The sequence below is a fragment of the Faecalibacterium sp. An58 genome (assembly GCF_002161515.1).
GTDB lineage: Bacteria > Bacillota > Clostridia > Oscillospirales > Ruminococcaceae > Faecalibacterium > Faecalibacterium avium.
Map to the genome: position 1 here is coordinate 114,410 of NZ_NFHX01000003.1, position 111,658 is coordinate 226,067.

The window sequence follows — 111,658 nt, forward strand, 5'->3', positions numbered from 1 at the left end:
CCCAGGTATAGGGATGGCGGGGGTCGTAGTAGATCTCGTCGGCGGTGCCGATCTCCACGATATCCCCGGCGTACATCACTGCCACCCGGTCGGCGATGTTGGCCACCACCCCCAGGTCATGGGTGATCAGGATGATGGTCAGGCGGTATTTGACCTGCATCTCCTTGAGCAACTGCAAAATCTGTGCCTGGATGGTGACATCCAGGGCGGTGGTGGGCTCGTCGCAGATCAGGATCTTGGGGGTGCAGGCCAGGGCGATGGCGATGACTACCCGCTGGCGCATCCCGCCCGAAAACTCGTGGGGATACTGCTTGAAACGCCGTTCCGGCTCGGGGATGCCCACATCCTGCAAGTATTGCAGGGCCTTGGCCCGGGCGGCCGGGCCTTTCAGGTGCTGGTGCAGGTGCACGGATTCCAGGATCTGCTGGCCGATGGTCTTGAGGGGGTTCAGGCTGGTCATGGGATCCTGCATGATCATGGCGATCTCGCGTCCCCGCACTGCCAGCCAGTCCTTTTCCTTTTTGAGACCGGACAGCCGGATGGGCCGGCCGGCGCCGTAGTAGTCGATGGTGCCCTGGGTGATGGAGCCGTTGGCGTCCAGCAGGCCCATAAAGGACTTGGTGAACACCGACTTGCCCGAGCCGCTCTCCCCCACGATGGCCAGCACCTCGCCGGGGAAGATATCCAGGTCGATGCCCCGGATGGCGTGGAGCACGCGGCCCCGCAGATTGAAGCAGATGTGTACGTCGCGGGCGGAGAGGATGGGTGTTGTGCTGTCCAAAAGCGCGCCGCCTCCTTTACTGCAAATGATTCTTGGGGTCGGCGGCGTCCGAGAAGGCGTTGCCGATCAGGTAAAAAGCGATGGTGACAAAGCTGAGGATGATGGTGGGGTAGAGCAGCTGGTAGCGCAGCCCGGCCTGCATCATCACCTGGCGGCCGTCGTTGATCAGGCTGCCGAGGCTGGGGGTCTCCACCGACAGGCCCAGGCCGATGTAGGTGACGAACACTTCGCTGCCAATGGCGGCAGGCACCGTCAGGGCCATCCGCAGCATGATCACCGACACCAGGTAGGGCAGCAGGTTGCGCACCACGATGCGGAAGGTGGGCGTGCCGATGCACCGGCTGGCGATGTTGTAATCCCGGTCCCGGATGATGAGGATCTGGTTGCGGATGAAGCGGGCCATGGCGATCCACCCGGTAAGGGACATACCCAGGATCAGGGTGGGCACGCTGGGGCTGGCCACATAGGAGATGAGGATCAGGATGATGGTGGAGGGAATGTTGTCACAGATGTTGTACAGCTCGGTGAAAAAGAGGTCCAGCTGGCGGACATAGCCCCACAGCACCCCCACCGAGATGCCCACCACCGCCTCGATCATGGCCACAAAAAAGGCGATGATCAGGCTGGTGCGGGTGCCCGCCCAGATGCGGGCCCACAAGTCCTGGCCGATGGAGTTGGAGCCCCAGATATAGCCGTCCACCCCGGGGGCCACGTTGCGGTACTGGATGCCGGTGGCGGGGTCCACCCGGCAGTAGTTGGGGTCGATCTGGCCGGGCAGGTGGGGCTGCAGGAAGGCGAAGCCCACCACCAGCACCAGCGCTACCAGCAGGGCTACCGCGAACCGGTTGCGCAAAAAAGAGCGCAGGGTACTGCCCCAGTAGCTGTAATTGGAATAGGCTGTGGCCTCGGCCTGCTCGGCGGTGAAGCCCGCAGGGGTGAACAGCTCCTCATCGGGCAGGGACGCCCAGGCGGCGGGCCCGTCCTGGACCTGCTGCTGCAGCGCGGATTCCAGCTGCCGGGATTTGGCGTTTTTCAAAAAGAACAGCATCAGCGTCCACCTTCTTTCTTGCCCAGGCTGATGCGCGGGTCGATCAGGACCATCAGCAGATCGCCCAGGATCAGGCCGATGATGCCCACGCAGGCGTACAGCAGTACGATGCCCTGTACCATGGTGTTGTCATGCCGCTGCACGCAGGTGACCAGCAGCCCTCCCATGCCGGGGATGCTGTACAGGCTTTCGATGTAGATGGAGCCCACCACCGTATTGAGGAAGGCGGAGGGGATGTACTGCACCAGGGGGACCATGGCGTTGCGGAAAATATGCCCCAGGGCGATGCGGTCTTCGCCGGCGCCCTTGGCCCGGGCCAGCATCACATAGTCCTTGTTGCTCTCGTCCACCATGTAGCGGCGCAGCCACATGGCATAAAAGGCGATGTTGCCCAGGCTCATGGAGAACACCGGCAACACCCAGTACCGCCAGTTGCTGGCCTGGAACAGCAGCCCCACATCCAAAGCGGTGGTGCCGTACATCTGGATGTAGAGGTAGTAGACCGCCGCAGGCACCGCCTGGATCAGGATGACCACCCCGGTGCCCAGCTTGTCGGGCAGGCGGTGTTTGAACCGGCCCATCACAAGGCCCAGGGGGATGCCCACGGCCAGGGACACCAGCATGGCCAGCACCCCCATCTGCACCGAGATGGGCAGCTTTTCCTGCAGGATGTCCACCACCGGCACGTTGACGCGGTAGATGTGGCTGACACCCAGATCCCCCCGGAACGCGTCGCGCCAGAAGCGCAAAATCTGCACCGGCAGCGGGTCCAGCAGGCCCATGGATTGCAGGCCGGCCTGGATCTGGGTCTGGGTCATCTTTTCGTAGTTGGCAAAGTAACCCTCCACCGGCATCAGCCGGAGCAGGCAGAACACCAGGGTCACAATGATGAACAGGGTCAGGATCGAATGGCCGATCCGTTTGGCGAGGTATTTTACCATATCCCTTGCGCCACTTCCTTTCGGTTTGATGGGACGTATCTGAAAGGTGCCTCCACAGTCCCGTCTGGCAGGGCCGGACGCATTTGGCTTTTCAGATACAAACGGGGGCCGGCCTCCGTGGTGCAAAGGCACGGCCCCCAATGGGCTCAGCGGGCGTCCCGGTTGGCCTCGTATTCGGCCATCGAGACATAGTGGTCCAGCACATGGATGCCCTTCAGCCGCTTGTTGGAAAAACCGGTGGAGGCGTACTGGCCCTCCCAGTAATTCAGGCGGGTGGCCAGGTAGGCCGGCACGCTCATGCCCATGGGAACGACCAGGGCGTTGCTGATCAGCAGCGCCTCGGCGTTGGCAAAGGCCTCGTAGCGGGCGTTGATGTCGCTGGTGATGGTCTTGGCCTGTTCCACCGCGGTCATATAGGCCATGATAGCATCGGCGGTCTCGCCGGTGACGATGCCGTCCTCCACAGCGGTGCGCAGGTAGGCATAGCGGCCGCCGTATTCGCCGGGGGCCTGGTAGAAGGGATCGGTCTCGGTCTCAGGGTCGGAGTAGTCGGCGCCCCAGTTGCACAGCTGGAAGCAGTACTTGCCTGCGCGGCGCACCGACGACAGGTAGTTGTCCGAGGGACCCTGGGTGATCTGGATGTCGATGAAGGAGGCCCCGTCGTTCAGCACGCTTTCCAGTTGCTGCTTGAGCACCTGGCACTGGCGGTCCCAGTCGTTGGTGGAGGGGTTGTAGGGCAGCTGCACCTTGACAGGGAAGGTGACCCCCGCCGCCGTCAGCTCCTCGATGGCGGCATCCCGGTACTCCTTGGCCTTGGCCTCGTCAAAGAAGGTGGAGAAGGAGGCCAGGTCGCCGCACTGGGTGTAGTCCACCCCGTCGTCGTTGGCACAGAAGGAGGGCGGAGTGACGGTGTTCAGCATATAGCCCTCATAACCCTCAGGGGCGGTGACCGCCAGGGTGACGGCGTTGTTGATGCCGTACAGGAAAGCCCTGCGGAAATTGGTGCTGTTGATGGCTTTGGCCCAGTTGTCCGGCTCATACTCGGCGTCCAGGCCCTCCACCGTCTGGCCAGAGAACTCGTGGCGGTAGGGCATGAAGTTGAACAGATAGAAATAGGTGTAGTTGGTGTTGGGCCGGTCCATGGACACCAGATCCTTTGTCTCGGGGTCGGCCAGCCAACTGTCCAGGATATCCGAACCGATGGTGGCTTCGTCGATCTCGCCGCGGCGGATCATCTCAGGGCCGTTCACCTCGGCCTCGGCGTTGTAAATGCGGCTGACCGTCTGGATGAACACGTTGTCGGCGTCGTAGTTCTCGGGGTTTTTGGTCATCACCCAGCTCTCCAGAGGGACATACTCGGACAGATAGAAAGCGCCGCAGCTGTATGTGGTCTCGGCGGAGGTGGCGAACTGGTCCCCCATCTCCTCCAGCAGCGGGCCATAGGCCGGCTCATAGGGCAGATAGACCAGCAGGCTGAGGAAGCCGGGGAAATCGTAGGTCAGGGTATAGGTGAGGGTGTGCTCATCCACCGCCTTGACCCCCACCTCGTCAAAGCTGACCGGCTGGAAGACCTGGGCCTCGGCGCCGGGGGCGGCCACCGTGACCGCGCCTGCGCCGTCCACCGTGTAGGTGGTGCCGTCATCGGCCACATAGCCCGCCTGGGCATTGGCCAGGTTGACCTGGTAATCGTAGTAGGCCTCCGCCCCTGCGATGTAGGAGGTGACCAGGCCCACATTGGCGGCGGCATAGGCGGGGGTCAGAAGGTAGCGCAAAGCGTCCACAAAGTCCTGCGCGGTGACCGGAGCCACCACCTGGCCGTTGCAGTCCACCCAGTTCTCGTCCCGCAGCTGGAAGGTCCAGGTCAGGGAAGCCTCGTCAAAGGTCCATTCGGTGGCCAGGCCCTCCCGCAGCGCGCCCTTGTTGTCGAACTCCAGCAGGGTGTCCACGCAGTTGGCGCCCACCTGCATCTCCACATCCGAGGAGGTGGTGAGGTAGTTGAGGGTGGAAGGCTGGCTGGAATAGAGGATGGTGTAGCTGGAGGTGTCCTGGCCGCCTGCAGCGGAGGAAGCACCCGAGGAGCCGGAGCCGCAGGCAGACAGCAGACCGGCGGCGCAGGCGGCCGCAGCCGTGACGCCGGAAGCGGTGAGGAACTGACGGCGGGTGATGGTATGACGCATGAAAAACTCCCCTTTACTTTATAAAGTTTGCGCCGGTGCAAAGGCGCGTTTTGAGTGGAAAACGAAAACGGAGCAACGGAAAAACGATCCGTCACTCCGTTGTAACAGTCCATCTGGCTTTCAAGCCAGCTTGCCTTGAAGTATAACATCGAACGGGGCTTGTGTCAATGCTTTAAGGTGGTAAAATCCTGAACAGCGGCCTCTCACAGCCCCTTTTGGGCCAGCCAGGCCTGGATGACCTGGCTGAACAGGTCGGGGTACTGGGCATCTTCGGCGGCAAAGGCGGCCAGATAGGCCTCCGCCTCGGCCCGGGTGGCGGGCGTGATGCGGCGGTAGATGGTGAAGCGGGTGCCGTTGCCCATATCGAACACCGTCTCGGGGACGAAGTAGGCGTCCTGGAGGGCCAGGAACTGGTCGTTCAGCTTGGCCGCCACGCTGCTGACCTCATAGCACCAGGGGAAGGGGTCGGCGGTGATGACATACTTTGCCTCAAACAGCTGGGTGGGGAAGGACTGGGTGCCCAGAATGCCAAAGCCGAAAGCCAGCTTGTCCTCCAAAGGCCGGTCGGGCAGGGAAGCGTTTTTGAAGGTGTCGGGACAGTAGGTCATGGAATGGGGGATCATGTAGGCGAATTCACCCGTAGCGCAGTGGCTGTCCACCCAGGCAGACAGGGCCTGGATCTGGGCCAGATCCTCCCGGTCATAGGTCAGGGTGTCCAGCTGCACGAACTGGGCGAACACCGGCAGCCGTCCCAGGGCGGTCACCAGGGGTTCGGGAAGAGTCACGGTGGTGAGGGGGGACAGCCGCGCCGACAGGCTGAACGCCAGGGTAAACAGCCACAGCCCGATCTTGAGGGGGGCGCGGCGGGCCAGGCTGTCGGCCAGAGGGGCGGCGCCCAGCAAAAACAGCAGGATGTACCCGGGGGCCAGCAGCAGAGTCTGGTGGCTGCCCATGTTCTGCACCCGGGTGAACAGGACCAGGCTGAGGGCCAGCGTCCCCAGCGCCTGGCCCGCCATGGCCCCGGCCCCGTGACGGAAAGCCCATACCGCGCCGGCCAGGGCCAGGGGCAGGTAGAGCGGCCCCAGCCGCCAGGCCTGGCTGTACAGCTCCAGCCCCAGGCCGCCCACATTGTAGGCGGCAAAGCGCTGGGCGTAGCTGTAAGAGATGAGGTGCTGGAGCACCGGCCAGAACAGCACGATGGCTGCGGCCACCGACCCGGCCCCAAAGGTGACCAGACCCCGGATGCGGTCGGCGGCCCGGCGGCCCTGCCGGTGACGGGCCAGGCCCGCCGCCCCTGCCGCCACCGTGACGGCATACACGGCGTAGTAGGCCAGGATGAAATAAAGATACCACCGCCGGGTGAGCATCAGGGCCATGGTGGCAAAGAACAGGCCCACCCACCGGGCGGGGTCGGGCGCGTCAAAGCGGTAATCCAGGGTCAGCACCAGGATGATCAGGGCGAACACCAGCCCCAGCCAGTCGGGCTGGCCCAGGGCCGCCGCCAGCCGCACAAAGGGCCAGCAGGCCGACAGGGTCAGCCCCATCAGGAAAAAGCCCTGCTGGTTTTGGACCTGCAGCATCTGCCCCGCTTTGCACACCACCGCGCCCAGGGCGGCCAGCAGGCTGGGCAGCACACTCACCGCCATGCTTTTGACGTAGCTGTCCCCGGTGTGGCCGGTCAGACAGAAGGGAAATTCGGTGAACAGGCAGATGAAACTGGTGTAATCCTGGGTGAAGGAGGACACCAGATGCCACAGCCCCTGCAAAGGCCCGGCGGCAAAGGCTGCCTCGGCGGTATATTGCAGCTGGAGATAGTTGCCGTAATCCCATATGTAGATAAAGGTGCGGCTGTCCACCGCCAGACACAGGCAGATGGCCAGCAGCAGGTATGCCCCCGCCAGGACCGTCCAGTGGAAGGTCTCGAACTGCACCCCCGCCCGGCGGCCGGCCGCCAGGGTCAGGGTGAACAGCAGCGCCCCGGCCCACAAACTGAGCAGGGGGAAGAAAGCCTCTGCGGCCAGCCCGGCGACAGCTGCGGCGCACAGCAGGGCCAGGGTCAGGGGAAACAGCAGTGCCTTGCGCAGGCGGCGTCGGGGCCGGGTCTCGGTGGTTGGCATGGGGCAGACTTCCTTTCGGCTTGGGATGTTGTAATACCAGTATACCAGACCGCTTGCGGGCTGTCCATCCCTTGGCTGCCGGGGACGGCCCTGGGAAACGGAGGGCGCAGTCCGGGGGGCTTGCCCTGGACCGGCTTCGGGTGTATACTTAATAGGTGTCCGGGCGCCGTGCATTGGGCCCGGCATCGATTCTGCAAGCTACAAGGAGGCCACCCTTTATGATGAAACTGTATGGAGCCCCCATCTGCTCCACCTGCCGCGAAGTCAAGCAGCTGCTGGACGACAAGGGCATCCCCTATGAATACATCGATATCACCGCCAGCACCAAGGACCTGCGTGCCTTTTTGGCCATGCGGGATTCCATGCCCATCTACGACGCCGTCAAGGCCGAGGGCCGCATCGGCATCCCCACCTTTGTGTGGGAGGACGGTTCGGTCACCCTGGACACCGACTGGCTGAGCGCCGGCGGCGCCTGCACCGACTGCTGACACCATAGAACAGGAGAGCAACATCCCTATGTCTGAGACCAAACCCACCACCCCCCGCGTCACCCTGGGCCAATACAAGGGCCTGGCCGTCACGCGGCACGTCCGCCCTGTGCTGGACCGCACCGTCCAGCAGGAAGTATCCCATCGCTGCCGGCTGCACGCGGCCTACCAGCCCACCCAAGCCCCCGCCAAGCGGGGGGACAAGGTCACGCTGGACTTTGAGGGCTTTCTGGACGGCCAGCCCATCCCCGACAGCAAGATGGAGAACGTCACCATCCTGCTGGGCACCGGCAAGCTGATGCCCGCCGCCGAAAAGGCGGTGTACGGTCATGCCGCCGGCGAGACCTTCCACTTCGACTTTACCTATCCCCAGGATTTCCGCGTGGAGGAACTGTCGGGGGTCACCGCCGATTTTGTCATCACCATCCATGCGGTGGCCCAGCGGCACATCCCCGAGGCCGACGAGGCTTTTGCCCGCAGCCGCGGCTTTGACTCGATGGAGGCCATGAAGGACCACATCCGCGCCGAAAAGCAGGCCAGCCACGAGGCTGCCGCCGACCGCAAGGCCGGCCAGGACCTGCTGGAGATGGCAGGGGCCAACCTGACGGTGGACCTGCCCCGCCAGGCCCTGGAAAAGGAGGCCGGCCGGGAATACCAGCAGCTGGAGGCCCGGCTGAAAAAGAGCAGCATGACCCTGGAAGCCTACTGCAGATCCTGCCGCACCACCCCCGAAGAGCTGAAAGAAAGCTTCCGCAAGATAGCCGAAAAGCGGATGCGCAGCGTGCTGGCCGCCAAAGCCATCTCGGAGGCGGAGGGGATCACCGTTGCCAAGCGGGAAGTAGAGGCGGAGTACCGCCGGCTGGCCGCCCGGCACAACACCCCCGAGGAGGAGATCCGCAAGACTCTGCCGCCCGACGTCATCGCGGCCGCCCTCATCAGCCAGAAAGTGCAGCGGTTCCTGCTGGAACAGGCTGTGGTCACCTCGGTGGTGGACCCCATCCCCGGAGACGACCGGCAGACCCCCAAAGAAGGTGAATGACCTATGGGCTTTTTTACAAAAGCGGCCATGAATGCCCTGATGAACAACACCCACCCCGAGATCGAGCGGTCCCAGTGCTGGAACCTGCACCCCCACCGGGAGCAGTGCACCCTGTGCAAGGATATCTGCCCCTATGGGGAGGATATCTTCAGCCGGCCCAACCTGGTCAAGAGCTGGGATCCCTGCTCCGACTGCGGGCTGTGCGTATCGGTCTGCAAGACCCGCTGCATCACCCCGTCGGAGGAGCAGGTGCAGCGGGACCTGTCCGCCGCCGGCGCCGACGCCGACACCATCTGGATCGGCTGCGAGCGCAGCGCCCGCCACAACGATCTGGTGCGCCCCTGCGTGGGCGCTTTGTGCTGGGAGGCGCTGGCCTATCTGGCCCTGCACAAAAAACTGGTGCTGGACCTGACCCCCTGCGGCGAATGCGAGAACGACCGGTGCGCAAAGCTGCTGCGGGACAACCTGACCCGCCTGGTGGAGTTTTTGGGCCAGCCCCTCTTTGAGGCCCGCATCACCCTGGCCTATCAGCCCGATGAGGCCCCCTATCAGGCCAAGGAGCTGTCCCGCCGGGAGATGTTCGCCCATGTGGGGGATTCCTCCAAGAACGGCACCAAGTACCTGCTGCGGCAGCTGCCCATCCTGCAGGAGGAGGAACATCAGATCCAGCCCTTCCGCTACGCGCTGCACCAGCGGGTCAAGCAGCTCAAGACCGCCACCCAGACGCCCTTCCACTACGGGGTGTATCTGCCCGCTTTCACGTCCAAGTGCTTTGGCTGCGGACGGTGTGTAAAGAACTGCCGTTCGGGCGCCATCCGTCTGGAGGATCTGGAGGGCGGCCAGAGCCGGGTGGTCATCACCCCCTGGAAGTGCTCCGAGTGCGGGATGTGCGTTTCCAGCTGCAACCACCACGCCATCGACGGCCTGAAGCTGCGCCCCCTGACCAGCCTGGGTCCGGTCAGCGTGCTGCGGTTCCAAAAGCAGCTGTGCAGCGAGTGCGGCAAACCCATCCCCCCCGACAGCGCCGACGGCGTGTGCGGCGTGTGCCGGGTCAAGATCCGCACCAAAAAGCGCCAGGAGGCCGCTGCCGCCCGTGCCAAGGCCCGCGCCGCTGAGCGCGCTGCCCAGCGGGCAGCCCAGGCGGCCCAGGCCGCCGCAGAGGAGGCAGCCCCCACCGCCGCCCCTGCCGACCCTACCCCCGGCGCCTGACCCATCGCAGATAAAAGCCCCCGCCGCCCTCTTGGAGGGAGACGGGGGCGTTTTGCTTTACAGGGGGCGGGGAGCGCCCACGATCTGGTACAGCCCGGCGCCGGCCCAGTGCTCGAAATAGCCTTTCAGCTCAAAATTGCGGTCCCACTTGTCCTGGGGATAGCTGCCATAGCGGCGGCGTACGTCCTCCATCCGGGCGGCCATGTCCACCGGGCCGTCGGTGCCCGCGATGGAGTCGCACAGTTGGATCAGACGGTCGTAGTCGTCGTACACCGCCGCTTTTAGGGCCTGCTCCAGCTCGTTCAGCGCCTGGGGAGGGATGTCCCGGCGGCCGATGTAGGCGTCCATCCGCTGGATCTGGAAGGAGTGGGTCAGGCAGATGCGGGCCGCATCGTCATAGCCCAGCTGCATCATATACTGCCAGCCGTAGTAGACATGGCGCAGGTGCCCGTCGCCCCAGCGTCGGCCGATGTCGTGCAGCAGGCCCAGCACATAGGCTTTGTCGGGGTCCAGGCCGGGGCACCGGGCTGCAATGGCGCGGGCGCAGCGGGCGGCGGTGCGGCAATGGTCGTCCCAGCGGCCGTGGGTCTGGCTGACAAGGTCGTACTGCTGCCTGGCCTCGGCCAGCAGAGCCTCGGCTTTCTCTTGAGTGGGATACATAAGCGCTCCTTTCCCGGCCCTTACACAGAGGCCGGTTTGTAAGTGGACAGACTCCCGCGGCTGGGATAGAATGGGAACAGAGCAGACCGGCCGTCTCACCCGTCCTCTTTCTGGTACAGCAGGCCGGCGGCGGCCAAAGCGTCCCGGATGCGCTCGAAGGCTTCGGCGTCCGGGCAGCGGATGGTATGCAGGTGCACCCCGCCGGTCAGCCGGCTGAGCAGGGCGTCGGGGGCTGCGGCGGCCTGGCGCAGAAAGGCGTCGGCGTCGTAGCGGCTGGCGACGTTCAGATTGCCCCGCAGCTCGCCGTACAGGGCATTCTCGACGATCACATCCACCACCGTGCCTCCCAGATCCACCACGGTGTACAGCTCCTGCAGCAGCTGCTGGGGGGTGCTGTGGGCGCAGGCCAGCAGCCCGGTGTAGCCGGGGGTGGCTTCCCGCCGCAGCAGATAACCCCGGGGCGTGGCGTCGATCTGGGCCCCTGCGGCCCGCAGCAGGGCCACGTCCCCCACCACGATCTGCCGGGACACCCCCAGCTGGCCGGCCAGCGCGCTGGCGCTGAGGGGCTGGGGACTGGCCGCCAGCTTTTCCAGGATGGCCTGGCGGCGGTCGGCTGTGTGCATGGCGCGGCCTCCTTTCAGCAGCCCAGGGCCAGGATGGTGCCGTAGTTGGCGGGCAGCTGCACCGTCACGCGGCCGTCCTGCACCTGCACCGGCACGTCCTGGCTGTCCGGCAGGCCGGCCAGCAGATCCTGGGCGGCATCGGCGGGCACCGGGGCGCGGAACTCCACCTGGGCAGGGGAGCCGGCGTTGTTGAGCACGGTCACCAGAGCCCGGCCGTCCAGCACCCGTGCAAAGGCGTAGCGCTCGGTGGTCAGCACCAGCTCTTCCACCCGGCCATAGGTCAGGGCGGGCTCGCTGGCTTTCAGGCGGCCCAGCGCCGCGTACAGGGCGGCGATGGGATGGGACACCGTGCAGTCGGGATAGTCGGCCAGATCCAGGCAGGGGCGCAGGGGCCAGTCGCTGCCCCATTCCTTCCGGCCTTCCACTCCGAACTCGGAGCCATAATAGATGGAGGGGATGCCCCACAGCGTGTACACCAGGATGGCGATAGGCCGGATGTGGGCCTTCTCCCGCAGCTTGCAGGGCAGGCGCTCCACGTCGTGGTTGTCGGAGAAGGTGTACAGGCGGGTGTCCCCGCACAGGCCCGACAAGCGGCGCATGGTGTGGGCGATCTCAAAATAGTTGTGGTCGTTGTGGCCGCTCCAGAGGCCCTTGTGCAGCTCATAGTTGGTCACCGAGTGCAGCATACGGGGGTTGGCCCAGCGGCTGTAATCTCCGTGGATCACCTCGCCCAGCAGCCAGAAATCGGGCTTGAGGGTGTCGGTGAAGCGGCGCAGGTTCTCCATAAAGCCAAAGTCCAGCACGTCGGCGGCGTCCAGACGAATGCCGTCGATGTCGAAGGCGTCCACCCAGTAGCGCACCGTGTCGAAGTGGTATTGCTGGACCTGGGGGTTGCGCTGGTTCAGCTTGACCAGCAGGTTGTGGCCGCCCCAGTTGGCGTAGGACAGGCCGTCCCCGTACTCGTTGTTGCCATAGAAATTGACGTCGCAGAACCAATCCCGGTACTGGCTTTGCTCCCGGTGGGCCAGCAGGTCCTGGAAGGCGAAGAAACCCCGCCCTACGTGGTTGAACACCCCGTCCACGATCACTTTCTGGCCCCGGGCGTGGCACCGGGCCACCCACTGGGCAAACTCCGGATTGGTGCCCAGGCGGCGGTCCACCGTCCGGTAATCCACCGTGTCGTAGCCGTGGCTGCCGCTTTCAAACAGCGGCCCGATATAGAGGGCGTTGCACCCCAGGTCGGCGGCATGGGCGGCCCAGTCGTCCAGCTTGCGCCAGGCCCCGGGCACCGGCTGGCCATCGTTCTGGTGGGCGCAGCCGCACAGCCCCAGAGGGTAGATGTGATAGAATACGGCACTGTCGTACCAAGGCATAAGAAAGCACACTCCTGTCTTAAAGGTCTTGTCATCAGTATAGCACAAAACCTGCCCGGATGCATCCTCTGTCTGCGGCGGCCCCGCCGCCCTCTGCGCCCTTTTTGGCAAATGCTTCGGCGTTCTGCCGTTTTCCATACGAACCGATTTTATTCTGAACAACAAGGAGAGTATCTATGTGTGATCCCCAGGTCCCCCAGAGCTTTTGGGAAGGAGAATGTTTCGACGCATGGCGGTGGATGGGCACCCATCCCGCCTGCCGGCAGGGCCAGGAGGGCTGGCAGTTTGTGCTGTGGGCCCCGGGGGCCCTGGCGGTGGAGGTATGCGGCCCATGGGGCCGGTGCGCCATGCAGCGGGCCGAGACCGGCTGCTGGAGCGCCTTTGTGCCCGGCCTGGCCGAGGGTGACAGCTACCAATACTGCGTCACCGGGGCGGACGGGCGGATGCAGATGCACGCCGACCCCTACGCCTTTGCCAGCGAGCTGCGCCCCGGCACCGCCAGCCGTCTGGCCCGGCTGGACTTCGAGTTCGACGACGGCGCCTGGATGGAGTCCCGTTCCAAGCGGTACGACCTGCCCATGAACATCTACGAGATGCATCCGGGCAGCTGGCGGCACAAGCCCGGGGCCGGCGCCCCCGACGGTTCGGACGGGTGGTACGATTACGAGGAACTGGCGCGGCAGCTGATCCCCTGGCTGGCCGAACACCACTTCACCCATGTGGAACTGCTGCCCCTGGCCGAACACCCCTTCGACGGCAGCTGGGGCTACCAGACCACCGGCTATTTCGCCCCCACCAGCCGCTATGGAAGCCCGGCGCAGCTGGCGGCCTTTGTCAATGCCTGCCACCGCATGGGCATCGGGGTGATCCTGGATGTGGTGCCGGTGCACTTTGCCGCGGACCCCTGGGGGCTGGCCCGGCTGGACGGCACCTGCCTGTACGAATACGACAGCGATGTGGGCCACAGTGAGTGGGGCACCTGCAATTTCAACTATTACCGGGGCGAGGTGCGTAGCTTTTTGGCCAGCAGCTGCGGGCTGTGGATGGAGGCCTACCATATGGACGGCCTGCGCCTGGACGCGGTATCCCGGGCCATCTATTGGCTGGGAGACCCCGCCCGCGGGGTCAACCAGGGGGCGGTGGACTTTCTGCGGCAGCTCAACCACGGGCTGAACCAGCGCTGGCCCACCGGCGTCTACATCGCAGAGGACTCCACCAACTACCTCAAGATGACCGCCCCCACCCGCTACGACGGGGTGGGCTTTGACTACAAGTGGGACATGGGCTGGATGCACGACACCCTGGATTATTTTGCCACCCCCTTCGGGGAGCGGCCCGCCCACTATGGCAAGGTGCTGTTCAGCATGGAGTATTTTTACAATGAGCTGTACCTGCTGGCGTTCAGCCATGACGAGGTGGTCCACGGCAAGAATGCCATCATCCAGAAGCTGTGGGGCAGCTATGAGGAAAAATGCCGCCAGCTCCGGACGCTGTATCTGTATATGTTCGCCCACCCGGGCAAGAAGCTGAACTTCATGGGCAACGAGCTGGCCCACTTCCGCGAGTGGGACGAGCGCCGCCCGCTGGACTGGCAGCTGCTGGCCTATCCCTTCCACGACAGTTTCCAGCGGTACTTTGCCCGGCTTGGCTGGCTGTACGCCACCCAGCCCGCCCTCTATGCCGGCGAGTATGACCCGGGCTGCTTTGCCTGGGTGGAGCGCAGCAGCCCCGCCCGGGGCGTCTACGCCTGGCTGCGCCGGTCCAAAGGGCAGACCCTCCTGTGCGTGCTCAACACCCAGGACAGCCCCTGCCCGGGCTTCCCGCTGCGGCTGGAGACGCCGGCCGCGGCCACCGTTGTGCTGAACACCCAGGACCCCCAGTGGGGCGGCGAAGGTCCCTCCGCCGAGGGGCAGCGGCTGCACGCTCTGCCCGCCCCCGATGGCAGCGGGGTGCTGCGGGTGGACCTGCCCGCCCTGGGCGGCCTGCTTTTGGCCCTGGACGGGTAAAGATCATCTCATACGCCGGAGGCGCCGTAGTTGGCCAGCACCCGGGCGGAAGGGTCGTCCACATCGCAGCCGGGCCAGGCGCGGTTGGGCATCCAGAAGGCGGTGACGGTAGCTGCCTGGTCGTAATAATATTTCTCGAACAGCTCCCGGTACAGCAGGCTCTCCTTGGTGAAGGGCATACAGTGGGCCGAATAGTTGGCCCGGCGCATCTGGAACTGTTCATCGGTGTACAGGCTCTCGGCATAGGCTTTGATGTGGTCCACCATGCTGTGGCCCACCGCGTCCGAGAAGGCGGCTTTTTCCCGCCAGAGGATCTCGGGGGGCAGCCAGTCCCCCTCAAAAGCCTTGCGCAGCAGGTATTTGCCCTTGCCGTAGCGGTTCACCTTCATCTGAGGGTCGATGGCCATGACGTACCGCACGAAATCCAGATCCCCAAAGGGGACCCGGGCCTCGAGGCTGTTGGCCGAGATGCACCGGTCGGCCCGCAGCACATCGTACATATACAGCTCCCGGATCCGCTTTTGGCTCTCCTGCTGGAAGGCGTCGGCGGTGGGGGCGTAGTCGGTGTATTTGTAGCCGAACAGCTCGTCCGAGATCTCCCCCGTCAGCAGCACCCGCACGTCGGTATCCCGGTGGATGGCCTTGCACAAAAGGTACATCCCCACGCTGGCCCGCACGGTGGTGATATCCCAGGTGGCCAGGGTGCGGACCACTTCCTCCAGGCTGTCCAGCACCGTCTGCCGGTCGATGATCACCTCATGGTGTTCGCTGCCCAGGTACTCCGCCGTCTGCCGGGCGTATTTCAGGTCGATAGCGTCGGTGTCCATCCCGATGGCAAAGGTGCGGATGCGCCCCAGCTTGCGGGCGGCGATGGCGCACACCAGGCTGCTGTCCAGCCCGCCCGACAGCAGAAAGCCCACCGGCGCGTCGGCGTCCAGCCGCTTTTCCACCCCGGCGATCAGCTTGGTGCGGATGTTCTCCAGCACCTGCTCCATGCCATCGGCGTGGGGGGCGGGCACATCGGCCACGTCTTCATAGCGCACAAAGCGCCCGTCGCAGTAGTAGCTGCCGATGGGGAAGGGGCGGATGTCCTCGCACCAGCCCACCAGGTTCTGCAATTCACTGGCAAAGGCGATCTGGTGGCTTGTCTTGGAATAGCCGTAGAACAGCGGCCGGATGCCGATGGGATCCCGGGCGGCGATCAGACGATCTTTGCGGCTGTCGTAGAGGATCAGGGCGAACTCGGCGTCCAGATGCCGGAACATATCCAGCCCGTACTCGTAGTACAGGGGCAGCAGGATCTCGCAGTCGCTGCCCGAGCGGAACTTGTACCCCGCCCGCTGCAGGATCTCCTTTTCGAACCGGAAGCCGTACAGTTCCCCGTTGCACACCACGCAGTCGGCCCCCCGCCGGAAGGGCTGCATCCCGTCCGGCGTCAGGCCCATGATGGCCAGCCGGCCAAAGCCCATCAGCCCGAAAGGCCCTTGTACCACCCGCTGGTCGTCGGGACCCCGGCTGGCGGTGCGCAGCAGATACTCTTTGAAAGCGGCGGCGGACACATCGTGCCCCGTATAACCCATGATACAACACATATTCGTTACCCCTTTGCTTAAAAAAATACGGCAGCAAACATCCTGTTTCAGGACGAATGCTGCCGTATCCGTGGTGCCACCTGTGTTGCCGGCAGAAAGGCTCCTGCCAGCCGCTCATGGCTTTCCTCGTTGAAAGCGCCGCCGCGTAACGTGCGGCTGCCGTCCGGCCCTACTGCCGCTGTTGCCAGGCGGGTTCAGGCGGAAGCTCACGGGTGTTCTTCGCGGCCCGGCCCCCCGCGCGGCTTGCACCTTGCCCGCGCTCTCTGCCAAGGGACGGCCTGTGGGCCCTACTTTTCCCGGTCAAAGCTTTTGTTGGGTGTTATTGTAGCACGGCTCGACGCCGCTGTCAACCTCGGAGCCGGCGGCGCACCGCCGGCATAGCCCGTACAGGACGCTGCCCTCGCACTGCAGGGTAAAGCCGTGCTCCTCCAGCAGGTGCCGGCGCACCTCGGCCATAAAGCCGCAGTCCATATGGAAGATCTCGCCGCAGCGGGTGCACTTCAGGTGGATGTGCTCGCGGCAGTGGCGCTGCTGGTCGGTGTACTGGTACAGGGCCCGTTCGCCCTTGTCCGCCACATATTTCATCACCTGCTGGTCGGCGGCCAGCTTGTCCAGATAGCGGTAGACGGTGGTGGGGTTGGCGGGCGCGCCTGCGGCTTCCAGATAGGCCACGATGTCGGCGGCGCTCACCGCCCGGCTGGGGTTGGCCCTCAGATAGTCCAGGATCAGCTGGCGGGTGCGGGTATTGTAACTGCTGCGTGCCATAGGCGGGGGACACTTCCTTTCGGTGCTATTATAGCCTGCCCCGGCCCAAAGTGCAAGCCCGGCGGGGCGGGGGATGTCTGTGGGCCAAATGCTCTCAAATGCCCGAAACTCCGGGTGAATTTTGTGTAAAATATGGAAGGGGGCTCAAACACCGCCCCCAGGCCTTGTTTTTCTGCCCAAGTTGTGAAATAATAAAACTGAATGGCCGCCCTGTGCACGGCACTATGCCGGCACAGCCAAGCTTGCAGGGTCTTGGCACCGGCGCGCCATGGCCGCCGCCCTTTGCGGGGCGGACAGCACGACAAGCGGCCGGCTTGCAGGGCCGGCTTTTGGCCCCTGGACGGGGCCCGGTAGGGAATGGAAGGCATCATGATCATGAGAGAAAAAGAACGAGAGCTTGAACAGCAGCAACCCACCAAGACCAGCCTGAAGCTGCAGGCATACCAATACTTAAAATCCAGGATCCTCAGCTGTGAATACGCCCCCCGCCAGTTTTTGAACGAACAAAAGCTGTGCGCCGAGATGGGCAACATCAGCCGCACCCCCATGCGGGACGCCCTGGGACGGCTGGAGCAGGAGGGTCTGATCACCATTCTGCCCAAAAAGGGCCTGATGGTGTCGGCCATCACCGATGAGGACGTGCACAGCATCTACGAAGTGCGCCTGCTGGTGGAGCCCTATGCCCTGCGGGTGTATGGGGCCCAGATCCCCCGGGAGGGGCTGGAGCGCTTTGTGGGACTGATGCAGCACCCCGAGACCATCCCCGACTTCTATGCCGCGGATGACGCGTTCCACGAGCTGCTCATCAGCCCGCTGCCCAACAAGTACCTGCGGTCTGCCCACGACTCCATCACCGGTCAGAACACGCGGTTCCGCATCATGACCGGCAAGGTGGGGATGATCAGCCAGAAGGACACCTGTTCGGAGCACCTGGCCATCCTCACCCCCGCCCTGGCGGGGGATTGGGATGCTGCCGCGGCTGCCCTGACCCGCCATCTGGAGCTGGCCCGGGACAAGGCCGAGGGGGTGCTGGACCGCATCCACCTGGGCGAATAAGCTTACCCAAGGAGAACCGATTTTTATGCGACCCATCCAGTTTGGGGGCCTCACGCTGCCGCACCGGGCGGTGTTTGGCCCCATGGCGGGCTTTACCGATGCTGCCTGCCGCCGCCTGATGGCCCAGCACGGGGCCGGCTTCACCGTCAGCGAGATGGTGTCCAGCCGTGCACTGACCTTCGGCGACCACAAGACGTTCAGTCTGCTGCGGCCCCGCACCCCCGGCGCGCCCTACGGGGTGCAGCTGTTCGGGGAGGTGCCCGCCATCATGGGCCAGGCGGCCGCCGCCATCGAAGGGGAGGACTTTGACTTCCTGGACATCAACATGGGCTGCCCCGCCCCCAAGATCGTGTCGGGGGGCGCAGGCTCGGCCCTGATGCTCCACCCGGAGCTGTGCGGCGAGATCGTCGCAGCTGTCAAGGCCCACACCTCCCGCCCCGTCACCGTCAAAATGCGCAAGGGCTGGGATGCGGACCACGTCACCGCTGTGGCCTGTGCCAAAGCCTGCCAGGAGGCGGGCGCGGCTCTCATCACGGTCCACGCCCGCACCCGCCAGCAGATGTATACCCCCGGCATCGATCTGGAGATCATCCGCGCCGTCAAGCAGGCGGTGTCGGTGCCGGTGCTGGGCAACGGGGACATCCAGACCCCCGAAGACGCGCTGGCCATGCTGCGTGAGACCGGCTGCGACGGGGTGATGATCGCCCGGGGCGCTCTGGGTGACCCATGGCTGTTCGAGCGGGTCAACGCCGCCATCGAGGGGCTTCCCCAGCCCCCGGCGCCCAACCTCCAGGCCCGCATGAACGCTCTGCGCCGCCAGGTGGAGGAGATGGTGCAGCAAAAGGGCGAGCGCACCGCCATGCCCCAGGCCCGGGCCCAGGCCATCCACTATATGAAAGGGCTGAAGGGGGCCGGCGCCCTGCGCCGGGCCTGCTGCCAGCTGACCTATCTGTCCGACATGGACGATCTGATCGCTGAGGTGTTCGCCCAGCAGCGCCGGCCCGAAGAAGCGTTTTGAATCACTGGGGTGCCTCTGACAGGTCCTTTGCCCGGCGCATGGCCCGGCCTGACTTGCGGGGGCGCTCTGCCAGGACCCCTCGCACTCCCTGCCATGGCGGAGAGGGCGGGGGGCCGCTCTTCTTTATACAGGACAGGAAAGGAACCGCTTATGCAAACGACCCAGAAGGCGCTGGTCTGCGCCAGCTTTGGCACCACCGTCCCCACAGCCGCCGCCGACATCGCCGGGGTGGAACAGGCCCTGGCCGCCGCCGCCCCCGGCTGGCAGCTGCTGCGGGCTTATACCAGCGGCATGGTGCGCACGGCCCTGGCCGGCCGCGGCCAGCCGGAAGACAGCGTGCCCGAGGCTCTGGCCCGGGCCGCCGCCGCGGGCTGCCGGCGGGTGCTGGTGCAGCCTACCCACTTCCTCTGGGGGGTGGAATATGATAAACTGAAAGCCCAGGCCCTGGCCGCCGCTCCCGGCTTTGACTGGCTGCGGGTGGGCCGCCCCCTGCTGGATGACACCCGGGACCTGCGGGCTTTGGCGGGCGCCATCGGCGCGCTGTATCCCGCGGAGCCCGGCCGGGCGGTGGTGCTGATGGGCCATGGTTCGGCCCACCGGGCCAATGTGGTCTACCCGGCCCTGCAGGGGATCTTTGAGCTGCAAAGCCGCCCCGATATCCGCGTAGGCACGGTGGAAGGCTGGCCCGGGCTGGCGGAGGTGTGCGCCGCGCTGGCCCGCAGCCGGGCTTCCAGGGTGCTGCTGGTCCCTCTGATGCTGGTGGCCGGCGACCACGCCCAAAACGACATGGCCGGCCCCGGCCCCCACAGCTGGCGCAGCGTGCTGGCCGGGCAGGGCTACCGGGTGGACTGGGTGCGGCATGGCCTGGGCAGCGAAAAGGCTGTCCAGGACCTGTACGCCGCCCATCTGCGCGGCGTGCTGCAGGAGGACGGGGCCCATGGCCTTTGAACACTATATCCGCAGCGGCCAGAAGATGCTGCGCTGCGGCTACACCACCGGCACCTGCGCAGCCCTGGCTGCCGCAGGGGCGGCGAGGCTGCTGCTCACCGGGCAGGCGCCGTCCCGCCTCTCGCTGCGCACCCCCAAGGGGTGGGTGGTGGAGGTGGCCCCGGTTTTCTGCCGTCTGCTGGAGGAGGGCGGCGCCCTGTGCGCCGTGCGCAAAGACGGCGGAGATGACGCCGACGTCACCCACGGGATGCTGGTGCAGGCCGCGGTGGTCCTCACGCCCGGGCCCGGCGTCTCCATCCAGGGGGGCGAAGGAGTGGGCCGGGTCACCCGGCCGGGGCTGGACCAGCCTGTGGGGGCTGCCGCCATCAACCGGGTGCCCCGGCAGATGATCGCCCGGGCGGTGGCCCAGGAACTGGAGACGGCCGCCTGGCCCGGCGGGGCCGGGGTGACCATCTCGATCCCGGGCGGGGCGGAAACGGCCCGCCGCACCTTCAACCCTCTGCTGGGGGTGGAAGGGGGCCTTTCGGTGCTGGGCACTTCGGGCATCGTGGAACCCATGAGCCAGCAGGCCATTGTGGACACCATCGAGGTGGAGGCCCGCCAGGCCCGCCAAAGCGGAGCCCGGCTCATCCTGACCCCCGGCAACTATGGCGCGGATTTCCTCGCGGCCCAGGGCCTGGACGGTCTGGGCGTGCCGGTGGTGCGCTGTTCCAACTTCATCGGGGACGCGCTGGACATCGCCGCAGCCCAGCGCTTTGAGCAGGTGCTGCTGGCGGGCCATATAGGCAAGCTGGTCAAGGTGGCCGGGGGGATCATGAACACCCACTCCCGCCAGGCCGACTGCCGCACCGAACTTTTCTGCGCTCACGCGGCGGCGGCCGGGGCGTCCACCGCCCTGTGCCGCCGGCTGCTGGACGCCGCCACCACCGACGCCTGCATCCCCCTGCTGGATGCCGAGGGTCTGCGGGACCCTGTGCTGTCCAGTCTGACCGCCGCGGTCCAGACGCATCTGGAACGCCGGGCGGCGGGCGCCTTTGCGGTGGGGGCGCTGCTTTTTTCCAACCAGTATGGCCTGCTGGGGCTCAGCCCCCAGGCCCGGACACTCATCGACCAATGGAGGCATACCCATGCATGAACCCAAAGGCGTCCTCTACGGGGTATCGGTGGGCCCGGGAGATCCCGAGCTGCTGACCCTCAAGGCCCTGCGCACCATCCAGGCCTGCCCGGTGGTGGCGGCCCCCCGCACCAAAGGGGGCGGGATGGTGGCGCTGGACATCGCCCGCCAGGCGGCGGACCTGTCCGGCAAAGAGATCCTGCCCCTGGATTTTTCCATGTCCCCCGACCCGGCGGTCCGGGCCGCCGCCCACGCTGCCGCCGCGCAGCTGGTGCGCGCCCGCCTGGATGCCGGTCAGGATGTGGCCATGCTCAACCTGGGGGATGTGTCCATCTACGCCACCTGTTCTTATCTGATCGGGCAGCTGCGGGCCCAGGGCTATGCCACCGCCCGGGTGGCGGGGGTGCCCAGTTTCTGCGCTGCCGCCGCCCTGCTGGACGAGAGCCTCACCGATATCGACACCCCTCTGCACATCATCCCCAGCTGCCAGCAGCAGGATCTGGAAGCGGCTCTGGCCCTGCCCGGCACCAAGGTGCTGATGAAGAGCGCCCGCCGTCTGCCCCAGGTGCTGCACGCTTTGCAGGACCGGGGGCTGGCGGGCTCCAGCGCCCTGGTGGCCAACTGCGGCCTGCCGGGCCAGCTGGCCCTGCCCTCGCTGGAAGGGCTGCCCCAGACGGCTCTGGAGGCGGGCTATTTCGCCACCATCATCGTCAAAGACCCAAAGGAGGGGTGATATGGTACATTTTGTGGGTGCAGGCCCCGGCGCTGCCGACCTGCTGACCGTGCGTGGGATGCGGCTGCTGGCCCGGGCGGGCTGCGTCATCTATGCGGGCAGCCTGGTAAACCCGGCCCTGCTGGCCTATGCTCCGGCGGGCTGCACGGTCTACAACAGCGCCGAGATGACCCTGGAGCAGGTGCTGCAGGCCATCCGGGACGCCGAGGCCGCCGGGGTGGACACCGTCCGCCTGCACACCGGCGATCCCTGCCTCTATGGGGCCATCCGAGAGCAGATGGATGCGCTGGACGCCCTGGGCATCCCCTGGGACGATACCCCGGGGGTGTCCAGTTTCTGCGCCGCAGCGGCGGCTCTGGGGGCCGAGTACACCCTGCCGGGGGTCAGCCAGAGCCTGATCATCACCCGGATGGCGGGCCGCACCCCCGTGCCCGCGGGGGAGGACCTGACCGCATTGGCGTCCCATGGATGCTCCATGGTGCTGTTCCTCTCGGCGGGACTGCTGGATGAGGTGCAGGCCCGGCTGCTGCAGGGCGCATACACCCCCGACACCCCTGCCGCCATCGTCTACAAGGCCAGCTGGCCTCAGCAGAAGCTGCTGCGGTGCACCCTGGGCACCCTGGCCCGAACCGCCGCCGAAGCGGGGGTGCGCAGCACCGCCCTGGTGCTGGTGGGAGATTTTCTGGCCCAGGGGGGCTACCAGCGCAGCAAGCTGTATGACCCTGCCTTCACCACCGGCTTCCGGGAGGGCAAAGCGTGAAACTGTACTACCTGGCCTTCAGCAGCCGGGGCCTGGCCCTGGCCCAAAAACTGGCGTCGGCTTTGGGAGGCCGGGCGGAGCGCTGCGGCGGCCCCGTCACCCTGGCCGGGTGGACGGCAGACCACTTTGCCCCGGGGACGGGGCTTGTATATGTGGGGGCCTGCGGCATCGCGGTGCGGGCGGTGGCGCCCCATCTGCGCAGCAAGGAGACGGACCCTGCCGTGGTGGCTGTGGACGAGCAGGGGCATTTTGCAGTGCCTCTGGTGGCGGGACACCTGGGCGGGGCCAACGCTCTGGCCCGGGCCATCGCCGCGGCCTGCGGGGCCGTCCCTGTGCTCACCACCGCCACCGATGCGGCGGGACGGTTCCCCATCGACGACTGGGCCAGGGCCCAGGGCTGTGCCGTGGCGGATCCCCACAAGATCAAGGCCGTGTCGGCCCGGCTGCTGGACGGGCAGGGCATCCGCCTTTACAGCGACTGGCCCATCCGGGGCCAGCCCCCGCCGGAAGTCCGCCTCACCGGCCGGAAAGAGGACTGCGACGCGGCCCTGACCCTCACGGACCCGGGCAGCCCCCTGTGGCTGGTCCCCCGTGTGCTGGCGCTGGGGGTGGGCTGCCGCCGCGGCACCCCGGCCCGGACCATCGAGGCGGCCTGGCAGGCCCTTGCGGCCGGCCGGGGCCTGTGCCCCAAAAGCGTGTGCGTGGTGTGCAGCATCGACCGCAAGGCCGATGAGCCGGGGCTGTTGGAATTCTGCCGCAGCCATGGCTGGCCCCTGGCTACCTATACCGCCGCCCAGCTGCGGGACGCGCCGGGCCGCTTTACCCCCTCGGCTTTTGTAGCCCAAACGGTGGGGGTGGATAACGTATGCGAGCGGGCCGCCGTGCTGGGCGCACAGGGCGGGGACCTGCTTGTCCCAAAACAGGCCGGGGCGGGCGTCACGCTGGCTGTGGCCGCAAGGGCCTTTGGGCCGGATTGGAAGTGGACCGAATGAACAAAGTGTATGTGGTGGGCCTGGGGCCCGGCGGGGTCTATGGCATGACCCAGGCCGCCCGGGCCGCTCTGGAACAAGCCGATGTGATCTGCGGCTACGGGGTGTACCTGGATCTGATCGCCCCTCTGGCGGCGGGCAAGGAACTGCTGTCCACCCCCATGACCCAGGAGCTGGAGCGGTGCACCCTGGCCCTGGAAAAGGCTGCCGGGGGCTGCACTGCCGCCCTGGTGTGCAGCGGAGATGCGGGGGTATACGGCATGGCCTCCCCGCTGCTGGAGCTTGCCCCCCGCTACCCCGAGGTGGAAGTGGAGGTGGTGCCCGGGGTCACCGCCGCCCTGGCAGGGGCCGCCGTGCTGGGCGCGCCTCTGGGCCATGATTTCTGCATCCTGTCCCTGTCCGACCTGCTGACCCCCTGGCCGGTGATCGAAAAGCGGCTGCGGGCTGCGGCGGCCGGGGATTTTGTGCTGTGCCTGTACAATCCGGCCTCCCGCCGCCGCAAAGACCATTTGCGCCGGGCCTGCGCCATTTTGCAGGAGGCGGGCCTTGCGCCCGGCACCCTCTGCGGCTGGGTGCGCAACATCGGCCGCGGCGGCCAGACCCACCGCATCCTCACGCTGGCCCAGCTGCAGGAGGAACCGGTGGATATGTTCACCACCGTCTTCATCGGCAATTCCACCACCCGGCTGGCCGGGGACAGGCTCGTCACCCCCAGGGGGTATCAGGCATGAAAAAGCTGGTGATCTTTGGGGGCACCACCGAGGGCAGGGAACTGTCCTGCGCCCTGGCGGCCGAGGGCATCCGGGCCACGGTCTGGGTGGCCACCCCTTATGGCAGCGCCCAGCAGGGCCGGACAGAGGGGCTGACCGTCTGCACCGGCCGGCTGGACCGGCCCCGGATGGAAGAAGTTCTGACAGGGGCGGCCCTGTGTGTGGACGCCACCCACCCCTATGCGGTGGAGGCCAGCGTCAACATCCGGGCGGCCTGTGCCGGCGCCGGGGTGGAATACCTGCGGCTGCTGCGCCCGGCCAGCCCTTTGCCGCCGGACGCGCTTGACGCGCCCGATGCCTCCGGGGCGGTCCGGCTGCTGGAGCAGACCCAGGGCCCGGTGCTGGTGGCCACCGGCGCCAAGGAACTGGCCGCTTTTGCCCCGCTGGGGGGCGAGCGGCTGTATGCCCGGGTGCTGCCCACCCATGCATCTCTGGACGCCTGCGCCGCCGCGGGCATCCCTGCGGGGCACATCATTGCCATGCAGGGGCCTTTCAGCGCCGCCCTCAACCGGGCCATGCTGGAACAGTACGGCATCCGCTGGCTGGTCACCAAGGACGGCGGAGCCCCCGGCGGCTTTGCGGAGAAGGCCGATGCGGCCCGGGCTGCCGGGGCCCGTCTGGTGGTGATCCGCCGCCCCCGGGAGGCCGGCGCGTCTTATCAGGCGGTGCTGGCCCGCTGCCGGGAGGTGATGGCCCCATGACAGAAGTGACGTTGATCGGCATGGGGGCCTCGGCCGCCACCCTCACGCAAGAGGGGTATGCGGCCCTGCGGGCGGCCCGGCGGGTGGCGGGAGCACGCCGCCTGCTGGACGCTTTGCCCCCCGCTGTGACGGCGGACCGGGTGCCCGCTGTCCGCTGCGCCGATGTGCTGGCCGCCCTGCAGGGAGTGGAAGGCCCGGTGGCCGCCCTGTACAGCGGGGATACCGGCTTTTATTCGGGGGCGGACGGCCTGGTGGAGCTGCTGCGCCGGCAGGGCATCCCGTTCCGGGTGCTGCCGGGACTTTCCAGCGTGCAGCTGCTGGCCGCCCGCCTGGGCCGGCCCTGGCAGGATTGGCGGCTGGTGTCCGCCCACGGGGTCCCATATGACCCGGTGCAGGCGGTGTGCGGGGGACGCCCGGTGCTGTTCCTCACCGGCACAGGGGAGGGAAGCCCCCGGGCCCTGTGCGCCCGGCTGGCAGCTGCCGGCCTGGCCGGCCTGCCGGTGACGGTGGGGGAAAACCTGGCCTGTCCCGGCGAAAAAATCACCCAGGGCACGGCGGGGCAGCTGGCGGAAACCGCCTTCGGCCCGCTGGCCGTGCTGCTGGCCGAAGCTGCCCCCCGGGCTCCCCGGCGTGCGCCCGGCTGGCCGGACGAAGCCTTTGCCCGGGCCGACGGCATCCCCATGACCAAGCAGGCCGTCCGGGCCCAGATCCTGGCCGGTCTGGCGGTGACGCCCGGGGATACGGCATGGGATGTGGGGGCGGGCACGGGCAGCGTCAGCATCGAACTGGCCTTTGCCAATGGAGGCGCGCCGGTGTATGCGGTGGAGTGCCTGCCCGAGGCCTGCGCCCTCATCCGGGACAACTGCCGGCGCCATGGAGCCTGGAACGTCCGGGTGGTGGAGGGCACGGCCCCCGAAGCGCTGGAACAGCTGCCCGCCCCGGACCTGGTCTTTGTGGGGGGCAGCCGGGGCCGTCTTGCGCCCATCCTGGACAGGGCCCTCGCGGCAAACCCTGCGGTCCGGCTGTGCATCTCGGCCATCGCCCTGGAGACCCTGGCCGCCGCCATAGCGGCCCTCACCAGCCGGGGACTGCAGGCCCATGTGACCCAGATCGCCGCAGCCCATGCCCCCGGTACGGGGCGGCTGCACCTGCTGCGGGGGGAAAACCCGGTGTTCCTCATCACCGCAGGGAAATAAAGGAGAAACCATGGAATGTTTTCAGCTGATGGCGGCGGCCCCGGCCTCAGGCAGCGGCAAGACGGTGACGGTCTGCGCCCTGCTGGCCGCCCTTAAAAAGCGGGGTCTGGACCCCTGCGCCTTCAAGTGCGGGCCCGACTACATCGACCCCATGTTCCACAGGGCGGCGCTGGGGGTGCCCAGCTGCAACCTGGACCTGTTTTTGACCGCGCCCGCCCGGCTGCGGCAGCTGTATGCCGGGCATCTGGCCGGACATGGAGCCGCCGTGGTGGAGGCTGCCATGGGCTATTACGACGGGGCGGGCCTGACCGATGCCGCCAGCGCCTGGCAGGTGGCCGACACGCTGGATCTGCCGGTGCTGCTGGTGGTGCGCCCCGGCGGGTCCAGCCTGACCCTGGCGGCCCAGATCCGGGGCCTGCACCAGTTCCGCACCCGCAGCCATCTGGCGGCCATCCTGCTCAACGGGTGTTCGGCGTCCTATGCCGGCCGCCTGGCCCCCGTCCTGGAGCGGGAGACCGGCCTGCCGGTGGTGGGCTGCCTGCCCCGGCTGGAGGCCGCGCAGCTGCCCAGCCGCCATCTGGGCCTGTACACGGCAGGGGAGATCGCCGGCCTGGACGGCCGGCTGGAGGCTTTGGCCCAGGCCCTGGAAGCCAACACAGACCTGGACAGGCTGCTGGAGCTGTGCCGCCGTCCGGCGCCCGAGGCCCCGACAGTTCCTGCCGTCCCGCAGCGGGCGGTGGTGGCGGTGGCCAGGGATGAAGCCTTCTGCTTTTGCTATCCCGAGACCCTGGCCGCCCTGGAGCAGGCGGGGGCGCGCTGCGCCTTTTTCAGCCCGCTGCGGGATACGGCCCTGCCGGCCGGAGCCTCGGGGCTGTACCTGCCGGGGGGCTACCCTGAGCTGCACGCACAGGAGCTGAGCCGGAATGCCGCCATGCGGCAGGCGATCGCCCGGGCCGTGGAGGGCGGTATGCCCACCGTGGCCGAATGCGGGGGCTTCCTCTATCTGGGGCAGTCCCTGGCGGATGAGGCGGGCCGGAGCTGGCCCATGGCGGGGGTACTGCCGGGACAGGGCCGCCGGGCAGAGGGGCTGGTGCGGTTCGGCTACGCCACCCTCACCGCACGGCAGGACAGCCTGCTGTTCCGCCAAGGGGAGCAGGTGCCGGTGCATGAGTTCCACCATTGGGACAGCACCGCCTGCGGCAACGCCTTTGCGGCCCATAAGCCGGATGGGCGCAGCTGGGACTGCGGCTTTGCCTCCGCGAGCCTTTATGCGGCTTTTCCCCATCTCTATTTTGCGGGCAGTCCCGCACTGGCCGGACGGTTTGCAGCCGCTGCGGCCGCATACAGAAAGGAACCGCGCTATGAAGCGTTTTGATACCATCGAACAGCTCTGCCGGGCAGCCGGCGCCCCCGCAGACGATACGGCCCGGGCGCAGGCGCACAGCCGCTGGCAGAGCCTGGCCCATCCGCTGGGCAGCCTGGGCCTGCTGGAGACCATGCTGGAGGACGCCGCCGCCCTCACCGGCAGCCCCCGGCTGGATTTCAGCCGGCGCGCAGTGCTGGTGTTCTGCGCCGACAACGGGGTGGTGGCCCAGGGGGTCACCCAGACCGGCCCCGAAGCCACCGCCGCTGTGGCCCGGGGCCTGGGCGCAGGGCAGAGCCCTGTCTGCCGGATGGCCGCCGCAGCCCGCTGCGAGGTGGTGCCGGTGGACATGGGTATTTTGGATTTTGCCGGCGCGCCGGGGGTGCTCAGCCGCCGGGTGGGCAACGGCACCGGCGACATCACCCGGGGCCCCGCCATGACCGCCGCGCAGGTGCGTCAGGCGATCCTGACAGGGGCGGAGCTGGCGGCCGGGCAGGCCGCCGCAGGAGTCCGGCTGCTGGCCACCGGGGAAATGGGGATCGGCAATACCACTACATCGGCGGCGGTGGCCTGCGCCCTGCTGGGCCGTCCGGCCCGGGATTTCACCGGCCGGGGGGCGGGGCTGTCCGATGCGGGCCTGGCCCGGAAGGTGGCCGCGGTGACCCGCGCTCTGGAAATCAACCGCCCTGACCCCGCCGACCCTCTGGACGTGCTGGCCAAGGTGGGCGGCTTTGACATCGCGGGGATGTGCGGAGCCTTTTTGGGCGGCGCAGCCTGCGGAGTGCCGGTGCTGGCCGACGGCCTGATCAGCACGGTGGCGGCGCTGTGCGCCGTGCGCCTGTGCCCCGGAGCGGCCAAAGCGGTGTTTGCCAGCCATGTGTCGGCCGAGCCGGCGGCCCGCGCGGTGCTGCAGGCGCTGGGCAAGACCCCGCTGCTGACGGCGGGGCTGCGGCTGGGGGAGGGCACCGGCGCGGTGGCCTGCATCCCGCTGTGGGATATGGCCCGGGCCGTCTACGCCGAGAGCTACAGCTTTGAGACCTGCGGGGTGGAAGCGTATCAGCCCCAGGAAGGGGGTCTGTGAGATGTTCACCCTGGTGATCGGCGGGGCGGGCTCGGGCAAGAGCGCCTGGGCCGAGGATCGGATCCGGGGGCTGGGGATCCGGCCCTGCTACTACCTGGCCACCATGCAGCCCATGGATGCGGAGTGCGGCGCGCGGATCGCCCGGCACAGGGCCCAGCGGGCCGGCAAGGGCTTTGTGACGGTGGAGCGTCCGGTGGACCTGGCGGGCCTGCGTCTGCCCCGGCGGGGGGCGGTGCTGCTGGAGGATCTGGGCAACCTGGCCGCCAACGAATGGTACAGCCCCGGAGGCGCCGGACCGGAGGGCGCCCTGGACGCCATCCTGGACGGCATCGACAGTCTGCGGGCGCAGTGCCGCGCGCTGGTGGTGGTCTCCAACGAGATCTTTGCCGGCGGGCGGGACTATGCCCCGGGCACCGAGGCGTACCTGGAACTGCTGGCCCGGGCCCATCTGGCTCTGGCCGCCCGGGCCGACCAGGTGTGCGAGGTAGCCTTTGGGCTGCCGGTCTTTTACAAAAAAGGGGGAAGGAACGATGAAATGGAACCGCAGACAAGACCTTGACACCCCGCTGGAGGGCTGGCAGGAGCCGCAGCAGGAATCCCAGCCTGCGCCGCCGCCAAAGCTGTCCGCCCTGGCCGGCCGTCTGAAAGGGCTGGCGGGACGCTGGACGCCCCGGCTGCGCACGGCAGGGGAGACGGCGGCGGTGGCCTTTGGGATGTTTTCGGCCATCCCGGTGCCGCAGCCCCAGTGGAACGAGCGGAATATGCGCTATGCCCTCTGCGCTTTTCCTCTGGTGGGGGTGGTGTGCGCCCTGGCGTTCGGGGTCTGGGGCTGGGCGGCCGCGGCCCTGGATCTGCCGGTGCTGCTGCGGGCGGCAGGCTTCTGCCTGCTGCCGGTGTGGCTGACCGGCGGCATCCATCTGGACGGCTACGCCGACACCTGCGACGCCCTGGCCAGCTACGGCGACCGGGACAAGCGTCTGGCTATCCTCAAGGACCCCCACTGCGGGGCCTTTGCGGTGATCCGGCTGTGTAGCTGGTTTGTGGCCGACCTGGCCCTGTGCGCCGCCCTGCCCCTGACCATCGAGGCGGTGGGCTGTATGCAGCTGGCCTTTGTGCTGGAGCGGGCTCTTTCGGGCTGGGCGGTGGCCGCCCTGCCCCTGGCCAAACACACCGGACTGGCCCACACCTTTGCCCAGGCGGCGCCCCGGCGCAGGGCCAGACTGGTCCTGACCGGGGAGATCCTGCTCACCCTGATGGTGCTGGTGCCGCTGGGGGGCGTGTCGGGCTGGGCCATGCTGGCGGCGGCCCTGGCGGCCCTGTGGCGGTATGCCGCGGTGGCCCGCCGGGATTTTGGCGGGATCACCGGGGACCTGGCCGGATGGTTTTTGCAGCGGTGTGAGCTGTGGATGCTGGGGGCCCTGGTGGCGGCCCAGCTGCTGGAGAGGTATTTGGCATGATCTTGATCACAGGCCCGCTGTGGAGCGGGAAACGGGACTTCGCCTGCCGCCTTTTGGGCTGCGGGCGGGAAGAACTGGCGGCCCAGGCCGTCTGGGACGCACAGGAGCTGGCCGCCGGCTGCGATGACCTGGAGGCCCTGGCCGAACGGCTGGCCGGGAAGGAAGTTGTGATCCTCACCGAGGTGGGCGGGGGCGTGGTGCCCACGGACCCTCAGGTGCGGCGGGACCGGGAAGCGGCCGGGCGGCTGGGCTGCCTGCTGGCGGCCCGGGCCAGCTGCGTGGTGCGGGTGTTCTGCGGCCTGCCGCTTGTATTGAAAGGGGAACTTTGAACGATGACCATTTATCTTCTCCGCCACGGAGAGACGATCTATAATACCGAGAAACGCTACCAGGGCCAGCGGGATATCCCGCTTTCCACCAAAGGGCGGGCGGCTCTGTGCCCGGCGGACATCCGGCCCGCCCGGGTCTATGTCAGCCCCATGACCCGGGCCCGCCAGACGGCGGCGGTGCTGTTCCCTCAGGCGCAGCAGATCATCGTGCCCGGTTTGCGGGAGATGGACTTCGGCACCTTTGAGGGCCGCAACTATGTGGAGATGGAAAACGACCCCGACTACCTGGCATGGGTGGCTTCCAACTGCGAGAGCCCCTGCCCCGACGGGGAGCGCAAGGCGGATTTTTCCCGCCGCAGCTGCCAGGTGTTTGCCCGGCTGGCCGACCAGGCCTTTGCCCGGGGGGACGAGATGCTGGTGATCATGGCCCATGGGGGCACCCAGATGGCGGTGATGGAGCGGTACGCCCTGCCCCGCAAGAGCTACCACGAGTGGTGCGGCCCCAATGCCGGAGGCTTTGTGCTGGAAGGGGACGCCGGCGTCTGGGCGGAAGAACATACCCTGCGCTATCTGCGGACGGTCCAGTACACAAAGGCCGCCCGGGAGGCCGGATGCTGACCGCCCTGGCGGTGCTGGGGGGCTTCGGGCTGGACCTGCTGCTGGCAGACCCGGCCTGGATGCCGCACCCGGTGGTCTGGATGGGCAGGGCCATCACCTGGCTGGAAAAGGTGCTGCGCCGCCTCTTTCCCGACAGCCCCGCGGGGCAGCGGGCCGCAGGCCGGGTCCTGGCGGCCGTGCTGCCTCTGGGGACCTTTGCGCTGGCGGCAGGGGTGTGCGCGGTGGCCCGGCGGGTGCATCCCGCCCTGGGGTTTGGGGTGCAGCTTGTGTGGTGCTGGCAGGCGCTGGCCCTGCGGGGCCTGGCCGACGAGAGCGGCAAGGTCTACGACCAGCTGGCCAGGGAAGATCTGCCCGCCGCCCGCAGGGCGGTCAGCCGGATCGTGGGGCGGGACACCCAGCGGCTCTCGGCCGAAGGGGTGGCCAAGGCTGCCGTCGAGACGGTGGCCGAAAACTTTTCGGACGGGGTGGCGGCCCCCTTGTTCTATCTGCTGATCGGCGGCGCGCCTCTGGGCCTGGCTTATAAGGCGATCAACACCATGGACAGCATGGTGGGCTACAAGAACGAGCGCTATCTACATTTTGGCCGGGCGGCCGCCCGGCTGGACGATGCGGCCAACTACATCCCCGCCCGGCTGGCGGCCCTGCTGTGGATCGCTGCGGCGGCTCTGGGGGGCTTTGACGCGAAAAACGCCTGGCGGATCTGGCGGCGGGACCGCCGCTGCCATGCCAGCCCCAACTCTGCCCAGACCGAGTCGGCCTGCGCCGGGGCGCTGGGGGTGCAGCTGGCAGGGCCCGCCTGGTATTTTGGAGAATATTACGACAAACCTACCATCGGGGACCCGGACCGTCCGGTGACCCCCGGGGACATCCTGCGGGCGGACCGGATGCTGTATCTGGCCGGCCTGCTGGCTCTGGGGCTGGGGCTGGCCGCCCGGATGGGGGGCTTGCTTTTATGGGAGCTGCTATGAGCGAGAACACATTGACCCACGGCGGGGACTGGGCGGGCTTTGCCGCCCGGTATGGGGCCGAGGCCCCGCTGCTGGATTTTTCGGCCAACGTCAGCCCGCTGGGCCTGGCTCCCGCTGCGGCGAGGGCGATGGCGGAATGCGCGGGGCTGTGCGACCGCTACCCCGACCCCCTGTGCCGGCAGCTGTCCGCTGCCATCGCCGGGGCCGAGGGCACGCCCCCGGAGTGGGTGCTGTGCGGCAACGGTGCGGCGGACCTGATCTGGCGGGCGGCCCTGGCCCTGCGCCCCGCCCGGGCTTTGGTGACCGCCCCCACCTTTGCGGAATACGAGTGCGCCCTGGCGGCCGTGGGCTGCCGGACCGAGCGCTTTTCTTTGCGGCAGGAGGAGGATTTCCGGCTGGGGGAAGGTTTCCTGGAGGCCATCCGGCCCGGGGTGGATCTGGTGTTCCTCTGCGAACCCAATAACCCCACCGGCCTGACCACCCCCCGCCCTCTGCTGGAACGGATCCTGGCCCGGTGCCGGGCGGCAGGGGCCCTGCTGGTGGTGGATGAATGCTTCGGCGGCTTTCTGGACCGGCCCGAGGCCCATACCCTCAAGGGCCTTCTGGCCCCGGGCGGCCTGCTGATCCTCAAGGCTTTTACCAAGCTGTACGGCATGGCGGGGCTGCGGCTGGGGTATGCCCTGTGCGCCGACAGCGCGCTGCTGGATCGTCTGCGGCAGGCGGGTCAGCCCTGGCCGGTCTCGACGCCGGCCCAGGCGGCGGGCCTGGCCGCCCTGGGCGAACGGGACTATGTGGCCGCCGTCCGGGCGCTGATCGGGCGGCAGCGGCCTTGGCTGGCCCGGGGGCTGCGGCGGCTTGGGTGCCGCGTGGTGCCGGGGGAGGCCAATTACCTGTTGTTCCACTGCCCGGCCGAACTCTGCGGGCCTCTGCGGGAGCGGGGGATCCTGCTGCGCGGCTGCGGCAATTACCCGGGGCTGGACGATGGCTGGTACCGCACCGCCGTCCGCACCGAAGAAGAAAACAGCCGCCTGCTGGCGGCTCTGGAGGAGGTGCTGGGATGAGGCGGGCGCGCTGCATCATGGTGCAGGGCACCATGTCCGGGGCGGGCAAAAGCCTGCTGTGCACCGCCCTGTGCCGCATTTTCAGGCAGGACGGGCTGCGCTGCGCCCCGTTCAAGAGCCAGAATATGGCCCTGAACAGCTATGTCACCCGGCAGGGCCTGGAGATGGGCCGGGCCCAGGTGGTACAGGCCCAGGCCGCCGGGGCTGAGCCGGATGTGCGGATGAATCCCATCCTGCTCAAGCCGTGCAGCGATGTGGGCAGCCAGGTGATCGTCCATGGGGAGGTGCGGGGGCAGATGCCTGCCGTCCAGTATTTCCGGTACAAAAAACAGCTGGTGCCCGAGATCCTGGCGGCCTACGACAGCCTGGCGGCGGAATACGACGTCATCGTCATCGAGGGGGCGGGCAGCCCGGCTGAGATCAACCTCAAGGCAGATGACATCGTCAACATGGGCCTGGCCCGGATGGTGGATGCGCCGGTGCTGCTGGCAGGAGATATCGACCGGGGCGGGGTGTTTGCCCAGCTGTACGGCACGGTGGCCCTGCTGGACCCCGACGAGCGGGCCCGCATCAAAGGCCTGGTGATCAACAAATTCCGGGGCGACCCTGCGATCCTGCGTCCCGGCCTGGCCCCCCTGGAAGAAAAGACCGGGGTGCCGGTGCTGGGGGTGGTGCCCTATGTCCGGGTACAGATCGACGACGAGGACTCCCTGGCGCCCCGGCTGGACCAGACCGAAGCTTGCCGCCCCATCGATGCGGCGGTGGTGCGTCTGCCCCGCATCTCCAATTTCACCGATTTTGCCCCTTTGGAGCAGCATCCGCTGGTGGGGGTGCGGTATGTGGACCGGCCGGAGGCTTTGGGCCTGCCGGATCTGGTGATTTTGCCCGGCACCAAGAGCACCCTGGACGACCTGCGCTGGCTGCGCGGGAGCGGCCTCGAAGCCGCTATCCTCAAGCTGGCCGCCGCCGGGGTGCCGGTGCTGGGCATCTGCGGGGGATACCAGATGCTGGGGCGTTCCCTCTCCGACCCCGACGGGGTGGAGGGCGGAAAGCCGGGGGCAGTCTGCCGGGGGCTGGGCCTTCTGCCCGCCGAGACGGTATTCTGCGCCCAAAAGACCCGCACCCGGGTGCAGGGCACGGCCCTGGCCGGACCCTTTGCGGGGGCCGCGCTGGACGGCTATGAGATCCATATGGGCGCCACCCGGGTGGAGGGCGCGGCCTTCTGCCGCCTGTCGGACGGACGGGCCGAGGGCTGTGCCGCGGGCAATGTCTTTGGCACCTACCTGCACGGCCTGTTCGACACCGGGGAGGCCACCGCCCGTCTGGCGGACGCACTGTGCCGCCAAAAGGGGCTGGACCCTGCCGGGACGGCCCCTCTCAGCCATGAGGCGTTCCAGCAGCAGGAGTTTGACAAGCTGGCCGCCGCCGTGCGCGGTGCGCTGGATATGGATGCGGTCTACCGCATGATGGAGGACTGAACCGGAGCCCCTCCAGCAGGCAGGGACTGCGATGAGAAGCTGTGGACCGTCGGGCCGCCGGCAGCGGCGCGCCGGACAGAAAGGCAGAACCAATGATGGAACAGACAAACGGCCTCGGCCTGGTGCATCTGTACTGGGGCGAGGGCAAAGGCAAGACCACCGCCGCCATGGGCCTGGCCCTGCGGGCGCTGGGCAGCGGCTGCAAAGTGACCGTCGTACAGTTTTTGAAGGGGGCGGACACCGGTGAAGTGCCCCTGCTGCGCCGGCTGGGCGCCGAGGTCTACCGGGGCAAGGCGGGGCAGAAGTTCGTCTTTCAGATGGACGAGGAAGAAAAGGCGGCCACCCGGGCCTTGCAGACCCGGAACCTGCAGGCGGCCCTGGCCCGCCCGGCCGACCTGTTGGTGCTGGACGAAGCCTGTGCCGCCTGGGAGCTGGACATGGTGGACCGCGCTCTGCTGGAACAGGCGGTGCGCAGCCGTCCGCAGAGCTTGGAGGTGGTGCTGACCGGCCGCCATCCCGCCCCGTGGATGGAGGAGCTGGCCGACTATTCCACCGAGATGCGCTGCCACAGGCATCCTTATGCCCGGGGCATCGCCGCACGCAGGGGGGTGGAATATTGAGCGGAACCAAACACAGCCTGCCCGGGGACATCGAGCGCACCAGCCTGGCCATCATCGCCGCCGAGCTGGAGGAACGGGGCATCGCCATTCCCCCTGAAAATCAGGCGGTGGTGCGCCGGGTGATCCATGCCACCGCCGACTTTGACTATGCGGAACAGCTGCGCTTCACCCCGGGGGCGGCAGAGCGGGGCGTGCAGGCCCTCCGGGCGGGGGGCGTCATCGTCACCGATACCAATATGGCCCTGGCGGGGGTCAGCAAGCCCGCCCTGGCCAAGCTCGGAGGCGCGGCCTTCTGCTATATGGCGGACCCCGCCGTGGCCGCTGCGGCCAAGGCTGCCGGCACCACCCGTGCGGTGGCTGCCATGGGCCATGCGGCCGCCCTGCATCCCGGCGCGGTATTTGCGGTGGGCAACGCTCCCACCGCCCTCTTTGCCCTGTGCGACGCTATGGAGGCAGGGCAGTTCCGTCCGGCCCTCGTCATCGGGGTGCCGGTGGGCTTTGTGAACGTGGTGGAGAGCAAGGAGCGGTTGATGGACGTGTGCGGGCGCCTGGGAGTGCCTGCCATTGCCGCCATGGGCCGCAAGGGGGGCAGCAGCGTGGCCGCCGCCATCTGCAACGCCCTGCTGTATACAGCCGCCGGCCAGCTGGACCCCGCCGCCCGGGGCTGGTAACGGCCGGCGGGCCGCCCATGGGCGCAGGTTCGCCAAGTGGTTTTTCTACTGGTTCTATCCGCTCCACCTGCTGGCGCTGGGGCTGCTGCGCGTGGCCCTGCTGTGAACCGGCAAGACAGAAAAACACCCCCGGCTACGATCCGGGGGTGTTTTCTCAGAGGGAAGCGGGGCTGTCATCGGAGGCTGCGGGGGCGGAAAGGTCCTCTCCTGCGGCCAGCCGGGTCAGCTGGCTGTATTTTTCGGCCTGGTAGCGGCACAATTCCTCGCCCATGCACCCGAGACAGGGCTCGAACGCTTTCTGGAAGGCTTCCGCCGCCGCCAGACGGTCCTTGGGCTTGGCCAGCAGGGCCAGCTTGTCCTGGGCCCTGGCAAAGCAGCGGTCGATCATGGCCTTGCCCACGTGGTTGCGGTAGCTCTGGCGGTAGAGCCGGGCCAGGGTGACGGTGGGCTGTTCGCCCCCGAAGCGGGTGTATTTGGTGCACTCGGCCAGGATCACGAACCGGCCCAGAAGGTAATCGTATTTGCGGAAAAAGGTGTCGGGGTCGGTGGTCTTGTTCAGCACGTCGGCGGCTTGCTTGGCCTCCTCCAGACATTTGGGCGCCAGGATGGATGCGTTGTGGCGGCTTTGCACCGAGACGTTCACCCGGGTCCACTCCGGATTGGGGCGGTAGACGTCCGCCTCCAGCGCCTCGGGGGCGGGGGAAGGCTGCTGGGCCTGCGCCTCCTGCCGGGGCTGCTGCCCTGCCTTGTGGGGAACAAACGATCCGGCCACCGACCGGATCAGCTCTGAAAATGTCATGCCGGGACCTCCCTTCCCATTTCCAGACCATGATAGCACGAAATCCGCCCCCGCGCAAGCGGGATGCGGGGTACGGCAAACGAAAGCGGCCCGGAGACGTTAGTCCCCGGGCCGCTTTTCTGGAGCGGGTAATCGGAATCGAACCGACCTCCACAGCTTGGAAGGCTGTTATACTAGCCGATGTACTATACCCGCACTTGTGGAGGATAGTATACCACGGTTTGGAGCAAAAGTCCAGAGCCAAAATCAAAAAACATGGACTTTACAGCGGGCGGCCTTTTCGGTAAGATAGAGAAAAGAGAGGAGGGCACAGGATGACCGATGCCATCGAGAGGATCCGGGAACGGCTGTTCGCCATGCAGGATACGGATTATCAGGCTTTTCAGGCAAAGCTGCTCCCCACCGTTCCGCCCGGGAAGGTGATCGGGGTGCGGCTGCCCGATCTGCGCCGCTGCGCAAAGGAGCTGGCGGGCACAGCGGACGCGGCGGTCTTTTTGGAGACGCTGCCCCACACATACTATGAGGAGAACAACCTGCACGGCTTTTTGCTGGAGCGGATCCGGGATTTTGACGCCGCCCTGGCGGGAGTGGAAACTTTTTTGCCCTACATCGACAACTGGGCCACCTGCGACACCACCAGCCCCAAGGTATTCGCAAAACACACCGATGCTTTGCTGGAGCCGGTGCGCCGGTGGATCGGCTCGCAGCAGACCTACACCGTCCGCTATGGGATGGGGATGCTGATGCGTTACTATCTGGACGAGGCGTTCCGGCCCGAATACCTGGACTGGGCGGGAAAAGTGCAGTCGGAGGAATACTATGTGCGGATGATGGCGGCCTGGTTTTTCGCTACGGCCCTGGCCAAACAGCCCCAGGCCGCCTGGCCCTGGCTGGCCCAGCCCCGTCTGGACCCCTGGGTGCGGGCCAAGGCGGTGCAGAAGGCCCTGGAGAGCCGCCGCATCACCCCGGAGCAGAAACAGGCCCTGCGGGCGCTGCGAAAGACCTTTTGAGGCGGTGGGCCCTCTGTGAAAGCTTTCTGGCCCGGAAAGCGGTTTTCCTGTTTACTTTGCGGGCATTTTATTGTAAAATAGGCACAATGAGAATCTAAACTGCGCGGAGTGAATTGCAATGGGACTGAAATACAACCGTATCCTTTTAAAGATCAGCGGCGAGGCTTTGGGCGGCGAAAAAGGCTCCGGCTTTGACGAGGCCGCCATGGACTCGATCTGCGGCGGCGTCAAAAAAGCCTATGACCTGGGCGTCCAGATCGGCATCGTGGTGGGCGGCGGCAACTTCTGGCGCGGCCGTACCAGCGGCAGGATGGAGCGCACCCTGGCTGACAAGATCGGTATGCTGGCCACCGTCATGAATGCCCTGGCCGTGTCGGACAAGCTGGCCCAGCTGGGTGTGCCCAGCGAGGTGTTCACCTCCATTGAGATGCCCAAGGTGGCACCTGTGTTTGACCGCAAGGCTGCCCTGGCCGCCATGGAGGAGGGCAAGGTGGCCGTCTTTGGGGGCGGCACCGGCAACCCCTTCTTCTCCACCGATACGGCCACGGCCCTGCGGGCGGTGGAAGTGTCCGCCGACGTGATGTTCAAGGCCACCATGGTGGACGGCGTCTACGACAAGGACCCGCACAAATACCCGGATGCAAAGAAATACGACACCCTCACCTTCAGCAAGGTGCTGGAAGACCAGCTGGCCGTCATGGACGGCACGGCAGCCACCCTCTGCCGGGACAACAAGCTGCCCATCCTGGTGTTCGACCTGGCAGACCCCGACAACATCGCCCGGGCCGTCCAGGGCGAGACGGTGGGCACACTGGTCTATGAAGGCTGAGCCGCCCCTATACTATATGGATCGGGTCTGGGCACGCAGCCCGGCAGGATAAGACAAGAACAGGAGAGAACGACTATGAGCAGCAATACCAAGGTGTTTGAGGAAAAGATGAAGAACTCGGTGGAGCATCTGGAGCGGGAACTGGCCGCCGTCCGTGCAGGCCGGGCCAACCCCGCCGTGCTGGATAAGGTGACGGTGGATTACTACGGCTCGCCCACCCCCATCCAGCAGGTGGCGTCTGTGGCAGTCAGCGAGGCCCGCACCCTGACCATCACCCCGTGGGACCGCTCGCTGCTGCGCCCCATCAGCAAGGCCATCCAGGCCAGCGACGTGGGCATCAACCCCATCGACGACGGCCAGACCATCCGGCTGAACTTCCCCGCCCCCAACGAGGAGCGCCGCCGCCAGCTGGCCAAAGAGGTGGCCAAGATGGGCGAGGACGCCAAGGTGGCCATCCGCAATGTCCGCCGTGAGGCCATGGATAAGGCCAAGGCCATGAAGAAGGCCGGCGAGCTGACCGAGGACAGCCAGAAGACCATGGAGGAGGATGTCCAGAAGATCACCGACAAGTACAGCAAGCTTGTGGATAAGGCCGTGGAGGAAAAGCAGAAGGAGATCATGTCGGTCTGACCGATCCTGCTGCAAACGAACGGGAGGTGCCGTGCGCTGGGAATGGTGCGCGGCACTTTTTGCGATGAGATGAACAGGAGGGATGGTATGCCGCAGCATCCGGAAGAATTTGCCAAAGGGCTTTCGGTGGGCATCATCATGGACGGCAACGGCCGCTGGGCCAAACAGCGGGGCCTGCCCCGCACCGCCGGCCACAAGAAGGGGGCGGAGGTATTCCAGCAGATCGCCGATTACTGCGACCAGCTGGGCCTGGCCTCGGTGTATTTCTATGCTTTTTCCACCGAAAACTGGAAGCGCCCCGCCGAGGAGGTGGGCGCGATCATGAAGCTGCTGGGGGAGTACCTGCTGAAGGCCTTTGATTACAAGAGCCGCAACAACAAGATCGTCTTTTTGGGGGACCGCACCGCCCTGGAACCCCGCTACCAGCAGCTGATGGACGAGATCGAGCAGGGCACCGCCGACCGCACCGGCATGGTGCTGAATGTGGCGGTGAACTACGGCGGCCGCCAGGAGATCGTGCGGGCCGCCCGGGACCTGGCTCGCCAGGCCGCGGCGGGCACACTGGACCCGGACGCCATCACCGAGGAGATGCTGGCGTCCCGGCTGTACACCGCGGGCCAGAAGGACCCCGACCTCATCCTGCGGCCCAGCGGGGAGAAGCGGCTGTCCAACTTCATGCTGTGGCAGGCGGCCTATTCCGAGCTGGTGGAGATGGACGTCTTGTGGCCGGATTTTACCCCCGCAGACCTGGATGCAGCCATCCGGGAGTTCAACCGCCGCAGCCGCCGCTTTGGCGGCATCTGACGGGCAGCCGGGCCCGTCCCAGATAAGGAGAAACGATGAAAACAAGAGTGATTACAGCCGTTGTGGGCATCGCCGTGCTGGTGCTGGTCATGCTCACCTTCAACACCCTGGTGTTCAACCTGGTGGTGGCGGCGGTGGCCCTGATCGGGATGCACGAGGTGTATGCCGCCCTGGGCTTTGACAAAAAGGACTGGCTGCTGTATGCGGTGCAGGTGCCCTACACCCTGCTGGTGATGCTGTCCAGTTATGAGATGGTGCGCGGGCTGATTTTGGCGGTGTCTTTTGTGCTGCTGATGTTCTACTGCATCTACCTGGTGGTGCGCAACGGCAGCGTCAGCTTCCAAAAAGTCAGCGGGCTGGTCTTTTTTTCGGGGATCATCCTGTTCTGCTTCTATTCGCTGGTGCATCTGAAGATCCTGCTGCCGGTGGACCGGTACAGCTACGACGCCATTTTCTTTATCCTGCTGGTGCTGTGCTTCGCCTGGGGCGGGGATACCTGCGCCTACTTTGCAGGCCGGGCCTTCGGCAAGCACAAGCTGTGCCCCAAGGTCAGCCCCAAAAAGACGGTGGAGGGCGCCATCGGCGGGGTGCTGGGCACTATGCTGTTCGGGGTCATCATCACGGTGGCCTATTCGGTCATCGCCGACCGCACCGAAGCTTTCACCCAGAGCAACATCGGCGTGTCGATGTATGCCATCATCGCCCTGCTGGGGGTGGTGGCCGCCGTGCTGGGCATCTACGGCGACCTGTTTGCCAGCGTGGTCAAACGCCAGTGCGGCATCAAGGACTACGGCACCATCTTCCCGGGGCATGGCGGCATCCTGGACCGGTTTGACAGCGTGATGTTCATCGCCCCCTTTGTTTCGATGGTGATCACGGCGGTATTCTACCGGTAAAAGGAGGGGACAGCTATGCCAAAAAAGATCACCCTGCTGGGTTCCACCGGTTCCATCGGCACCCAGAGCCTGGATGTGATCCGGGCCCAGGGGTATGAAGTGTTCGGCCTGTCGGCCCACAGCCGCACCGATCTGCTGCTGCGGCAGATCGAGACGTTCCACCCCAAGGTGGTGTGCGTCACCGACCTCGACGCCGCCGGCCGTCTGGAGGGCGCCCTGGCTGGCCGTGCCGGCGCGCCGGTGCTGCTGCACGGGGCCGAAGGGCTGCGGCAGCTGGCCGCCATGGACGGCCCCGACGTGGTATTGAACAGCGTGGTGGGCATCGCCGGGCTGGGCGCATCCCTGGCGGCCATCGAGAGCGGCCATGACCTGGCCCTGGCCAACAAGGAGAGCCTGGTCACCGGCGGGCACCTGGTCACCCAGGCGGTGGCCCGGCATGGGGTCAAGCTGCTGCCGGTGGACAGCGAGCACTCGGCCATCTTCCAGTGTTTGCAGGACGCCCACAGCGCCAGATCCCTGACCAAGATCCTGCTCACCGCCTCGGGCGGACCCTTCTTTGGGATGAAAGCGGACCAGCTGCGGGGCAAAACAAAAGAGGATGCCCTGCGCCACCCCAACTGGAACATGGGGGCCAAGATCACCATTGACAGCGCTACTCTGATGAACAAGGGCCTGGAGCTGATCGAGGCGGTGTGGCTGTTTGGCCTGCCCCCCGAAAAGATCCAGATCGTGGTCCAGCGCCAGAGCATCATCCACTCGGCGGTGCAGTTCAGCGACAACTCGGTCATCGCCCAGCTGGGGGTGCCGGATATGCGCATCCCCATCCAGTATGCCCTCACCTGGCCCGAGCGGGGAGGCCCTGTGGCCCCCGAGCTGGACTTTGCGGCCCTCAAGGTGCTGACCTTCGACGTGGCCGATGAGGAGACGTTCCGCTGCCTGGCCGCCTGCAAAAAGGCCATCGCCAAGGGGGGCCTTGGGCCCTGCGCCGCCAACGGCGCCAACGAGGAGGCCGTCAAGCTGTTCCTGGAGGACAAGATCGGCTTTCTGGACATTGGCCGTCTGGTGGAGGCCGTGGTGGACAGCGATGCTTTTGGAGGCAGCTACGACCTGGCCGACGTGTACCAGTGCGACCGGATGGCCCGGGCTTTCGTGCACAGCCACCTGTGAGGGCCAACGCGTGATCAAAGGAGCATTATGACGATACTGATAACCTTTCTGGCGTCCCTGCTGGTGTTCGGCGCGGTCATCGCCATCCATGAGTTCGGGCATTTTGCGGCGGCGAAACTTTCGGGGATCCAGGTCAATGAGTTTTCCATCGGGATGGGTCCGGCCCTGCTGAAAAAGATCGCCGGGGGCACCCAGTACACCCTGCGGCTGCTGCCCATCGGGGGCTATGTGGCCATGGAAGGGGAGGGCAGCCCCGAGTCGGAGCAGGCCCAGCGGGAGCGGGACGCCCGCGAGGACGACGGGGACCAGGAGGACGCCTGCCTGAATCCCATCCCGCCCGAGCAGCGCACCGGCATCCCGTTCCCTGAGGCGGCGGTCTGGAAGCGGGCCATCGTCATGGCGGCAGGCCCGCTGATGAACTTTGTGCTGGGGTTTGCGGTGCTGCTGGGGCTGATCGCCTTCCGCTCCGACCCCATCGCCAGCCGGGTCATCTACCGCATCGAGGAGGGCGCCCTGTGCGGCCAGACCGGCCTGCAGCCCGGGGACGAGATCCTGGCGGTCAACGGCCGGCGCTGCTTCATAGCCAACGACATCGTCTATGAGCTGGTGCGCACCCGGAACACCCAGGCTGATTTCACCGTGCTGCGGGACGGCCGGCGGGTGGAGCTGCCCGGCGTCCGGTTCGATACCTACCAGGATGAGGCGGGCGGCACCCACATGGACATCGGTTTTGTGGTATACGCTCTGGAGAAAACGCCTGCAAACGTATTGAAAGAGAGTCTGAACAGCGAGCTGTACTATGGGCGGATCATCTTTACCACCCTGGTGGACCTGCTGCGGGGGCGGGAGAGCATCAACAACCTCTCGGGGCCGGTGGGCATCGTGTCGGCCATCAGCCAGGCGGCCAGCTACGGCCTGACCGACCTGCTGGAGATGCTGGTCCTGATCACTGTCAACGTGGGCGTGTTCAACCTGCTGCCCATCCCGGCGCTGGACGGGGGCAGGCTGGTGTTCCTGGCGGCGGAGGCCGTCATCCGGCGGCCTGTATCCCAGCGGCTGCAGGAGGGGCTGACGGTGGCCACCTTCATCCTGCTGTTCGGGCTGATGATCTTTGCCACTTACAACGACGTGATCCGCCTGTTCACGGGCGGCTTTTGAACAAGGGAGGTGCGCCCATGCGTGTGCGCAAGCGTGAAGTCAAGATCGGCGGCATGGCCATCGGCGGGTCCAATCCCATTGCGGTGCAGACCATGCTCAACGTCCCCATCGACGATATCCCGGGCAATGTGGCCCAGGCCAGGCGCTGCGCGGCGGTGGGCTGCCAGATCCTGCGGGTGACCTGCCCCACCCCCGCCGACGCCAAATGCATCGAGGCGGTCAAAAAGGCAGTGGATATACCCATTGTAGCGGACATCCATTTTGATTACCGTGCAGCATTGGCCTGCGCGGCGGTGGGCGTGGACAAGATCCGGATCAACCCCGGCAACATCGGCAGCGATGATCGGGTCAAGGAAGTGGTGACGGCCTGCCGGGCCGGGCACATCCCCATCCGCATCGGGGTCAACGGGGGCAGCCTGGAAAAGCACATCCTGGCCAAATACGGCGCTCCGGTGCCCGAGGCCATGGTGGAGAGCGCCCTGTACCATGTGCGGCTGCTGGAAAAATTCGACTTTGAGGATATCGTCATCTCGATCAAAAGCTCGAATGTGCCCCGGATGATGGAGGCCTACCGCCAGTTGTCGGCGGTCACGGATTACCCTTTGCATGTGGGAGTCACTGAGGCGGGCACCTACCAGATGGGCCTGCTCAAGTCGGGTATGGGCATCGGTGGGCTGCTGCTGGAGGGGATCGGGGACACCATCCGGGTCTCTCTGGCCGCCGACCCCGAAAAGGAAGTGGAGGCCGGCTTCAACATCCTGCGGGCGGTGGGCTACGCGGTGGCAGGGCCTGAGGTGATCACCTGCCCCACCTGCGGCCGCACCCAGTACCCCTGCATTGAGATCGCCAACGAGGTGGAGCGCCGGCTGCAGGGCTACAAAAAGCCCATCAAGGTGGCGGTGATGGGATGTGTGGTCAACGGTCCCGGCGAGGCCCGGGAGGCGGACATCGGCATTGCCGGCGGCAAAAACGAGGCGGTGCTGTTCGTCCATGGCCAGCCGGTGCGCAAGCTGACGGGGGACAACATCCTGGACCAGTTCATGGAGGAGATCTACAAGCTATGAGAGAGAACGCAACGCCCTGCACCTTCGCCCCGGCTTCGCCGGCCGACCTGGAGGCCCTGCTGCCCTACTACCGCCAGGCTGCAGCCCGGCCCGACTGCCCCTGGAGCCAGGATTACCCTGATCAGGCCACCCTGGAGGCCGACCAGGCCGAAGGGCGGCTGTTCTGCGCCAAAGACCCTGATGGCCAGGTGATGGGGGCCTACGTCCTCACCTTTGGGGACGAGGACACCGAGGCCCAGACCTTCTGGACCAAGGGGCTGGAACCCGCCGGCGAGGTGGTGCGCCTGCTGACCGCGGCCCCCTACGAAAACCAGGGCCTGGGCGGGCGGTTGCTGGCCGACGCCGTGGCGTGGCTGGCCCGCATGGGCTGCCGCAGCTGCCGCATCCTGGTGGCGAAGGACAACCGCCGGGCCCTGCGGGCCTATGAGGGGCAAGGCTTTGTCTATGTAGGGCTGGCCCGCCTCTACGGCACCGATTTTGCCTGCTTTGAAAAGCCGCTGGAAGGAGAAACGATTTGAAACCACTGGTATCCCAGCTGTGGCCCCAGTTCATGGCGGACCCTGACTTTGCCGCCTGTTTCGGCAAGGTCCTGGTGGAGCACGCCCTAATGCTGCGGGTCGAGCAGAAGGTGATCTTTACACTGAAAAGTGCCGCGCCGCTGGACAAGGGCCTGTGTGCGCGGCTTTTGGCGTCTTTGCAGCCCGACTACGAGGGGTATGAGCTAATGATCTTCAACCAGTACCCCTATGACACTTTGGATGAAGAGGAACTGCGCGCCATTTTTGAAGAAATGAAAAAGGACGGGGTGCCCATCAACGGCTTTCTGGACCGGTGCACCCTGCAGCTGGAGGGCAGCTGCATCACAGTGGGGGTGCGGGGCGGCACAGGCTTTCTGCACGATCTGAAGTTCGACGAGATGCTGGCCGCCCGCATCGAGGCCCACACCGGCGAAAAGCCCCAGGTGACCCTGCGTTCCGCCGCGGGCGCAGAGGAGCGTCTGGCCCTGGAAAAGAAGCTGGAGGAAAAGGCTGCCCCGCCGGTGATCCAGTTCGAGGCCAAGCGTACGGCGCCTCCCATCCAGGTGGAAGGGCTGGACCTGACCGACAAGCCGGTGCAGATCTTCCACGGCAAGACCTTCAAGCCCAAAGACCTGGTCCCCCTCAAAGACCTGGGAGGCGAGGGCGGCAAGTGCATGATCTGGGGCGACGTATTCGCCACCGAGGTCAAGGGCAGCTTCCGCAAGATCTACTCGGTGTCCATCACCGACTACACCGGCTCCATCTGCCTCAAGGTGCGCGCCCAGGAGGGGGAGGATTGCTCCAAGTGGGAGGGCCTGAAAAACGGCACCACCCTGCTGGTGCGGGGGGATTGCAGCTACGACAAATATGAGCACGACTACATCGTCTATCCCTACGATGTGATGATCGTAGAGCGCCGCCGCCGGGAGGACCACGTCCCCGAAAAGCGGGTGGAGCTGCACCTGCACACCAAGCTGTCGGCCCTGGACGGCTTCTGCGACCCGGGCGGGATCGTCCGGCTGGCCCACAAGATGGGACACCGCGCCATCGCCATCACCGACCACGGGGTGTGCCAGGGCTACCCGGAGGCCATGCTGGCCGCCGACGATATCCACAAGGCCGACCCGGACTTCAAGCTGATCTACGGCTGTGAGGCCTATTTTGTGGATGACATGGTGCCCTGTGTCTACGGCGCCCAGGACCAGCCCCTCAGCGGGGAGTTCTGCGTCTTTGACACCGAGACCACCGGCCTTGACCCCGGCTGCGAATACCTGACCGAGATCGGCGCGGTGCTGGTGCGGGACGGGCGTGTGGTGGAGGAGTTCGATACCTTTGTCAAGCCGCCCAAGGCCATCACCCCCAAGATCACCGAGCTGACCGGCATCACCAACGAGATGGTGGCGGACGCCCCCGAGGAAGGGGAGGCCCTGCGGGCTTTTCTGGACTTTGCCGGGGGCCGGGTGCTGGTGGCCCACAACGCCAACGGCTTTGACATCCGGTTTCTGCGGGCGGCGGCGGGCCGCAGCGGCATCGCCTTTGCCCCCACCTACATCGACACGCTGACCATGGCCCAGACCATGTACCCCGGCCTCCACAATTACAGGCAGGGCACCATCAACAAGCACCTGGAGCTGCCCCCCTACGAGGCTCACCGGGCCTGTGAGGACGCGGGGGCCTTGGGCCGCATCTTCTGCGTCATGCTGCGGGATTTGGAAGAAAAGCAGATCGCTTCCATCGGTGAGATCAACACCGGGCTGGGGGGCAACCGGGAGGTCCTGCGCAAAAAATACTACCACATCATCATCCTGGTCAAAAACCAGGCCGGCCTGAAGAACCTGTACAAGATCGTCAGCAAGGCCCATCTGGACTACTTCTTCAAAAAGCCGCGGGTGCCCCGCAGCCTGCTGAACCAGTACCGGGAGGGGCTGCTGCTCACCTCGGCCTGCGAGGCGGGAGAGCTGTACCGTGCGGTGGTGGAGGAGCGTCCCTATGAGGAGCTGAAAAAAATCGCCGCCTACTACGATATCCTGGAAGTGCAGCCTCTGGGCAACAACGAATATATGGTCCGGGAGGGCCGGGTGGACAGCGTGGAGAAGATCAAGGACTTCAACCGCACCATCATCCGTCTGGGGGAGGATCTGCACAAGCCGGTGATCGCCACCGGCGACGTCCACTTCCAGGAACCGGAGGACGCCGTCTACCGCACCGTCATGCAGGCGGCCGGCGGCTACAAGGACGCCGACCACCAGCCTCCCCTCTATTACCGCACCACCGAGGATATGCTGGCCCAGTTCGACTACCTGCCCCCGGAAAAGGCCCGGGAGATCGTTATTACCAACCCCAACAAGATCGCGGCTGTCATCGACAACAACGTCCGTGCCATTCCGCGGGGGACTTATCCGCCCAGCATCGAAGGGGCGGAACAGCAGCTGCGGGACGCCACCTGGAAACGGGCCAAGGAGGACTACGGCGACCCCCTGCCCGCTCTGGTGCAGGAGCGGCTGCAAAAGGAGCTGGACTCCATCTGCGGCCACGGCTATGCGGTGCTGTATGTGATCGCGGTCAAACTGGTGGCCTTCTCCAACGCGGGCGGTTACCAGGTGGGCAGCCGTGGCTCGGTGGGATCCTCCGCCGTGGCCCACTTCTCGGGAATCTCGGAGGTGAACAGCCTGCCGCCACACTACCGCTGCCCCAAGTGCAAGCACAGCGAGTTCATCACCGACGGCAGCGTGGAGGACGGATTTGACCTGCCCGACAAGGACTGCCCGGTCTGCGGCACCCCCATGTTGGTGGACGGCCACGACATCCCCTTCGAGACCTTCCTGGGCTTTTACGGCGACAAGGAGCCGGATATCGACCTGAACTTCTCGGGCGAATACCAGAGCAACGTCCACCGCTACACGGAGGAGCTGTTCGGCAAGGAGAACGTCTTTAAGGCGGGCACCGTCTCGGGCATCCAGGACAAGACCGCCTACGGCTATGTCAAGCGCTATCTGGAGGAGCGGGGCAAGACGGTCAACCACGCCGAGGAAAACCGTCTGACCCTGGGCTGCACCGGCGTCAAGCGGACCACCGGCCAGCACCCCGGCGGTATGGTGGTGGTGCCCGCCACCAGCGAGATCTACGATTTCTGCCCCATCCAGCACCCGGCGGACGACGTGGCCGGCGGCCTGCTGACCACCCACTTCGAATTCAAATACCTCCACGATACCCTTCTCAAGCTGGACGAGCTGGGCCACGATATGCCCACCTTCTACAAATATTTTGAGGAGTATACCGGGGTGCCGGTGGACAGCATCCCTATGAACGATCCCAAGGTATACAGCCTGCTGACCAGCCCCGAGGCGCTGGGGGTCACCCCCGAGCAGATCGACAGCCAGACCGGCACCTTCGGCATCCCCGAGATGGGCACCAACTTTGTGCGCCAGATGCTGGTGGAGGCAAAGCCCAAGAATTTTTCCGAGCTGATCCAGATCTCGGGGCTGTCCCACGGCACCGACGTGTGGACCAACAACGCCGACGAACTGATCCGCAGCGGTACCTGCACCATCGCCGAAGTGATCGGTTGCCGTGACAGCATCATGCTGTACCTGATCCGCAAGGGCCTGGAGCCCAAGATGGCCTTTGACATCATGGAGGACGTCCGCAAGGGCAAAGTGGCCAAGGGCGGCTTCAAACCCGGCTGGGAGGAGGCCATGCGGGAGCACGACGTGCCCGACTGGTACATCGAATCCTGCCGCAAGATCAAGTATATGTTCCCCAAGGCCCACGCGGTGGCCTACCTGATGAGCGCCATCCGGCTGATGTGGTACAAGATCTACTATCCCCAGGCGTTCTACGCGGTCTATTTCACCGTGCGCGGGGATGACATCGATTACGAAGCCGCCGTGGGCGGCACCGATGTGGCCCGCGCCCACATGAACGAGGTCAACCGCCGCCTGAAAGAGGAGAAGAACGCCAAGGACGAGGATCTGCTGGTGTCGCTGCAGCTGGTCAATGAGATGCTGATGCGGGGCTATCAGTTCCTGCCCATCCAGATCGGCAAGAGCCGCGGCACCCGCTATGTCATCGAGGACGGCAAGGTGCGTCTGCCCTTTGCGGCCATCAAGGGCCTGGGAGCCACCGCCGCCCTGGCTCTCGAGAATGTCACCATCCACGGCGAGGACTACCTCTCGGTGGAGGAGCTGCAGCAGGCGGCCGGGGTCTCCAGCGCCGTCATCGACAAGCTGCGCCAGGTGGGCGCTCTGGGGGACCTGCCCGAGAGCAGCCAGGTGAGCTTCTTCTGAAAACCATGCAAAAAGAGCCGGCTCCCAGCCAAAACGGCAGGGGGCCGGCTTTGTTTATGCCTCGTCGATGGCCCCGCCGCAGTAGGGGCAGTGGGTGATCATGTGGCTGCGGGCGTATAGCCCGAAATCGGGCAGCCGCTTGCCGCAGTGGGGGCAGCGCCACCAGCGGAAGAGCACGATGCTGTAAGCAGCTCCGACCCCGATGGACAGCGCGAGCGGCGCCCCGTAGATCCGGACATCCTCGGTTTGGAGGGCCAGCAGCAGGACCACAAGAAGGCCAAGCAGAACGTACAAAAGGGTCCTGGACAGGCTGCGCGCCCGGTTCGGTTTCATACGGATCCCTCCTTTTCCAAACTTCTTTTTCCCCATACGTCCCGGAATGGGAAAAGATTGCAGACGGATGCAAAAATCCCCTGTCTTTCAGGCAGAAAGGCAGGGAATCGCAGTTACTGGTTGTTCAGCCAGTCCAGCAGGCGGTTGGCGCCGTTCTTATCGCCGGACACAAAGAGGATATCCCCCTCCTTGAAGGCGGTGTCGGGGCCGACCGACTCGTTGACCTTGCCGCCATTCTCAATGGCGATGATGTTCAGGCCGAAGCGGCCGCGCAGATTGACGTCCACAACGGTGCGGCCGATCATCTTGGAGGGGACCTCCAGCTTGGAGATGCTGACCTGCTCGCTGAGCTGGACAAAGTCCAGCATACCGGTAGTCTCCAGGCGATGGGCCAGGCGGATGGCCATGTCGTGTTCGGGATATACCACCTGGGCGCCCAGCTTGCGCAGGACCTGGCCCTGCTCCTCGCTGGCAGCCTTGGCGATGACGGTGGGGATGCCCATGCTGACCAGATGGAGGGTGGTCAGGATCGAGACGTCCATCTTCTCGCCAATGCACACCACGGCCACGTCGCAGTTCTGGATACCGGTCTCCTCCAGGGTCTTTTTGTCCAGGTTTTTGACCACATAGGCGCTCTCAGTGTAATCCCGCAGCATCCGCACCTTTTCTTCGTCCTGGTCCAGGACCACCAGGTCCTCGCCGGCCTCGGCCAGCTCGATGGCCAGGGCGCTGCCAAAGCGGCCCAGGCCCACGATGCCGTAAGAAGATTTCGATTTCTTGGGTTTGCCAAACATACTATTTCCTCCTGTCAGCCGATGGCGATGTTGCCTTCGGGGTAACTGATCCGCTCGCCCTTGTCAAAATACCAGACAGAAGCGATGGTCAGAGGGCCAAGGCGGCCAATGTACATGGTAAGGATCGAGATCAGCTTTGCGGGGATGCCCAGCCCGGTGGTGATGCCGGTGGACAGACCCACGGTGCCGAAGGCGCTGGTCATCTCGAACAGGGCGTCCACCAGCCGCAGCTGGGGCTCGAACACCATCATCAGCCAGGTGCCGGTGAGCACCACCGACAGAGCCAGCAGGGTGATGACCGCTGCCTTGCGGAAGGCGCCCGAGGGCACCGCGTAGTGGAAGGCTTTTTCGCCCCGGTTGGTGGCGGCCGACTTGATGCCCTGCAGCAGCACGAAGAAGGTGCTTGTCTTGATACCGCCGCCGGTGGATCCGGGGGAAGCGCCGATGAACATCAGCACGATCAGCACAAGCAGGCCGGCGCTGTTGAACTCGGCCAGGGGATAGGTGGAGAAGCCTGCGGTACGGGCCGACACGCTGTGGAAGAAAGCAGCCAGCCAGGTGATGTTCTCGGTCAGTTTGAGCAGTACGGCGCCTACCACGATGAGGATGGCGCTGACCGTAATGACCACTTTGGTGTGCATCGAGAATTTCTTCCAGTGGAAGTGGTTGTGCAGCACATCCTGGATGACCAGGAAACCGATGCCGCCAAAGATGATCAGCCCGCAGGTGATCAGGTTGAGCATCACGTTGTCCCGGTAGGGGATGAGGTTCTGATAATTGCCCAAAATATCAAAACCCGAGTTGTTGAAGGCTGCCACCGAGTGGAAAATGCTGATCCACAGGGCCCGCAGGGGCGGATAGTCCTGCACAAAGACAATGAAGCTGAGGGCTGCGCCCACCCCTTCAAAGCAGAGGGTCATCAGGAAGATTCGCTTGAGGAAGCGCAGGATGCCCTGGGCGGAATCCAGGTTGAGGGCTTCCTGCAGGACGCTGCGCTCCTTCAGATTGATCTTGCGGCCCATGACCAGGATGATGCCCGCGCCCACCGAAGTGACGCCCAGGCCGCCGATCTGGATCAGCGCCGCCAGGATGAACTGCCCGATGAAGGTGAAATTGTCTCCCGCATCGATGGCGATCAGACCGGTGACACAGACCGCGCTGGTGGAGGTGTAGAGGGTGTCGATGTAGTGGACCACGGCCCCTTCCTGTACGCTGAAGGGCATGATCAGCAGCACCGACCCCAGCAGGATCACCAGTGCAAAGCCAAGGGCAATGACCCGCACCGGCGACTGCTTTTTGATAAAGTCGAACATAAGATCTCCTTGCTTGTGGTGCGGCAGCCCGGGATGGGCTGCTGCCAGTAAGACCAGAGGTGGGACTGGATGCCCTGTGCGGCGCCCCCGGCAAGGATGTGCCGCCAGCCATCCAGATGTCCTGTATCTGACCGCCGCGATGCCGTTCCATCCTGACCGGGGCGCTCCCTGCCGTGCTGCTGTCCGCAGCTGGCGCCTCCGGGGCGGATATCTCAACATTTTTGACTTCTCAGATACACATTAGTATAACAGGAAATAGGAAAAAGAAAAGGGGGTATTTCGCATTTTTTACACAAAATGGACTTGAAATATTTTCCTTTTCCACACAAATTGCGCAAAAAGTGCGCAGGAGCAAAAAAGAGGCCCGTGCCCCTCTGCGCGGGCAGGGGAACACGGGCCGGATCGCTGAAAAAACAGGGATGGAAAACAGCGTTACTCCGCCTTGGCGGTGCTGCGCTGGATGAGCTTGACAATCTCCACCACGGGAATGACCAGGAACGCCAGGGCCAGGGCCACCAGGTACTCGCCCAGGTCAACGGGGGTGAAGCCGAACAGGTTGGCCACAAAGGGCACTTCCAGCACGACGGTGGTCAGCACCAGGCTGCCCAGCATGGCGCCCCACAGGACCTTGTTGTGGGTGTGCAGGGTGAACACGCTCTTGCGCTGGCTGCGCATATTGAAGCTGTGGAAGATCTCGCACATGCTCATGGTCAGGAAGGCCATGGTCATGCCGTCGTCGCTGACGCCCACCGGCATCTCAAAGTAGCCCACTTCCATGCAGTGGCCGATGATATAGGAGGCCAGGGTGATGACCGAGATCAGCAGGCCCTGGTAGCCGATATCAAAGCCCAGGCCGCCGGCAAAGATGCCGTCCTTGGAATTGCGGGGCTTGCGCTTCATGATATCGCTCTCGCTCTGCTCCATGCCCAGAGCCAGGGCGGGGAAGCAGTCGGTGATCAGGTTGATGAACAGCAGGTGGACGGGGTTGAGCAGGGTGAAGCCCAGCAGGGTGGCGCAGAACACGCCCAGCACCTCGCTCATGTTGGAAGCCAGCAGGAACTGGATGGCCTTGCGGATGTTGGCGTAGATGCGGCGGCCTTCCTCCACAGCGCCCACGATGGTGGCAAAGTTGTCGTCGGACAGCACCATGTCGGCCACGTTCTTGGTGACGTCGGTGCCGGTGATGCCCATGCCGATGCCGATATCGGCGGCCTTGATGGAGGGCGCGTCGTTGACGCCGTCGCCGGTCATGGCGGTGATGGCGCCGTTGCCCTTCCAGGCGGTGACGATGCGCACCTTGTGCTCGGGCTGGACGCGGGCGTAGACGCCGTACTTCTTGACGGCCTCGCCGATCTCGCTGTCAGGCACCTTGTCCAGCTCTGCGCCGGTGATGGCCTGGCTGGCGTCGGTGATGATGCCCAGCTCCTTGGCGATGGCCACGGCGGTGTCCTTGTGGTCGCCGGTGATCATGACGGGACGGATGCCGGCCTCACGGCATTCCACGATGGCGGGCTTGACCTCGGGACGGACCGGGTCGATCATGCCGGTCAGGCCCAGGAAGCACAGATCCTGCTCCAGGAAGGCAGGCTCGTTCTTGGCGGGCTTTTCGGCCCAGTCGCGCTTGGCGGCGGCCAGCACGCGCAGGGCCTGGTCGGCCATATCCTTGTTGGCCTTCAGGATCTCGGCGCGCTTGGCGTCGGTCATAGGCAGGACCTTGCCGTTCTCCAGGTAGGAGGTGCAGCGCTTGAGGATCTCGTCGGGAGCGCCCTTGGTGTACTGGACAAAGGCACTGCCGGCGGTGTGGATGGTGCTCATCATCTTGCGGGAAGAATCAAAGGGAGCCTCGTCCACACGGGGCTGGGCGGCGGCCAGCTGGCCCTTGGGCAGGCCCTCCTTGGCCGCAAAGTTGACCAGGGCGGCCTCGGTGGGCTCGCCCTCGGCCTGGCCGGCGTCGTTCAGGATGGCGTCGTTGCACAGGGCCATGGCGGTGGCCAGGGGAGCGGTCTCGCCCAGATGCTGCACCACGGTCATCTTGTTCTGGGTCAGGGTGCCGGTCTTATCCGAGCAGATCACCTGGGTGCAGCCCAGGGTCTCCACGGCGGTCAGACGGCGGATGACGGCGTTGCGCTTGCTCATGTTGGTAACGCCGATGGAAAGCACCACCGTCACCACGGTGGCAAGGCCCTCGGGGATGGCGGCCACAGCCAGGGACACCGCCACCATAAAGGTGGACAGGATGGAATCCAGGGTGAAGGAGCCGGCCACGATCAGGTCAAAGACAAAGATGAACAGGCAGATGCCCAGCACCAGCTTGGACAGCACGCGGCTGAGCTGGTCCAGCTGACGCTGCAGGGGAGTCTGCTCCTGCTCGGTGTTGGCCAGGGCGCCTGCGATCTTGCCCATCTCGGTGTCCATACCGGTGCGGGTGATCAGGGCCTTGCCGCGGCCATACACCACGGTGGAGCCCATATAGCACATATTCTTGCGGTCGCCCAGGGGGATCTCGGTCTGGTCCTTGCCCAGGCCCAGCGCATCGATGATCTTGTTGACGGGGACGCTCTCGCCGGTCAGGGCGGCCTCCTCGATCTTCAGGCTGGCGCTCTCCAGCAGACGGCCGTCAGCGGGGACGGCGTCGCCGGCCTCCAGCAGGACGATGTCGCCGGGCACCAGCTGGTCGCTGTGCAGGGAGATCTGCTTGCCGTCCCGCAGCACCTTGCAGGTGGCGGCGGTCATGGTCTGCAGCGCCTCGATGGCGGCCTCCGCCTTGCTCTCCTGGAAGACGCCCAGCACCGCGTTCAGCAGCACGACGATCAGGATGATAAAGACCTCGGCAAAGCTCTCGCCCGAGATGAAGTTGGTCACCGCAGAGACGGCGGCCGCGATCATCAGGATGATCAGCATGGGGTCCTTCAGCTGCTCGATGAAGCGCTGTAGAAGGGTGGGTTTCTCAGCGTCCTTCAGCTTGTTGGGGCCGTATTTCTCGAGCCGTGCAGCGGCCTCCTCGCTGCTTAGACCGCTGGGGCTGGTGTCCAGCTCCGCAATCAGCTCTTGCGGGGTTTGTACATACTCCTGTTGTTTCATTCTAGGTTTTCTCCTCCTAACGGTATAGGGCGTCTTCCAAACCACCGGCGTTGTATGGAGCCTGTGGTTTTTCGGATACACCCCGGTGCATGGTGAGGGCGAACACAAAAGCGAAGAGTGCCCGACAAAACAAAAGACCCATGCACTGGATGGGCTTCCGGTGCATGAGTCTCATTCTTTATCAAAGCTGCCCGAACTCATAAAGAGTTGTCCTGACGGGCCGGCCTCGCGCTCTCACGCGGAATTACTCCCTCATGTGTTTCTCATTATATAGGATGGGACTGCATTTGTCAATGGACAAACGCGTAGACTATCAAAAAAGTCCTGTCCAGCCGACATGTGCGGATGGACAGGACACATACAGGGAAATTTAGCACTGAGAGTGTGCGAGCCGCTTTGCGGCGAGTGCGCGGTTCAGTGCTAAATTTTGTCCCTAGGGGGATATTAGGGGGAAAGAATTTCTGACCTGCGCAGCAGGCAGAAATGGGTTCCCCCTAAAGCGTGTCGTTTTCGACACGCTGACGCGTACAGGAGTGAAACATTCTGCAAAGAACGGGGGCCTGCGGGGGCTTATTCAACGCTGATCATATAATAGTAGACCGGCTGGCCGCCCCGGATATGGCTGACTTCCACATGGCTGGGGCACTTGGCCTTGATCATCTCGGTGGTGCGCTCGGCGTCCTCGTCGCTGACATCGCAGCCCGAAATGACGGTGACAAAGCTGGAGTCCTTCTTGCACATGCTGCGGGCCAGACGGTAGGCGGCCTTGGTCAGGTCGTTGGAGGTGGCCACGATCTTGCCGTTCTCCAGCGACATGATCTCGCCCTTGCGGATGCGGCGGCCGTCGTACTCGCTGTCCCGGGCGGCGTAGGTGATCAGGCCGGTGGACACGTTGTCGGCCGCCTTCATCATGTTGATGGTGTTGGCCTCCACCGAAGCGGTGGGGTCAAAATTGAGCATGGCGGTGATGCCCATGGGGATGGTGCGGGTGGGCAGCACCACCACCTGGCGGTCGGCCAGCTTTTCAGCCTGCTCGGCGGCCATGATGATGTTCTTGTTGTTGGGCAGCACAAAGACGGTCTTGGCGGGCACGCTCTGGACGGCGGCCAGGATGTCCTCGGTGGCGGGGTTCATGGTCTGCCCGCCCGACACCACGGCGTCCACAGCCAGGTCGGCAAAGACGGCTTTCAGGCCCTCGCCGGCAGCCACGGCCACAAAGCCGTAGTCGCGGCTGGGATCCACGGCGGCGTAGATGAACTCGCTGGCGATGGAGTCCGAGCTGCGCTGCTTTTCGGCCTCGGCCTGCTTTTCCAGGCTCTTGCCCTGCTTCTGGCGGGCCAGGAACTGCTCGTGCATATTCTCGATCTTGAAATTGGTCAGGTAGCCGTACTTGATGGCCTCCGAGAGGATCTTGCCGGGGTCGGCGGTGTGGACATGGAGATTGATGACGTCGTCGTCCTCGATGCAGACCACGCTGTCGCCGTTGGACTCGGCAAAGGCGCGCATCTTGGCGGCGCTGGCGCCATCCTCCTTGTGGATCAGGAACTGGGTGCAGTAGCCGTTCTTGATGTCCTCCACCTTCATCAGGTCGTCGGTAAAGACGCCGCGGCCCGCGTTCTCGGTGGAAAGCTTGGCCTTGTTCTGGGGCTGGCCGGCAGAGGGGACGATGCCCTCGCCGCGGAATACCTGGCCCATCCCCTCGAAGATGATCAGGATGCCCTGGCCCCCGGCGTCCACCACGCCGGCCTTTTTCAGCACGGGCAGCAGGTTGGGGGTGTCGTCCAGGGCGCGCTGCCCGGCGTTCAGCACCAGCTCCCACAGGTCGTTCACGTCGGCGATGCCGCTGGCCCGGGCTTCCTCCGAGGCGATGCGGGCCACCGTCAGGATGGTGCCCTCGGTGGGCTTCATGACAGCCTTATAAGCGGCCTGCACGCCTTTTTCCAGGGCGCAGACCAGGTCCTCGGCCCCGGCCTCCTTCTTGCCCTCCAGAGCCTTGGAAAAGCCCCGGAACAGCAGGCTGGTGATGACGCCCGAATTGCCGCGGGCGCCCCGCAGCATGGCGGAAGCGGCGGTCTTGGCCGCCTCGCCCACGGTGCAGTCGTCGCCCAGGGCCTGCAGCTCGGGCACGGCGGCGCCGATGGTCATGCCCATGTTGGTGCCGGTATCGCCGTCGGGCACGGGGAACACGTTCAGCTCGTCCACACGGGAGCGCTGGTTGTTGATGTTGTTTGCGCCGGAGATGATGGCGTCACGCAGAATTTTACCACTAATCATTGCTTTCTACTCCTTGTCTGCCCACGGGCGCGCCCGGGGATTTGTGTTTCGTCTTTTCAGGCGATCACGTCGTCCACCGACACGATCACACGGGCCACGCGCAGGCCGGTCGAGCGCTCGACTTCGTCCTGCACCCGATGGGTGATGCTCTGAGCCGCTGTGGCGATGTTCAGCCCATAGCCGACAGCGATGTGGATCTCGATGATGAGGCGGCCGTTTTCCGAAGTGACACGGACGCCTTTTTCGGCAAAGTCCTCGCCGCGCACCAGGCTTTTGACCGTGTCGGCCACCCCCCGGGGGGCCATGGCGGCCACACCGTAGCAGTTCTTGGCGGCTTCGCCTACCAGCGTCGAAAAATACTCGGCGGAAAAGCGGACATCGCCCAAGGGTAAATGCGTAGTGATCATAATCGCTCTGCTCCTTTTATAAAAATTTTAAAGCGTTACGCTTATTCTGCATCCTGGCTGCCGCCTGTGACAGACAGCCCTGCGAGGGAATAGTAAATATCGCTGACGCTGGACAGCACTCCGCTGGTGCGGCGGTTGGACACCGTGACGCCGCCCCGCCACAGCAGGGGGATATAGGGCATCTGCTGGGCAAACACCTCCTCAAAGGCGGGGGCCGCACTGCTGTCGGCCCGCATCTGGGTGTAAGCGTCCAGCAGCTGCTGGGTGACGGACAGGCCGTACCGGGCGCTGCCGCTCCAGAACGGCGAGAGGTCAATATTATTATACAACTTCATTTCGCCGATGTACAGCTCAAATTGCCGGTCCTGCACCATCTGCAGGTAGGCGCCGAAATCATCGGCCTGGGTGACCGTGGCCTGAATGCCTGCTTCGGCCCACTGCTGCTGCAAAAGCCGGGCCGCATACACCCGGTCCGCTGAGCTGCCGCACACCAAAATACTGACGCTGGCAGGCTGGCCCTGCTGATCCCGGTAGAGGGAGGAGGCCTCGTCCCAGGTATAGCCCAGGGCGGCCATGGCCTGGGGCAGATCTTCGGTTTCGGCTTCGGCGGAGATGACCTGCTTGCCCTGGACACAGGGGTACAGGCTGTTGATGGCGCCGGTGGCAGGGCTGGCGCTGGCAAACCGGCCGGAAAGCTCGGTCCGGGAGAGGGCGGCACTGAGGGCGGCCCGGCCCTGGCTGGTGGCGCACAGGGGATTGTCGGATGAGCCGTTCACCCCCAGGAACAGCAGGGTATTGGTGCGGAAATAATTCTCGGAGGTGGCCACCGCCGAGGAGGCGCTCTCCTCGGCCAGGTAAAAGCTGATCTGTCCCATGGCCAGCTGGCTGACCAGTTCGGCGTAGTCGCTGACGGCGGTCAGCCAGATGGTGTCGGGACCTTCCTGGGGGAAGGGGGCCCGGTCGTTGCGGACCAGGGTGACGTCCTGGCGGCCATAGGTGTACCGGCCGCTGGGGGTGGGCCGCTGGGAAGCCGTCTCGGCAGCCTTCAGGATGGGCAGGTCCAGCAGGTAGCCGAACAGACTGTCGGGCTGGACCAGGGTGAGTACCACCGTATCGCTGCCCACCGCCTGGGCGTCGGCCATGTTGGCCAGCCGCCCGCTGTAAAAGGTGCTGGCCTTGGCCGCCAGCAGGCTGGCCGCCACATCCTGGGCGGTGATGGGCGTGCCGTCGGCAAAGGTGCACCCCTGCCGCAGCTGGATGGTGACCGTGAGGCCGCTGGAGGTGATGGAATCGGCCAGCCGCATCTCCAGCTGCATCCGGGGGGAGATGACCGCCAGCTTTTCAAACAGCAGCCCGGCCACCTGTTCGGTGAGGGTGTTGGTGTCCAGATAGGGATTGTAGCTGCCCTCGCTGACCGCAATGGCGAAGCGGGCGGGCAGGTTCTCGCCGGCGCCGTCCTGGGAGGAGGCGGGGCTTTCCTGTTCGGAGGAGGGCTGGAGGATCGCCGGACGTGTGCAGCCGGCCAGCACAAGGCAGGCCAGCGCCGCCGCCGCGGCTCGCAGGCGCAGAGGGGTGGGATGTGTCAGGTGCATGGGGATCACCAGCCTCCTTTGGCAAAAATTCGACACCGCTGCCTGCTATACTGGAACAGGCGGGGCGCGTCCCTGAGACACTTGATGAAACTAGTATAGCACAAAAACGCAGCTTGTGCATGGATTTGGCGTGGATTTTAAAATGGGGCAGTTCCAGTTGTGAATAAAATCTAAAAAATCTGTGCGGAACTTTATTTCGATGTGTAAAAGTGCTAAAATTATAACAGAAAGGGGGCGGGCATCATGGACGCGGACCCCTGCGGCATCTTTATGCCGCGGCCCAAAGAATGAACCATGCGGCAAATAACATAAGCAGGAGCTCTTTTTATGAATATTTTGTTTTTCCTCTCTCCCAAGCAGGATCTGATGTATGTGTATGAGGACTTCACCCTCCGTCAGACCCTGGAAAAATGGGAGAACAACCGCTATGCATCCATCCCCATCCTGAACCGGAAGGGCGGCTATGTGGGCACCCTGACCGAAGGGGACATCCTGTGGGGGCTCAAGCGGTATCACGGGCTGGACATCGAAGGGGCGGAAGATATCCCCATCAGCAGCTTTGAACGCAAGCGGGATTACCTGCCCGTCACGGTGAACACCAGCATGGACCAGCTGGTGGAGGCCGCCATGAACCAGAACTTTGTGCCGGTGGTGGACGACCGCGGCGTCTTTATCGGCATCGTCCGCCGGCAGGCTATCATCAAATACTGCTACGACAAGTCCCGCCAGGCCGAACAGGCCGGCCGCCGCGTGCAGGCCCCCGCCAGCGCCGCTCTGCAAATCTGACTGAAAGAATACCGCGCCCCCGCAGGTGCAGCCCGCCGGGGGCGTTTTTCTGCGTAAAAAAGCCCAAAAAAGATTTGAAAGTGTAAATTATAGGACTTTTGTTCTGCTATTCTGTACACAACAGGAGGGGGAAAGGCCCCCTGCCAGCACCGTACAGAGAGGAGAGACAAAAGATGAGCGACATCGAGATCCGGTATGTGGGCGGCCATGTGGAAGTATACAGCAGGAATGGAGCGTTCCTCTTTTCTGCGGATACCATGCGGGAAGCTATGGAGGAACTGGAAAGCTGAAACCGCTTTCCTATACTATTTATATAAATAAATACAACTTTCTCTTGAAAAGGACAAAAGCCCTGTCTTTCCAACAGGGCTTTTGCAGTTTCAGCGCAGGGCACTCCCGCCGCCGATGGGCAGGGTCACGCCATTGATCCGGGCGGCATCTTCGCTCAGCAGGAACAGCATGGCGGGCACCACCTCCTCCGGATGGACCGCAGCGGGGTCGCCGGCGGTGTCCTCGGTCAGCAGGGGACCGGGGGCGATGCAGTTGACGGTGACGCCGCTGGAGGCGTACTCCGCCGCCAGGGAGCGGGCCAGCCCCTCCAGAGAGCTCTTGACGATGGCGGTGCTGGCCATCTGGGCCGCGGGGACGCCTCCGGTCAGGAACAGGACCCGGCCGCTCCCGGCCTGGGCCATCCGGGGCAGGAAGGTCTTGCACAGCAGCAGGGCGCTGTCCAGCTGGACGGCCCGGTCATCGGCAAAGCGCTCCTCGTCAAAATAGGCGTAAGCGGTCTGGATGGGGCGCAGGCCGGGCAGGTGGATGATGTGGGTGGGGGCGGGGTAGGTGTCCACCAGGTCGCTGAGGAAAGCGCGCACCGCCAGCGGCTGGGTGAAGTCCGCGTCATACGGACGGATGAAGCCGGGCCGGGCCTGGCACAGACTGGCCAGCCGGGCCAGGTCGCCGCAGCCCTGAGCCAGGATCAGGTCCCCCTCGGCCAGAGTGGGCAGCAGCCGTTCCATCAGGGCCAGGCCCAGAGGGGAGGTGGCGCCGGTGATCAGATAGGTCTTGGACATGAAAAGTCCCTCCTGTAACATTTTACATGGTGCTTACAAGTCAGTATAACCTAACAGGAGGGGCTGTGTCAACCGGCAGGGGCCGTTCAGGCGCCCAGATCCTCCAGAAGGGTCTCCAGTTCCTGCCGGTCCCAGACCAGATAGCCGGCTTTGAACTGCAAAGCGTCCTGTTCGGGCAGCAGGTTGATATAGATATCGGTCAGCTCCAGACGCTGGCGGGGCACCCCGTCGGCGGTGCAGCTGTATACCGCCAGCCGGCCCCCCTCGTCGCAGAGGTAATAGCCGGCGGGATCTTCCCGGACGCCGGACAGGGAGTTGCCTGCCCGCAGGGCCGGGCTGTCCGCGTCCCTGCTGCCTGAGGCGCTCGAACTGCCCTGGCTGTTCCGGGGCGGCATGGCGGCGATCCAATACAGGCTGAACACGATGGTGAAGGCACACAGGCCATAAAAGATACAATACCAGAGTTTGCGCATAAAGCCGGGCTCCTTTCGGGGTAGAAGATCCCAAAGCACTGTTCCGTCCCGCCCTGTATCCGCATCCTTTGGCGGACATCGCAGTATGTTTGGACTTCTCAGATACACCCTAGTATGGGCAAAAGAGGCGCATTTCACACAATAGACGCCAATTTTCACAGCGGAGAGCTGTACTTTCACCCGCGAACTGTGTTATAATACTTCCATCCGACCATTTGACTGTGTTTGGCCGCGCCTGCTTGGAGAGGCGCGGCGCGCGGCTGTACAGAGAGGGCCGCAGATGTTCGTCCGTCCCATGGCGGCGGGCGGGAAAAGGATCGAGAAGGATAAGGAGGCGGTTTAGATCGCTATGAATGAGATAAGGCGTATTCACCGCAGCGACAGCGAGGGGGCCGGCCGCAGCGCCGCCACGGGCTCGGGCCGCAGGGTGAACACCACCCGCAGCAGGAAAGAAGCCCTGCCGCCCTCCTCGGGGGGCGGGCGGCGCCCTGCAGAACCCCCTGCCGGGGGCAAAGGGTCCAGTGGCAAGGGGCCCAAAAAGGAAAAGAAGGGCCACCCCATCCTGCGGGGGATCTTCCGACTGTTCGCCACCCTGTTCTGCCTGGGTGTGATGGCAGGCTGTGCTCTGGTGGTCTGCGCTGTGTTCTATGTGGTGCAGGCCACCGCCAACGACGGCGATCTGCTGAACCTGGACAGCATCGAGCTGAGCCAGTCCAGCGTCGTGGTGGCCACCGACCCGGATACGGGCCAGCAGGTGGAGTATGCCACCCTCCGCTCCAGCAACAGCCACCGGATGTGGGTGGACCTGGAGCAGATCCCCACCTATTTGCAGTATGCCTTCATCTGCACCGAGGACAAGGACTTCTACAACGAGCCGGGCTTCAACCTGAAGCGGACCGTGGGCGCCATGATCAACGAGTATATCGTGCCCATTTACAGCGGCAGGCAGGGCGCGTCCACCATCGAGCAGCAGCTGATCAAAAACCTGACCGGCGATGACAGCGCCAGCGGCATCGAGGGCGCGCTGCGCAAGCTGCGGGAGATCTACCGGGCGTACACCCTGTACCGCAACTATTCCAAAGAGACCATCCTGGAGGCCTACCTGAACACCATCAGTTTCACCGGCACCATCCAGGGCGTGCAGACGGCGGCGCTGGAGTATTTCAACAAGGACGTCAGTCAGCTGACCCTGTGGGAATGCGCCGCCATCGCCTCCATCACCAACAACCCCACCAACTACAATCCCCGCACCAACCCCGAAAACCTCATCAACCGGCGCAACTATGTGCTGTACAATATGTGGGACCAGGGGATCATCAGCGAGGAAGTCTACCGGGACGCCATCGCCCAGCCGCTGGTGCTGGCGGAGGAGGATGTCTCCCGCACCACTGCCACCAACAACTCCTATTTCACCGACGCCCTGTTTGAAGAAGTGGTGCAGGACATCATGGAGAAGGAGGGCATCACCGAGGCTGCGGCCCAGCAGATGCTGTACACCGGCGGCTTTACCATCGAAGCCACCGTCAACCCCAAGATCCAGACCCAGATGGAAGAGCTGATGCTCAACACCGACGACGCCTATTTCCCAGCCGGCTGGCATGAGGAGGAAGTATCCGCCCTGTCGGAGGACGATATCCCGGTCTACAACGACGACGGTACCCTCAAGACCACCACCGCCGAGGACGGCACGGTGACCTATTACCGCAATGTGCGCACCCAGGCTGCCATGGTCATGCTGGACTACGACGGCAATGTGGTGGCCATGGTGGGCGGCCTGGGTGAAAAGACCCAGGACCTGACCCTCAACCGGGCTTACAGCGTCACCCGGCAGACCGGTTCGGCCATCAAGCCCATCGGCGCCTATGCGCTGGGCATCGAGTATGGGCTGGTCAACTGGTCCACCATGCTGAACAACTCCCCCCTCTACCTCAAGAGCGACATGGTCATCCGCAACGATGACTACTGCCGCCAGCACGGGCTGTCGGGCCTGTCGGACGAGGCGCTGCGGGCCTATCCCAACGCCTGGCGCAACTGGCCCCAGAACTACGGCGGCAACTACGGCGACAACCGGGACGTGCCTTTGTGGAACGGCCTGGCCCGTTCGCTGAACACCATCGCGGCCCGGGTGGGAGACCTGGTGGGCGCCAGCACCATCTTCAATTTTGCCTACAACACCCTCCAGCTGGATACCCTGGATCCGGTGAACGATGTCGGCCTGGCCCCCATGGTGATGGGCAGCCAGACCCACGGCGTCACCCCCATGGCCCTGGCGGCCGCCTTCCAGATCTTCTACGACGGGCAGTACACCACACCCCACTTGTACACCCGCATCCTGGACCGGGACGGCAACATCTATCTGGAGAACAACGCCACCAGCTACCAGGCCCTGACCCCCCAGACCGCCACCATCATGAACCAGCTGCTGCAGAACGTGCTGTACAGCAGTGTGGGCACCGCCGCCGGACGCTATCCCACCACCGGGAATATGCGTTCCTTCGGCAAGACGGGCACCACCACCGATGAGCGCGACCTGTGGTTCGTGGGCGGTACGCCATACTATGTGACCGCTGTGTGGTGGGGTTACGACTCCCCCTACGACATGACCCGCACCCTGGGCAGCCAGGCCCGGACCCGCACCTGCGTGGAGGCCTGGAAGGCCCTGATGAACGTGGTGCAGGAAGGCTATGAGTACAAGGAGTTCCCCATGGCGGACGGCGTGGTCCAGCGCAGCTACTGCACCGAGAGCGGCCTGCTGGCCACCTCCGGCTGCCCCGGCACAGCGGTGGGCTACTACAACGCCAACGATCTGCCTGCCGCCTGCAATTATGACCACTCGGGCGGTGTGGTGCCCACCCAGCTGGACACGACCGGCATCGACACCGACTGAGCATTTCGGCAACGGGAGCGGCGCTTCACAACAGAAAACTGGCCAATCTGCCAAAATCGCATCCGTCCTCTTGCAATGCAGGGGGGCGGATGCTATTATATTTCCTGCGAGAACAGTTGTGCTTGAGAGGTGAACAGATTGGAGCGCCGATTTTATCTGGTGGACGCCCAGGTGCTGCCCGAGGTCTTTTTGAAAGTCATCCGTGCCAAGGAACTGCTGGCCAGCGGCCAGGCGCGGAACATCTCAGCTGCGACCCGCAGTGTGGGGCTGTCCCGCAGTGCATTTTATAAGTATAAGGACTGCATATTCGATTCGGAGAACGGGCGGGAGCTGATCACCGTCATGGCGACTTTGCGGGATGAGACCGGCGCGCTGCAAAGCCTGCTGGCCGGCATCAGCAGCGCAGGGGCCAGCATCGTCACCATCAACCAGGCCACCCCCGAGAACGGCACGGCCCAGGTGGCGGTGACCATCCGCACCGACACCATGCAGATGACCCCCGACGAGCTGGCCGCCATGCTCTCCCGCCAGAGCACGGTGGTGGGGGTGCGTTTGGGGTATGATTTGTAAGACGCTGTCAATCACGCAAGGATAGGAGCGAGGGCAAGACTTATGGCTAAGATCGCAATTTTAGGGTTTGGCACCGTGGGCAGCGGCGTGTACGAGGTATTGCAGCACAACGCCGCAAGCGTTGCACGCCGCGCCGGCGAACCGGTGGAGGTCAAATATATTCTGGATGTGCGGGATTTCTCGTCCCGGCCCGACGGCCATCTGTTCGTCAAGAACATCGATGTGATCCTGGCCGACCCTGAGGTCAAGGTGGTGGTGGAGACCATCGGCGGCACCCGCTTTGCCTATCCCTATGTCAAGCAGGTGCTGGCCAGCGGCCGCAGTGTATGCACCTCCAACAAGGAGATGGTGGCCACCTATGGCGCCGAGCTGCTGGCCCTGGCCAAAAGCCATGGCTGCGCCTTTTTGTTTGAAGCTTCGGTGGGGGGCGGCACCCCCATCATCACTCCCATGCACCAGTGCCTGGCGGCCAATGTCATCACCGAGGTGGAGGGCATCGTCAACGGCACCACCAACTTTATGCTGACCAAGATGGCCCGGGAGAACATGAGCTTTGACCAGGCCCTCAAGATCGCCCAGCAGCTGGGCTATGCCGAGACCAAAGACCCCGGCGACGATGTGGACGGCCGGGACGCCTGCCGCAAGATCGCCATTCTGGCCTCTCTGGTGTGCGGCCATCACATTTACCCCCAGAACATCCCCACCCGGGGCATCCGGGACATCACGGTGGCCGACGTGCAGGCCGCGGGCAAGCTGAACTGCGTCATCAAGCTGATCGCCTGGATGAAGCTGCTGCCCGGCGGCGAGGTGGCCGCCGGCGTGGAGCCCTGCTTGGTGCCCCGCTCCAACCAGCTGGCCGGCGTGGATGATGTGTTCAACGCGGTCAAGGTGCGGGGCGATATGCTGGGCGACGTGGTCTTTTACGGCAAGGGCGCAGGCAAACTGCCCACCGCCAGCGCGGTGGTGGCCGACGTGGTGGACGCCCTCAAACGCGGGGCGCGCGTCCACGATACCCTGTTCTGGCAGCCCGCCGCCCCGGCGGAAGGGATGCTCACCGACCCGGCCCCTGCGGCATACTATGTGCGTGTGGAGGGGGCCGCCCCGGCGGTGGTGCAGGCCATTTACGGGGAAGGCCAGCTGGTGGCGGAGCAGTATGACGGCTGCGCTTACCGGGTGGCCCGGGCCGACGGTCCCGCCCTGGAGGCGGCAGCCGGCAAGATCCAGGCGGTGGGAGGCAGCGTCCGGCTGGTGCTGCGCCTGCTGCCCGAGGAAGAATAAAGAGGGGAGGGCCCGCAGATGAAGATCAAAGTATCCGTCCCGGCCACCAGCGCCAACGTCGGCGCCGGCTTTGACGCTTTGGGCCTGGCCGTGACCCTGTACAATACGGCTGTATTCGAGGAGAGCGACCGGCTGGACATCTCGGCGGCCGACGGCACCCGCATCCCCCGCAACGAGACGAACCTCATCTACCGCTCGGCCAGGATGCTGTTCGACCGGGTGGGCAAAAAGATGCCCCCCCTCAGGATCGTGCAGACCAACCCCATCCCCATGGCCAGGGGCCTTGGCTCCTCCTCCGCCTGCATCATCGCAGGACTGCTGGGGGCCAACCGGATGCTGGGGGATGTGCTGAACACCCAGGAACTGCTGACCCTGGCCACCGCCATCGAGGGCCATCCCGACAACGTGGCCCCGGCTCTGCTGGGCGGCCTGACGTCCAGCGTGTTTGAGGGGGGACAGGTCTATTCGGTCAAGCGGGACGTGGACCCCAGCCTGTGCTTTGCAGCGGTGGTGCCCGACTATAAATTGCTCACCGAGGCGGCCCGGGCGGCCCTGCCCGCCCAGGTGCCCCACAAGGACGCGGTGTACAATTTGTCCCGGGCGGCCCTGCTGCCCGCGGCTTTCTGCGACGGACGGCATGACCTGCTGCCCATCGCCACCGAAGACCGCCTGCACCAGCCCTACCGCATCCCCCTGATGCCCGGCTCCAAAGAGGTGTTCGCCCTGGCAAAACAGTGCGGGGCCCTGGCCGTGTATGTATCGGGGGCGGGCAGCACTGTCATGGCGGTGGCCGAGCGCAGCGGCGCAGAGGCCTTCTATGCAGGGATGGAACAGGGACTGGAAGCCCTGGAGGGCCTGGACGGATGTGAAGGGTTCACACTGCTGCGCCTGGATGCCGACAACACCGGCGCCACAGTGGAATGACCAAAGTAGAGGGAAGCTGGAAGCAAGACCCCCTGCCTTTGGACAGAGGATGAGAAAGAGGAGAGTGACAAGTATATGGCGTTGATCGTACAGAAGTTCGGCGGGTCGTCCGTGCGGGACCGCGAGCGCATTTTCAACGTGGCGCGCATCGTGGCCAATACCCACAACGCGGGCAACGACGTAGTGGTGGTGGTGTCTGCCCAGGGCGATACCACCGATGACCTGATCGCGAAGGCGGCGGAGATCACCCACAACCCCTCCGCCCGGGAAATGGATATGCTGCTGGCCACCGGCGAGCAGATCAGCATCGCGCTGCTGGCCATGGCCCTGAACGAGATCGGCTGCCACGCCACCAGCCTGACCGGCTGGCAGGCGGGTTTCCGCACCAACCGGGCCTACACCAAAGCCCGCATCACCCGGATGGAGACCGAGCGGATCACCTCGGAGCTGGCCCGCAACCGCGTGGTGGTGGTGGCCGGCTTCCAGGGCATCAACAAGCTGGATGATATCACCACCCTGGGCCGGGGCGGCTCGGACACCAGCGCGGTGGCCATTGCCGCGGCCCTGCACGCCGACCGCTGCCAGATCTACACCGATGTGGAGGGCGTGTACACCGCCGACCCGCGCAAGGTCCGCAATGCCCGCAAGCTGCCCGAGATCACCTTTGACGAGATGCTCGAGCTGGCCTCGCTGGGCGCGCAGGTGCTGAACAACCGCAGCGTGGAACTGGCCAAAAAGTACAATGTGGAGCTGGAGGTGCTCTCCAGCCTGAATCCGATGCCCGGCACACTGGTTAAGGAGGTTGCAAAGGATATGGAAGGTATGCTGATCAAGGGTGTTGCAAAGGACACCGACGTCGCCGTCATCACCATCATGAACGTGCCCGACGAGCCCGGCATGAGCTTTAAGATCTTCGGGATGCTGGCACAGAAGAACATCAACGTGGACATCATCCTGCAGTCCACCGGCCGCGACGGCAAGAAGGACGTCATCTTCACCTGCTCCCAGGGGGATGCGCCCGTCGCCATGCGCGCCCTGAAGGAGAGCGCCAAATTCAACCAGGTCAGCTGTGACAACAGCTACGCCAAGGTATCCATCGTGGGCGCCGGTATGCAGAGCCACAGCGGCGTGGCCGCCAGTATGTTCGAGGCCCTGGCCAACAACAACATCAATATCCACATGATCTCCACCAGTGAGATCAAGATCTCCTGCATCATCGACAGGGAAGAAGCGGACCGCGCCGTCAGCGCCATCCACGACAGCCTGTTCGACTGAACCTGAGAAAAGCCCCCCGGCCGCCCACTGTTGGCGGCCTTTTTTGTGCCCGGCGGGGTTTGTCCATGGTTTTTTCACCCTTTCCGCCGTTTACACGGGCCGGGAAAAGCGGTATACTAAGACGTATCTGAGAGCTCCGTGCGGCGTTACCGGGGGCTTTCGGAAATGCAGAGGGACCGCCCGGCCCGCCAGCGGCGCAGGGGCAAACCTCAATACCAAGTGATGGAGCGAACATGGAACAAAAACAGCAACCTACGGCGCAGCCCTCCCGGCCACGCCTGACACGCCAGCAGTGGCTGGCCCGCCGGCGGCGGCGCAGGCTGCGCCTGATCCGCAACTGGATCCTCTTTCTGTCGCTCTGCGGACTGGTGGTGGGCCTGATGACCGGGCTGATCTTGTGGGTGCTGCCCCGCGTCAGCCGCCTGCTGGCCGGACGGCAGGAGTTCACTGCCCCCAGCTATGATCTGAGCGGCTATGTCTTTGACGGGAGCGACCCCTATCTGGTGCTGGTCAACAACAACCTGCCGCTGGAGCAGGCGCAGGAGCCTGCCCTGGCGGTGGCTGACGACGCCACCGGCCAGCAGCTGGAGACTGCCGCCGCCGCGGCCTACCGGCAGATGGCCCAGGCCGCCGGGGAAGTGGGGGTTCATCTGGTTCTGGTGGAGGGATACCAGGACCAGCAGCGCCGGCAGGAACAGTTCGACGCCCGCAAACAGGCTTATCTGGACCAGGGGATGACGGAGGAGGAGGCCCAGGCCCGGGCCTCGGCCATCGTGCCCCAGCCCGGCTGCAATGAGAGCGGCACCGGCCTTGCCGCCGATATCCTGTCGGAGGAGTACGATTCGCTGGACACCGGCTTTGAGAACACCGACGCTTTCCAGTGGCTGCGGGCCTACGCCGCCGACTACGGCTTTATCCTGCGGTGGCCGCAGGATTGCCAGGCTGCCACCGGCATGGTGTACCAGCCCTGGCACTGGCGGTATGTGGGGGTGGAGAACGCCCGAGCCATCGCCGCCAGCGGCCTTTCGCTGGAAGAATTTCTGGCGGTCAACCAGCTGAGTTGACCCACTTTGCGGCCCGGAACCCCCGGGCCAGGAGGACACAGATTGGAACGTAAACAGCTTGCACCTGGGGTGCATCTCTCATATGACCCGGCCGAAAAGCTCAACCGCTGCCGGATCAGCATCCATTTTACCTTTCCCGCCCGGCGGGATACCGCCACGGCCCACGCCCTGCTGCCCCTTGTGATGGAGCGGGGCTACGCGGGCTGCCCCGACATGACCGACCTGACCAAGCGCCTGGCCCGGCTGTATGGGGCTGACCTGACGGTGGACGGCCGCCCCATGGGGGCCAACCGCAACCTGTGCATCAGCGTCAGCGGCATCAAGGACTGGTTTGCCCTGGCCGGGGAGGACCTGTGCGGGGCCTATTTGGAGCTGGCGCTGGGGGTGGCCTTTCACCCCTGCATCCGGCAGGGCGCCTTTGACCCGGAGGCGGTGGCCATCGAAAAGCAGATGCTGCGCCAGTCTCTGGAGGACGAACTGAACGACAAACGCCTGTACTGTATGCGCCAGGCGGCCCGGGTGTTTTATGGGGACAGCCCCATGGGCATCCGCCAGGAAGGCTATCTGGAGGAAGTGGAGGGGCTGGACGGCCTGGCCCTGGCCCAGGCATACCGGGAAATGGTGGACAGCGCCGCCATCGAGGTGATGGTCCTGGGCTGCACCCCCGGCCAGGCGCAGCGGGTGGAGCAGGCTTTTCTGGCCGAGCTGGCCGCCGTCTGCCGCCGGCCCCGGGCCGTGGCCCCCTTTATGGCCATGCCCCGCCAGCAGACAGTACATAAGACCGAGTATTTTGACATGGTGCAGGCCAAGCTCTGTATGGCGTTCACCCTGGGCCGGCCCATGGACCTCAAGGAAATGGCCGCTTACAGGCTGGCCATGGCCTTGTATGGGGGGAGCGTCACCAGCCGGCTGTTCCTCCATGTGCGGGAACGGGATAACCTGTGCTACTACTGCTCCTCCTCGTTCCAGAGCTTTACGGGCAGCATGACCGTCAACAGCGGGGTGGAACCTGGCAACGCCGCCCGGGCGGAGGAGGCCATCCAGGAAGAACTGGCCGACCTGTGCACCGGGCCCATCACCCCCCAGGAGCTGGAGGACTGCCGCCGGGGCCTGATCGCCGGACTGGAAGGGGTAGAAGATTCCCTGGGTGGTCTGGAGAGCTGGTATGCCATGGAGATCATCCGGGGCGGCCCCATCACCACGCCGGCCCAGGCCCGGGCCGACCTGGCCGCCGTCACGGAGGACCAGGTGCGGGCGGTGCTGCGCCGGTTCAGCCTGTCGGTGAGCTATCTGCTGACACGGAAGGAGGGGCCCTATGTCTGACCATCTGCGCGCTGTGCTGGACTGTGCCGGCAACCAGCGCTATCTGCTGCCCTCGGGACTGACGGTGCTGGTGCGGCCCATGCCGGGCTACGCCGCCGCTCATGCCATCGTGGCGGCCCGCTTCGGCTCCATCGACGTCCATTTCCGGCTGGGGGATCAGGAGCTGACCCTGCCGGCCGGTGTGGCCCACTACCTGGAGCACAAGATGTTTGAAGACCAGGAGGGGGACGCCTTTGCCAAGTTCGCCCGCACCGGGGCCAACGCCAACGCCTTCACCAGCTTTGACCGCACCTGCTACTATTTCACCGCTACCAGCCAGGTGGAGGAAAGCCTGGACGTGCTGCTGGAGATGGTGACCCATCCCTATTTCACCCCCGAGACGGTGGCCAAGGAGCAGGGCATCATTGCCCAGGAGATCAAAATGTACGAGGACAGCCCCGACTGGAGGCTGATCACCGAGCTGTGCCAGTGCCTGTACCACAGCCATCCCATCCGCAGCGACATCGCGGGCACCTGCGAGAGCATCGCCCGCATCACCCCCGGGATGCTGTACGACTGCTGCCGGGCCTTTTACGCTCCTTCCAATCTGGTGCTGGCGGCCGCCGGCAATATCACCGCCGAACAGGTGCTGGAAGCCTGCGCCCGGGCCGGGCTGGATCAGCCCGCCGCAGCGCCGGCGGCCCAGCGGATCTGGGCGGATGAACCCATGACCCTGGTGCAGACGGAAAAGACCCTGCATATGGCGGTGGCAAAGCCCTGCTTTGGGGTGGGATTCAAGGAGGAACCCCTGGCCCCCGGGGACGGGCGCACCGAGGCGCTGTACGACCTGGTGCTGTGCTGCCTGTGCGGGGGAATGTCGGGACTGTACCGCCGCCTCTACGACCAGGGCCTGGTCAATCCGGGCTTTGGAGGAGAAGTGCTGCGGGTGGACGGGTGCTGCTGCATCCTGTTCACCGGGGAGAGCGACCAGCCCGACACCGTCCGGCAGCTGCTGCTCGAGGAGATCGAGCGGATCCGCAGCCAGGGGGTGGACCGGGAGATCTTTACCCTGTGCAAAAACGAAAAATACGGCCAGCTGGTGGAAAATCTGGAGAACGTGGAGGACGCCGCCAGCCAGATGGCGGACTTCGCCCTGCTGGGGCAGACGGTGGCCCAGCAGATCGAGATGCTGGCCGGCTTGACCGCTGAGGACGCCGACCGGGCCATGCAGGGGATCCTGCGGCCCGAGCGCATGGCCTATGTCAAGATCCTGCCTGGCGATGCCGGGGCGGGAACAGAGGAGGAATGAGACAATGTCGAACCTTGTTACTTTCCCGGGGCTGGGATTGAGCTTTGAGGTCAACCGGGTGGCCTTTACCATTGGCGGCATCAATATCTACTGGTATGGCGTGCTGATCGCCTTGGGCATCGTGCTGGCGATCCTGTTCGCCTTCCGCCACTGCACCGAGTTTGGGATCGATGGGGACGGCCTGACCGACGTCGTCGTTGTCGGCGTGATCATGGGCATCCTGTCGGCCCGGGCCTATTATGTGGCCATGGCGCCCTTTTCGTACGACAGCATCTGGGATATGCTCTCCATCCGGGACGGCGGCCTTGCCATCTACGGCGGCATCATCGGCGCGGTGGTCTTTGGTTCCCTGGGCTGTAAATGGCGCAGACTGCCGGTGCTGCCGGTGCTGGACCTCACGGGCATATGCTTTCTGATCGGCCAGTGCATTGGCCGCTGGGGCAACTTTGTCAACCAGGAGGCATTTGGCTGCAACACCACCCTGCCCTGGGGGATGTACAGCGCCGCCACCGAGGCATACCTCAGGGGCAGCACCGTCACCGCCCCCGCCGGGGTGACCATCGACCCCACCATGCCGGTGCACCCCACCTTTTTGTATGAGAGCCTGTGGTGCCTGGTGGGCTTTGTGCTGCTGCGGCTGTATATGAAGTACCGCCGCTTCAACGGGGATATGGCCCTGCTGTACGCCATCTGGTATGGCGCCGGCCGCTTCTGGATCGAGGGACTGCGCACCGACAGCCTGCTGCTGGTGCCCTCTCTGGGGCTGCGCGCCTCCCAGCTGCTGGCGGCCGTGGCCGTGGTGGGCGGCCTGATCGCCGAGTTGATCCTCAGCCGCAGGTACCGCAACCAGGCTTTGATGGTCCATCTGGCCGTCACCGCCGACAACCGCAAGCTGCAGCGTCAGGTGGCCAAAAAAGAGGGAATCGCAATGGACGCCGTGGTCCTGCCGGTGGAGGAAGCCTACGCCGCTTTGCCCCGCAGGGAATTTCTGACCCGCACCGCGGCCTACAATGTCCGCATCAAGGAGATGCTGGAGGCCCGGCTGCAGGACGGCGCTCCCGGACAGGAAGAAGCTGAAAACTGATTCCGCAGGCCGCCTGTCCTGGCTGGCCAGAACTGGGTCCCGACCGTGCGCATCTGCCGCCCGGCCGGGACCTTTTTGTCTGTCTGTGCTGTCTTACAAAAATACGGCGGCTTTTTTGTGCTCTCTGCGAATGGACGCCGGGCGGCAAATGTGGTATTCTTCTTGCAGAAATCGAGGCGTTACTCCCCGGAGGCGCTACTTGCACACTTCTTTTCCCTTACATCCAGGGGCGGAGTGTTGTGGTAGGCTGCTTCAGGGGCTTTTTCTTTGTCTGCAAAAGGCTGCTGGGTTGGTTGGGGGGAAAAGTGCAAAGTGCAAATCATCAAAAAGATCAACAACAACGCGGCCCTTGGTCTGGACGGCAGCGGAACCGAAGTGGTGGTGCTGGGCAAGGGGATCGGATTTCCCGATATGCCCTATGAGCTGACCGATTACAATGCCATCCAGCGGACCTTTTACGATATGGACCCCCGCTATGTACAGATGGCGGCGGGGATCCCGTCGGCGGTGCTGGAGGCCAGCGCCGATATTGCCGAGCAGGCGGAACTGGAGCTGGAGTGCGAACTGAGCCCCAACCTGCCGTTTACCCTGGCAGACCATCTGAACTTTGCCGTTGAGCGGGTGAAAAAGGGGATCGCCCTGGCCACCCCTTTGTCCTATGACGTGCGCCACCTCTATCCCAAAGAAACGGCTCTGGGGGAAAAGGCGCTGGATATCCTGGAACAGTATACCGGCACCCGCCTGCCCGCCTATGAGGCCATCAATGTGGCGCTGCACCTGATCAACGCGGGCAGCGAGTCGGGGGATATCCACTCCATGATGATGGCCCTGAAGATCACATCCGATGTGGACGACATCATTGAAAAGGAACTGCACATCACCCTGGATAAGGACAGCTTTCAGTATTCCCGCTTTGCCATGCATCTGCGGTATCTGATCCAGCGCCTTTCCACCGGCAAACAGGTGGAGGACCAGGGGGTGGGCCTGCTGGGCCAGATGCGCAGGGAGTACCCCGAGGTGTACGCCTGCGCCAAAAAAGTGGTGGAGTACTTTGCTTCCACCTGGGACTGGCAGTGCAACGATGAGGAGCTTTTGTACCTGATCCTGCACATTTACCGGGTCCAGCAGAAAAACGACTGACAGGGCCGCCCGGCCTTGTCCCCAATTTTGAATGGATCGGGACGGCAGCGCGCGCCGGCCTGATGCAGATACAAAGGAGAGATTCGCCTTGGATCAACAGCAGTTTTTGCAGCAGCTCTATCCCCACTTGGGCGGGTATGCCAATGTCGGCCGGTGGCAGGCCCGGGGCGGCGAGCTGTACATCACCGTAAAAGACCGCAGCATGGTGGATCTCGAATCCATACGCAGTGTGCCGGGGGTCGCCGGGGCCCAGCTGGGCCGCAGCCGCCTGTGCATCACTGTCAGCACCCTGTATCAGGAGGAGTTACACATGGCTAAAAAAGAAAACTACGATGAGCTTGCCAAAAAGATCATCGGTCTGGTGGGCGGAGAGGAGAACATCTCCAATGTGACCCACTGCGCCACCCGTCTGCGCTTCAACCTGAAGGACGAGAGCAAAGCCGACACCGATGCCATCAAGGGCACCCCGGGCGTTTTGGGCGTGGCCTCGGCCAACGGGCAGTACCAGGTCATCATCGGACCGGAGGTCACCCAGGTGTATGAGAAGCTGACCGCCAAACTGGGGGACATGGGTGCGCCCGCATCCCCCGCCGAGGAGAAGAAGGGATCGGTGGTCAGCCGTCTGATCGACACCATCACCGGTATCTTTACCCCCATCCTGCCGCCGCTGACCGCCGCCGGTATGCTGAAAGCGGTCCTGGCGGTCCTGGTGGCCTTCAAGCTGGTCAGCAGTGATTCCAGCACCTACCAGGTGGTCAACTTCATGGCGGATGCCACCTTCTACTTCCTGCCCATCCTGCTGGCCAATTCCGCAGCCAAAAAGCTGGGCTGCAACCCCTACCTGGCCATGATGCTGGGCGGCATCCTGATCCACCCCAACTTTGTCAGTATGGTATCGGCCTCCCAGGAAAGCGGCGTGGCCATCACCATTTTCGGGCTGCCCATCTACAATGCCACCTATTCCTCGTCGGTCATCCCCATCCTGCTGGGAGTGCTGCTGATGTCCAAGGTGGAGCCTGTGGCCACCCGCATCTCCCCCAAGGCCATCCGCTTCTTCACCGCGCCCCTCATCACCATGTTCGTGGTGGGCATCGCCACCCTGTGCGTGCTGGGCCCCATCGGCTACATCATCTCCAACATCCTGGCTTCTGCCATCAACGGCCTGAGCACCATCGCCCCCTGGCTGGCTCCCACCATCATCGGCGCGCTGCTGCCGTTCCTGGTCATGACCGGCACCCACCACGCCCTGACCCCCATCGGCATCAACAACCGTATGACCATCGGCTTCGACACCATCATCTATCCGGGCCAGCTGGCTTCCAACATTGCCCAGGGCGCCGCTGCGCTGGCTGTCTCCTTTAAGACCAAGAACACCGAGCTGAAAGAACTGACCTCGTCCACCGGCATCACCGCGGTCTGCGGCATCACCGAGCCTGTGCTGTACGGCGTCACCATGAAGATCCGCACCAACATGATCGCAGCCATGGCCGGCGGCGGCGTGGGCGGCTTCTTTATGGGCCTGGTGAACACCAAGAACTATTCCGGCGGCTCCCCGGGCCTGCTGACCCTGCCCAGCTACATCGGCCTGGATGCCCCCATGAGCAATTTCTATTTCGCCTGCGCCGGCGCAGCGATCGCCTTCGTGGTGGGCTTTGCAGTGTCCTACATCCTCTACAAGGACCCCGAGAAGGAAAACTCCTGACAGAAAGGGCGTGAGACCAGGTATGTATTTCCCGAAAAACTTTTTGTGGGGCGGCGCCACGGCCGCCAACCAGTGCGAGGGCGCCTACGATGAGGACGGCAAGGGCCTGTCCATCCAGGACGTTCTGCCCAAGGGGTTCAAGGTGATCACCGACGGCCCCACCCCCGACAATCTCAAGCTGCGCGGCATCGACTACTATCACCGCTATAAAGAGGACATCGCCCTGTTTGCCGAGATGGGCTTCAAGGTGTACCGGTTCTCCATCGCCTGGAGCCGTATCTTCCCCACCGGGGAGGAGGACCAGCCCAACGAGGCGGGCCTGCAGTTCTACGACCGGGTGATCGACGAGTGCCTGAAATACGGCATCGAGCCGCTGGTCACCATCAGCCACTACGAGACCCCTCTGGCCCTGGCCAAAAAATACAACGGCTGGAGCAGCCGCATCCTGATCGATTTATACCTCAAATACTGCCGGGTGCTGTTTGAGCGGTACAAGGGCAAGGTGAAGTACTGGATCACCTTCAACGAGATCAACTCGATCCTGCACCAGCCCTTCATGAGCGGGGCCATCCTGACCCCCAAGGACCAGCTGAGCAGCCAGGACCTGTACCAGGCCATCCACCACGAGCTGGTAGCCAGCGCCCGGGCGGTGGAGATGGCCCACCGCATCGACCCGGCCTGCAAGGTGGGCTGCATGATCCTGGCGGTGACCATCTATCCGCTGACCTCCAATCCCGACGACATCATCGAGGTGATGCGCCTGGACGACGAGAACTACCTCTTTGCGGACGTGCAGGCCCGGGGCGCCTACCCCTATTTTGCCGCCCGTCTGTTTGAGGAGAAGGGGGTCAGGCTGGAGATCACCCCCGAGGACCGGGAGGCGCTGACTCACACGGTGGACTTTGTCAGCTTCAGCTACTATTCCAGCAACTGCGCCTCGGCTGACCCCACCAAGGGAGAGCCCACCGGCAGCAATATGACCACCAATCTCAAACGCAACCCGTATTCCAAGGTCAGCGAATGGGGCTGGCAGATCGATCCCCAGGGCCTGCGCTACACCCTGAACCGCCTGTATGCCCGGTATCAGAAACCCCTGTTCATTGCCGAGAACGGCCTGGGAGCCAACGACACCCTCATCCCCGACGGCCACGGCAGCTTTACGGTGGAGGACGACTACCGCATCCGGTACATGAACGACCATCTGGTGCAGGTCAGCGAGGCGCTGCACGATGGGGTGGATGTGATGGGCTACACCGCCTGGGGCTGCATCGACCTGATCTCCTGTTCCACGGCCGAGATCAAAAAGCGCTACGGCATGATCTATGTGGACCTGAACAGCGACGGCAGCGGCACCCTGGCCCGCTACCGCAAAAAGAGCTTCGGCTGGTACAAGGAGGTCATCGCCTCCAACGGCGAGAGCCTCCAGAAATAAACAAAATGCAAAAAGGCGGCTGCACCCGAGCGGGGTGCGGCCGCTTTTTCGCTTATAGCATCCCTTATGCCTTCCTCACAATCCCGTTCGCTGCCAGCCGTCCAGCCGTTCCTGCACGGCGTCGATCTTCCAGCCCTCGCCCACCCGCTTCATGAGAAAGCGGCGGTCAAAGCCGGTGTTTTTCTCTCTGGTGTAGATATAGAGTTTGTTCTTGGTGATCTGTTCCGCGTCCAGAAACTGCTCCCCGTTGTAGGTGCCCTGGGCGCTGTACGAGAGGCCCAGGGGCCGATAGCCCGGACGGGGCTTTTCGCTCACATATTTCTCCCAGATCGCCAGCAGGCGGGGCACAGCCTCGGCGTCCTCAAACCCGGCCTGCTCCATATACCGCTCCCATTCCGTCATTTCGGCAAAGAAAGCGGACAACACCCTGCGGCATTCCTCCGCAGCCTGTTCGTCCAGCTGGACGGGCTTTTTGGCCTTCTCCCGCTGAAGCTGGGAGAAGTGCTCCATCTGTCCCTGGGTGAACTGCACATGGGCCACCGGCTGGATGCGGCTGTTGCCGGCAACGGCCAGCAGGCCCTCACAGGTCACAGCGGTATGGTCGATCTGGATGTGGGAGAGTTTGGGGATGGAGGCCGCCTGGCGCAGCCCGGCATCGTCCAGCCCGGTGCGGCCCAGGGTCAGAAGATCCAGCTTGCAGCTTTGCAGGGCGGACAGGCCGCTGCCGTTGATGGCGGTGTTGCCGTCCAGCAGCAGGTAGCGCAGCTTGGGCATGGCAGAAAAAACAGGAAAACAGGCGTCGGTGAGCGCGCCGTCCTCCACACCGAAGTTGGTCATGCTTTTGTGCCCGGCAAAAGGGGAGAGCAGTTCATCGGTCACCGGATAGCCTTTCACATGGAAGCCCGCCAGGGCGTAACCGGCCAGCCACTCCATGATCTCTGCGGTCAGCTCCGGGACTTTCAATTGCTTCTCTTTGTCGAAGGTCAGGAAACCGTTTTCCCAATCCGCTGTCCGCGTCCGTTTTGGCCATTCCATAGCTTGCCTCCTTGCTTCTGCGTTCGATCTGCTGGGAAATCTCTTTTCAAATATCCCAGTCTATGAAATCTTCATGGTTCCATACAAAATGCTGATACAAGCGCTTCAGATGTTCCTGCTCCTCCCGTGAGAGCTTCGCCCCGTTTTCATACCGCAAAGTGTCGGCATACAGGATAAACCCATCCACTTTTCCGGATGAAGCCCGAAACTCACCATTTCCAATCATGGCAACATCCCCACATTCAAATGTAACCGAAGAAGAAGTGGTGTGGATTTTCGTAATTGCTTCGATCATTTGGCAATATCACCCCGCGTCTCCGGGCTGACCCATTTTTCACCCGGATGTCTGCACCCGGATCACGGGCCGGCAGAAGTCATAGTCGCCGTTCAATTCCTTGTCCTCCTGCACTTCCGGCTTGCAGTGAGGGGAACAGGGCAGGTAGCCGAGAAAAATTCCAAGTCCGCCGCAGATATTGCAGCCGCCGTCGCCGCCGCAGGTGGTAAACGCATCGGCTTTTACGACCTCCCGCTTATAGGGGTCGTAGGCGATGGACAAGCCGAAGAAGTTGGACTCCTCCATGTCGTAGGGCTTGCCTTGATCTTCCTCACTTTCAAAGTGATGCAGGTGCATGGAGTAATCCATCCCATCCCCCCAGGGGAACAGGGTGCGGCACCCGCCGCCGCACAGGTAGGCCCACTCGTCCACCGTAGGCAGCGAAAGTCCCTGCTGTTCCAACCCGGCAAGAAGCGCATCGTAGTCTGTGCGGTTATAGATCCAGATCTGAAAGCCGTTTTTCATCCGCTCAATGCGGGCCGACTGATGCAGGGTCAGGCTGTCGAGATCGCTCCAGGCGAAGTCCCGGAACTTCTTCAGCCAGTCCGGATGGGCGGTCACTCTGGGATCGGACATCTTGACCGGCTCCCAGCAGAGCTCCTCCAGCTTTCGCCCCACCAGCATAGGGCCGATGGTCGCCTGGCGCACGGGGGCCATGACCGCCCGGACCAGCTCCTCCGGGGCCTGTTCGATCTCCCATTCCTGAAACAGATCGTCCAGCTCCTTCCGGCTGTCGGGATCCAGCCCCACAGCGAACCGTTCCCAGCCCAGGGTGACGGTATCGCCGGGGACAAAGACGAACTCCCGGCCGTCTTTCTCAAACAGGCCGGTGGTACAGCTCTGCCCCCACCGGTCAAAGGCATGCAGGCCCAGAAAGGTCATTTGATAGCGGGCGGCCAGGCTTTCCATCAGCGCCTGCTTCCCGGCGGCATCCATCCGATCAAATGCGGGGCGGAACCAATTCTCGTTCATAATAAGACCTCTTTCCATTTGCTCCGGCAGACTGTGATTCCTTTTCCACAAGGCGAACCGCCTCCGTCAACAGCTTGGGAAGCTGATTCCGTTCTGCTGTTTCATACTGCTGGACTGGATGTGTCCAATCAAAATTTTGAATGATAGAAAGGATGTATCTGTCCTGATACCATCCCATATCCAGCAGAAAGCGGTTCGGATATTCCACTTGCAGCATATCTTCTTTTTGTGTGATATCCAGAAAGATGATCTTTCCAGTGCCAAAATCCATCTTTGACCAGACTTGCACAGCAAAATTCCTCCTCACGATTCTCCGAAATGCTCCAGATATAACTCTCGCACGGAATAGGGGCCTACAAGAGTCTTTTTCTGTCGGCCATCCCAGGAATATACATGAATTTTGCCACCATCCCCAATGTACCGCTGTTCCTCAAAGGGTGCGGGAAAGGGGAAGCTTTCTACGATGCTCCAGTCGATCTTGGGCTTCAGCCCATCAAACTCCTCGCGCTTGAGCCTTTTGAAATTGAACACCAAGGCCGCTCCAATTCCATCGAAAAGCAAATCTGTGTATTCTCTGGGGGTAATATTCTCGCTCACGTTGGCAGCTTTGATGTCCACGTTCAGAACCTTGTCGCCGCAGTTTGTCCATATTTTATTGGGAGAGAACCAGGTAGTCCGATCCTTGCCGCCTGCAAAATCCTCGCGGAAATAGCTTCTGTTTGCGCTGTCCATCTGGACCCCTTCCCGAAGCGGCCCGTTGTACGGGGAAAGCGGAAAATACCGGTGTTTTGCCGGGTCAAACTGGCCAAACGAAATGTTCAACAGATACCCATGCTTCTCACTGCGCATAAGCTTGTGTGGCTTCACAATGTTTTCTTCGATGAAACTCCAAATGTACTCGTCCACATGAATAGATACACGAGGGCGGCTGAATAATGTGATCTTGTAGTGATCCTCTCTGTCCATTCTCTCCGTATTGAACCAAATACGATAAATTTTAACCATAGTTATCCCCTCGCGTAATTTCTGCCAACGACACTTCTGCTTCCGCCTAAAAAAGTAGTTCACCGAAAAACAGTCTGAGAACCACGGCAGATAATGTTTCAAGCTGTGGCTTGCTGAGTTGATATGGTGTTCTTCCAGATACCGCAGAACCTTTCGGTTGTCCCGCACGACATTTCATTCTGCGTGATCCGGCGCAGGGCGTAAAAAGGCCGCATAAAACCAGACTTTATCCGGAGCGCAGATACAGACCCTTCAAACAGAAAAGATCGAAAGCCGGAGAAAAGTTCGGCGTCGAATGGCAGAGGAAAGGCGTTCATGCAAAACCTCTTCTATGGATGGCTGGATACGATCATTATACCACAAATCCCGGCAAAAGAAAAAGAAAAAACACAGCGGAACATAAAGAAACGTGGAGGCCACCTGTGGGCCTCCACGTTTTTGTTGGAGCGGGCAAAAGGATCAGCAGATGCGGGGGAGCTGCGCCCCGGTCAGTTTGCCGAGGATGCGGCTGCCGCCAAAGCTGTTGCGCAGTACCACCTGGCCGGGCCGCCTGGCGGTGACCCGGCCGATCTGGGCCGCGCCCTCGCCGCCGGGCACCGCTTGCAGCGCCGCCAGGACAGCAGAGGCCGACTCGGGGGCGCAGACTGCCAGCATCCGGCCCTCACAGGCGGAATAAAGGGGGTCCAGGCCCAGCAGGCTGCAGGCGGCCGCCACAGGCGGGTCCACCGGGATGGCGTCTTCCTCCAGCTCGATGCACAGGGACGAGCCTTCGACAAATTCGTTCAGGGTGGTGGCAACGCCGCCGCGGGTGGGGTCCCGCAGCATCCGCACCCCGCCGGCCTCCAGGGCGGCGGCGCTCAGCTGATGCAGCGGACGGCAGTCGGACAGCAGGGCGCCCTCGCAGGGCAGGTCCCCGCGCGCCATCAGGACGGCTGCCCCATGGCAGCCCACGCTGCCGCTGACCAGCACGACGTCCCCCTCCCGCAAAGCGCCGCGCCCCAGGCCGGGAGCGCGCAGCACGCCTACGCCGGCGGTGTTGATGTAGATGCCGTCGCCCCGGCCATGCTCCACCACTTTGGTGTCGCCGGTGACGATCTGCACCCCGGCCTGCCGGGCGGTCCTGGCTGCCGAGTCCACAATGGCCCGCAGATCATCCAGGGCAAAGCCTTCCTCCAGGATGAGGGAAAAGCTCAGATAGTGCGGGACGCCCCCGGCCATGCACAGGTCGTTGACGGTGCCGCAGACGGCCAGCTTGCCGATATCCCCGCCGGGGAAGCGCCAGGGCGACACAACGAAACTGTCGGTGGAAAAGACCGGCGGGCCGTCCAGTGCGGGCAGCACGGCGCCGTCCCCCAGCTGGCTGAGGGCTGTGTTGGCAAAGGCCGGCACCAGGATCTCGTCGATCAGCTGCGCGGTTTTCAGGCCGCCGCTGCCATAGTCCAATGTGATGATATCCTGCATGATCTACCTCTCTTAAGCTTCCCTGTATTTCCACGCCGCCGCGCAGGCCCCCTCCGAGGACACCATGCAGGGCCCCACCGGGTCGGCAGGGGTGCAGGCGCGGCCAAACAGGGGACAGTCCTGCGGGGCGCACACCCCGCGCAGCACCGCGCCGCAGCGGCACCCGGGGGTCTCGGCCTCCGGCGCCGGCGTGAATCCGAATTTTTTGGCTGCGTCCCAGGGGGCAAAGGCGGGCCTGAGGGCAAGGCCGCTGGCCGGGATCTCCCCCAGGCCCCGCCACACGCTGGAAACCGGCTGGAATACCTGCTCCATGGCGGCCCGGGCTGCGGGATTGCCGGCGCTGCGCACCAGGCGGGTATACTCGTTTTCCAGGGCAGGGCGGCCTGCGGCGTGCATCTGCGCCAGCCGCCAGACGGAATAGAGGATATCCCCGGCCTCAAAGCCGCTGACCACGGCGGGCAGGCCGTATTCTTCGGGCAGGAAGGAGAAGGCCTCCGCCCCGGTGATGGCCGCGACGTGCCCCGGGCACAAAAAGCCGTCCACCTGGAAGTCCGGCGCCTCGATCAGGGCACGCAGGGCGGGCTCGGTCCGCTTGAGCAGGCAGAGCACCGAGAAGTTGGAGATGCCCTCCTCGGCGGCAGCCAGTATACAGGCGGCAGTGCCGGGGGCGGTCGTCTCAAAGCCCACCCCCAGAAAGACGACTTCCGCCGAAGGGTCGGACCGGGCGGCGGCCAGCGCGTCCATGGGGGAGTAGACGGTCAGGACCTTCGCGTCCAGGGCACGGCGCCGCAGCAGGGTGTCCCCCCGGACGGTGCCGGGCACCCGCAGCAGATCGCCGTAGCTGGCGATGACTATGCCCGACCGCCCGCTCAGCTCCAGCACCGCGTCGATGGCGCCGGCCGGCGTCACGCAGACCGGGCATCCCGGCCCAGACACCAGCCGGACCCCCGGCGCAAGCAGGCTGCGCAGCCCCGCCTGGGCGATGGCCATGGTGTGGGTGCCGCAGATCTCCATGATGCGCAGGGGCCGCGGCCCGGCTGTCAGGCCGCGGATGGCGTCCACCAGGGCGGCGGCGTTTTTGGGGCGGCGGAAGGCCGCCTCACTCGGCGGCATCGATGGCCTCCTGGATGCAGGCCAGGTTTTCTTTGGCCTGCTGTTCGGTCAGCTTTTCGATGGCAAAGCCGGCATGGACCATCGCGTAGTCGCCGGGCTGGATGCCGGGGACAAAATCGACCCGCAGCTTCTGGGTCAGCCCGCCGGCCTCGCCCACGGCCTGCTTGCCTTCCACCGACAGGATCTTGAGGGGTACGGCCAAACACATGGTGTTTCACTCCTTTTCATTCTGTCTGCCGTGCGCGGGCCGCAAGGGCCAGCTGGCCCAGAGCCAGACCTTCGTCGCTGGCGGAGACGCGGTGGTGGCTGAATACGGCGTACCCATCCCCCTCCAGCAGACGCGTTGCTGCGCGCAGCAGATATTGATTCAAAAAGACCCCGCCGGACAGCACCACGGGCAGCCGGTCCGGGTTGAGGGCCCGGCACTGCTCCAGCGCCATCCGGGCGAGAGCGTCCATAAAACCTCTTGCAATGGCGGCAGGGGACACCCCCGCCGCGATGTCGGCGCACACGGCGGCCACCAGAGGCCGGGTGTCGAACCGGCGGACCTCCCCTTCCGGGCCGTAGGCTGTGGGATAGTCCCGGCCGGGGATCTCCCCGCAGGCCAGCGACTCCAACAGGGCAGGGGCCTGGCCGTCATAGCCGGCGTCTACCCGGCCGGACAAAAGCGCATAGACGCCGTCGAACAGCCGTCCGATGCTGCTGGCGCCGGGGCATGCGATGCCTTTTTCCAGCATGGCCAGCAGGGCTGTCTGTCCGGGCAGGGCACGCAGCAGCGGCAGAGCCTCCCGAACTTCGGCGGGCACGCCGGCATCCCAGGCCAGCGCCAGGCCGATGCGGCCGATCTGCCGCACCGCCGCGTCGCCCCCCGGCAGGGGAACGGGCCGGATCGAGCCGGCCCGCCGGAATCCGTCGTAGCCCCCGCGCAGGAACTCGCCGCCCCAGATGCTGCCGTCGCTGCCCAGACCGGTGCCGTCCCACACGATGCCGAAGGCGGGGCCTTCCAGCTGGTTGTCGGCCATGCAGGCCGCCATATGGGCCCAGTGGTGCTGCACCTGCAAAAGGGGCAGGCCCCGCTTGGCCGCCATCGACTGCGCCTCCCGGGTGGAAAAATAGTCGGGGTGCAGATCGCACACCAGCACCCGGGGGGTTATCCCGAACAGATGCAGCTGCGTTTCGAGGGCGGTGCGGTAATGGTCCAGCGTCTCGGCGTTTTTCAGGTCGCCGATGTGCTGGCTGAGAAAGACATGGCGGTCCCGCCCGGCGGCAAAGCCCGCCTTCTGTTCGGCCCCGAAGGCCAGTATCCCGTCGGCTTCATCGGACGGCATGGCCAGCGGCTGGGGGGCATAGCCCCGGCTGCGGCGGAAAAAGTATTCCCGCCCCTGCCAGAGCGCTGCAAGGGAATCGTCGCAGCGGTTCACGATGGGGCGGTCGTGCAGAAGGTAGCCGTCCGCGATCCCGGCCAGACCGTCCAGGGCCTCGGCGTTATCGGTCATGACGGGGCAGCCGGGGCGGTTGGCGCTGGTCAGGACCAGGGCCGCCGGGCCGCCTGCGGTGCCGTCCGCCAGCAGGACATGGAGGGGGGTGTAGGGCAGCAGGATGCCCAGGCGGCGGTTTTCGCTCAGGCAGGCAAGGCCCGTCGTGCCGGGGCGCTTTTGCAGCAGGACGATGGGCCGCCGTGGGCTTTGCAGCAGGGCGGCTTCCGGATCCGACAGGATGCAGAGCTGCCGTACCGTGTCGAGATCGCGGCAGAGGACGGCCAGGGGCTTTTCGGGCCGGTGCTTGCGCTGCCGCAGACGGAGGACGGCTGCCTCATCCCGGGCGTTGCAGGCCAGGTGGATGCCGCCGGTACCCTTGACCGCCACCGTCCGGCCGGCGGCCAGAGCCTGTTGGGCCAGGGCGATGGGATCGCCGGGGACCGCCCGGCCTTCCTGGTCCAGATAAAAGACATGGGGGCCGCAGACGGGGCAGCAGTTGGGCTGCGCGTGGTAGCGGCGGCTGCGGATGTCGGCATATTCGGCGGCACAGTCCCGGCACATGGCAAAGCCGGCCATCGAAGTGTTGGCCCGGTCATAGGGAAGGGCCCGGAGGATGGAGAACCGGGGCCCGCAGTCGGTGCAGTTGATGAAGGAATAGCGGTAACGCCGGCCGGCCGGGTCGGCCATCTCCCGCAGGCAGGCGGGGCAGGGGGCAAGATCGGGGGCGGCCAGGGTGGCCGCACTGCCGGCGGTGCTGGGCCGGATGGCAAAGGATGTTTCCCCCAGAGCGGCCATGGGCTGCACGTCCAGCTGTTCCACGGCGGCCAGGGGCGGCGGCTCGGTGCGCAGGGCGTGGATGAACGCCTCGATGGCGTCGGGCGGGCCTTCCAGCTCCATCTCTACCCCGGCGGGGGTGTTGCGGGCCCAGCCGCCCAGCCCCAGACGTGCGGCAAGCCGGTGGAGGAAGGGACGGAACCCCACCCCCTGCACGATGCCGGCGGCCAGGATATGGACCCGGCGGGCGCCCGGCTCAGGCCAGCGCGGCACGGATGCGACCGGCCAGATGGGCGGCCAGCTCATCCAGGCCGTCGCCGGTGCGGACCGACAGCCGGAACAGCGGTCCCTGGGGGTTGACGCCGCGGTAGTCGGCCGTGACGCGCTCCAGATCAAAATCAAAATAGGGCAGCATATCGCATTTGGTCAGGACCAGGCAGTCGGTGTCGGTGAACATGAGGGGGTATTTGGCGACCTTGTCGTCCCCCTCCGGGATGCTCAGCACCGTCAGCCGGAAGTTCTCGCCGATGTCGAATTCGGCGGGACAGACCAGGTTGCCGATGTTCTCCACGAACAGCACGTCCAGCCCGTCCAGGTCGAACTGGGGCAGGATGTGCTGGATGCTCATGGCCTCGATGTGGCAGGCCCCGTCGGTGTTCAGCTGCACAGCGGGGATGTTCAGGGCGGCGATCTTCTCGGCGTCGATCTGCCCGGTGATGTCCCCCTCGATGACACCGATGGCAAACTGCTCCCGCAGGCGGGCGATCAGCGCCGTGAGCAGGCTGGTCTTGCCCGCGCCGGGGCTGCCCATCACATTGATCAGGCACACCTTGTGCTCGCGCAGGGTGTCGCGCACCTGGGCACTTACGTCGTTGTTCCACTCCATGACCTGATGCAGGACTTTGATCTCCATTATACGTCTACCTCCAGATTGTCTACCAGTAATTCACGGCCCGAAAGCCGCTGCAGGTCCAGGCCGCCGCAGAAAGGGCAGGCGATATGGCGCCGGTCGATCTCGCCTTCCTGCCCGCAGGTACGGCAGCGCACCCGCAGCGGCAGGGTCTTTGCTTCGATCTTCGCGCCCTCGGCGATGGTGCCTTTGGCCAGCACGTCCAGGTACATCTGGACGCACTCGGGCACCACCCCCGAAAAGGGGCCGATGGTCAGCCGGATGGTCCGGATGCGCCGGGCGTGCTGCACCTGGGCAGCTTTGAGCGAAATATCCAGGATGCTCTGGGTGATGGCCAGCTCATGCATGGGACGTCCCTTCCTTTCCCGGGGCGGCCGCCCCGCAGACTTCTTTCATTATAGCACCGCGCAGGGGAAAATGCCAGAGCACCGGCACTCTGCTTGTGAAAAAATAAACAAATCAGCCTGCGCTCTTGTCAACCGGGAAAAAGGGGAGTATAATGACAAAAGTGACAAAATAAACGGTTTTTCTTCTAAAGGGAGCGTGTATTATGGGCGCAATACCAATCCTACTGATCGTATGGCCGGCCCTTGCGGCGGCCGTCCTGCCCTGCATCCAGGACCGCAGGGTGCGCGGCGGCGCTGTGTATGGGGCGGCTGTGGGCGTGATGGTTCTGGCTTCGGCACTGCTGGCTGCCTGGATGGCAGGCGGCGCGGGCCGGGTGGAACTGTACGTCGAGACAGAGCTGATCGACCATGCCATGCTGCTGGGCGAGCTGGTCCTGATGGGGCTGATCATCCTGCTTTCCATCCGGCACCGCAAGTACCCCATCATCCTGCTGTCGGCGGGGCAGACGCTGCTGGTGGCTTGGTCCGAGCTGACCGACCCGGTCAGCCCGGCGGCGCATATGCGGGTGGACGGCCTGGCCATGCTGCTGTGCATCATCGCGGCGTTTGTGGGCGGCTTCATCTGCATCTATGCGGTGGGCTACATGAAGGCCTATCACCAGCACCATGAGGACTACATCGACCGCAGCGGCTTTTTCTTCTCGATGCTGTTCCTTTTCCTGGCGGCCATGTTCGGGCTGGTGCTGTCTGAGAACCTGGTCTGGATGTACTTTTTCTGGGAGATCACCAGCGTGGTCTCCTTCCTGCTGATTGGCTACACCCGCACCGAGGAGGCGGTGAGCAACAGTTTCCGCGCTCTGTGGATGAATTTGCTGGGAGGCTTCGGTTTTGCCGTGGCCATTGCCTATGCGGCGGCGGTGAACGATACCGTCCAGCTGACTCAGGTGGTGGCGTCGGGCGCGGCCATCCCGGTGGTGCTGCTGGCCTTTGCGGCCCTGACCAAGTCGGCCCAGATGCCTTTTTCCTCCTGGCTGCTGGGCGCGATGGTGGCGCCTACCCCTTCCAGCGCGCTGCTGCACAGCGCCACCATGGTCAAGGCGGGAGTCTATCTGCTCATCCGGCTGGCCCCGGCGCTGGCCGGTACCCTGAGCGGCGTGATGGTCTCTTTCATCGGCGGGTTCACCTTTATCGTGTGCAGTATGATGGCCATTGCCCAGAACGACGGCAAGAAGGTGCTGGCCTTCTCCACCATCTCCAATCTGGGCCTGATCGTGGCCTGCGCCGGCATCGGCGTGGAGGAGACGATCTGGGCCGCCGTGCTGCTGACCATCTTCCACTCGGTGGCAAAGTCCCTGCTGTTCCAGGCGGTGGGCTCCATTGAGAACAGCCTGGGCAGCCGTGACATCGAGTCCATGCACGGGCTGCTGCTCCGCCTGCCCAAGCTGACCTATCTGATGGGCATCGGCATCGCGGGGATGTACCTGGCCCCCTTTGGAATGCTGATCTCCAAGTGGGTGGCGCTGAAATCCTTTGTGGATGCCGACAACTATCTGCTGGTGCTGTTTTTGGCATACGGCAGCGCCACCACCATGCTGTACTGGACCAAGTGGCTGAGCAAGCTGGTCTCCCTGCACCACACCAAGGAGATCGCCCGGGACAAGACCTACGGGAACCAGTACCTCTCGATGTTCATTCACGCGGGGGCCATGCTGCTGCTCTGCCTGCTGTTCCCGCTGGTCTCTTCCCGCATCGCTGACCCCATCGTCCGCGCCCTGTTCGGCGCCTCCCACGAGGTGCTGTCCATGGATGTGCTGACCACCATGGCGGTCATGCTGGTGTCGATCCTGTTCGTGCCCACCCTGATGTTCCTGCTGACCCGCAGCGCCCACAGGGATTATGTGCCCATCTATATGGGCGGCGCGAACATGGGGGACAATACCTATTTCGTCAACAGCTACGGCGAACCGGAGCACCTGTACCTGAGCAACTGGTATCTGCGCTTTGAGTTTGGCCGGCGCCGCCTGATGCGGCCGTCGGTGATCGTTTCGGCCGGTGTGATCGCCGTCATGCTGTGCATGGTGATCGGGGGTGCGGTATGATGCAGGTTGTCAGTGTGATCCTCTATTTGCTGCTGGCCCCGCTGGCCGGCGCGCTGCTGGACGGAGTGGACCGCAAGATCTCGGCCCGGATGCAGGGCCGTCAGGGCCCGCCTCTGCTGCAGCCCTTCTACGATCTGGGCAAGCTGTTCACCAAGCAGATGCTGGCGGTCAACAGCGTGCAGATCTTCCTGCTGCTGAGCTATCTGATCTTTCTGGCGGTGTCGGGTTCGCTGCTGTTCGCAGGGGCGGATATCCTCATGTGCCTGTTCATCCTGTCCACGGCGGATATGTTCCTGGTCATGGCGGCATCCAGCGACTCCTCCCCCTTCTCGACGCTGGGGGCCGGCCGTGAGATGATCCAGATCATGGCCTACGAGCCCATGACCCTGCTGCTGGCGGTGGGCTTCTATCTGGCGACCGGCTCGTTCCAGGTGGCGGATATCATCAGCCAGCCGGTCAGCGCCGTGGCGACCATGCCGGGCTTTTTGCTGGGGATGATGTTCACCATGGCCATCAAGCTGCGCAAGTCGCCCTTCGACCTGTCCACCAGCCACCACGCCCACCAGGAGATCGTCAAGGGCCTGACCACCGAGATGGCCGGCCCGGCCCTGGCGGTCATGAACATCGCCGAATACTACGAGATGACCCTGATGCTGGGGCTGGTGGCGCTGTTCTTCCTCAACAGCAATCCCATCAGCTGGCCGGTGGCCATTGCCGCCTGCCTGCTGGTCTACTTCCTCGAGATCCTGTGGGACAACGTCAGCGCCCGCGTCAAGTGGAAGGCGCTGCTGGACAGCTGCTGGGTATTCACCCTGCTGACCGGCGGCCTGAACGGTCTGATCCTCATGCTGATCCGATAAAGGGGGCGAACACAATGACAAACAAACTGGCAAAATCGCCCTGGCTGCTGCACTACGACGGCAGCAGCTGCAACGGCTGCGACATCGAGGTGCTGGCCTGCACCACGCCCAAATACGACATCGAGCGGTTTGGCATCATCAACACCGGCGACCCGTTCCAGGCGGATATCCTGCTCATCACCGGGGGCGTCAACCACCAGAGCGAAAGCGTCATCCAGCAGATCTATACCCAGATGCCGGAACCGAAAGTGGTGGTGGCGGTGGGCATCTGCGCCTGCACCGGCGGCGTGTTCAAGGACTGCTACAACATCAAGGGCGGCGTGGATACCATCATCCCGGTGGACGTCTATGTGCCCGGGTGCGCCGCCCGCCCCCAGGCCATCATCGACGGCGTGGTACAGGCGCTGGAGATCTTGCAGCGCAAGCGGGAGGACTATGCCGCCCGACGCCGCAGCGGCCGCGCATAAAAAGGAGGACAACGGGAATGGAAGCATGCAATACCATTGAGCCGATGGAGATGGCCGGGTTTGTGCCAGCGGTGCTGCGGTTCAAGATGGACGGCTGGCGGGTCGTACAGATCTGCGCCGCCCGCCTGCCGGAAGGCTATGAGCTGAGCTATTCCTTTGGCAAGGGATACGATATGCGCACGCTGCGCCTGACGGTGGGGGAAAACGAAAAGGTCCCCAGCATCACCCAGATCTACCCCGGCGCATTTTTGCAGGAGAACGAGGCCGCCGAGCTGTTCGGCGTCCAGATCGAGGATATGGTGCAGGATTATCACGGCAAGCTCTACCGCATCGCGGAGGAGACGCCGTTCAAGCATAAGGGGTGAGAGGGAATGGCAAAACAGAGTATCGTGCCTTTTGGGCCGCAGCATCCCGTCCTGCCGGAACCGGTGCATCTGGACCTGGTTCTGGAGGATGAGGTGGTGGTCAAGGCGGTGCCCAGCATCGGCTTTGTCCACCGCGGACTGGAAAAACTGGTCGAGACCAAGGATTACAAGGAATATGTCTACATCGCGGAACGGGTGTGCGGCATCTGCAGCTTTGGACATGGGCTGGGATATTGCCAGTGCCTGGAAAAGATCATGAATGTGGAGATCCCGCCCCGGGCGGCCTACCTGCGCACCATCTGGATGGAGATGAGCCGTATCCACAGCCACCTGCTCTGGCTGGGCCTGCTGGCCGATGCGATGGGCTTTGAGAGCCTGTTCATGCAGAGCTGGAAGCTGCGGGAACAGATCCTGGACATGTTCGACATGACCACCGGCGGCCGGGTCATCTTCTCGGTCAACTGCGTGGGCGGCGTATTGAAAGATATGGATGACACCATGCTCAAGACGCTGGTCCGGACGGTCAACGACATGGCGCAGGAGCTGCGCCCGGTCGCGGAGGCCTTTCTGCGGGATTACACGGTGGGCACCCGTCTGCATGGGCTGGGCGTGCTGAGCGCCGAAGACGCCCGGATGATGGGGGCTGTGGGACCCATGCTGCGCGCTTCGGGGGTGGAATACGATGTCCGCAAGCTGGGCTATGCGGCTTACGGCGACCTGGAGCTTGAGCCGGTCACCGCATCGGACGGCGATTCCTTTGCCCGGTGCGAGGTGCGCATCAAGGAGATCTTCCAATCTTTTGACCTGATCCGTCAGGCTGTGGACAAGATCCCCCAGGGACCCATTGCGGTGCCTGTCAAGGGGAACCCCAACGGCGAGCACTTCATGCGGATCGAGCAGCCCCGGGGCGAGGCGATCTACTACGTCAAGGCCAACGGCACCAAATTCATCGACCGGTTCCGCCTGCGCACCCCCACCACAAGCAACATCCCGCCCATGCTGGAGATGCTCAAGGGCTGCCAGCTGGCTGACGTTGCGCTGCTGATCCTGACCATTGATCCCTGTATCAGCTGCACGGAGAGGTGAGAAAGATGGACCACAAACACGATCAGACGACGCCCTGGAAGCTGTTCCCCTTTGCGGGCACAGTGATCAGGAACCTGTTCTCCAAGCCGTGCACCACAGGCTATCCTTTCGAGCCGGCCCAGTATCCGGAGCGGATGCGCGGCCATGTGGAGATCTGCGTGGAGGACTGCATCAGCTGCGGCCTGTGCGCCCGCAGCTGCCCGCCCGGCGCGCTGCAGGTAGACCGGGCCGCCGGTACCTGGACCATCAACCGGTTCGACTGTGTCCAGTGCGGCAACTGTGTCAACGTCTGCCCCAAAAAGTGCCTTGCCATTGTGCCTGGCTACACGGCGCCTGCCGCACAGAAGGCCAGCGAGACTTTCACCCGGCCCAAGGCGCCGGATGCCGCGCCGGCGGGCAAGGCCGGCGGCAAGCCGGAGAACGATGCCGGCAAGTGCGTTTACTGCACCCTCTGCGCCAGAAAATGTCCCCAGAACGCCATCACGGTGGACCGCGCTTCCAAGACCTGGAAACTGGACGCAGCGGCCTGCGTTGGCTGCGGCCTGTGCGCCGCCGCCTGTCCCAAGAAATGCCTGACCCTCAAATAAAGGCTAAAGGCTGCCGCCAGACTGCGGTAGGGCGGGAAAAGATAAAAAGACGCGGTTTGCCGGCTCATTCGATGGAGCTGTGCAAACGGCGCCTTTTTATTTTGCGGAACAGATTCGGGAAAAGACTGCAAAAAACAGGGGAGCCTGTTCCTGCCGCGCGGCTGCGCGCAAAAAGAGGCTCCCTCTGCGGGATCGTTGTTTGACCGAGTGACCGGCGAAATGGCTTACTGGTTCAGTTTGCCGATGATCTGATCCATGGTCATGCCTTCGGTCAGCAGTTTCTGGACGGTGGAGTCCAGCTCCGTTTTCTGTGCATCCAGAGCGGCTTTGGCCTCGGCGTTGACCTTTTTGGTTTCCAGCTTGGCAATGGCATTGTCGGTGGCTTTGAGCGCAGCGCGGTTGGCTTTGAGCTGGGCTTTCAGGGCGTTGATCTGATCGAGCGTCTCCGAAATATTCTGCTCCAGCTGCGCTTTTTCGGCAGCCTTTGCCTCAATGGCGGCGACGTAATCGGCTGCAGAGGACAGCTTGCCGGTCTTGGGTTTATTCTTGCTTCCTTTGGGTCTGGGCATGATCATACTCCTCCTAAAAATGGGGTGGATTTTCTTATTGGAAATATAACATAAATTTTATGCTTTCACAATATCTTTTCTGTCGAAATAAAATCTTTCACATTTTGGGAATAAAAAACTTCTTATCGAACCTCCGGATCCGAGGAGCCAAAAAAGCAAAAAATATACCCGGGCGATATCCGATCCGCCGCATGAAAAAGATATCCAAAATGCTGCGCCTGCGCAGAAAAAACGATTCCTGCGGCCAAATGTATTTTTCAAAAATCGCTTTACGCAGCCGGCGATTTTTGTTATGCTTAAAATGTATCTGAAAATTCCTCCACGCGGTTCGATTCTACCCAAAAGCGCCGTCCGCCGCGCTGCATTCCATCATCCGGAGGTGGCGCTTTTGGGAGGATCTCTCGGCAGGTTCGACTTCTCAGATACGCCCTAACGCATGTAACGTGATCCCAAGGACAAGATTGCTCTTTTGGCCCCGCCCGTCCCGGGAGCGGGGTCTTTTTATGGGATAAAAGCAAAACATTAGGTTGTTTTAATGATATCTATTGACAACTTTGACCCTCTGCGATACCATATATACAAAGGATCAAAACCACTGTCAGGAAGGTGACTCCCATGGAAGGCCGCAGAGCTGCAAAGGCCCACACTGAGCGCATCTACGTCAAAGTGACATCCGAGTTCGACACCACCGGTTCCATGGTGCCCCTGTCCATCACCTGGGCGGACGGGCGCACCTTTGCCATCGAGGCGGTGCGGGATTTCCGCCCGGCGGGGGCGGTGGGCAACGACAGGGCAGGAGACTGCTTTACCGTCCTGATCCAGGGGCGGGAACGGCGCCTCTTTTTCGAGCACATCGACCCGCGGTTCATCGGGCGGGTGGGCCGGTGGTTTGTGGAAAAGACCGTCACCGCGTGAAGTTCCGAGAGGGGAGGGAAGCTGTTATGTCCGGCCCGCGCACCTATTTTGCCATCGACCTGAAAAGCTACTATGCCTCGGCGGAATGCGCTGCCCGGGGCCTGGACCCGCTGACCACCAACCTGGTGGTAGCGGACGCCAGCCGCACCGAAAAGACCATCTGCCTGGCGGTGTCGCCCTCCCTCAAGGCTCTGGGCATCCCGGGGCGGGCACGGCTGTTCGAGGTGGTGCAGAAAGTCAAGGAGGCCAACGACGCCCGGCTGCGGGCGGCCATCCGCAGCCGCGCCGCCATGAAAAAGGAGGGCAAATGGTCCCTCGCCGCTCCCAGCTATGACGCCAAAGCCCTGGCGGCGGACCCCTCTCTGGAGATCAGTTACCTGGTGGCCCCGCCCCGGATGGCCTACTACGAAAAAGTGTCCCGGCAGATCTACGGCATCTACCTGAAATATGTGGCCCCCGAGGACATGGTGGTCTACTCCATCGATGAGGTATTCATCGACGCCACGCCCTATTTGACTTATTACAATATGGGTCCTCACGACCTGGCCAAAACCATGATCCGGGAGGTGCTGTACACCACCGGCATCACCGCCACGGCGGGCATCGGCTCCAACCTCTATCTGGCCAAACTGGCCATGGACATCACCGCCAAGCACGCCGCCCCCGACCAGGACGGCGTCCGCATTGCCGAGCTGAACGAGGAAGCCTTCCGTTACCTGCTGTGGGACCACAAGCCCCTCACTGACTTCTGGCAGGTGGGCCCCGGGACGGTGCGCCGGCTGGAAAAGCACGGCATCCACACCATGGGGGAGCTGGCCCGGGCCAGCCTCTGCGACGAGGATATGCTGTACCGGGAGTTCGGGGTAGACGCGGAAATTTTGATCGACCACGCCTGGGGCATCGAACCCTGCGGCATGAAGGAGATCAACGCCTACCAGCCTGAAACGAACAGCCTCTGTGAAGGGCAGGTGCTCTCCTGTCCCTATACCTGCGAAAAAACACGTCTGATCGTCCAGGAGATGACCGACAGCCTGGTCTATCAGCTGATGGACAAGGGGCTTGTCACCGACGGGCTTACATTGGACATCGGCTACGACCGGGAAAACTGCGACAGCGGCGGTTACCGTGGACCGGTGCAGATCGACCGGTATGGCCGCACCCTGCCCAAGCCCAGCCACGGCAGCGTCCGGCTGGAGTCGGCCACCAACCTGGGCAGCCAGCTGCAGGCCGCGGCTACGGCTTTGTTCGACCGCATCGTCAATCCCAAGCTGACGGTCCGCCGCCTGACCCTCACCGCCAATCGGGTGGTAAAGGATCCCGGCATCTTCCAGACCGACTTTTTCACCGACGCCGCCAAGCTGGAAAAAGAAAAAAGCCTCCAGGAGGCCATGCTGGGCCTCAAGAAGCGCTTTGGCAAAAACGCGGTGCTCAAGGGTTCCAACTACCTGGAGGGCGCCACCATGCGGGACCGCAACGGGCGGATCGGCGGCCACAAAGCCGAGTGAGGGCGAGAATATGGACGACTACAAAAACACCAAAGAAGGCCGCATCGCCGGCCAGAAATACGCCGATCTTTTGCAGATGGAGCGTCCCGAGCCCTCCGTTAAACATCCCCGCATGAGCCTGGGCAGCCGGGCCAAGATCTTCAGTCCCTTTGCGGCGCTGCGGGGCTTCGATGACGAGCTGGCGGAGGAAGGTGCCCAGACCCTGCGTGTGGCCCGGGCAGAGCTGTCCGAGGAGGAGAAGGCCTCCCTCTCGGCCCGGCTGGCTGCTCTGCGCCGCGGCATGACCATCACAGTGCGGTATTTTGTGCCCGATCTGCTCTGCCCGGCCGACCCGCCGGTGGGCCGCTACAAGACCGTGACCGGCGCCGTCCAGGCCCTGGACCCGGTGCGCAAGACCCTGCGCCTTGCGCTGGACAGTCCGCATACAGGCCCTGGGGTGGAGAAGGAAAAGGCTGCCGTGATCCTGTACGAGAACATCGAAGAATTGACTTGAGTTGTATCATGGAGCGACCAAAAAGCGATTTTTATGGGGACGGTCGCAACGTTTTTGGAAAAGTTTGCTTTTCCTGTTGACAAGGATCTTTGTCAGTGGTATTCTGATTATGACAATTATAGTTGTCATAATGACGGCTTTAGTTGTCAAATTGGAGGGACGAAATATGCCGCTTTACAATCGGCTCAAGGAACACCGGGCCCGGCTGGGAGTCAATCAGCAGGAGATGGGGCGCCTGGCAGGCGTGTCCCGTCAGACCATCAGCCAGATCGAACGGGGCGATTACTCTCCCTCCGTGACATTGGCGCTCAAGCTGGCAAAACTCTGCGGGGTCACGGTGGAAGACATTTTTTCGTATCAGGAGGATGACTGAGATGAAAGATTTTGTGAAGCAGGACAATCTCCGTGCGCTGCCCAAATTCCTGGCACTTGTGGCAGGGTTCACCGTATTGGGCGGTATCGGTGGATTTTTGGCTGCGATAGCGGCAAAGCCGGAGACACTGGAAGCCATCCGGGCCGGGCTGGACCGAGTGATGAATATGGCCAGTCCCTGGGGGATCCCGGTAAGCGGTGCGGTGCTGCTGTTTCCTGCATGGCTGTACTACCGTTCGGCCCGCAGGCTGTATGGGAACTGGGATCCTGACATGGAAGAAGGCGCCGAAGATGAGATTCGCCGGCGGATGAATTTCTTGCTGCTGCTCATGCTGCTGTTTACCAACCTTGAGACAGTCTTTGCGTTCTTTTTTCTGGCTGCCAGCTTCCAGTATACCTATGCCCCGCTGAATGTGGTCCTGTTTTTGATCGCTATGGCCTGTATCATCCTTTTGCAGCAGAAGGTGGTGGATTTGACCCGCAGCATAAACCCGGAGAAAAAGGGCAGCGTCTATGACTTGAAGTTTCAGAAGATCTGGTTTACCAGCTGCGACGAGGCTGAGCGGGCCCAGATCGGCCAAGCCTCTTTTCAGGCCTACCGAACCACCACGGTGACCTGTATGATCGTCTATCTGGTGTTGACCCTGATGAACTTCATGGCAGGAACCGGGCTTCTGCCGGTATTGGTTGTCCTTGTGATTTTCGGGGCGCTTCAGGTAAGCTACCTTCTGGCCTGCATCCGGGCGTGCCGGCGTGCTCAGCACTGAAATATATATGAAGGATGAAATATATGAAGGACTTTGAGAGAAAAAATCAGCGACTTTCCCTTTGCGGATTGAATTGTGGGCTATGCCCTATGCTTTTGGGAAACCATTGCGGCGGCTGCGGCAACGGGAGTCCGTCATGCAAAATCGCAAAGTGCAGCCTGGAACACGGGGAAATCGAATATTGCTATGAGTGCAAGCAGTATCCGTGTGAAAAATATGAGCATATTGACGAATACGATTCTTTTATCACGCACAGACATCAAAGGCGGGATTTAGAAAAAGCGAAAAGCGCAGGCATTGGTGCATATAATCTGGAGCAAACAGAAAAAGCGCAAATCCTTTCAAAATTGCTTGCCGGATACAACGATGGACGTAGAAAAAATTTCTATTGCGTGGCGGTAAATTTACTGGAACTTTCCGAAATACGGGAAGCGATGAACAGGATCGAATCCAATGACAGGGCGTTTGCGTCAGAAAAAGAGCGCTGCGCTTATGCCGTAGAAGTATTTCAGGAAATCGCCGACAGAAAAAACATTAAGCTGAAGCTGATCAAGAAATAGGCGGCCTTTGAAAATTCAGGAATGTGTTCGCAATGAAATGAAGTACGGTCTATCTATGCGTGAATGACATGGTAAAATCTTTAAATTTCTATCGGTTTCTTTTGCAGAATGAGCCTTTGTATTGAAACAATGACCGATGGGCTGTGTTTGATGAATGCCCGTATGCAAACGAGCGGCCGGAGACGGCGTCTGTAAAATTTTTCAAAAAAGCCTTGACAACAAAAGCCTGATCCGCTATACTGCTGGATGTCCGAAATCGTAATGTATGATTTGGGATGATAGGAGGGGAAGGATGGAACAGAGTCTGGAGATGCAAGCCAGTCTGGCGGCGTTCCGGGAAGCGACCTGGGAACTGGACGATGTTTATACGTTGTTCCCCAAATCCTGTGGGCTTTCCGAAGTGGAATATTGGTCATTGCTGCTGATCTACGAAGGCGCGGCCACCCAAAGCCAGATCAGCGAACGGCTTTTTGTCAGCAGGCAGACATTGAATTCCGCTTTCAAGCAGCTGCGCAAAAAGGGCCTGATCCGTTTGGAACCCTATGAGGAAAACCAGCGTTCCAAGCGCTCTCTGCTGACGGAGGAAGGAAGGGCTTTCGTTGAGGCGCATATCATGCGGATGCACCGCATCGAGGAAAACGCATGGAAAAAACTAAGCAGTGACGAACACAATGCTCTGATCTCCCTGACCAGGAAGATAAGCTGCCTGATCCGGAGCGAGATGGAGCAGTCAAAAATGAATCAGATCTGATGTTCATCGGAGGCTTGCAGCCGTAGCTGCAGGAGTCGGAGAAGATGTCGAGTGCGCTCGGTTATGGAAACGTAACCGGGCGCTTTTTTATTTTGGAGGTTGCGGGATGCATCGGAACCATTCCCCCAATGCCCCTTCTGCCGGGGACGTTTGATTTTTCCGGCGGCCGGAGGGCGCTCTCCGCCGCAGGGCGGAGCCATCGTTTCATAGCTGCATCATCGGAGGACTGGCCATCGCAATGGCCTGCCAGCCAGGGAAGATAAGAAAACGCCCGGGCCTGGCAAAAGTCGAGGAAGATGTCGGGTGCGCCCGGTTGCACAGTTGCGGCCGGGTGCTTTTTCTTTTTTATGGAAAGGATACGATCGAACGATGAAATTTATCTTGCGGTTTCTCAAACTCCACTGGAAGCTATGCGCCGTTACCATCCTGCTATTGATCGTGGATGTGTCCGGCGCGCTGGTGATCTCCACCTTTGCGGCGGAAATGCTCAATCTGGGGACGTCGGGGGCCACCCTGGAAGTACTGTTTGCGATCGGGCTCAAAATGGCGGCGGCCTCTCTCATCTCCAGCGTCTGCGCCATCCTGGGCGGGTACACCTGTGCCGCCCTTTCGGCGCAGGTGGGCAAGGACATCCGGATGGCGCTGTATAAAAAGTCCCTGAAGCTGTCCATATACGATTTCCGCAGTATTGCCTCCTTTTCTTTTGTTGGATCAGAGCCGCTCCACCTTGTCATAAAAACCGGCTATGTTAGAAAAGCGGCGGCCGCCAATGGTGAACACCTCTCTCATGTCCATATAAACGGCTCCTTTAAGTGGTATTTCTCCATAATCCGCTTTTCCAGAGCTTCATAGGAATCCATATCCTCTGGCTGCGCTGGAATACCCTTGTCTTCCCACCAATAACCATTCCCATAGTAGAAAAACATAGCCCAGTAATAAGGCAGGTCATGGCTGAATATCGCCACTCCCATGGCATCGGCCACTGGCTCTGCCAGCGGTGAGCGTTCCACTATCTGAGAGGCTTCCTCATAGGAGATCCCCACCAGCTCCACCAGCAGGTGCTTCACCAGTTCGCAGAAGCTGTACTGGTTGAATATGACCTGACCATCCTCATCTTTGAACACAAGTCCATCTCTCACCATGGTATTTCTCTCCGTTCCTTGACCTGCATCCTTGGCATGGGCATAGTCCCGTCAAGTCATTTCATACAGCAGGGCTGTATTGCCCCGCACCAGTTCCAGATAGGAGCGCAGCGTTTCAAGCCCGCTTTGCACCGTCTCAGCGGGCAGATCCCAGTCTGGGGCAATTTCAGCGGCCAGCTCCGGGAGGTCCTGCTCCCGCAGAACTGCCAGCAGTTTAGACGCTAACTCTCCCTCCAGCAGAGCACAGTCCAGGGTGTCCTCCGTCTGGTGAGCAGGAAAACGGACATCCAGATCCAGTTCGCTCTCACACCAGTCCCAGATGGCCATATAGACCGCGCCGGAGCAGTCGCCGCCCGACAGTTCCTGCCGCTGGCCGTCTTTGAGAAGATAAAAGGATGCGATCTGTGACATGGCAATTCCTCCTGAAATGTTATTCTTTTTCCATCAGCCCTTCTGCCTGCATCCGGATCACATAGAAAGCCCGCACCCAGTCCAGCTCCTGCTCCATGGATTCCTCCAAAGCCAGCAGGCGGCGCTTTCCCAGCCTGCGGTCCAGGAGGGCAAAGATGCGGACAAGAGGATTCTCGCTGACAAGGCTTTTCTCAATGCTCTGGTTGTCAAAGATACCAAACGCCTCATAGAACACCTTTTGGTCAAAGGTGCCCTGCTCCAGCGCAAAGGCATGAGCCTGGTTGATGGCCTCTTTTGCGGAGTCGCAATCTTTCAGCGTTGTGGACCGCAGGTGATGAAATTTTGTCCACACATTCTCAAAATAGGTGTAGTAGTTGCTCCGCAGCACTTCCACACCGTCCATGCGAATGGCTGCCCGGCCCTCATGGTCAGCGCTTTTGCTGTAACTGGTGGCAAAATACTGGATGTGGCCCCGGAGCGCCGGGCACAGGTAATCATTTTCCAGCTTGTTCCGGATTCCGCTCCAAGTTGGCATAGCGACCGCCTCCTTTCGGCTGTGGCTGCGGGTAAGGTAAACTTCCCAATTGATTAAAATTTAAAGATTACATACAATCCTCGATATATGATCGTTCTATAAATTCTTTTACTGCAAATAGATCTGTAAACTCCACATACCGGGGAAATCCGTCCGCATTATGTGCTGAGTAAGTCAAATGGAACATATAGTAGATGTCCCTTCCTATTCCGCTTCTGACAACATATAGCACATCATCATTGGAATCACACTTCGCAACCGCCCGGATTTTTTTGCCGGATAAGAAGTGGCCTTGTCCTATTTCTTTGTTTAGTTCAACGACAAATGCTCCGTCCGCCTGTGTGAGGGGAAGCAGATACCAGTTAAAATCCTTACCATATTTATCGTACAGATCACAGAACATTTCTTCTAATGTCATTGTTCATTTTTCCTTCATCCATTTACAGTTCAGCTCTCAACCGCCGCGCTGTTTTTATTGCTCATTGAGATACCTCGCCAGTTTCTTCTCCAGCAGTTCTGTCATATCATTGCAGAGGCGCTTTACCTTGTCCTGCTCATGGGCGTAGTACCAAATGGTATCCTCTCCGGGGCGGAGCAGGAGCTGGTCGCCGTCCGCTTCTTTCCAGAACTCGCCCAGCACACAATACCGCTCGCCATGGATGGTCAGATCAAACATCCCGGAAAGGGAAAGGTCCACGCCTGTGGACACCTGGATGCCTGCGGTCAGCAGGAAGAACTCCCGCACCTGGGACGGAAACGTAAAGTCCAGCGTGCTTTCCTGATCTGCGATCTGCTCCTCCGTGGCGACAGGCAAGATCTCGTCAGAGCGGTCCAGCACCTTTGCCAGCGCCTTGGAGAACTTGGGGTATCGGCCAAATAGCTCCGGGTGGCTGGCCTTGAATTCCTTTTGCTTTTCCCGCTGCACTCGCTCCTGCTCCTTGCAGAAAGCGTCCAGTTCGGCCAGATACCGCTCCTGGTAGAGATTGCTTGCCTCAAATGCTGTGCCGCTCTTTTCCAGAATGGCAATGGCTCCTTTTTGGCTGCCAAGCACCGGGACCCACTGAAAACCGTGTCGGCAGGGTTTCAGTTTCAGGAATTCACTCCGACTCAGCAGGGCTTCCAACTCCGTCTCGTGCTCGTCCCACCAGTTCCGCCAGGTTTCGGGAGTTTCCCGCCCCTCGGCCAGATCCAGGAGTTTTACTGTTAATACTTCACTATCCATAGGTCAATTCTCCGTTTCAGAGGGCGCAGGAATAGATGCTCATGGCCCCGTAATCGGTGTGCAGGACAAGCCCGCTCTTGGTAAAGGCAAAATTCACCTGCCGCACCACAAAGGGGTCATCAATGGTGGCCAGCAGCTGGCCGCTGCCGGTATCCCATACTTCTATGGGGGAGCTGCCACGATCCTGCTGAACGGCCATCAGGCTGCCCCTTGTCCGCACCATACAGGTGTCTGAAAAATTCAGCCCCTGCCGGACAGGAAATGGGAAAGGATTGGCTATCTCCTCTCCGGTCTGGGTCAGATAGAACTTGCCGCCCACCGAGAAGCACTGGTCATCCGGGGAGAAAAAGGGATGCCAGCCCTCATTGGGAATCACTACTTTTTGGCCGGACTTCAGATCGACCAGCACATACTCCCCCTCGGTAACACGGTAGGCCGCTTTGCTCTGCCGGGGAGAGAGCATCCCGAAGCAGTAATAGGCAAAATTCGGGTCTTTTGACTTCTTGCATTTTACCGTTTCCCGCCATATCTCTGTGTTGCTGCCAAAGTCAAAGACGACGATCTCCTCTCCTGTGTACCACAAGGTCAGGCTACAGCTCTGGTCCAGCATAGTCCTCATGCTGTTTTTCTTGTTGGCAAAGGGCGTGATCTCATGGGTGCGGAGGGAAACCTGCTCCAGAAGATAGCTGTTATTCAGCAGCAGAGTATCATTGAGACAGAGGACCTGCTCATAGGTCATCCGCTTGGCACCCAGGGAGACCGTTTCAAAGATCTCCCCGTTGCCACCAAAGTGATAGAGGATCTCGTCCTCAAAATCTCCGGCCACCCTTGTCAGGAAGAAGTCATCCCGTGTGAGGGCGGCGGCCAGCGGCATGAAGCCGTTGCTGTCCTTTCCGACAAACCGATGGCACCGCACCTGCCCAACAGCGGCGTCTGGATTCTGATAGACGAATCCCTTGCGCATCTGGCCCATCATGGCGCTGGCCGCCTTGCTCTTGACCTGGAAGGCGGAGTCGCACAGGATCTCCTTGACCTTCCCGCCGTTCAGACAGGTTCGGATGGTATGTCCGTCAAGTTCAATCCGCCACTGCTTGTTTGTGGCGGGGTTGAGGAAGGTTTTTTCAATCATGGTTTTGGCCGTTCCTCCTTTCGGATCAGGATGCTTTTTCCCTCGGCGTTGATGCTATACAGGTCATCCAGATGGATGTGAAATCCATCCTCACGAATGGTTTCCGCCATACCCAGCGCGGCTTTCGCCAGCAGGAGCAGCCCAACCCGGTTGCCCGTCAACTCCAGAGCATTACCGCTGTTATGGATGGAGAAGGTGAGATAAGCGCCAGGGTCTACCGGGAGGACAGGCAGTTGCTCATTATTCCATTGAATGGTCAGTGTTTTGGTTTGCATTGCCAAGGCACCCCCTCCCATCAATCCCACCAAAAATACCAAACAGTGGACTGCTGCAGCACATCGGCCAGTGCGCCCACGGTGGCGTCCTCCGGCCCCTGGTCGATCACATCGGGGCAGAAGCCATACAGTTCCACCGCTGTATCCATGGCCTTCTCCCTGGGGACGGGGGCCGGGAGCAGGAATTCCAATTCGTCGTGGCTCATGGCGGCGGGTACCGCGCCGTACTGCTCAAACCAGTATTTTGTCACGGCCATCAGCTGGGGTGTGTCAGGGCAGTCGTTCCAGTTTCCGAAGGGCAGGTAAGCAAAGATCTCCCAGGGGTTCTTCACCGGGATCTTGGCCAGAATAAGGGGATAGGTCATATCGGTGTCGGAATTCCAGTAGCAGGAGAAACGGTCATTCTCACAGCCGCCCTCCATTTCGCCCAGGATCTCCTCATCCCAGTCTATATCGTCATCCTCGGCTTCTTCTTTGCGCTGGCCGATCAGCTCGTCCAAGACTGCTCTGCCGTCTTTGAGCGGAGCGGCCAGCACCTTTTTCCGGTAGGCGGCCACCTTGTCCGGGTCAAAGGTATAGTCGTCCACGCCGTCGCTGTCCGGGTCGGAATTCAGGATCAGGCACTCCCACAGGGTCTCGTCATCTGCCCGGATCAGCACCGGCACAAAGCCTTCTTTGACACTTTCCCGTTTGGCATAGCTGTATGCCGACATGATGGGGTCGTCGTCCTTCATGGAGGGGAAATAGGTGCATTCACAGTCCAGATACTCCATCAAAGCCTTGGCCAGCTCGGAAGGCTCCAGCGTGTCCTCGTCGAAGTCCTGTCCCTGCCAGTTGGTGAAGCGTTCCTCGATCACCTTTGCCATGGCCTGGTAGTAGTCCTCGTCAAATGGGATGAACAGTGAGGCCTTAAACTGGAACTCATCGGAGTAATACTTTTCTGGGCCAAGATATTCCAAGGCATAGTTTTCAATGTCACGGGGGAAATTGGGACTATCAGGTTCGCCATAGTAGTAAGAAGTAAATGCTCGCCCAATCTTATTGAACATCGGAACCATAATCTGCCCGTTCAGTTTGTCCCGAATAAACGCCCGCAGATCCACACTGGCAGGGTCGGCTTTGACCTGTTTGGCTACTTCGCCGTATTCGTTCAGAAAGTCCTCGCCCATCAGATCATGCTCTATGCACCAGCGCAGGTATATGGCAAAGAGGTTATAAGCGTTGATGGGGTCAACGGGCAGCCCCTTCTCCTCAATACTCTCGATATGATAGGAGGCATCGTCCATCTCATCGTCAAAATCATCATTGGAAAGGGTGCCACGAGTGATGGCATCCTGACGGTCAGGCTTCACCACAAAGCTGATGCCCTCCATTTTGTCCAGCAGGGCGTCCGCGTCGTGGGCCAGCTTATACTCCAGCTCGTCCCGGTAGAGGGGGATCACCTGGTAGAAGTTGATCTCCTCGCCGCCGGGCAGAGTGCAGAATTCGCTGCCGTCCTCCGTTCCCTGCGGGCCGGTCAGGATGGCGGCGCACAGCTCCGTATCCGGTGCAAAAGGCTCCTGATTGTCCATGGTGTGGCCCCAACCCAACCAGGTATCGCTGGCGATGGGCAGGCGGGCCAGGGATTTCAGCAGGCGGATGGGCCAGTACCACCGATCGTCTTTCATGTCCTCCTGCTTCAGCTTCCAGTCCTTCGGCAGGGCGATGGCCAGCTCCGCCCGCTCCAGCTTGTATTCGGCCAGTTCCTCGGGAACGTTCATCCGGTGGGCGCCCATGCCCATCGTCACCAGTGTGTAATAGTCCCGCTCCTCCGAAGGCGGAACAACGCAGATGTCCACATGGATGTCCGGGGAGACCAGCTCGTGGAACACGTGCTCGAACGCACCGAAATGCTGCTGGATGTGTCCCTCGACAATCTCCATCTCCTCCTCGGTGTAGACCTCGGGAACGCCGGCTTCTTCATCCTCGGGCGCTTCTCCGTCCGGGTCATCGTCATCATCGTCAGGGTCACCGTCCGATGACGCCCAGGAGATCTTCAGGGTCATCTGGTCCTCCGGCAGACCGACGCCGGGGCTGCGGGTGATGGCATGCTTGTCGTCCGCCGTAAAGCCGATGGTTTCCCCGTCGTGGAGCTCCACATCGCTTCCCAGCACATAGGAGGCGAGGCTGGCCAAAAAGTCCCGCAGGTCACCCGGCTCGGCGTCGGCGCCCAGCACCTCCATCTCGTCTTTTCCGAAGGCCTCCATGCCGTAAGTGTAGCCGTTCAGACCCTTCTCATTCCGCCACAGGCCGAACCAGATCCAGTTGAAGATGGGCAGTTCGTCCCCCTTCAGCATATCGGCAAAGCCCTCATAGAACCGGGGCTCGAACACCACACCGCTGGTATAGACGCCGGTGGCATACTTCTGGCGGCAGCAGGCGGCCACCACCTTGGTGAACAGTCTGCCCTTTTCCAGCAGATCTTTCTCTTTGCCCAGCACCGCCACCAGAATGTGGGCGCGGTGCTCCCTGGCGACCTTGACCGCATCTTCCCACATATAGTTGTTTTCCGCGTTGACCTCGGCCTCGCCGCCGGGGATAGGATAGTTATTCAGGCTGACGGCGGCGAGCATATCGCCCACCTCAAACACCAGCGCGTCATCGTCCTTCTCCTCGCTGGCGTCGTATGCATCCACAGGGATGTCCCACTTCTCCTTCATATCCCGGATGAACTGCTCTCTATCCCATTCTGCCTTGGACAGCAGCACAAAGCCGGTAAAGACGCCGGTGCGGCCGGTGCCGCTCTCGTCCTCGTCTGCGGCCTCGGCCCGCCTGTCGATCTCCTCCTGACACTCCTGAATCACCGCCGGGGCATTTTCGTCTTCTGGGTCCAGTTCGGCCCACCGCTGGGCGTAGGGGATGGCCTTTTCTTCCTGCCGGTTGAGATACTGATAGCCATAGGCCATCCGCATATTCCACTGGGCCTTGTCCTGGCCTTCTTCCCGGACGGACTCCAGCACCTCAATGGCCCGGAGCAGAGCTTTTTCTGCCTTGTAGTAGGGAGGCTCCTGCTGATGGTCGCCCAAAACTGCATAGTTCTCCAGCGCCCGGGCCATAGCGTAGGCGGTGCGGTAGTTCCGCCAATCCTCCGGGATGGCGTTCAATGCCTGGATGCAGCGGGTGTACTCGTCCTCGTCGTTCCACTGCTCCAGCTGCTGGAAGAATTCTTCTTCGTTCTGCGAGGTGTAAGGGATATAGTCCATGCCCGTCAGCGTCTCGTCCAGCTCGGGCACCTGATCCTCATCGTCCGGTTCCTCCTCGGGCGGTGTTTTGAGATTCACTGTGCCCGCTTCACGGCGGAAGGTGTGGAAGCTGGCCCAGGGGATCTCACTGTCCTCGAAGAACTCCTTTGCCATCTGGAGCGCCGCCTGGATGTCCCAAGCGATGAAGTCCACATAGCCGCAGAAAAGGCCGGTGGCTCCGCCGGTGAGGGTGAGGATCTCCGGGCCGTCCCCGGTGCTGAACAATTCCTCCAACTTGTCCCGGAAGGCGAAGATCTTCTCCGATCCTTTTTCCTCCCGCAGGGTGTCCAGGGGATAGCAGAAGAAGCCCGCCACCGCGCCGTCGGCATGGAGAGCATCCATAAAATCGTTGTCCCCGTTCAGATAGCCATTGATGAGCGGCACACAGCAGGTGGAGCCGGCCATTACATCCAGCCGCCAGTCAGCATCCGGGTCCTTGTTGGGTTCCATTTCATAGCCAAGGTAGCTCTCCAGATAGGCTTCCGGATCGGTGGTAAGGTTTGCGCCCTTTTCCTTCAGCTGATCGGGCAGCTGGGACAGGGGGAAGGACGGCTCCGCCTTGGGCTCCTCCAGCACATCGAAATCGTCAATGTACCACATGTGGGAGATCTCGCCCAGCACCTGGTCGGTGAGGGTGGTGAGCATCCACCAGACCCGGCCTTCCGCCTCCCGCAGCATGGGCAGCAGCTTTTCGCAGTAGGCGGAGAGGACGAAGCTGTTTTCACCCTGCTCCTCCAGCCAGATCTGCACATCCTCCCCGGAGATGTCCCAGCCATCCTCGGTGCGCAGTCCGGTATTCGGAGAGGGCTGACGGCCCACCAGGATGTTCCAGTGTTCCAGCACCTCCGTGGGGGCGTGTTTCTGGAAGTAGACCAGCTCAAACAGCTTGACCCTGTCGCCCTCCGGGGTGAGGATCAACTCATGCTTTTCGCCGTTGAAACCCATCTCGAAGGAGATCTCGTCAAACGCCTGGTTCAAAGCCCCTTCCATTTGGGCCACGATTTCGGCGCTGCGGGTGTGGTCCTTATCGTCGTCCATTATCTGGCGCAGCTGGGCTTCCTGCTGAGCAAAGTCCTTCCATGTAGATTCCGTCCGTTCCCGGAAGCACATTGAAAACCATGGCCGAGAAATGTCCGCTTCGCACCATTCTATGAATCGCTTGGTGTCCTCATCGTCAGGGCGGGCCTCCAGCGCCTTGCGGAAATAAGGCAAGGCTCGGCCCCCCTGATCCAGGTAGTAATAAGAATAGCCCATGCGGAAGTTCCAGTAGTGATCGCCCTGAAAGTATTCCTCATGAGGTTTCAAGAGCGCGAGGGCCTTTTTGAGCAGCGCACGGTTGGAAGGTGCTCCCAGATTGTTGTAGGCCCGCGCCAGCTCCATATCGATTTCCGGGGTACGCTCCTGGGTGGGGATGGCCTCCAGCGCGTCAATAATTTTCTGGAATTTGTCCTCCTCATGCCACTTCTGGCACTGCTTCAAAATATCCATAGCTTGTTCCTCCTCGTCCTGTTCCATTTTCCAGTCTTTGATCTGCTGGAACACGCCGTTCTCATCCCGCTCAAAGGCGCATGGGGCAGGGGTGTTCAGCAGGGGGATGATGAAGTCCCGGTTGCGGCCAGCAGCCTCGTACAGCGCCTTCCGCAGCGCCTCCACATCCCGAGCCATCTCCTGGATCTCCTCGTTGTCCATCATCTCACTGAGGTCATATTCCAGCGGATTCTGGGCAAAATCCGCCAGTGCCTTGTTCATGGCATCGTGCTCCTCCGCCGTGGCGGTGATGCGGATACGGCGGGCAGGGGTGTTGTACTCGTCCAGATCCTGAAGGTTTACACTGCCGCTGACGCTGCACTCCAGCAGGATGGCGGCCAGGTCGGTGACCACATCAATGGCGAAGTGAAAGTCCATCTCCACGCCACCCGAGTGGGTGAACTCCAGATACTCCACCGTCTGGCGGAAGTCCCAGTTCTGCTTGTCCAGCCCGATCTTGGCAAAAATCTCGCTGAGGGGGATTTCCTCTTTCTTCTGGTCTACTAAAAAGGCCACAAGGTTCAGGCTGTCATCCGAGCCTCCGATAAAGTTGCCCCAGTATTTTTGGATATACATTTGTCACGCCTCCTGTTCTGAAGCCAGTCGCTCAATGAGCCGTTCTAAATGCTCCGACCACTCCGGGTCGATTTCACCGCTGTCCTCGTCCTTCCAAAGATCCACAATCTCACGAATGTCATCCTCATCAGGCACCTCATTTTTAATATCAGTGAGCTGTCGCAGCAGGAAAGCGAGAGCCATTTTCGATGCTGTGAAGTCCGTCACCTTACACCAGATACTATTGTCAGTGTCATAATTCAGTTTGCCATCGTCTTTCCATTGAAAGTACAGCTCTGCCAGAGCCATAGCGGTGTTGTCGTAGAGAAAGTCGATGTCGGAGAGATCTTCTCCCAACATACCTTCCTGTTTCATCAGCTCAAGTATCTCGTCCAGGTTCAATATCGAATGCTTTGATAGATATTCATCTGTGAGGATGCCGATCATATCCAGCCCCTCATCGCTTTCCAATGCCTTAATGCCCCATGCACCCATGTAAGTCCCTCGCTTCCTCTATTTTCTTACCAAAGTTCCGTTATCAATGAAGGCAGCTTCTCGGATGCGCCGGAGGGATTCCGGCTCCAGCAAAAACTCCCGCAGGTTCGGATCCCCAAAGAAAGACATGGGGCGCACCTGGGTCGGCCCGGCCGCCGTTAGCAGCCGCTCCATCATCTCTGCGGTCCTTCAAATTGCTTTTCTCCATCTAAGGTCAGGACAGCGCTCTCCCGGTCCGCTGTCCGCTCCCGTTTTGGTAATTCCATGGTGGGTCCTTTACTCCTGTTCTCCATAGCTGGCTTCGATATCGATGAAACGCACATACACGGCGCAGACCTCGTCCCTTGCGTCATAGCCGAAGTAGACGGGATAGTAACCGTCGCCCCAGCCGGAGGCAAAGATGGGCAGATTACAGTCCGTGTCCGGCACCGTCCAGTTGAGCCAGTCGCCGTAGCTGCTCTGATACTTGGGGTGGGCTTTAGCGTTTTCCTCCAGAAGATCGCAGAACAGGTCGTTGTAGGGGTCGATGTCCGGGTCTTCCTCCAGCCGCTTGGCCCAGTAAGTCTTGAAAGCCGCCTGGGTCTGGATGTCCGCAACGCAGCCCATCCCAGTGTCTACGCCAAAGCCAAAATAAGCGTCCTCGCCCAGTTCCTCGTCCAGATCCTCTTTGCCTGTTATGCCCAGCTCATAGCGGACAGACTTTTCCCGGCTGACCTCCACCTTGACGCAGGCGTAACGGTCGCCGTATTTTTCACTGGGCACCACGCAGACCTTCACGGGATAAGTCCCGGCGGGTATCGTCTGAATAAAGGGCGGTGTGTCCTCCAGCTCCACCAGCGGATCACAGGCAAAGATGGTTCCGGTAGGGAAATGGACGGACCCAATGTCCAGCACATCCACACCCATATTCCCAATCACTTTTTCTGTAAAATAGGCGTCCAGGTCCGTTTTGCAGGCCAGTTTGTCCTTGATGGATTCGTATTTGTTCAGCCACTCGGCAGTTGGCATAATGGTTCCCTCCTGTTGATTCAGTTTGAGCATTGGTCAGCTCTCTACAATGCGGACCGGTTTTCCTCCAATTTCAATTTCCAGCTTTACGCCGTAGTCCTCCGCCCATGCAGGGCACTTGCTGAGCAGGGCCAGGATGCGCTCATCCGGCTCCCGGTCAAGGGTCACACGCAAGATCACGGACCAATCCCCATATTCCTTTTGAAATTCCTCGCTCTGGGTGTGGTTCAGATAGCCCTCCATCTTATCCAGCAGGGCCTTCTGCGTTTCCGGGGAGCCGTCAATGAAACCGTTGCAGACGAGGACCATCAAAACTTCCTTTGTTTCGGGTTTTTCTGCCAGAATGTCGATCTTGTGCAGATCCCCAAACATATCCTCAATCGTCATCGTTATCACCAGTCCCGTTCCCGGATGGCCTCCTCCATATCAATGGGAATGCCAAACCATTTCAAAATGTAGTCCACGGTTACGCCGATACAGTCCCGAGCCACCGTTTCGATCTCGCTGTCGTTCTCGTAAAATTCGTCCTGGAGGTCATTGATGCCGCAGACCGCCTCGTCCAGTTTTTCCTGCACCGCTTCGGTGTCGGTTTCGCCGCTCTCCAGCAGGTCGATAACTTTCTGGAGTTCGTCCTTTACCTTGTCCACCAGAAAAGCAGGATAGTAATCGTCCTGATACATCTCGTCCAGCAGTTTGTAATTGGGGTCAAAGGCTTTCATGTGGGTGGCTCCTTTCATTTTCCCTGTATTGCTTGCAGCCTTTCCAGCCACAGCGGTTCTTCAATCATCTCATCGTTTTGGTAAAAATGATTCCTGTCTCGGGCCATATGATCGGCAAGAGGGGGTGCGTCCAGCGGGGTGCATACCGTAAAACTGTTCCGATCCGCCCCCTTAATCTCCCGGTTGAGGTAGTACACCCGCTTGGCATCGCGGGAATACCAGTGACGGAGCAATTCCCATGAGGGCAGATCCGCTTTGGGAAGCTGCTTACCGTAAGCATAGATTCGTTTCTCATCCCTGGCAAAATAGGTATCGCCTAACGAGCGGAAAGAGGCAACCTTCGCGCCCTTGATGATCTTCACCTTGCCGTACCCGTTGTGGAAGTAGACCTGCCGGCTGTCCTTTGCATATCCCTGGGGCGCAGCCGAATCGTTCTGGCCGTTGTCTAATACCTGGAAGGCCGCCAGCTCTGCATCTGGGATTCTCCCGCTGGTGGTGTAGACGGCTGTTTTGTCCATCGCATAGGCAAAATTCAGCACCCGAAACGATGCCGGGTCCGCCCCCCGCAGGCGGATGCCACCCATAAAACAGGCTGTGGAGGTTTTTCCCCAGTAGTGCCAGCAGGAGAAGTCGTCGGGCGGGACGCCTTTGAGCAGGCCGTTTTCATACAGGCCGGAGAAATAGACCGCTCCATCCCGGAGGAAGAACTCGTTGTCCACCGGCTCTGTGCTGGTGATGGGCCGCAGCAGTTCTTCGTGATGATCTGTTATGCTCAGCTCGATCTCATCGTCGCTATAGACTAAGGAGAGCCCATGAGGGGCCTTTCTATCGAAATGCAGTTCAATGTCCTGGTATTTGAGGATCAAAGGCTTCCCGCCGCTTCTCATGGTGGAAACAGCATCGGGCTTCCCGAAGATTTCTATGACCTCATCCTGCGATATCCCGAATTTCAGCGGTGAAATGTCCCGGGGATTCTGCAATATTTGATTGCGCCAAATAGTAAAGTCCTGTTTCATCATTTTCCATCCAGCGCCTCCACGGTTCTCATGGCGGCGGAATCGAATTTACACTGCCCCAGTTCACGCTCAATCAGGGCAAACACATCGGGAAAGCACTCGATTTCCTCCTGATACTCATATTTCGCGTACAGCTTCCCGTACTCGGAGATCCAGACCTCCGCCGGGTAGTAGTATCCGATGTGTCCAATGGGCTGGCACCGCTGGCCGGCCGCCTGCTCGATCTCCGCCAGCTCACAGCCGGACATATCCCGGAAATAGGCGTCCTCCAGGTGGTTCTTGATTCCGTTGATGAGGTATGGAAACAGCGCAAATTCAAAGTCGGCCGCCCAGTTCAGCTTTTTCTGCGCCAGATACCACTGACAGCACAGGCCGAAATATTTCCGGTAAAACCGCTGGGTGCTTTTCATCATCGGGACGCCTCGCTCGGCGTAGTATTGCAATGCAATGGAAATATCAACTTTTCGACCTTCCTGCCATCCGGCGTACTCCATCAGCTGCCTGACCTTGCTTTTGA

General features: G+C 62.9%; 108 protein-coding genes, 1 tRNA gene and 1 other annotated feature (2 of these 110 cut by a window edge). Of the genes, 62 read left to right on the forward strand and 47 right to left on the reverse strand.

Features of this window, described 5'->3' with window-relative positions:
- The 5 genes from B5G12_RS04175 to B5G12_RS04195 all read right to left on the reverse strand — a co-directional run.
- On the reverse strand, positions 1 to 781 hold the 5' portion of the coding sequence (locus tag B5G12_RS04175) for an ABC transporter ATP-binding protein (RefSeq protein WP_087324008.1). Its footprint begins 266 nt before the window's first position; only the first 781 of its 1,047 coding nucleotides appear in the window; the start codon lies at positions 779 to 781; its stop codon lies off the left edge, out of view.
- 16 nt (positions 782 to 797) lie between these two features.
- Entirely contained in the window at positions 798 to 1,829 is a 1,032-nt protein-coding gene (locus B5G12_RS04180; protein ID WP_087324009.1) for an ABC transporter permease, read from the reverse strand.
- Positions 1,829 to 2,770, reverse strand: coding sequence for an ABC transporter permease (locus B5G12_RS04185; protein ID WP_087229954.1), 942 nt, complete (start codon positions 2,768 to 2,770; stop codon positions 1,829 to 1,831). The genes B5G12_RS04180 and B5G12_RS04185 overlap by 1 nt, the downstream gene beginning before the upstream one ends.
- Before the next feature lie 146 nt (positions 2,771 to 2,916).
- Complete coding sequence (locus B5G12_RS04190) at positions 2,917 to 4,947, reverse strand: ABC transporter substrate-binding protein (protein ID WP_087324010.1); 2,031 nt, start codon at positions 4,945 to 4,947, stop codon at positions 2,917 to 2,919.
- 203 nt (positions 4,948 to 5,150) lie between these two features.
- Positions 5,151 to 7,064 (reverse strand): hypothetical protein, encoded by a 1,914-nt coding sequence (locus tag B5G12_RS04195; RefSeq protein ID WP_087324011.1) that lies wholly within the window; start codon positions 7,062 to 7,064, stop codon positions 5,151 to 5,153.
- 218 nt (positions 7,065 to 7,282) lie between these two features.
- Here B5G12_RS04195 and B5G12_RS04200 point away from each other — a divergent pair, with 218 nt between their 5' ends.
- From B5G12_RS04200 to B5G12_RS15075, 3 genes are read left to right on the forward strand one after another with little or no spacing between them, the layout of a single operon-like run.
- Entirely contained in the window at positions 7,283 to 7,552 is a 270-nt protein-coding gene (locus B5G12_RS04200; RefSeq protein WP_087229946.1) for a glutaredoxin domain-containing protein, read from the forward strand.
- 4 nt (positions 7,553 to 7,556) lie between these two features.
- Positions 7,557 to 8,591, forward strand: a complete 1,035-nt coding sequence (gene tig / locus B5G12_RS04205; protein ID WP_255396629.1) for a trigger factor — start codon at positions 7,557 to 7,559, stop codon at positions 8,589 to 8,591.
- A gap of 3 nt (positions 8,592 to 8,594) precedes the next feature.
- Positions 8,595 to 9,800, forward strand: a complete 1,206-nt coding sequence (locus tag B5G12_RS15075; protein ID WP_087324012.1) for a 4Fe-4S dicluster domain-containing protein — start codon at positions 8,595 to 8,597, stop codon at positions 9,798 to 9,800.
- A 57-nt stretch (positions 9,801 to 9,857) separates the two neighbouring features.
- Here B5G12_RS15075 and B5G12_RS04215 read toward each other — a convergent pair whose 3' ends face one another.
- The 3 genes from B5G12_RS04215 to B5G12_RS04225 all read right to left on the reverse strand — a co-directional run bounded on the left by B5G12_RS04215 (position 9,858) and on the right by B5G12_RS04225 (position 12,456).
- The gene (locus B5G12_RS04215; protein WP_087229936.1) at positions 9,858 to 10,460 is read right to left on the reverse strand and encodes an HD domain-containing protein; all 603 of its coding nucleotides are present in this window, start codon (positions 10,458 to 10,460) and stop codon (positions 9,858 to 9,860) included.
- 95 nt (positions 10,461 to 10,555) lie between these two features.
- The gene (locus B5G12_RS04220; protein WP_087324013.1) at positions 10,556 to 11,083 is read right to left on the reverse strand and encodes a transcription repressor NadR; all 528 of its coding nucleotides are present in this window, start codon (positions 11,081 to 11,083) and stop codon (positions 10,556 to 10,558) included.
- Positions 11,084 to 11,097: 14 nt separating this feature from the next.
- Entirely contained in the window at positions 11,098 to 12,456 is a 1,359-nt protein-coding gene (locus B5G12_RS04225) for an alpha-amylase family glycosyl hydrolase (protein WP_087324014.1), read from the reverse strand.
- A gap of 176 nt (positions 12,457 to 12,632) precedes the next feature.
- Here B5G12_RS04225 and glgB point away from each other — a divergent pair, with 176 nt between their 5' ends.
- A complete protein-coding gene (gene glgB, locus B5G12_RS04230; RefSeq protein ID WP_087324015.1) occupies positions 12,633 to 14,462 on the forward strand; it encodes a 1,4-alpha-glucan branching protein GlgB in 1,830 nt (609 codons plus the stop codon).
- Between the two features lie 8 nt (positions 14,463 to 14,470).
- Here glgB and asnB read toward each other — a convergent pair whose 3' ends face one another.
- Positions 14,471 to 16,054, reverse strand: coding sequence for an asparagine synthase B (asnB, locus tag B5G12_RS04235; RefSeq protein WP_446718506.1), 1,584 nt, complete (start codon positions 16,052 to 16,054; stop codon positions 14,471 to 14,473).
- A gap of 45 nt (positions 16,055 to 16,099) precedes the next feature.
- Positions 16,100 to 16,367: a binding site (T-box leader), on the reverse strand.
- Positions 16,355 to 16,819, reverse strand: a complete 465-nt coding sequence (locus tag B5G12_RS04240) for a Fur family transcriptional regulator (protein WP_087229924.1) — start codon at positions 16,817 to 16,819, stop codon at positions 16,355 to 16,357. Its footprint overlaps the feature before it by 13 nt.
- Positions 16,820 to 17,188: 369 nt before the next feature.
- Between B5G12_RS04240 and B5G12_RS04245 the strand changes: the two genes are divergently transcribed.
- From B5G12_RS04245 to B5G12_RS04345, 21 genes are all read left to right on the forward strand, one after another.
- Entirely contained in the window at positions 17,189 to 17,875 is a 687-nt protein-coding gene (locus tag B5G12_RS04245) for a GntR family transcriptional regulator (RefSeq protein WP_242955925.1), read from the forward strand.
- Between the two features lie 25 nt (positions 17,876 to 17,900).
- Positions 17,901 to 18,893 (forward strand): tRNA dihydrouridine synthase DusB, encoded by a 993-nt coding sequence (gene dusB, locus B5G12_RS04250; RefSeq protein WP_087229921.1) that lies wholly within the window; start codon positions 17,901 to 17,903, stop codon positions 18,891 to 18,893.
- A 150-nt stretch (positions 18,894 to 19,043) separates the two neighbouring features.
- The gene (locus B5G12_RS04255) at positions 19,044 to 19,841 is read left to right on the forward strand and encodes a sirohydrochlorin cobaltochelatase (protein ID WP_087229918.1); all 798 of its coding nucleotides are present in this window, start codon (positions 19,044 to 19,046) and stop codon (positions 19,839 to 19,841) included.
- On the forward strand, positions 19,831 to 20,976 hold the full coding sequence (cbiD, locus tag B5G12_RS04260) for a cobalt-precorrin-5B (C(1))-methyltransferase CbiD (RefSeq protein ID WP_087324016.1): 1,146 nt from the start codon (positions 19,831 to 19,833) through the stop codon (positions 20,974 to 20,976). Before B5G12_RS04255 ends, cbiD begins: the two co-directional genes overlap by 11 nt.
- Positions 20,969 to 21,688, forward strand: coding sequence for a precorrin-2 C(20)-methyltransferase (gene cobI, locus B5G12_RS04265; RefSeq protein ID WP_087324017.1), 720 nt, complete (start codon positions 20,969 to 20,971; stop codon positions 21,686 to 21,688). Before cbiD ends, cobI begins: the two co-directional genes overlap by 8 nt.
- A gap of 1 nt (position 21,689) precedes the next feature.
- Positions 21,690 to 22,448, forward strand: a complete 759-nt coding sequence (gene cobM / locus B5G12_RS04270; RefSeq protein WP_087324018.1) for a precorrin-4 C(11)-methyltransferase — start codon at positions 21,690 to 21,692, stop codon at positions 22,446 to 22,448.
- Entirely contained in the window at positions 22,445 to 23,440 is a 996-nt protein-coding gene (locus tag B5G12_RS04275) for a cobalt-precorrin 5A hydrolase (protein WP_087324019.1), read from the forward strand. Before cobM ends, B5G12_RS04275 begins: the two co-directional genes overlap by 4 nt.
- Positions 23,437 to 24,168, forward strand: a complete 732-nt coding sequence (gene cobJ, locus B5G12_RS04280; protein WP_087229903.1) for a precorrin-3B C(17)-methyltransferase — start codon at positions 23,437 to 23,439, stop codon at positions 24,166 to 24,168. The genes B5G12_RS04275 and cobJ overlap by 4 nt, the downstream gene beginning before the upstream one ends.
- Positions 24,165 to 24,908: a precorrin-6A reductase gene (gene cobK / locus B5G12_RS04285; RefSeq protein WP_087324020.1), complete on the forward strand. Its 744-nt coding sequence runs from the start codon at positions 24,165 to 24,167 to the stop codon at positions 24,906 to 24,908. The genes cobJ and cobK overlap by 4 nt, the downstream gene beginning before the upstream one ends.
- Positions 24,905 to 26,104 (forward strand): precorrin-6y C5,15-methyltransferase (decarboxylating) subunit CbiE, encoded by a 1,200-nt coding sequence (gene cbiE / locus B5G12_RS04290; RefSeq protein WP_087324021.1) that lies wholly within the window; start codon positions 24,905 to 24,907, stop codon positions 26,102 to 26,104. Before cobK ends, cbiE begins: the two co-directional genes overlap by 4 nt.
- Positions 26,105 to 26,114: 10 nt before the next feature.
- Positions 26,115 to 27,479, forward strand: coding sequence for a cobyrinic acid a,c-diamide synthase CobB (locus B5G12_RS04295; RefSeq protein WP_242955926.1), 1,365 nt, complete (start codon positions 26,115 to 26,117; stop codon positions 27,477 to 27,479).
- The gene (gene cobT / locus B5G12_RS04300; protein ID WP_087324022.1) at positions 27,466 to 28,548 is read left to right on the forward strand and encodes a nicotinate-nucleotide--dimethylbenzimidazole phosphoribosyltransferase; all 1,083 of its coding nucleotides are present in this window, start codon (positions 27,466 to 27,468) and stop codon (positions 28,546 to 28,548) included. The genes B5G12_RS04295 and cobT overlap by 14 nt, the downstream gene beginning before the upstream one ends.
- A 1-nt stretch (position 28,549) precedes the next feature.
- A complete protein-coding gene (locus B5G12_RS04305; protein ID WP_087324023.1) occupies positions 28,550 to 29,107 on the forward strand; it encodes a bifunctional adenosylcobinamide kinase/adenosylcobinamide-phosphate guanylyltransferase in 558 nt (185 codons plus the stop codon).
- Positions 29,079 to 30,005 (forward strand): adenosylcobinamide-GDP ribazoletransferase, encoded by a 927-nt coding sequence (locus B5G12_RS04310; RefSeq protein WP_343286622.1) that lies wholly within the window; start codon positions 29,079 to 29,081, stop codon positions 30,003 to 30,005. Before B5G12_RS04305 ends, B5G12_RS04310 begins: the two co-directional genes overlap by 29 nt.
- Positions 30,002 to 30,334 carry a bifunctional adenosylcobinamide kinase/adenosylcobinamide-phosphate guanylyltransferase gene (locus tag B5G12_RS04315; protein ID WP_087324024.1) on the forward strand — a complete coding sequence of 111 codons (333 nt, stop codon included), beginning with the start codon at positions 30,002 to 30,004 and terminating at the stop codon, positions 30,332 to 30,334. The genes B5G12_RS04310 and B5G12_RS04315 overlap by 4 nt, the downstream gene beginning before the upstream one ends.
- 3 nt (positions 30,335 to 30,337) lie before the next feature.
- Positions 30,338 to 30,952: a histidine phosphatase family protein gene (locus B5G12_RS04320; RefSeq protein WP_087324025.1), complete on the forward strand. Its 615-nt coding sequence runs from the start codon at positions 30,338 to 30,340 to the stop codon at positions 30,950 to 30,952.
- Positions 30,946 to 31,920 (forward strand): adenosylcobinamide-phosphate synthase CbiB, encoded by a 975-nt coding sequence (gene cbiB, locus B5G12_RS04325; protein ID WP_164474863.1) that lies wholly within the window; start codon positions 30,946 to 30,948, stop codon positions 31,918 to 31,920. Before B5G12_RS04320 ends, cbiB begins: the two co-directional genes overlap by 7 nt.
- On the forward strand, positions 31,917 to 32,981 hold the full coding sequence (locus B5G12_RS04330; protein WP_087324026.1) for a pyridoxal phosphate-dependent aminotransferase: 1,065 nt from the start codon (positions 31,917 to 31,919) through the stop codon (positions 32,979 to 32,981). The genes cbiB and B5G12_RS04330 overlap by 4 nt, the downstream gene beginning before the upstream one ends.
- A complete protein-coding gene (locus B5G12_RS04335; RefSeq protein WP_087324027.1) occupies positions 32,978 to 34,459 on the forward strand; it encodes a cobyric acid synthase in 1,482 nt (493 codons plus the stop codon). Before B5G12_RS04330 ends, B5G12_RS04335 begins: the two co-directional genes overlap by 4 nt.
- 92 nt (positions 34,460 to 34,551) lie before the next feature.
- A complete protein-coding gene (locus B5G12_RS04340) occupies positions 34,552 to 35,079 on the forward strand; it encodes a cob(I)yrinic acid a,c-diamide adenosyltransferase (RefSeq protein ID WP_242955927.1) in 528 nt (175 codons plus the stop codon).
- Positions 35,076 to 35,750 (forward strand): precorrin-8X methylmutase, encoded by a 675-nt coding sequence (locus B5G12_RS04345; protein ID WP_087324028.1) that lies wholly within the window; start codon positions 35,076 to 35,078, stop codon positions 35,748 to 35,750. Before B5G12_RS04340 ends, B5G12_RS04345 begins: the two co-directional genes overlap by 4 nt.
- A 154-nt stretch (positions 35,751 to 35,904) precedes the next feature.
- Here B5G12_RS04345 and B5G12_RS04350 read toward each other — a convergent pair whose 3' ends face one another.
- Together B5G12_RS04350 and B5G12_RS04355 are read right to left on the reverse strand one after the other, a co-directional pair.
- Positions 35,905 to 36,549: a hypothetical protein gene (locus B5G12_RS04350; protein ID WP_087229872.1), complete on the reverse strand. Its 645-nt coding sequence runs from the start codon at positions 36,547 to 36,549 to the stop codon at positions 35,905 to 35,907.
- Positions 36,550 to 36,669: 120 nt separating this feature from the next.
- Positions 36,670 to 36,744, reverse strand: a tRNA-Gly gene (locus B5G12_RS04355).
- A gap of 119 nt (positions 36,745 to 36,863) precedes the next feature.
- Between B5G12_RS04355 and B5G12_RS04360 the strand changes: the two genes are divergently transcribed.
- The 10 genes from B5G12_RS04360 (at position 36,864) to B5G12_RS04405 (ending at position 48,911) form a co-directional block, all read left to right on the forward strand.
- A complete protein-coding gene (locus B5G12_RS04360; protein ID WP_087324029.1) occupies positions 36,864 to 37,559 on the forward strand; it encodes a DNA alkylation repair protein in 696 nt (231 codons plus the stop codon).
- 118 nt (positions 37,560 to 37,677) lie between these two features.
- Positions 37,678 to 38,388 (forward strand): UMP kinase, encoded by a 711-nt coding sequence (pyrH, locus tag B5G12_RS04365; protein ID WP_087229866.1) that lies wholly within the window; start codon positions 37,678 to 37,680, stop codon positions 38,386 to 38,388.
- 75 nt (positions 38,389 to 38,463) lie between these two features.
- The gene (gene frr / locus B5G12_RS04370) at positions 38,464 to 39,018 is read left to right on the forward strand and encodes a ribosome recycling factor (protein ID WP_087229863.1); all 555 of its coding nucleotides are present in this window, start codon (positions 38,464 to 38,466) and stop codon (positions 39,016 to 39,018) included.
- Between the two features lie 87 nt (positions 39,019 to 39,105).
- Positions 39,106 to 39,822 (forward strand): polyprenyl diphosphate synthase, encoded by a 717-nt coding sequence (gene uppS / locus B5G12_RS04375; protein ID WP_087229860.1) that lies wholly within the window; start codon positions 39,106 to 39,108, stop codon positions 39,820 to 39,822.
- A 35-nt stretch (positions 39,823 to 39,857) separates the two neighbouring features.
- The gene (locus tag B5G12_RS04380) at positions 39,858 to 40,718 is read left to right on the forward strand and encodes a phosphatidate cytidylyltransferase (protein WP_087229857.1); all 861 of its coding nucleotides are present in this window, start codon (positions 39,858 to 39,860) and stop codon (positions 40,716 to 40,718) included.
- A gap of 15 nt (positions 40,719 to 40,733) precedes the next feature.
- Positions 40,734 to 41,885, forward strand: coding sequence for a 1-deoxy-D-xylulose-5-phosphate reductoisomerase (dxr, locus tag B5G12_RS04385; RefSeq protein ID WP_087324030.1), 1,152 nt, complete (start codon positions 40,734 to 40,736; stop codon positions 41,883 to 41,885).
- Between the two features lie 27 nt (positions 41,886 to 41,912).
- Positions 41,913 to 43,043 carry a M50 family metallopeptidase gene (locus tag B5G12_RS04390; protein ID WP_087324031.1) on the forward strand — a complete coding sequence of 377 codons (1,131 nt, stop codon included), beginning with the start codon at positions 41,913 to 41,915 and terminating at the stop codon, positions 43,041 to 43,043.
- Positions 43,044 to 43,060: 17 nt separating this feature from the next.
- Positions 43,061 to 44,107, forward strand: coding sequence for a flavodoxin-dependent (E)-4-hydroxy-3-methylbut-2-enyl-diphosphate synthase (gene ispG / locus B5G12_RS04395; protein WP_087324032.1), 1,047 nt, complete (start codon positions 43,061 to 43,063; stop codon positions 44,105 to 44,107).
- On the forward strand, positions 44,104 to 44,625 hold the full coding sequence (locus tag B5G12_RS04400) for a GNAT family N-acetyltransferase (RefSeq protein WP_087324033.1): 522 nt from the start codon (positions 44,104 to 44,106) through the stop codon (positions 44,623 to 44,625). The genes ispG and B5G12_RS04400 overlap by 4 nt, the downstream gene beginning before the upstream one ends.
- A gap of 32 nt (positions 44,626 to 44,657) precedes the next feature.
- Positions 44,658 to 48,911: a PolC-type DNA polymerase III gene (locus tag B5G12_RS04405; RefSeq protein WP_087324091.1), complete on the forward strand. Its 4,254-nt coding sequence runs from the start codon at positions 44,658 to 44,660 to the stop codon at positions 48,909 to 48,911.
- A gap of 54 nt (positions 48,912 to 48,965) precedes the next feature.
- Here the strand turns inward: B5G12_RS04405 and B5G12_RS04410 are convergent, their stop codons facing one another.
- From B5G12_RS04410 to B5G12_RS04440, 7 genes are all read right to left on the reverse strand, one after another.
- On the reverse strand, positions 48,966 to 49,244 hold the full coding sequence (locus B5G12_RS04410; RefSeq protein ID WP_087229842.1) for a hypothetical protein: 279 nt from the start codon (positions 49,242 to 49,244) through the stop codon (positions 48,966 to 48,968).
- Positions 49,245 to 49,357: 113 nt separating this feature from the next.
- The gene (locus tag B5G12_RS04415) at positions 49,358 to 50,038 is read right to left on the reverse strand and encodes a potassium channel family protein (protein WP_087229839.1); all 681 of its coding nucleotides are present in this window, start codon (positions 50,036 to 50,038) and stop codon (positions 49,358 to 49,360) included.
- A 14-nt stretch (positions 50,039 to 50,052) separates the two neighbouring features.
- A complete protein-coding gene (locus B5G12_RS04420; protein ID WP_087324034.1) occupies positions 50,053 to 51,351 on the reverse strand; it encodes a TrkH family potassium uptake protein in 1,299 nt (432 codons plus the stop codon).
- Positions 51,352 to 51,783: 432 nt separating this feature from the next.
- Positions 51,784 to 54,432 carry a cation-translocating P-type ATPase gene (locus B5G12_RS04425; RefSeq protein WP_087324035.1) on the reverse strand — a complete coding sequence of 883 codons (2,649 nt, stop codon included), beginning with the start codon at positions 54,430 to 54,432 and terminating at the stop codon, positions 51,784 to 51,786.
- A 570-nt stretch (positions 54,433 to 55,002) separates the two neighbouring features.
- Entirely contained in the window at positions 55,003 to 56,706 is a 1,704-nt protein-coding gene (fakA, locus tag B5G12_RS04430; RefSeq protein WP_087229830.1) for a fatty acid kinase ATP-binding subunit FakA, read from the reverse strand.
- A 56-nt stretch (positions 56,707 to 56,762) separates the two neighbouring features.
- On the reverse strand, positions 56,763 to 57,113 hold the full coding sequence (locus B5G12_RS04435) for an Asp23/Gls24 family envelope stress response protein (protein ID WP_087229827.1): 351 nt from the start codon (positions 57,111 to 57,113) through the stop codon (positions 56,763 to 56,765).
- A gap of 41 nt (positions 57,114 to 57,154) precedes the next feature.
- Positions 57,155 to 58,705, reverse strand: a complete 1,551-nt coding sequence (locus tag B5G12_RS04440) for an ABC transporter substrate-binding protein (protein ID WP_087324036.1) — start codon at positions 58,703 to 58,705, stop codon at positions 57,155 to 57,157.
- Between the two features lie 327 nt (positions 58,706 to 59,032).
- Between B5G12_RS04440 and B5G12_RS04445 the strand changes: the two genes are divergently transcribed.
- Complete coding sequence (locus tag B5G12_RS04445) at positions 59,033 to 59,491, forward strand: CBS domain-containing protein (protein WP_087324037.1); 459 nt, start codon at positions 59,033 to 59,035, stop codon at positions 59,489 to 59,491.
- Positions 59,492 to 59,871: 380 nt separating this feature from the next.
- Here the strand turns inward: B5G12_RS04445 and B5G12_RS04450 are convergent, their stop codons facing one another.
- Positions 59,872 to 60,561: an SDR family NAD(P)-dependent oxidoreductase gene (locus B5G12_RS04450; RefSeq protein WP_242955929.1), complete on the reverse strand. Its 690-nt coding sequence runs from the start codon at positions 60,559 to 60,561 to the stop codon at positions 59,872 to 59,874.
- Between the two features lie 86 nt (positions 60,562 to 60,647).
- Complete coding sequence (locus B5G12_RS04455; RefSeq protein WP_087324039.1) at positions 60,648 to 61,034, reverse strand: hypothetical protein; 387 nt, start codon at positions 61,032 to 61,034, stop codon at positions 60,648 to 60,650.
- 349 nt (positions 61,035 to 61,383) lie between these two features.
- Between B5G12_RS04455 and B5G12_RS04460 the strand changes: the two genes are divergently transcribed.
- From B5G12_RS04460 to B5G12_RS04515, 12 genes are all read left to right on the forward strand, one after another.
- On the forward strand, positions 61,384 to 63,921 hold the full coding sequence (locus B5G12_RS04460; RefSeq protein WP_087324040.1) for a transglycosylase domain-containing protein: 2,538 nt from the start codon (positions 61,384 to 61,386) through the stop codon (positions 63,919 to 63,921).
- Between the two features lie 129 nt (positions 63,922 to 64,050).
- Entirely contained in the window at positions 64,051 to 64,491 is a 441-nt protein-coding gene (locus B5G12_RS04465; RefSeq protein ID WP_087229809.1) for an ACT domain-containing protein, read from the forward strand.
- 42 nt (positions 64,492 to 64,533) lie between these two features.
- Entirely contained in the window at positions 64,534 to 65,769 is a 1,236-nt protein-coding gene (locus tag B5G12_RS04470) for a homoserine dehydrogenase (protein WP_087229806.1), read from the forward strand.
- Positions 65,770 to 65,787: 18 nt separating this feature from the next.
- On the forward strand, positions 65,788 to 66,693 hold the full coding sequence (gene thrB / locus B5G12_RS04475) for a homoserine kinase (RefSeq protein ID WP_087229803.1): 906 nt from the start codon (positions 65,788 to 65,790) through the stop codon (positions 66,691 to 66,693).
- Positions 66,694 to 66,768: 75 nt separating this feature from the next.
- Entirely contained in the window at positions 66,769 to 67,968 is a 1,200-nt protein-coding gene (locus B5G12_RS04480) for an aspartate kinase (RefSeq protein WP_087229800.1), read from the forward strand.
- A gap of 233 nt (positions 67,969 to 68,201) precedes the next feature.
- Entirely contained in the window at positions 68,202 to 69,032 is an 831-nt protein-coding gene (locus tag B5G12_RS04485) for a M15 family metallopeptidase (protein WP_087324041.1), read from the forward strand.
- 42 nt (positions 69,033 to 69,074) lie between these two features.
- Positions 69,075 to 70,355: a M16 family metallopeptidase gene (locus B5G12_RS04490; RefSeq protein ID WP_087324042.1), complete on the forward strand. Its 1,281-nt coding sequence runs from the start codon at positions 69,075 to 69,077 to the stop codon at positions 70,353 to 70,355.
- A complete protein-coding gene (yfmH, locus tag B5G12_RS04495; protein ID WP_087324043.1) occupies positions 70,348 to 71,643 on the forward strand; it encodes an EF-P 5-aminopentanol modification-associated protein YfmH in 1,296 nt (431 codons plus the stop codon). The genes B5G12_RS04490 and yfmH overlap by 8 nt, the downstream gene beginning before the upstream one ends.
- Before the next feature lie 4 nt (positions 71,644 to 71,647).
- On the forward strand, positions 71,648 to 72,727 hold the full coding sequence (gene lgt / locus B5G12_RS04500) for a prolipoprotein diacylglyceryl transferase (protein ID WP_087324044.1): 1,080 nt from the start codon (positions 71,648 to 71,650) through the stop codon (positions 72,725 to 72,727).
- Between the two features lie 312 nt (positions 72,728 to 73,039).
- Positions 73,040 to 73,867 (forward strand): PRD domain-containing protein, encoded by an 828-nt coding sequence (locus B5G12_RS04505; protein ID WP_087324045.1) that lies wholly within the window; start codon positions 73,040 to 73,042, stop codon positions 73,865 to 73,867.
- A gap of 88 nt (positions 73,868 to 73,955) precedes the next feature.
- A complete protein-coding gene (locus B5G12_RS04510) occupies positions 73,956 to 75,569 on the forward strand; it encodes a PTS transporter subunit EIIC (RefSeq protein ID WP_522731426.1) in 1,614 nt (537 codons plus the stop codon).
- A gap of 22 nt (positions 75,570 to 75,591) precedes the next feature.
- Positions 75,592 to 77,001, forward strand: coding sequence for a glycoside hydrolase family 1 protein (locus tag B5G12_RS04515; protein WP_087324046.1), 1,410 nt, complete (start codon positions 75,592 to 75,594; stop codon positions 76,999 to 77,001).
- 75 nt (positions 77,002 to 77,076) lie between these two features.
- Here the strand turns inward: B5G12_RS04515 and B5G12_RS04520 are convergent, their stop codons facing one another.
- The 11 genes from B5G12_RS04520 to hypA form a co-directional block, all read right to left on the reverse strand.
- Complete coding sequence (locus B5G12_RS04520) at positions 77,077 to 78,036, reverse strand: NTF2 fold immunity protein (protein WP_087324047.1); 960 nt, start codon at positions 78,034 to 78,036, stop codon at positions 77,077 to 77,079.
- A gap of 46 nt (positions 78,037 to 78,082) precedes the next feature.
- The gene (locus tag B5G12_RS04525; protein ID WP_087324048.1) at positions 78,083 to 78,331 is read right to left on the reverse strand and encodes a hypothetical protein; all 249 of its coding nucleotides are present in this window, start codon (positions 78,329 to 78,331) and stop codon (positions 78,083 to 78,085) included.
- A 39-nt stretch (positions 78,332 to 78,370) separates the two neighbouring features.
- Positions 78,371 to 79,342 (reverse strand): hypothetical protein, encoded by a 972-nt coding sequence (locus tag B5G12_RS04530; protein WP_087324049.1) that lies wholly within the window; start codon positions 79,340 to 79,342, stop codon positions 78,371 to 78,373.
- Complete coding sequence (locus B5G12_RS04535) at positions 79,311 to 79,631, reverse strand: hypothetical protein (protein WP_242955930.1); 321 nt, start codon at positions 79,629 to 79,631, stop codon at positions 79,311 to 79,313. Before B5G12_RS04535 ends, B5G12_RS04530 begins: the two co-directional genes overlap by 32 nt.
- Positions 79,632 to 79,645: 14 nt before the next feature.
- Positions 79,646 to 80,347, reverse strand: a complete 702-nt coding sequence (locus B5G12_RS04540; protein ID WP_087324050.1) for a hypothetical protein — start codon at positions 80,345 to 80,347, stop codon at positions 79,646 to 79,648.
- A 459-nt stretch (positions 80,348 to 80,806) separates the two neighbouring features.
- A complete protein-coding gene (hypE, locus tag B5G12_RS04545; RefSeq protein WP_087324051.1) occupies positions 80,807 to 81,808 on the reverse strand; it encodes a hydrogenase expression/formation protein HypE in 1,002 nt (333 codons plus the stop codon).
- Positions 81,809 to 81,820: 12 nt separating this feature from the next.
- Positions 81,821 to 82,921 (reverse strand): hydrogenase formation protein HypD, encoded by a 1,101-nt coding sequence (gene hypD, locus B5G12_RS04550; protein ID WP_087324052.1) that lies wholly within the window; start codon positions 82,919 to 82,921, stop codon positions 81,821 to 81,823.
- Positions 82,908 to 83,129: a HypC/HybG/HupF family hydrogenase formation chaperone gene (locus B5G12_RS04555; protein WP_087229751.1), complete on the reverse strand. Its 222-nt coding sequence runs from the start codon at positions 83,127 to 83,129 to the stop codon at positions 82,908 to 82,910. Before B5G12_RS04555 ends, hypD begins: the two co-directional genes overlap by 14 nt.
- 16 nt (positions 83,130 to 83,145) lie before the next feature.
- Positions 83,146 to 85,479 (reverse strand): carbamoyltransferase HypF, encoded by a 2,334-nt coding sequence (gene hypF / locus B5G12_RS04560; protein WP_087324053.1) that lies wholly within the window; start codon positions 85,477 to 85,479, stop codon positions 83,146 to 83,148.
- A complete protein-coding gene (gene hypB, locus B5G12_RS04565; RefSeq protein WP_087324054.1) occupies positions 85,430 to 86,086 on the reverse strand; it encodes a hydrogenase nickel incorporation protein HypB in 657 nt (218 codons plus the stop codon). Before hypB ends, hypF begins: the two co-directional genes overlap by 50 nt.
- Positions 86,086 to 86,430, reverse strand: a complete 345-nt coding sequence (gene hypA, locus B5G12_RS04570; RefSeq protein ID WP_087324055.1) for a hydrogenase maturation nickel metallochaperone HypA — start codon at positions 86,428 to 86,430, stop codon at positions 86,086 to 86,088. Before hypA ends, hypB begins: the two co-directional genes overlap by 1 nt.
- Positions 86,431 to 86,633: 203 nt before the next feature.
- Here hypA and B5G12_RS04575 point away from each other — a divergent pair, with 203 nt between their 5' ends.
- From B5G12_RS04575 to B5G12_RS04600, 6 genes are read left to right on the forward strand one after another with little or no spacing between them, the layout of a single operon-like run.
- Positions 86,634 to 88,529: an NADH-quinone oxidoreductase subunit 5 family protein gene (locus tag B5G12_RS04575; protein ID WP_242955931.1), complete on the forward strand. Its 1,896-nt coding sequence runs from the start codon at positions 86,634 to 86,636 to the stop codon at positions 88,527 to 88,529.
- Positions 88,526 to 89,389 carry a respiratory chain complex I subunit 1 family protein gene (locus B5G12_RS04580; RefSeq protein ID WP_087229738.1) on the forward strand — a complete coding sequence of 288 codons (864 nt, stop codon included), beginning with the start codon at positions 88,526 to 88,528 and terminating at the stop codon, positions 89,387 to 89,389. The genes B5G12_RS04575 and B5G12_RS04580 overlap by 4 nt, the downstream gene beginning before the upstream one ends.
- Before the next feature lie 14 nt (positions 89,390 to 89,403).
- Positions 89,404 to 89,856 (forward strand): NADH-quinone oxidoreductase subunit B family protein, encoded by a 453-nt coding sequence (locus tag B5G12_RS04585; protein WP_087229735.1) that lies wholly within the window; start codon positions 89,404 to 89,406, stop codon positions 89,854 to 89,856.
- A 17-nt stretch (positions 89,857 to 89,873) separates the two neighbouring features.
- A complete protein-coding gene (locus B5G12_RS04590; RefSeq protein ID WP_087324056.1) occupies positions 89,874 to 90,221 on the forward strand; it encodes an NADH-quinone oxidoreductase subunit C in 348 nt (115 codons plus the stop codon).
- 6 nt (positions 90,222 to 90,227) lie between these two features.
- Positions 90,228 to 91,307, forward strand: coding sequence for a hydrogenase large subunit (locus B5G12_RS04595; protein ID WP_087229729.1), 1,080 nt, complete (start codon positions 90,228 to 90,230; stop codon positions 91,305 to 91,307).
- Between the two features lie 5 nt (positions 91,308 to 91,312).
- A complete protein-coding gene (locus tag B5G12_RS04600) occupies positions 91,313 to 91,894 on the forward strand; it encodes a 4Fe-4S binding protein (RefSeq protein ID WP_087324057.1) in 582 nt (193 codons plus the stop codon).
- Positions 91,895 to 92,118: 224 nt separating this feature from the next.
- Here B5G12_RS04600 and B5G12_RS04605 read toward each other — a convergent pair whose 3' ends face one another.
- A complete protein-coding gene (locus B5G12_RS04605) occupies positions 92,119 to 92,463 on the reverse strand; it encodes a hypothetical protein (RefSeq protein ID WP_144064093.1) in 345 nt (114 codons plus the stop codon).
- Between the two features lie 615 nt (positions 92,464 to 93,078).
- On the opposite strand from B5G12_RS04605, the gene B5G12_RS04610 reads away from it, so the two are divergent.
- The 8 genes from B5G12_RS04610 to B5G12_RS14755 all read left to right on the forward strand — a co-directional run bounded on the left by B5G12_RS04610 (position 93,079) and on the right by B5G12_RS14755 (position 98,678).
- On the forward strand, positions 93,079 to 93,378 hold the full coding sequence (locus B5G12_RS04610; RefSeq protein ID WP_087324059.1) for a hypothetical protein: 300 nt from the start codon (positions 93,079 to 93,081) through the stop codon (positions 93,376 to 93,378).
- A gap of 26 nt (positions 93,379 to 93,404) precedes the next feature.
- Positions 93,405 to 94,883: a Y-family DNA polymerase gene (locus tag B5G12_RS04615; RefSeq protein ID WP_087324060.1), complete on the forward strand. Its 1,479-nt coding sequence runs from the start codon at positions 93,405 to 93,407 to the stop codon at positions 94,881 to 94,883.
- A 10-nt stretch (positions 94,884 to 94,893) separates the two neighbouring features.
- A complete protein-coding gene (locus tag B5G12_RS04620) occupies positions 94,894 to 95,376 on the forward strand; it encodes a YolD-like family protein (RefSeq protein ID WP_087324061.1) in 483 nt (160 codons plus the stop codon).
- A gap of 166 nt (positions 95,377 to 95,542) precedes the next feature.
- Positions 95,543 to 95,749 (forward strand): helix-turn-helix transcriptional regulator, encoded by a 207-nt coding sequence (locus B5G12_RS04625; RefSeq protein WP_087229963.1) that lies wholly within the window; start codon positions 95,543 to 95,545, stop codon positions 95,747 to 95,749.
- 1 nt (position 95,750) lies between these two features.
- Positions 95,751 to 96,515, forward strand: a complete 765-nt coding sequence (locus tag B5G12_RS04630) for a DUF3169 family protein (protein ID WP_158099677.1) — start codon at positions 95,751 to 95,753, stop codon at positions 96,513 to 96,515.
- Between the two features lie 23 nt (positions 96,516 to 96,538).
- Entirely contained in the window at positions 96,539 to 97,075 is a 537-nt protein-coding gene (locus B5G12_RS04635; protein ID WP_087324063.1) for a DUF3795 domain-containing protein, read from the forward strand.
- Between the two features lie 292 nt (positions 97,076 to 97,367).
- On the forward strand, positions 97,368 to 97,826 hold the full coding sequence (locus B5G12_RS04640) for a MarR family winged helix-turn-helix transcriptional regulator (protein WP_158098337.1): 459 nt from the start codon (positions 97,368 to 97,370) through the stop codon (positions 97,824 to 97,826).
- Between the two features lie 303 nt (positions 97,827 to 98,129).
- A complete protein-coding gene (locus tag B5G12_RS14755; RefSeq protein WP_204245656.1) occupies positions 98,130 to 98,678 on the forward strand; it encodes a hypothetical protein in 549 nt (182 codons plus the stop codon).
- On the opposite strand, the gene B5G12_RS04650 is transcribed toward B5G12_RS14755, so the two are convergent.
- The 14 genes from B5G12_RS04650 to B5G12_RS04710 all read right to left on the reverse strand — a co-directional run.
- Positions 98,612 to 98,968, reverse strand: coding sequence for a hypothetical protein (locus B5G12_RS04650; protein WP_087324065.1), 357 nt, complete (start codon positions 98,966 to 98,968; stop codon positions 98,612 to 98,614). The genes B5G12_RS14755 and B5G12_RS04650 overlap by 67 nt on opposite strands.
- Positions 98,969 to 99,019: 51 nt before the next feature.
- Complete coding sequence (locus B5G12_RS04655; RefSeq protein WP_087324066.1) at positions 99,020 to 99,379, reverse strand: hypothetical protein; 360 nt, start codon at positions 99,377 to 99,379, stop codon at positions 99,020 to 99,022.
- Positions 99,380 to 99,398: 19 nt separating this feature from the next.
- Positions 99,399 to 99,914 carry an SF0329 family protein gene (locus B5G12_RS04660; protein ID WP_087324067.1) on the reverse strand — a complete coding sequence of 172 codons (516 nt, stop codon included), beginning with the start codon at positions 99,912 to 99,914 and terminating at the stop codon, positions 99,399 to 99,401.
- Positions 99,915 to 99,981: 67 nt separating this feature from the next.
- Positions 99,982 to 100,332, reverse strand: coding sequence for a hypothetical protein (locus B5G12_RS04665; protein WP_071432728.1), 351 nt, complete (start codon positions 100,330 to 100,332; stop codon positions 99,982 to 99,984).
- Between the two features lie 54 nt (positions 100,333 to 100,386).
- Complete coding sequence (locus B5G12_RS04670) at positions 100,387 to 101,136, reverse strand: SMI1/KNR4 family protein (protein WP_087324068.1); 750 nt, start codon at positions 101,134 to 101,136, stop codon at positions 100,387 to 100,389.
- Positions 101,137 to 101,152: 16 nt separating this feature from the next.
- Positions 101,153 to 102,265: a hypothetical protein gene (locus B5G12_RS04675; RefSeq protein WP_087324069.1), complete on the reverse strand. Its 1,113-nt coding sequence runs from the start codon at positions 102,263 to 102,265 to the stop codon at positions 101,153 to 101,155.
- Positions 102,262 to 102,540, reverse strand: a complete 279-nt coding sequence (locus B5G12_RS04680) for an Imm32 family immunity protein (protein ID WP_087324070.1) — start codon at positions 102,538 to 102,540, stop codon at positions 102,262 to 102,264. The genes B5G12_RS04675 and B5G12_RS04680 overlap by 4 nt, the downstream gene beginning before the upstream one ends.
- 20 nt (positions 102,541 to 102,560) lie before the next feature.
- Entirely contained in the window at positions 102,561 to 107,924 is a 5,364-nt protein-coding gene (locus tag B5G12_RS04685) for an imm68 putative immunity domain-containing protein (RefSeq protein WP_242955932.1), read from the reverse strand.
- Positions 107,925 to 107,927: 3 nt separating this feature from the next.
- Complete coding sequence (locus B5G12_RS14905) at positions 107,928 to 108,398, reverse strand: DUF4259 domain-containing protein (RefSeq protein WP_242955933.1); 471 nt, start codon at positions 108,396 to 108,398, stop codon at positions 107,928 to 107,930.
- Positions 108,399 to 108,674: 276 nt separating this feature from the next.
- Positions 108,675 to 109,406: a DUF4241 domain-containing protein gene (locus B5G12_RS04690; RefSeq protein WP_522731427.1), complete on the reverse strand. Its 732-nt coding sequence runs from the start codon at positions 109,404 to 109,406 to the stop codon at positions 108,675 to 108,677.
- Between the two features lie 36 nt (positions 109,407 to 109,442).
- Positions 109,443 to 109,793, reverse strand: coding sequence for a DUF6572 domain-containing protein (locus B5G12_RS04695; RefSeq protein ID WP_087324072.1), 351 nt, complete (start codon positions 109,791 to 109,793; stop codon positions 109,443 to 109,445).
- Between the two features lie 5 nt (positions 109,794 to 109,798).
- Positions 109,799 to 110,125: a DUF5713 family protein gene (locus tag B5G12_RS04700; RefSeq protein WP_054330791.1), complete on the reverse strand. Its 327-nt coding sequence runs from the start codon at positions 110,123 to 110,125 to the stop codon at positions 109,799 to 109,801.
- Between the two features lie 14 nt (positions 110,126 to 110,139).
- Positions 110,140 to 111,144, reverse strand: a complete 1,005-nt coding sequence (locus tag B5G12_RS04705) for a DKNYY domain-containing protein (protein WP_242955934.1) — start codon at positions 111,142 to 111,144, stop codon at positions 110,140 to 110,142.
- A protein-coding gene (locus tag B5G12_RS04710) for an SUKH-3 domain-containing protein (protein ID WP_087324074.1) crosses the window boundary here: on the reverse strand, positions 111,141 to 111,658 show its 3' portion. 34 nt of this gene lie beyond the right edge of the window; only the last 518 of its 552 coding nucleotides appear in the window; the start codon falls outside the window, past its right edge — the gene reads right to left on this strand; the stop codon is at positions 111,141 to 111,143. Before B5G12_RS04710 ends, B5G12_RS04705 begins: the two co-directional genes overlap by 4 nt.

What these genes read in the sequence shown, in the direction of transcription:
- B5G12_RS04180 (WP_087324009.1), bottom strand. Translation starts at nt 1,829, where the DNA reads ATGCTGTTCTTTTTGAAAAACGCCAAATCCCGGCAGCTGGAATCCGCG.
- B5G12_RS04185 (WP_087229954.1), bottom strand. Translation starts at nt 2,770, where the DNA reads ATGGTAAAATACCTCGCCAAACGGATCGGCCATTCGATCCTGACCCTG.
- B5G12_RS04190 (WP_087324010.1), bottom strand. Translation starts at nt 4,947, where the DNA reads ATGCGTCATACCATCACCCGCCGTCAGTTCCTCACCGCTTCCGGCGTC.
- B5G12_RS04195 (WP_087324011.1), bottom strand. Translation starts at nt 7,064, where the DNA reads ATGCCAACCACCGAGACCCGGCCCCGACGCCGCCTGCGCAAGGCACTG.
- B5G12_RS04200 (WP_087229946.1), top strand. Translation starts at nt 7,283, where the DNA reads ATGATGAAACTGTATGGAGCCCCCATCTGCTCCACCTGCCGCGAAGTC.
- B5G12_RS15075 (WP_087324012.1), top strand. Translation starts at nt 8,595, where the DNA reads ATGGGCTTTTTTACAAAAGCGGCCATGAATGCCCTGATGAACAACACC.
- B5G12_RS04215 (WP_087229936.1), bottom strand. Translation starts at nt 10,460, where the DNA reads ATGTATCCCACTCAAGAGAAAGCCGAGGCTCTGCTGGCCGAGGCCAGG.
- B5G12_RS04220 (WP_087324013.1), bottom strand. Translation starts at nt 11,083, where the DNA reads ATGCACACAGCCGACCGCCGCCAGGCCATCCTGGAAAAGCTGGCGGCC.
- B5G12_RS04225 (WP_087324014.1), bottom strand. Translation starts at nt 12,456, where the DNA reads ATGCCTTGGTACGACAGTGCCGTATTCTATCACATCTACCCTCTGGGG.
- glgB (WP_087324015.1), top strand. Translation starts at nt 12,633, where the DNA reads ATGTGTGATCCCCAGGTCCCCCAGAGCTTTTGGGAAGGAGAATGTTTC.
- asnB (WP_446718506.1), bottom strand. Translation starts at nt 16,054, where the DNA reads ATGTGTTGTATCATGGGTTATACGGGGCACGATGTGTCCGCCGCCGCT.
- B5G12_RS04240 (WP_087229924.1), bottom strand. Translation starts at nt 16,819, where the DNA reads ATGGCACGCAGCAGTTACAATACCCGCACCCGCCAGCTGATCCTGGAC.
- B5G12_RS04245 (WP_242955925.1), top strand. Translation starts at nt 17,189, where the DNA reads ATGATCATGAGAGAAAAAGAACGAGAGCTTGAACAGCAGCAACCCACC.
- dusB (WP_087229921.1), top strand. Translation starts at nt 17,901, where the DNA reads ATGCGACCCATCCAGTTTGGGGGCCTCACGCTGCCGCACCGGGCGGTG.
- B5G12_RS04255 (WP_087229918.1), top strand. Translation starts at nt 19,044, where the DNA reads ATGCAAACGACCCAGAAGGCGCTGGTCTGCGCCAGCTTTGGCACCACC.
- cbiD (WP_087324016.1), top strand. Translation starts at nt 19,831, where the DNA reads ATGGCCTTTGAACACTATATCCGCAGCGGCCAGAAGATGCTGCGCTGC.
- cobI (WP_087324017.1), top strand. Translation starts at nt 20,969, where the DNA reads ATGCATGAACCCAAAGGCGTCCTCTACGGGGTATCGGTGGGCCCGGGA.
- cobM (WP_087324018.1), top strand. Translation starts at nt 21,690, where the DNA reads ATGGTACATTTTGTGGGTGCAGGCCCCGGCGCTGCCGACCTGCTGACC.
- cobJ (WP_087229903.1), top strand. Translation starts at nt 23,437, where the DNA reads ATGAACAAAGTGTATGTGGTGGGCCTGGGGCCCGGCGGGGTCTATGGC.
- cobK (WP_087324020.1), top strand. Translation starts at nt 24,165, where the DNA reads ATGAAAAAGCTGGTGATCTTTGGGGGCACCACCGAGGGCAGGGAACTG.
- cbiE (WP_087324021.1), top strand. Translation starts at nt 24,905, where the DNA reads ATGACAGAAGTGACGTTGATCGGCATGGGGGCCTCGGCCGCCACCCTC.
- B5G12_RS04295 (WP_242955926.1), top strand. Translation starts at nt 26,115, where the DNA reads ATGGAATGTTTTCAGCTGATGGCGGCGGCCCCGGCCTCAGGCAGCGGC.
- cobT (WP_087324022.1), top strand. Translation starts at nt 27,466, where the DNA reads ATGAAGCGTTTTGATACCATCGAACAGCTCTGCCGGGCAGCCGGCGCC.
- B5G12_RS04305 (WP_087324023.1), top strand. Translation starts at nt 28,550, where the DNA reads ATGTTCACCCTGGTGATCGGCGGGGCGGGCTCGGGCAAGAGCGCCTGG.
- B5G12_RS04310 (WP_343286622.1), top strand. Translation starts at nt 29,079, where the DNA reads ATGAAATGGAACCGCAGACAAGACCTTGACACCCCGCTGGAGGGCTGG.
- B5G12_RS04315 (WP_087324024.1), top strand. Translation starts at nt 30,002, where the DNA reads ATGATCTTGATCACAGGCCCGCTGTGGAGCGGGAAACGGGACTTCGCC.
- B5G12_RS04320 (WP_087324025.1), top strand. Translation starts at nt 30,338, where the DNA reads ATGACCATTTATCTTCTCCGCCACGGAGAGACGATCTATAATACCGAG.
- cbiB (WP_164474863.1), top strand. Translation starts at nt 30,946, where the DNA reads ATGCTGACCGCCCTGGCGGTGCTGGGGGGCTTCGGGCTGGACCTGCTG.
- B5G12_RS04330 (WP_087324026.1), top strand. Translation starts at nt 31,917, where the DNA reads ATGAGCGAGAACACATTGACCCACGGCGGGGACTGGGCGGGCTTTGCC.
- B5G12_RS04335 (WP_087324027.1), top strand. Translation starts at nt 32,978, where the DNA reads ATGAGGCGGGCGCGCTGCATCATGGTGCAGGGCACCATGTCCGGGGCG.
- B5G12_RS04340 (WP_242955927.1), top strand. Translation starts at nt 34,552, where the DNA reads ATGATGGAACAGACAAACGGCCTCGGCCTGGTGCATCTGTACTGGGGC.
- B5G12_RS04350 (WP_087229872.1), bottom strand. Translation starts at nt 36,549, where the DNA reads ATGACATTTTCAGAGCTGATCCGGTCGGTGGCCGGATCGTTTGTTCCC.
- B5G12_RS04360 (WP_087324029.1), top strand. Translation starts at nt 36,864, where the DNA reads ATGACCGATGCCATCGAGAGGATCCGGGAACGGCTGTTCGCCATGCAG.
- pyrH (WP_087229866.1), top strand. Translation starts at nt 37,678, where the DNA reads ATGGGACTGAAATACAACCGTATCCTTTTAAAGATCAGCGGCGAGGCT.
- frr (WP_087229863.1), top strand. Translation starts at nt 38,464, where the DNA reads ATGAGCAGCAATACCAAGGTGTTTGAGGAAAAGATGAAGAACTCGGTG.
- uppS (WP_087229860.1), top strand. Translation starts at nt 39,106, where the DNA reads ATGCCGCAGCATCCGGAAGAATTTGCCAAAGGGCTTTCGGTGGGCATC.
- B5G12_RS04380 (WP_087229857.1), top strand. Translation starts at nt 39,858, where the DNA reads ATGAAAACAAGAGTGATTACAGCCGTTGTGGGCATCGCCGTGCTGGTG.
- dxr (WP_087324030.1), top strand. Translation starts at nt 40,734, where the DNA reads ATGCCAAAAAAGATCACCCTGCTGGGTTCCACCGGTTCCATCGGCACC.
- B5G12_RS04390 (WP_087324031.1), top strand. Translation starts at nt 41,913, where the DNA reads ATGACGATACTGATAACCTTTCTGGCGTCCCTGCTGGTGTTCGGCGCG.
- ispG (WP_087324032.1), top strand. Translation starts at nt 43,061, where the DNA reads ATGCGTGTGCGCAAGCGTGAAGTCAAGATCGGCGGCATGGCCATCGGC.
- B5G12_RS04400 (WP_087324033.1), top strand. Translation starts at nt 44,104, where the DNA reads ATGAGAGAGAACGCAACGCCCTGCACCTTCGCCCCGGCTTCGCCGGCC.
- B5G12_RS04405 (WP_087324091.1), top strand. Translation starts at nt 44,658, where the DNA reads ATGGCGGACCCTGACTTTGCCGCCTGTTTCGGCAAGGTCCTGGTGGAG.
- B5G12_RS04410 (WP_087229842.1), bottom strand. Translation starts at nt 49,244, where the DNA reads ATGAAACCGAACCGGGCGCGCAGCCTGTCCAGGACCCTTTTGTACGTT.
- B5G12_RS04415 (WP_087229839.1), bottom strand. Translation starts at nt 50,038, where the DNA reads ATGTTTGGCAAACCCAAGAAATCGAAATCTTCTTACGGCATCGTGGGC.
- B5G12_RS04420 (WP_087324034.1), bottom strand. Translation starts at nt 51,351, where the DNA reads ATGTTCGACTTTATCAAAAAGCAGTCGCCGGTGCGGGTCATTGCCCTT.
- B5G12_RS04425 (WP_087324035.1), bottom strand. Translation starts at nt 54,432, where the DNA reads ATGAAACAACAGGAGTATGTACAAACCCCGCAAGAGCTGATTGCGGAG.
- fakA (WP_087229830.1), bottom strand. Translation starts at nt 56,706, where the DNA reads ATGATTAGTGGTAAAATTCTGCGTGACGCCATCATCTCCGGCGCAAAC.
- B5G12_RS04435 (WP_087229827.1), bottom strand. Translation starts at nt 57,113, where the DNA reads ATGATCACTACGCATTTACCCTTGGGCGATGTCCGCTTTTCCGCCGAG.
- B5G12_RS04440 (WP_087324036.1), bottom strand. Translation starts at nt 58,705, where the DNA reads ATGCACCTGACACATCCCACCCCTCTGCGCCTGCGAGCCGCGGCGGCG.
- B5G12_RS04445 (WP_087324037.1), top strand. Translation starts at nt 59,033, where the DNA reads ATGAATATTTTGTTTTTCCTCTCTCCCAAGCAGGATCTGATGTATGTG.
- B5G12_RS04450 (WP_242955929.1), bottom strand. Translation starts at nt 60,561, where the DNA reads ATGTCCAAGACCTATCTGATCACCGGCGCCACCTCCCCTCTGGGCCTG.
- B5G12_RS04455 (WP_087324039.1), bottom strand. Translation starts at nt 61,034, where the DNA reads ATGCGCAAACTCTGGTATTGTATCTTTTATGGCCTGTGTGCCTTCACC.
- B5G12_RS04460 (WP_087324040.1), top strand. Translation starts at nt 61,384, where the DNA reads ATGAATGAGATAAGGCGTATTCACCGCAGCGACAGCGAGGGGGCCGGC.
- B5G12_RS04470 (WP_087229806.1), top strand. Translation starts at nt 64,534, where the DNA reads ATGGCTAAGATCGCAATTTTAGGGTTTGGCACCGTGGGCAGCGGCGTG.
- thrB (WP_087229803.1), top strand. Translation starts at nt 65,788, where the DNA reads ATGAAGATCAAAGTATCCGTCCCGGCCACCAGCGCCAACGTCGGCGCC.
- B5G12_RS04480 (WP_087229800.1), top strand. Translation starts at nt 66,769, where the DNA reads ATGGCGTTGATCGTACAGAAGTTCGGCGGGTCGTCCGTGCGGGACCGC.
- B5G12_RS04485 (WP_087324041.1), top strand. Translation starts at nt 68,202, where the DNA reads ATGGAACAAAAACAGCAACCTACGGCGCAGCCCTCCCGGCCACGCCTG.
- yfmH (WP_087324043.1), top strand. Translation starts at nt 70,348, where the DNA reads ATGTCTGACCATCTGCGCGCTGTGCTGGACTGTGCCGGCAACCAGCGC.
- lgt (WP_087324044.1), top strand. Translation starts at nt 71,648, where the DNA reads ATGTCGAACCTTGTTACTTTCCCGGGGCTGGGATTGAGCTTTGAGGTC.
- B5G12_RS04515 (WP_087324046.1), top strand. Translation starts at nt 75,592, where the DNA reads ATGTATTTCCCGAAAAACTTTTTGTGGGGCGGCGCCACGGCCGCCAAC.
- B5G12_RS04520 (WP_087324047.1), bottom strand. Translation starts at nt 78,036, where the DNA reads ATGGAATGGCCAAAACGGACGCGGACAGCGGATTGGGAAAACGGTTTC.
- B5G12_RS04525 (WP_087324048.1), bottom strand. Translation starts at nt 78,331, where the DNA reads ATGATCGAAGCAATTACGAAAATCCACACCACTTCTTCTTCGGTTACA.
- B5G12_RS04530 (WP_087324049.1), bottom strand. Translation starts at nt 79,342, where the DNA reads ATGAACGAGAATTGGTTCCGCCCCGCATTTGATCGGATGGATGCCGCC.
- B5G12_RS04540 (WP_087324050.1), bottom strand. Translation starts at nt 80,347, where the DNA reads ATGGTTAAAATTTATCGTATTTGGTTCAATACGGAGAGAATGGACAGA.
- hypE (WP_087324051.1), bottom strand. Translation starts at nt 81,808, where the DNA reads ATGCAGGATATCATCACATTGGACTATGGCAGCGGCGGCCTGAAAACC.
- hypD (WP_087324052.1), bottom strand. Translation starts at nt 82,921, where the DNA reads ATGCCGCCGAGTGAGGCGGCCTTCCGCCGCCCCAAAAACGCCGCCGCC.
- B5G12_RS04555 (WP_087229751.1), bottom strand. Translation starts at nt 83,129, where the DNA reads ATGTGTTTGGCCGTACCCCTCAAGATCCTGTCGGTGGAAGGCAAGCAG.
- hypF (WP_087324053.1), bottom strand. Translation starts at nt 85,479, where the DNA reads ATGAGCTGGCCGCCCATCTGGCCGGTCGCATCCGTGCCGCGCTGGCCT.
- hypB (WP_087324054.1), bottom strand. Translation starts at nt 86,086, where the DNA reads ATGGAGATCAAAGTCCTGCATCAGGTCATGGAGTGGAACAACGACGTA.
- hypA (WP_087324055.1), bottom strand. Translation starts at nt 86,430, where the DNA reads ATGCATGAGCTGGCCATCACCCAGAGCATCCTGGATATTTCGCTCAAA.
- B5G12_RS04575 (WP_242955931.1), top strand. Translation starts at nt 86,634, where the DNA reads ATGGGCGCAATACCAATCCTACTGATCGTATGGCCGGCCCTTGCGGCG.
- B5G12_RS04580 (WP_087229738.1), top strand. Translation starts at nt 88,526, where the DNA reads ATGATGCAGGTTGTCAGTGTGATCCTCTATTTGCTGCTGGCCCCGCTG.
- B5G12_RS04585 (WP_087229735.1), top strand. Translation starts at nt 89,404, where the DNA reads ATGACAAACAAACTGGCAAAATCGCCCTGGCTGCTGCACTACGACGGC.
- B5G12_RS04590 (WP_087324056.1), top strand. Translation starts at nt 89,874, where the DNA reads ATGGAAGCATGCAATACCATTGAGCCGATGGAGATGGCCGGGTTTGTG.
- B5G12_RS04595 (WP_087229729.1), top strand. Translation starts at nt 90,228, where the DNA reads ATGGCAAAACAGAGTATCGTGCCTTTTGGGCCGCAGCATCCCGTCCTG.
- B5G12_RS04600 (WP_087324057.1), top strand. Translation starts at nt 91,313, where the DNA reads ATGGACCACAAACACGATCAGACGACGCCCTGGAAGCTGTTCCCCTTT.
- B5G12_RS04605 (WP_144064093.1), bottom strand. Translation starts at nt 92,463, where the DNA reads ATGCCCAGACCCAAAGGAAGCAAGAATAAACCCAAGACCGGCAAGCTG.
- B5G12_RS04610 (WP_087324059.1), top strand. Translation starts at nt 93,079, where the DNA reads ATGGAAGGCCGCAGAGCTGCAAAGGCCCACACTGAGCGCATCTACGTC.
- B5G12_RS04615 (WP_087324060.1), top strand. Translation starts at nt 93,405, where the DNA reads ATGTCCGGCCCGCGCACCTATTTTGCCATCGACCTGAAAAGCTACTAT.
- B5G12_RS04620 (WP_087324061.1), top strand. Translation starts at nt 94,894, where the DNA reads ATGGACGACTACAAAAACACCAAAGAAGGCCGCATCGCCGGCCAGAAA.
- B5G12_RS04625 (WP_087229963.1), top strand. Translation starts at nt 95,543, where the DNA reads ATGCCGCTTTACAATCGGCTCAAGGAACACCGGGCCCGGCTGGGAGTC.
- B5G12_RS04630 (WP_158099677.1), top strand. Translation starts at nt 95,751, where the DNA reads ATGAAAGATTTTGTGAAGCAGGACAATCTCCGTGCGCTGCCCAAATTC.
- B5G12_RS04635 (WP_087324063.1), top strand. Translation starts at nt 96,539, where the DNA reads ATGAAGGACTTTGAGAGAAAAAATCAGCGACTTTCCCTTTGCGGATTG.
- B5G12_RS04640 (WP_158098337.1), top strand. Translation starts at nt 97,368, where the DNA reads ATGGAACAGAGTCTGGAGATGCAAGCCAGTCTGGCGGCGTTCCGGGAA.
- B5G12_RS04650 (WP_087324065.1), bottom strand. Translation starts at nt 98,968, where the DNA reads ATGGTGAGAGATGGACTTGTGTTCAAAGATGAGGATGGTCAGGTCATA.
- B5G12_RS04655 (WP_087324066.1), bottom strand. Translation starts at nt 99,379, where the DNA reads ATGTCACAGATCGCATCCTTTTATCTTCTCAAAGACGGCCAGCGGCAG.
- B5G12_RS04660 (WP_087324067.1), bottom strand. Translation starts at nt 99,914, where the DNA reads ATGCCAACTTGGAGCGGAATCCGGAACAAGCTGGAAAATGATTACCTG.
- B5G12_RS04665 (WP_071432728.1), bottom strand. Translation starts at nt 100,332, where the DNA reads ATGACATTAGAAGAAATGTTCTGTGATCTGTACGATAAATATGGTAAG.
- B5G12_RS04670 (WP_087324068.1), bottom strand. Translation starts at nt 101,136, where the DNA reads ATGGATAGTGAAGTATTAACAGTAAAACTCCTGGATCTGGCCGAGGGG.
- B5G12_RS04675 (WP_087324069.1), bottom strand. Translation starts at nt 102,265, where the DNA reads ATGATTGAAAAAACCTTCCTCAACCCCGCCACAAACAAGCAGTGGCGG.
- B5G12_RS04680 (WP_087324070.1), bottom strand. Translation starts at nt 102,540, where the DNA reads ATGCAAACCAAAACACTGACCATTCAATGGAATAATGAGCAACTGCCT.
- B5G12_RS04685 (WP_242955932.1), bottom strand. Translation starts at nt 107,924, where the DNA reads ATGTATATCCAAAAATACTGGGGCAACTTTATCGGAGGCTCGGATGAC.
- B5G12_RS14905 (WP_242955933.1), bottom strand. Translation starts at nt 108,398, where the DNA reads ATGGGTGCATGGGGCATTAAGGCATTGGAAAGCGATGAGGGGCTGGAT.
- B5G12_RS04690 (WP_522731427.1), bottom strand. Translation starts at nt 109,406, where the DNA reads ATGCCAACTGCCGAGTGGCTGAACAAATACGAATCCATCAAGGACAAA.
- B5G12_RS04695 (WP_087324072.1), bottom strand. Translation starts at nt 109,793, where the DNA reads ATGACGATTGAGGATATGTTTGGGGATCTGCACAAGATCGACATTCTG.
- B5G12_RS04700 (WP_054330791.1), bottom strand. Translation starts at nt 110,125, where the DNA reads ATGAAAGCCTTTGACCCCAATTACAAACTGCTGGACGAGATGTATCAG.
- B5G12_RS04705 (WP_242955934.1), bottom strand. Translation starts at nt 111,144, where the DNA reads ATGATGAAACAGGACTTTACTATTTGGCGCAATCAAATATTGCAGAAT.